The 93,629-nt window shown below is 68.8% G+C and carries 78 protein-coding genes and 1 tRNA gene; 42 read left to right on the top strand and 37 right to left on the bottom strand.

Annotated elements, in window-relative coordinates; genetic code table 11:
• Positions 1-154 precede the first annotated feature (154 nt).
• The 7 genes from ntrB to K9U40_RS02700 all read left to right on the top strand — a co-directional run bounded on the left by ntrB (position 155) and on the right by K9U40_RS02700 (position 9,927).
• The gene (ntrB, locus tag K9U40_RS02730) at positions 155-1,048 is read left to right on the top strand and encodes a nitrate ABC transporter permease (protein ID WP_282888707.1); all 894 of its coding nucleotides are present in this window, start codon (positions 155-157) and stop codon (positions 1,046-1,048) included.
• Positions 1,049-1,070: 22 nt separating this feature from the next.
• On the top strand, positions 1,071-1,865 hold the full coding sequence (locus K9U40_RS02725; protein ID WP_282888706.1) for an ABC transporter ATP-binding protein: 795 nt from the start codon (positions 1,071-1,073) through the stop codon (positions 1,863-1,865).
• A gap of 64 nt (positions 1,866-1,929) precedes the next feature.
• Complete coding sequence (locus K9U40_RS02720; RefSeq protein WP_282888705.1) at positions 1,930-2,352, top strand: globin family protein; 423 nt, start codon at positions 1,930-1,932, stop codon at positions 2,350-2,352.
• Between the two features lie 23 nt (positions 2,353-2,375).
• Entirely contained in the window at positions 2,376-3,596 is a 1,221-nt protein-coding gene (locus tag K9U40_RS02715) for an NAD(P)/FAD-dependent oxidoreductase (RefSeq protein ID WP_282888704.1), read from the top strand.
• Positions 3,597-3,606: 10 nt separating this feature from the next.
• On the top strand, positions 3,607-5,370 hold the full coding sequence (locus K9U40_RS02710) for a NirA family protein (protein WP_282888703.1): 1,764 nt from the start codon (positions 3,607-3,609) through the stop codon (positions 5,368-5,370).
• A gap of 87 nt (positions 5,371-5,457) precedes the next feature.
• Positions 5,458-7,089 carry a sulfite reductase subunit alpha gene (locus tag K9U40_RS02705; RefSeq protein WP_282888702.1) on the top strand — a complete coding sequence of 544 codons (1,632 nt, stop codon included), beginning with the start codon at positions 5,458-5,460 and terminating at the stop codon, positions 7,087-7,089.
• Positions 7,090-7,233: 144 nt separating this feature from the next.
• On the top strand, positions 7,234-9,927 hold the full coding sequence (locus K9U40_RS02700; RefSeq protein WP_282888701.1) for a nitrate reductase: 2,694 nt from the start codon (positions 7,234-7,236) through the stop codon (positions 9,925-9,927).
• 31 nt (positions 9,928-9,958) lie between these two features.
• Here K9U40_RS02700 and ppa read toward each other — a convergent pair whose 3' ends face one another.
• Positions 9,959-10,501, bottom strand: a complete 543-nt coding sequence (ppa, locus tag K9U40_RS02695; RefSeq protein ID WP_282888700.1) for an inorganic diphosphatase — start codon at positions 10,499-10,501, stop codon at positions 9,959-9,961.
• 52 nt (positions 10,502-10,553) lie between these two features.
• Entirely contained in the window at positions 10,554-11,063 is a 510-nt protein-coding gene (locus tag K9U40_RS02690; protein ID WP_282888699.1) for a GNAT family N-acetyltransferase, read from the bottom strand.
• A gap of 308 nt (positions 11,064-11,371) precedes the next feature.
• Between K9U40_RS02690 and K9U40_RS02685 the strand changes: the two genes are divergently transcribed.
• The 4 genes from K9U40_RS02685 to folK all read left to right on the top strand — a co-directional run bounded on the left by K9U40_RS02685 (position 11,372) and on the right by folK (position 14,105).
• Positions 11,372-11,689 carry a hypothetical protein gene (locus tag K9U40_RS02685; protein ID WP_282888698.1) on the top strand — a complete coding sequence of 106 codons (318 nt, stop codon included), beginning with the start codon at positions 11,372-11,374 and terminating at the stop codon, positions 11,687-11,689.
• A 199-nt stretch (positions 11,690-11,888) separates the two neighbouring features.
• A complete protein-coding gene (gene msrA / locus K9U40_RS02680; RefSeq protein ID WP_282888697.1) occupies positions 11,889-12,545 on the top strand; it encodes a peptide-methionine (S)-S-oxide reductase MsrA in 657 nt (218 codons plus the stop codon).
• A 307-nt stretch (positions 12,546-12,852) separates the two neighbouring features.
• Positions 12,853-13,617 (top strand): dihydropteroate synthase, encoded by a 765-nt coding sequence (folP, locus tag K9U40_RS02675; protein WP_282888711.1) that lies wholly within the window; start codon positions 12,853-12,855, stop codon positions 13,615-13,617.
• A complete protein-coding gene (gene folK / locus K9U40_RS02670) occupies positions 13,614-14,105 on the top strand; it encodes a 2-amino-4-hydroxy-6-hydroxymethyldihydropteridine diphosphokinase (RefSeq protein ID WP_282888696.1) in 492 nt (163 codons plus the stop codon). The genes folP and folK overlap by 4 nt, the downstream gene beginning before the upstream one ends.
• 59 nt (positions 14,106-14,164) lie before the next feature.
• On the opposite strand, the gene K9U40_RS02665 is transcribed toward folK, so the two are convergent.
• Complete coding sequence (locus K9U40_RS02665) at positions 14,165-14,371, bottom strand: CsbD family protein (RefSeq protein WP_282888695.1); 207 nt, start codon at positions 14,369-14,371, stop codon at positions 14,165-14,167.
• Between the two features lie 97 nt (positions 14,372-14,468).
• Here K9U40_RS02665 and meaB point away from each other — a divergent pair, with 97 nt between their 5' ends.
• The 6 genes from meaB to K9U40_RS02635 all read left to right on the top strand — a co-directional run bounded on the left by meaB (position 14,469) and on the right by K9U40_RS02635 (position 19,639).
• The gene (meaB, locus tag K9U40_RS02660; RefSeq protein ID WP_282888694.1) at positions 14,469-15,455 is read left to right on the top strand and encodes a methylmalonyl Co-A mutase-associated GTPase MeaB; all 987 of its coding nucleotides are present in this window, start codon (positions 14,469-14,471) and stop codon (positions 15,453-15,455) included.
• 10 nt (positions 15,456-15,465) lie between these two features.
• Positions 15,466-16,128, top strand: a complete 663-nt coding sequence (locus K9U40_RS02655) for a peptidase C15 (RefSeq protein ID WP_282888693.1) — start codon at positions 15,466-15,468, stop codon at positions 16,126-16,128.
• Positions 16,129-16,288: 160 nt separating this feature from the next.
• Positions 16,289-17,212 (top strand): sulfite exporter TauE/SafE family protein, encoded by a 924-nt coding sequence (locus K9U40_RS02650; RefSeq protein WP_282888692.1) that lies wholly within the window; start codon positions 16,289-16,291, stop codon positions 17,210-17,212.
• Positions 17,213-17,270: 58 nt separating this feature from the next.
• Positions 17,271-18,083, top strand: coding sequence for a TIGR02186 family protein (locus K9U40_RS02645; protein WP_282888691.1), 813 nt, complete (start codon positions 17,271-17,273; stop codon positions 18,081-18,083).
• Positions 18,084-18,626: 543 nt separating this feature from the next.
• A complete protein-coding gene (locus K9U40_RS02640; RefSeq protein WP_282888690.1) occupies positions 18,627-19,409 on the top strand; it encodes an enoyl-CoA hydratase-related protein in 783 nt (260 codons plus the stop codon).
• Positions 19,410-19,564: 155 nt separating this feature from the next.
• A tRNA-Gln gene (locus tag K9U40_RS02635) sits at positions 19,565-19,639 on the top strand.
• Between the two features lie 60 nt (positions 19,640-19,699).
• On the opposite strand, the gene K9U40_RS24760 is transcribed toward K9U40_RS02635, so the two are convergent.
• From K9U40_RS24760 to K9U40_RS02625, 3 genes are all read right to left on the bottom strand, one after another.
• On the bottom strand, positions 19,700-19,927 hold the full coding sequence (locus K9U40_RS24760; protein ID WP_414114956.1) for a hypothetical protein: 228 nt from the start codon (positions 19,925-19,927) through the stop codon (positions 19,700-19,702).
• A complete protein-coding gene (locus tag K9U40_RS02630; protein ID WP_414114955.1) occupies positions 19,921-20,331 on the bottom strand; it encodes a recombinase family protein in 411 nt (136 codons plus the stop codon). Before K9U40_RS02630 ends, K9U40_RS24760 begins: the two co-directional genes overlap by 7 nt.
• 82 nt (positions 20,332-20,413) lie before the next feature.
• Positions 20,414-21,271 (bottom strand): SDR family NAD(P)-dependent oxidoreductase, encoded by an 858-nt coding sequence (locus tag K9U40_RS02625; RefSeq protein ID WP_282888710.1) that lies wholly within the window; start codon positions 21,269-21,271, stop codon positions 20,414-20,416.
• Positions 21,272-21,473: 202 nt separating this feature from the next.
• Here K9U40_RS02625 and K9U40_RS02620 point away from each other — a divergent pair, with 202 nt between their 5' ends.
• Positions 21,474-22,625, top strand: a complete 1,152-nt coding sequence (locus K9U40_RS02620; protein ID WP_282888689.1) for a polysaccharide biosynthesis/export family protein — start codon at positions 21,474-21,476, stop codon at positions 22,623-22,625.
• A gap of 13 nt (positions 22,626-22,638) precedes the next feature.
• Entirely contained in the window at positions 22,639-23,946 is a 1,308-nt protein-coding gene (locus K9U40_RS02615; RefSeq protein WP_282888688.1) for a hypothetical protein, read from the top strand.
• A 37-nt stretch (positions 23,947-23,983) separates the two neighbouring features.
• Here K9U40_RS02615 and K9U40_RS02610 read toward each other — a convergent pair whose 3' ends face one another.
• From K9U40_RS02610 to K9U40_RS02585, 6 genes are all read right to left on the bottom strand, one after another.
• The gene (locus tag K9U40_RS02610) at positions 23,984-25,060 is read right to left on the bottom strand and encodes a hypothetical protein (RefSeq protein ID WP_282888687.1); all 1,077 of its coding nucleotides are present in this window, start codon (positions 25,058-25,060) and stop codon (positions 23,984-23,986) included.
• Positions 25,061-25,072: 12 nt separating this feature from the next.
• Positions 25,073-26,365 carry a hypothetical protein gene (locus tag K9U40_RS02605; RefSeq protein ID WP_282888686.1) on the bottom strand — a complete coding sequence of 431 codons (1,293 nt, stop codon included), beginning with the start codon at positions 26,363-26,365 and terminating at the stop codon, positions 25,073-25,075.
• Position 26,366: 1 nt separating this feature from the next.
• Positions 26,367-27,224: a class I SAM-dependent methyltransferase gene (locus tag K9U40_RS02600; protein ID WP_282888685.1), complete on the bottom strand. Its 858-nt coding sequence runs from the start codon at positions 27,222-27,224 to the stop codon at positions 26,367-26,369.
• Positions 27,217-28,536 carry a glycosyltransferase family 4 protein gene (locus K9U40_RS02595; RefSeq protein ID WP_282888684.1) on the bottom strand — a complete coding sequence of 440 codons (1,320 nt, stop codon included), beginning with the start codon at positions 28,534-28,536 and terminating at the stop codon, positions 27,217-27,219. Before K9U40_RS02595 ends, K9U40_RS02600 begins: the two co-directional genes overlap by 8 nt.
• Positions 28,461-29,456, bottom strand: a complete 996-nt coding sequence (locus K9U40_RS02590) for an NAD-dependent epimerase/dehydratase family protein (protein ID WP_282888709.1) — start codon at positions 29,454-29,456, stop codon at positions 28,461-28,463. The genes K9U40_RS02595 and K9U40_RS02590 overlap by 76 nt, the downstream gene beginning before the upstream one ends.
• A gap of 256 nt (positions 29,457-29,712) precedes the next feature.
• Complete coding sequence (locus tag K9U40_RS02585) at positions 29,713-31,248, bottom strand: glycosyltransferase family 4 protein (RefSeq protein WP_282888683.1); 1,536 nt, start codon at positions 31,246-31,248, stop codon at positions 29,713-29,715.
• A 197-nt stretch (positions 31,249-31,445) separates the two neighbouring features.
• Between K9U40_RS02585 and K9U40_RS02580 the strand changes: the two genes are divergently transcribed.
• The 8 genes from K9U40_RS02580 to K9U40_RS02545 all read left to right on the top strand — a co-directional run bounded on the left by K9U40_RS02580 (position 31,446) and on the right by K9U40_RS02545 (position 48,124).
• Positions 31,446-32,726, top strand: coding sequence for a hypothetical protein (locus K9U40_RS02580; protein ID WP_282888682.1), 1,281 nt, complete (start codon positions 31,446-31,448; stop codon positions 32,724-32,726).
• Positions 32,727-32,735: 9 nt separating this feature from the next.
• Positions 32,736-33,392 (top strand): ABC transporter ATP-binding protein, encoded by a 657-nt coding sequence (locus K9U40_RS02575; protein WP_282888681.1) that lies wholly within the window; start codon positions 32,736-32,738, stop codon positions 33,390-33,392.
• A gap of 2 nt (positions 33,393-33,394) precedes the next feature.
• Positions 33,395-34,201: an ABC transporter permease gene (locus K9U40_RS02570; protein ID WP_282888680.1), complete on the top strand. Its 807-nt coding sequence runs from the start codon at positions 33,395-33,397 to the stop codon at positions 34,199-34,201.
• Positions 34,202-34,347: 146 nt separating this feature from the next.
• Positions 34,348-35,688 carry a hypothetical protein gene (locus K9U40_RS02565; RefSeq protein ID WP_282888679.1) on the top strand — a complete coding sequence of 447 codons (1,341 nt, stop codon included), beginning with the start codon at positions 34,348-34,350 and terminating at the stop codon, positions 35,686-35,688.
• A 230-nt stretch (positions 35,689-35,918) separates the two neighbouring features.
• Positions 35,919-37,889: a glycosyltransferase family 2 protein gene (locus K9U40_RS02560; protein WP_282888708.1), complete on the top strand. Its 1,971-nt coding sequence runs from the start codon at positions 35,919-35,921 to the stop codon at positions 37,887-37,889.
• Positions 37,886-39,172 carry a glycosyltransferase gene (locus K9U40_RS02555; protein WP_282888678.1) on the top strand — a complete coding sequence of 429 codons (1,287 nt, stop codon included), beginning with the start codon at positions 37,886-37,888 and terminating at the stop codon, positions 39,170-39,172. The genes K9U40_RS02560 and K9U40_RS02555 overlap by 4 nt, the downstream gene beginning before the upstream one ends.
• A 256-nt stretch (positions 39,173-39,428) precedes the next feature.
• The gene (locus K9U40_RS02550; RefSeq protein WP_282888677.1) at positions 39,429-46,799 is read left to right on the top strand and encodes a type I polyketide synthase; all 7,371 of its coding nucleotides are present in this window, start codon (positions 39,429-39,431) and stop codon (positions 46,797-46,799) included.
• Positions 46,796-48,124: an aminotransferase class I/II-fold pyridoxal phosphate-dependent enzyme gene (locus K9U40_RS02545; protein ID WP_282888676.1), complete on the top strand. Its 1,329-nt coding sequence runs from the start codon at positions 46,796-46,798 to the stop codon at positions 48,122-48,124. Before K9U40_RS02550 ends, K9U40_RS02545 begins: the two co-directional genes overlap by 4 nt.
• On the opposite strand, the gene K9U40_RS02540 is transcribed toward K9U40_RS02545, so the two are convergent.
• Both K9U40_RS02540 and K9U40_RS02535 read right to left on the bottom strand, forming a co-directional pair.
• A complete protein-coding gene (locus K9U40_RS02540; protein ID WP_282888675.1) occupies positions 48,081-49,295 on the bottom strand; it encodes a glycosyltransferase in 1,215 nt (404 codons plus the stop codon). The two genes, K9U40_RS02545 and K9U40_RS02540, sit on opposite strands and share 44 nt — an antisense overlap.
• Positions 49,292-50,686 (bottom strand): glycosyltransferase, encoded by a 1,395-nt coding sequence (locus K9U40_RS02535; RefSeq protein ID WP_282888674.1) that lies wholly within the window; start codon positions 50,684-50,686, stop codon positions 49,292-49,294. Before K9U40_RS02535 ends, K9U40_RS02540 begins: the two co-directional genes overlap by 4 nt.
• An 805-nt stretch (positions 50,687-51,491) precedes the next feature.
• Here K9U40_RS02535 and K9U40_RS02530 point away from each other — a divergent pair.
• Both K9U40_RS02530 and K9U40_RS02525 read left to right on the top strand, forming a co-directional pair.
• A complete protein-coding gene (locus K9U40_RS02530) occupies positions 51,492-51,728 on the top strand; it encodes a hypothetical protein (protein WP_282888673.1) in 237 nt (78 codons plus the stop codon).
• Positions 51,729-52,180: 452 nt separating this feature from the next.
• A complete protein-coding gene (locus tag K9U40_RS02525; protein ID WP_282888672.1) occupies positions 52,181-53,173 on the top strand; it encodes an MBL fold metallo-hydrolase in 993 nt (330 codons plus the stop codon).
• A gap of 16 nt (positions 53,174-53,189) precedes the next feature.
• On the opposite strand, the gene pap is transcribed toward K9U40_RS02525, so the two are convergent.
• The 5 genes from pap to K9U40_RS02500 form a co-directional block, all read right to left on the bottom strand.
• On the bottom strand, positions 53,190-54,677 hold the full coding sequence (gene pap / locus K9U40_RS02520) for a polyphosphate:AMP phosphotransferase (protein ID WP_282888671.1): 1,488 nt from the start codon (positions 54,675-54,677) through the stop codon (positions 53,190-53,192).
• 130 nt (positions 54,678-54,807) lie between these two features.
• Complete coding sequence (locus K9U40_RS02515) at positions 54,808-55,260, bottom strand: MaoC family dehydratase (RefSeq protein ID WP_282888670.1); 453 nt, start codon at positions 55,258-55,260, stop codon at positions 54,808-54,810.
• Positions 55,261-55,553: 293 nt separating this feature from the next.
• Positions 55,554-57,047 (bottom strand): peptidoglycan-binding protein, encoded by a 1,494-nt coding sequence (locus K9U40_RS02510; RefSeq protein WP_282888669.1) that lies wholly within the window; start codon positions 57,045-57,047, stop codon positions 55,554-55,556.
• Between the two features lie 112 nt (positions 57,048-57,159).
• Positions 57,160-58,113: a J domain-containing protein gene (locus K9U40_RS02505; RefSeq protein ID WP_282888668.1), complete on the bottom strand. Its 954-nt coding sequence runs from the start codon at positions 58,111-58,113 to the stop codon at positions 57,160-57,162.
• A 133-nt stretch (positions 58,114-58,246) separates the two neighbouring features.
• Positions 58,247-58,657, bottom strand: coding sequence for an RT0821/Lpp0805 family surface protein (locus K9U40_RS02500; protein ID WP_282888667.1), 411 nt, complete (start codon positions 58,655-58,657; stop codon positions 58,247-58,249).
• 100 nt (positions 58,658-58,757) lie between these two features.
• Between K9U40_RS02500 and pdxH the strand changes: the two genes are divergently transcribed.
• Together pdxH and K9U40_RS02490 are read left to right on the top strand one after the other, a co-directional pair.
• Positions 58,758-59,399, top strand: a complete 642-nt coding sequence (pdxH, locus tag K9U40_RS02495) for a pyridoxamine 5'-phosphate oxidase (RefSeq protein ID WP_282888666.1) — start codon at positions 58,758-58,760, stop codon at positions 59,397-59,399.
• A 118-nt stretch (positions 59,400-59,517) separates the two neighbouring features.
• Positions 59,518-60,267 (top strand): SDR family NAD(P)-dependent oxidoreductase, encoded by a 750-nt coding sequence (locus K9U40_RS02490; RefSeq protein WP_282888665.1) that lies wholly within the window; start codon positions 59,518-59,520, stop codon positions 60,265-60,267.
• 84 nt (positions 60,268-60,351) lie between these two features.
• On the opposite strand, the gene K9U40_RS02485 is transcribed toward K9U40_RS02490, so the two are convergent.
• Positions 60,352-61,326, bottom strand: coding sequence for a magnesium transporter CorA family protein (locus K9U40_RS02485; RefSeq protein ID WP_282888664.1), 975 nt, complete (start codon positions 61,324-61,326; stop codon positions 60,352-60,354).
• A gap of 104 nt (positions 61,327-61,430) precedes the next feature.
• The gene (locus K9U40_RS02480) at positions 61,431-61,643 is read right to left on the bottom strand and encodes a hypothetical protein (protein WP_282888663.1); all 213 of its coding nucleotides are present in this window, start codon (positions 61,641-61,643) and stop codon (positions 61,431-61,433) included.
• Positions 61,644-61,961: 318 nt separating this feature from the next.
• Between K9U40_RS02480 and K9U40_RS02475 the strand changes: the two genes are divergently transcribed.
• A complete protein-coding gene (locus tag K9U40_RS02475; protein WP_282888662.1) occupies positions 61,962-62,564 on the top strand; it encodes a L,D-transpeptidase in 603 nt (200 codons plus the stop codon).
• Positions 62,565-62,701: 137 nt separating this feature from the next.
• On the opposite strand, the gene K9U40_RS02470 is transcribed toward K9U40_RS02475, so the two are convergent.
• Positions 62,702-63,808, bottom strand: coding sequence for an extensin-like domain-containing protein (locus K9U40_RS02470; protein ID WP_282888661.1), 1,107 nt, complete (start codon positions 63,806-63,808; stop codon positions 62,702-62,704).
• Between the two features lie 381 nt (positions 63,809-64,189).
• Here K9U40_RS02470 and K9U40_RS02465 point away from each other — a divergent pair, with 381 nt between their 5' ends.
• A complete protein-coding gene (locus K9U40_RS02465) occupies positions 64,190-64,933 on the top strand; it encodes an HAD family hydrolase (protein ID WP_282888660.1) in 744 nt (247 codons plus the stop codon).
• 82 nt (positions 64,934-65,015) lie between these two features.
• Positions 65,016-65,795 carry a DUF1499 domain-containing protein gene (locus K9U40_RS02460; protein ID WP_282888659.1) on the top strand — a complete coding sequence of 260 codons (780 nt, stop codon included), beginning with the start codon at positions 65,016-65,018 and terminating at the stop codon, positions 65,793-65,795.
• 12 nt (positions 65,796-65,807) lie between these two features.
• On the opposite strand, the gene K9U40_RS02455 is transcribed toward K9U40_RS02460, so the two are convergent.
• From K9U40_RS02455 to K9U40_RS02445, 3 genes are all read right to left on the bottom strand, one after another.
• The gene (locus tag K9U40_RS02455; RefSeq protein WP_282888658.1) at positions 65,808-66,536 is read right to left on the bottom strand and encodes an SOS response-associated peptidase; all 729 of its coding nucleotides are present in this window, start codon (positions 66,534-66,536) and stop codon (positions 65,808-65,810) included.
• A gap of 48 nt (positions 66,537-66,584) precedes the next feature.
• Complete coding sequence (locus K9U40_RS02450; RefSeq protein ID WP_282888657.1) at positions 66,585-67,502, bottom strand: MBL fold metallo-hydrolase; 918 nt, start codon at positions 67,500-67,502, stop codon at positions 66,585-66,587.
• A 261-nt stretch (positions 67,503-67,763) separates the two neighbouring features.
• On the bottom strand, positions 67,764-68,528 hold the full coding sequence (locus tag K9U40_RS02445) for an outer membrane protein (RefSeq protein WP_282888656.1): 765 nt from the start codon (positions 68,526-68,528) through the stop codon (positions 67,764-67,766).
• Positions 68,529-68,858: 330 nt separating this feature from the next.
• Here K9U40_RS02445 and K9U40_RS02440 point away from each other — a divergent pair, with 330 nt between their 5' ends.
• Both K9U40_RS02440 and K9U40_RS02435 read left to right on the top strand, forming a co-directional pair.
• On the top strand, positions 68,859-69,173 hold the full coding sequence (locus K9U40_RS02440; RefSeq protein WP_282888655.1) for a hypothetical protein: 315 nt from the start codon (positions 68,859-68,861) through the stop codon (positions 69,171-69,173).
• A 125-nt stretch (positions 69,174-69,298) separates the two neighbouring features.
• Positions 69,299-69,658: a hypothetical protein gene (locus tag K9U40_RS02435; RefSeq protein WP_282888654.1), complete on the top strand. Its 360-nt coding sequence runs from the start codon at positions 69,299-69,301 to the stop codon at positions 69,656-69,658.
• Positions 69,659-69,701: 43 nt separating this feature from the next.
• On the opposite strand, the gene K9U40_RS02430 is transcribed toward K9U40_RS02435, so the two are convergent.
• Positions 69,702-71,618, bottom strand: coding sequence for a propionyl-CoA synthetase (locus K9U40_RS02430; protein ID WP_282888653.1), 1,917 nt, complete (start codon positions 71,616-71,618; stop codon positions 69,702-69,704).
• A gap of 291 nt (positions 71,619-71,909) precedes the next feature.
• On the opposite strand from K9U40_RS02430, the gene K9U40_RS02425 reads away from it, so the two are divergent.
• The 4 genes from K9U40_RS02425 (at position 71,910) to clcA (ending at position 77,171) form a co-directional block, all read left to right on the top strand.
• Positions 71,910-73,538 (top strand): acyl-CoA synthetase, encoded by a 1,629-nt coding sequence (locus tag K9U40_RS02425; protein ID WP_282888652.1) that lies wholly within the window; start codon positions 71,910-71,912, stop codon positions 73,536-73,538.
• Positions 73,539-73,751: an alkylphosphonate utilization protein gene (locus tag K9U40_RS02420; RefSeq protein ID WP_012114481.1), complete on the top strand. Its 213-nt coding sequence runs from the start codon at positions 73,539-73,541 to the stop codon at positions 73,749-73,751.
• Between the two features lie 189 nt (positions 73,752-73,940).
• Complete coding sequence (locus K9U40_RS02415; protein WP_282888651.1) at positions 73,941-75,689, top strand: ABC transporter ATP-binding protein/permease; 1,749 nt, start codon at positions 73,941-73,943, stop codon at positions 75,687-75,689.
• 102 nt (positions 75,690-75,791) lie between these two features.
• Positions 75,792-77,171, top strand: coding sequence for a H(+)/Cl(-) exchange transporter ClcA (gene clcA / locus K9U40_RS02410; RefSeq protein ID WP_282888650.1), 1,380 nt, complete (start codon positions 75,792-75,794; stop codon positions 77,169-77,171).
• A 2-nt stretch (positions 77,172-77,173) separates the two neighbouring features.
• Here clcA and cydC read toward each other — a convergent pair whose 3' ends face one another.
• From cydC to K9U40_RS02360, 10 genes are all read right to left on the bottom strand, one after another.
• Positions 77,174-79,354, bottom strand: coding sequence for a thiol reductant ABC exporter subunit CydC (gene cydC, locus K9U40_RS02405; RefSeq protein ID WP_282888649.1), 2,181 nt, complete (start codon positions 79,352-79,354; stop codon positions 77,174-77,176).
• A gap of 200 nt (positions 79,355-79,554) precedes the next feature.
• On the bottom strand, positions 79,555-80,334 hold the full coding sequence (locus K9U40_RS02400; protein ID WP_282888648.1) for a 4'-phosphopantetheinyl transferase family protein: 780 nt from the start codon (positions 80,332-80,334) through the stop codon (positions 79,555-79,557).
• Positions 80,335-80,352: 18 nt separating this feature from the next.
• A complete protein-coding gene (locus K9U40_RS02395) occupies positions 80,353-81,063 on the bottom strand; it encodes a thioesterase II family protein (protein ID WP_282888647.1) in 711 nt (236 codons plus the stop codon).
• Positions 81,064-81,261: 198 nt separating this feature from the next.
• Complete coding sequence (locus tag K9U40_RS02390; protein ID WP_282888646.1) at positions 81,262-82,047, bottom strand: hypothetical protein; 786 nt, start codon at positions 82,045-82,047, stop codon at positions 81,262-81,264.
• Between the two features lie 378 nt (positions 82,048-82,425).
• Positions 82,426-83,118, bottom strand: coding sequence for an SGNH/GDSL hydrolase family protein (locus K9U40_RS02385; protein ID WP_282888645.1), 693 nt, complete (start codon positions 83,116-83,118; stop codon positions 82,426-82,428).
• A 235-nt stretch (positions 83,119-83,353) separates the two neighbouring features.
• Positions 83,354-85,369, bottom strand: a complete 2,016-nt coding sequence (locus K9U40_RS02380) for a MacB family efflux pump subunit (RefSeq protein WP_282888644.1) — start codon at positions 85,367-85,369, stop codon at positions 83,354-83,356.
• A gap of 3 nt (positions 85,370-85,372) precedes the next feature.
• Positions 85,373-86,638, bottom strand: coding sequence for an efflux RND transporter periplasmic adaptor subunit (locus K9U40_RS02375; RefSeq protein WP_282888643.1), 1,266 nt, complete (start codon positions 86,636-86,638; stop codon positions 85,373-85,375).
• 10 nt (positions 86,639-86,648) lie between these two features.
• Positions 86,649-88,151, bottom strand: coding sequence for an efflux transporter outer membrane subunit (locus tag K9U40_RS02370; protein ID WP_282888642.1), 1,503 nt, complete (start codon positions 88,149-88,151; stop codon positions 86,649-86,651).
• 609 nt (positions 88,152-88,760) lie between these two features.
• Positions 88,761-89,771 (bottom strand): LLM class flavin-dependent oxidoreductase, encoded by a 1,011-nt coding sequence (locus K9U40_RS02365; protein WP_282888641.1) that lies wholly within the window; start codon positions 89,769-89,771, stop codon positions 88,761-88,763.
• Positions 89,772-89,940: 169 nt separating this feature from the next.
• On the bottom strand, positions 89,941-90,954 hold the full coding sequence (locus K9U40_RS02360) for a LysR family transcriptional regulator (RefSeq protein WP_282888640.1): 1,014 nt from the start codon (positions 90,952-90,954) through the stop codon (positions 89,941-89,943).
• Here K9U40_RS02360 and K9U40_RS02355 point away from each other — a divergent pair.
• Together K9U40_RS02355 and K9U40_RS02350 are read left to right on the top strand one after the other, a co-directional pair.
• The gene (locus K9U40_RS02355) at positions 90,944-91,729 is read left to right on the top strand and encodes an MBL fold metallo-hydrolase (RefSeq protein WP_282888639.1); all 786 of its coding nucleotides are present in this window, start codon (positions 90,944-90,946) and stop codon (positions 91,727-91,729) included. The genes K9U40_RS02360 and K9U40_RS02355 overlap by 11 nt on opposite strands.
• A 156-nt stretch (positions 91,730-91,885) precedes the next feature.
• Entirely contained in the window at positions 91,886-92,578 is a 693-nt protein-coding gene (locus K9U40_RS02350) for a gamma-glutamylcyclotransferase (RefSeq protein ID WP_282888638.1), read from the top strand.
• Positions 92,579-92,590: 12 nt separating this feature from the next.
• On the opposite strand, the gene K9U40_RS02345 is transcribed toward K9U40_RS02350, so the two are convergent.
• The gene (locus K9U40_RS02345; protein WP_282888637.1) at positions 92,591-93,526 is read right to left on the bottom strand and encodes a 2-hydroxyacid dehydrogenase; all 936 of its coding nucleotides are present in this window, start codon (positions 93,524-93,526) and stop codon (positions 92,591-92,593) included.
• Positions 93,527-93,629 lie beyond the last annotated feature (103 nt).

The following is a 93,629-nucleotide window of genomic DNA, read 5'->3' as shown; positions in this document are numbered from 1 at the left end:
CTCCCTACCCTCCCCCGCCCGAACTCGGCTTTTGCCGAGTTCGGTTCCCAAGAGCCGAAGCCGGAAACATCCGGCTTCGTGCGGGAGAGGGTTCGCCCGAAACCCGAGCATCGCGACGCGTCTTGAGCGCGACCTGAAACCGGAGCCCTGCCCCATGTCCGTCACCGCATTGAAAGAGCCGCCCAAAGAGGCCCGGCGCTCCGGGAGCGCCGCCGTGGTCCGCCTTGCCGCCCCTGCCGCCGCGCGCCCCTCGCGCTGGCCCGCCATCGCCCGCACCGTCGCCGTCAGCGTCCTCCCGCCGCTGGTGATGGTGCTGCTCCTGGGCCTGCTCTGGGAGCTCCTGTGCTCCAGCCCCGGCGCCACCCTGCCGCCGCCGAGCCGCATCTGGTCTGAATCCAAGGACCTCATCCTCGATCCCTTCTTCGTCGCCGGCCCGCAGGATATCGGCCTCGGCTGGCGCGTGCTGGTGTCGCTCCAGCGCGTGGCGGTGGGCTTCGGCCTCGCGGCGGTGGTGGGCATCGCGCTCGGCGCGGTGATCGGCCAGTCGGTATGGGCCATGCGCGGCCTCGATCCCATCTTCCAGGTGCTGCGCACGGTGCCGCCGCTGGCCTGGCTCCCCATCGCGCTGGCCGCCTTCCGCGATTCGAACCCCTCAGCCATCTTCGTGATCTTCATCACCGCCATCTGGCCGGTGATCATCAATACGGCGGTGGGCATCCGCAATATTCCGCAGGATTACCGCAACGTGGCGCTGGTGCTGCGGCTGAACCCCCTCGAATTCTTCTGGAAGATCATGCTGCCCTCGGCGGCGCCCTACATCTTCACCGGGCTGCGCATCGGCATCGGCCTGTCGTGGCTCGCCATCGTGGCTGCCGAAATGCTCACCGGCGGCGTCGGCATCGGCTTCTTCATCTGGGATGCGTGGAACTCCTCCCGCCTGCCCGACATCATCGTGGCCCTCGTCTACATCGGCGTGGTCGGCTTCGTGCTCGACCGCCTCGTGGCCGGCGTCGGCTCCTTCGTCACCCGTGGCACCAGCGCTGCCTGATCGCACTTTCGAGGAGCATCCCATGCCCGCCTATCTCGAGCTCAGCCAGATCGGAAAGAGCTTTTCCCGCGGCGCCGCCACCACGGAAGTGCTGCGCGACGTTTCCCTCGACATCGCCAAGGGCGAATACATCTCCATCATCGGCCATTCCGGCTGCGGCAAGTCCACCCTGCTCAACATCGTCGCCGGCCTCACCCCGGTGACCACCGGCGGCGTCATCCTCGACGGCAAGGAGGTGAACGCCCCCGGCCCGGACCGCGCGGTCGTGTTCCAGAACCATTCGCTGCTGCCCTGGCTCACGGTCTACGACAATGTGCGCCTCGCGGTGGACAAGGTGTTCTCCGGCACCCGCTCGCGCACCGAGCGCCACGACTGGACCATCCACAACCTCGACCTGGTGCAGATGGGCCATGCCAGGGACAAGCGCCCGTCCGAGGTCTCCGGCGGCATGAAGCAGCGCGTGGGCATCGCCCGGGCGCTGGCCATGGAGCCCAAGGTGCTGCTGCTGGACGAGCCCTTCGGCGCGCTGGACGCCCTCACCCGCGCCCACCTGCAGGACAGCGTCATGCAGATCCATGCCAGCCTCGGCAACACCATCCTCATGATCACCCACGACGTGGACGAGGCGGTGCTGCTCTCCGACCGCATCGTGATGATGACCAACGGTCCCTCCGCCCGCATCGGCGAGGTGCTGGAGGTGAACCTGCCGCGGCCGCGCAAGCGGCTGGAGCTGGTCACCAACGCCACCTACCTCAAGGCCCGCGAGGCGGTGCTGAAATTCCTCCACGAGCGCCATCGCTACGTGGAAGCCGCCTGAGCCCTTTCGGAGCGGGCCGGATGCGCCCGCTCCCCTCGCCTTTTTCAAAGCCGGAGAGATTGCCATGACACCGACCCAGATTGATCTGGTCCAGGCCAGCTTCGCCAAGGTGGTTCCCATCGCCGATACGGCGGCGGGCCTGTTCTACGGCCGCCTGTTCGAGATCGCGCCCGAGGTGAAGCCCCTGTTCAAGGGCGACATGACCACCCAGGGGCAGAAGCTGATGGCCACCCTCGGCGTGGTGGTCGCCGGCCTCAAGGACCTGCCGAGCATCGTTCCCGCCGCGCAGAACCTCGCCCGCAAGCATGTGGGCTACGGCGTCAAGACCGAGCACTACGTCGTGGTGGGCGCGGCCCTCTTGTGGACGCTGGAACAGGGCCTCGGCGAGGCCTTCACCCCCGAGGTGAAGACCGCGTGGGCCGACGCCTACGGCCTGCTCTCCTCCGTCATGATCGCCGCCGCCGAAGCCCCCGAGCCGGTGGCCTGAGGACAAAGCCAGAGGACACGCACATGAGCGAGCCCCTCCTGATCATCGGCAACGGCATGGCGGCGGCAAAGCTCTGCGAGGAGCTGGCCCAGCGCGCGCTGGGCCGCCATGCCGTCGCGGTGATCGGGGCGGAGCCGCACCTCGCCTATAACCGGGTGCTGCTCTCCGAGGTGCTCGCCGGCCACATGACCGCCGCGGACGCGCAGATGAAGCCCGCCTCCTGGTGGCGCGATCGCGGCGTGACCCTGCAATACGGCACCCCCGCCGCCGCCATCGACCGCGCCTCCCGCGCGGTGGTGCTGGCGGACGGGCGGCGCCTGCCCTATGCGCGCCTCGTGCTCGCCACCGGCTCGCACCCCATCCGCCTGCCGCTGCCGGGCATGGATCTCGACGGCGTGCACACCTTCCGCGACCTGAAGGACGTGGCGGCGCTGCTCGCCGCCGCGGCCGTGCCCGGCACGCGGGCGGTGGTGATCGGCGGCGGGCTGCTGGGCCTGGAGGCCTCCGTAGGCCTCGCCGGGGCGGGGGTGAAGACCTCCCTCGTCCATCTCATGGACCGGCTGATGGAGCGCCAGCTCGATCCCGCCGCCGCCGGCTTTCTTCGGCGGGCGGTGGAAGCCAAGGGCGTCGAGGTGCTGCTTCAGGCCGCCAGCGACGCCATCGAGGGCGATGGCGACGGCCGTGTCACCGGCCTCAGGCTGAAAGATGGGGGCGTGGTGGCGGCCGACCTCGTGGTGGTGGCCTGCGGCGTCACCCCCAATGCCGACCTTGCCCGCGCGGCCGGGCTGGAGGTGAAGCGCGGCATTCTCGTCGATGACACGCTGTCCACTTCCGACCCCGCCATCTACGCCATCGGGGAATGCGCCGAGCATCGCGGCATCGCCTACGGCCTCGTGGCCCCGGCCTATGAGCAGGCCCGCGTGCTCGCCCGGCGCCTTGCGGGGGAAGAGGCGCGCTACGAGGGCTCGGTGGTGGCCACCAATCTGAAGGTTTCGGGCGTCCCCGTCTTCTCGGCGGGGGACGTCACCGGCGGCGAAGGCACGGAAGACATCGTGCTCACCGACCAGGGGCTTGGCGTTTATCGCCGGCTCATCGTGAAAGACGGGCTGCTCGCGGGCGCCGTGCTGTTCGGCGATACGGCGGACGGCCTGTTCTATCTCGACCTCATCACCAAACGCACCCCCATCACCGCCATGCGCGCCGATCTCGCCTTCGGGCGGGACGCCATCGCCGCAGCGGCCTGAGGAGAGACCCATGGGCGGCGATTTTTCCATCGACCAGAAACGCTATCTGGAAGGCTTCGTCTCCGGCGCCAAGGCGGTGCAGATCACCCGCGGCGCCGCGCCGGCGGGCGCGCCCGTCGCTGCCGCCGAGCCCACCGGACCCGACGCGGCGGGCCTCAAGGCCATGGCCCGCTTCGAGGCGCAGGGCAGGAAGCTCACGCCTGAGGAGAAGGGCAAGCGCGAGGAGCTGGGCCTTGATTCCTACCCCCGCATGAAGACGGCCGCGCACGAGGGCGTCTTTCCCAAGGGTCCGGACGTGTTCCGCTGGAAGTTCCACGGCCTGTTCCATGTGGCGCCGGCGCAGGACAGCTTCATGTGCCGCCTGCGCATTCCCAACGGCATCCTGACCCACTGGCAGTTCCGCGGCGTCGCCGACATCGCTGCCGCCCACGGCGGCAACTACACCGACGTGACCACCCGAGCAAACCTCCAGATCCGCGAGATCCCGGCCACCGACGGCATCGCGGTGCTGGAGAAGCTGGTGGATCTCGGCCTCACCGCCAAGGGCTCGGGGGCGGACAACATCCGCAACGTGACCGGCACCCCCACCGCCGGCATCGACCCGCAGGAGCTCCTCGACACCCGCCCGCTGGCAAAGGAGTGGCACCACTACATCCTCAACAATCGCGACATGTACGGCCTGCCGCGCAAGTTCAACGTGGCGTTCGACGGCGCCGGCACCATCGGCGCGCTGGAGGACACCAACGACATCGGCTTCCAGGCGGTGGAGGTGAAAGACGGGTTCGGCGTGGCGCCGGGGGTGTGGCTGCGCCTCGCGCTGGGCGGCATCACCGGCCACAAGGATTTTGCCCGCGACACCGGCATCGTGGTGCGCCCAGATGAGGCGACCGAGGTGGCCGCCGCCATCGTGCGCGCCTTCATCGACACCGGCGACCGCACCGACCGCAAGAAGGCCCGCCTCAAATACGTGCTCGACGCCATGGGCTTCGACGGCTTCCTGGCGCTGGTGGAGAAGAAGCTCGGTCGTCCCTTCACCCGCCTGCCGGCCGAGGCGGTGGCGCCCCGCGCCGAGGCCGACCGCCTGGCTCATCTCGGCGTCCATGCCCAGAAGCAGGCGGGGCTGAATTACATCGGCGTCGGCCTGCCGGTGGGCCGCATGAGCGTTCCGCAGATGCACGGCCTCGCCGACATCGCCGCGCGCATGGGCGACGGCGATATCCGCCTCACCGTCTGGCAGAACCTCCTCATCTCGGGCGTTGCCGACGCGGAGGTGGAGGCAGCCTGCACCGCCATCGCGGCGCTCGGGCTTTCCACGCAGGCGACGCCGCTGCAGGCCGGGCTTGTGGCCTGCACGGGGTCGAAGGGCTGCCGCTTCGCCGCCGCCGACACCAAGGGCACGGCCCGCGCCATCCTCGCCCACTGCGAGGAGCGTCTCGACCTCGACGGGCCGGTGAACATCCATGTCACCGGCTGCCACAACAGCTGCGCCCAGCATTATATCGGCGACATCGGCCTCATCGGCGCACGGGTGGCCATCAATGACGATGGCGACACGGTGGACGGCTATCACCTGTTCGTCGGCGGCGGCTTCGGCGCGGATGCCGCCATCGCCCGCGAGCTTTATCGCGACGTGAAGGCGGAAAACGCCCCCATGGTGGTGGAGCGCCTGCTGAAGATCTGGATGGCCCACCGCCAGGACGGCGAGGCCTTCGCCCCCTTCACCCGCCGCATGGACCCCGAGGCGCTGAAAGCGCTGGCGGAGGCGGCGGCATGAGCACCGCACCTGATCCGAATGGCCGCCGGGCGGCCTGACGCAAGACTTCGCGCCCGAGGCGCGCCACGCGACACAGAGACCACAGCCATGAGCCTCCAGACCCGCATTCCCGTTGTGCCCGTTTTGCCCGACAGCGCCCCATTCACCGGCGAGCAGCGGGCGTGGCTGAACGGCTTCTTCGCCGCCATCCTCTCGGCCGATCAGGTCAGCGCCCCCACCGCCCTCTCGGCGGGCGACGCGGCGGCGCTGATGCCCGACATGCCTGCCCCGGCGGTGGAGGCGGCCGACGATGGCGCACCCTGGCACGACCCCGCCATGCCGCTGGCCGAGCGCATGAAGCTGGCAGAGGGCAAGGCCCTGCCCCGCCGCATGATGGCGGCCATGGCCCAGCAGGATTGCGGCCAGTGCGGCTATGTGTGCGAGACCTACGCCAAGGCGCTGGCCGACGGCGCCGAGAGCAAGCTCAACCTCTGCGCCCCCGGCGGCAAGGAGACCCTGCGCATGCTGAAGCAGCTCGCGGAGGAGACCGCCGCCCCGGCCACCAAGCCGGCCGCCGCCCCCGCGCCGGCCGCCGTCTCCTACGCCCACGAGCCCCACGCCCCGGCGCCTTTGGGCACCCGTGAAAATCCGGGCGAGGTCACCTTTCTCGGCCGCACCCGCCTCAACAAGGACGGCTCCGAGAAGGAGACCTGGCATATCGAGTTCGATCTTAGCGGCTCCGGCATCGACTATGTGGCCGGCGACAGCTTCGGCGTGTTCCCGGTGAACGATCCGGACCTGGTGGCGGCGGTGCTCGCCGCGCTCCACGCCCCGCCGGATTTCCCCATCGCCGACACCACGCTGGGCGAGGTGCTCTCCCGCGAAGTGTGCCTGAAATCGGCCCCCGATGCCCTGTTCACCCTCATTTCCTACATCACCGGAGGCGAGCGCAAGGCCAAGGCCCGGGCGCTGGCCTCCGGCGAGGACCCGGACGGCGATGCCGCCACCCTCGACGTGCTGGCGGCGCTGGAGAAGTTCCCCGGCATCCGTCCCGATCCGGAGGCTTTGGTGGAATGCCTGGAGCCGCTCCAGCCCCGGCTTTACTCCATCTCCTCCAGCCCCACGGCGACCCCCGGCAAGCTCACCCTGACGGTGGACGCGGTGCGCTACGACATGGCCGGACGCACAAGGCTCGGCGTCGCCTCCACCTTCCTCGGCGGCCGCATCGCGGCGGGCACGCGCATGAAGGCCTATATCCAGAAGGCGCACGGGTTCGCCCTGCCGGCCGACCTCTCCAGGGACGTGATCATGGTGGGGCCGGGCACCGGCATCGCCCCGTTCCGCTCCTTCCTGCACGAGCGGCTCGCCACCAAAGCGAGCGGGCGCAACTGGCTGTTCTTCGGCCACCAGAAGCGCGACACGGACTTCTTCTACGAGGACGAGCTGTCGGGCCTCCAGGCCTGCGGCACCCTCACAAGGCTCGACACCGCATGGTCGCGGGACGGCGCCGCCAAGGTCTACGTGCAGGACAAGATCCGCGCGGCGGGGCCGGAACTCTGGGCGTGGCTTCAGGCCGGCGCGCACTTCTATATCTGTGGCGATGCCAAGCGCATGGCGAAGGACGTGGAAGCGGCGGTGACGGCGGTGGCCGCCGAGCATGGCGGCCTCTCGGCGGAGGCGGCGGCCCGCTTCGTGGCGGACCTGAAGACCGCCGGCCGCTACCAGGCCGACGTGTACTGACCCGAGAGCGCGATCCGATCGGACTGGCTCAATCTGATCAGATCGCGCTCTCCCTTAATGAAAGAGAACGCGTTATCCGAGCAGCCTGCGTTGCAGGCAGATCGGCGCGTGCTCCAGCAGCCTCAGGCAGGATCGGCCAACCCCATGAATGCGCCTCTCGCCTCGCCCCCCTCGGTGAAGACCACCTGCCCCTATTGCGGCGTCGGCTGCGGGGTGAAGGCGACGCCGGACGGCCGCGGCGGCGCGCTGGTGGAGGGTGACGCCGCCCACCCGGCCAATCTCGGCCGCCTGTGTTCCAAGGGCGCGGCGCTGGGGGAGACGGTGGGGCTCGACACCCGCCTGCTCTTTCCTATGGTGCGCGGGGCCGACGGGGCGCTCGCCCGCGCCTCGTGGGACGCTGCCCTCGACCGCATCGCGGACAGCCTTAAGGGTGTGCGCGACACCCACGGGCCGGAGGCCATCGCCTTCTACCTCTCCGGCCAGTTGCTGACCGAGGATTATTACGTCGCCAACAAGCTGGCGAAGGGCTTCCTCGGCACCGCCCACGTGGACACCAATTCGCGCCTGTGCATGTCCTCCTCCGTGGCCGGGCACAAGCGCGGCTTCGGCTCGGACACGGTGCCGGGGTCCTATGAGGACCTGGAGGCGGCGGATCTCATCGTGCTGGTGGGCTCCAACACCGCATGGTGCCATCCGGTGCTGTTCCGCCGCATGGAGGCGGCGCGCAAGGCGCGGGGCACGAAATTCGTGGTCATCGACCCCCGCCGCACCGAGACGGCGGCGGAAGCCGACCTGCACCTGCCGCTGGCCCAGGGCACCGACGCCCTGCTGTTTTCAGGCCTCCTCGCCCATCTGGCGCAGAGCCCGGCGTTCGACGCGACTTACGTGCGCGACCACACCACCGGCTTCGACGATGCGCTCGCCCACGCCCGCGCCGTGGCCCCGGACGCCGCGGCCACCGCCCGCGCCTGCGGCCTCGCGGTCGAGGACGTGGCGCGCTTCTTCGCCCTGTTCGCGCAAACCGCGAAGACGGTGACCTGCTATTCGCAGGGGGTGAACCAGTCGGTGGCGGGCACCGACAAGGTCAATTCCATCCTCAACTGCCATTTCGCCACCGGCCGCATGGGCCGCGAGGGCATGGGGCCGTTTTCGCTGACCGGCCAGCCCAATGCCATGGGGGGGCGCGAGGTGGGCGGGCTCGCCAACCAGCTCGCCGCCCACATGGGCTTTTCGCCGGAGGAGGTGGACCTTGTGCGCCGCTTCTGGGACGCGCCCGGCATCGCCACCCGCGAGGGCCACAAGGCGGTGGACCTGTTCGCCGCCATCGGCCGGGGGGAGATCAGGGCGCTGTGGGTCATGGGAACCAACCCGGCCGTGAGCCTGCCCGAGGCGGACGGCGTGCGCGACGCGCTGAAGCGCCTCGATTTGTTCGTGCTGTCCGAGAACGTGGCGCTCAACGATACCGCCTCATGCCATCCCCATGTGATGCTGCCCGCCGCCGCCTGGGGCGAGAAGGACGGCACCGTCACCAATTCCGAGCGGCGCATCTCGCGCCAGCGGCCCTTCCTCGCCCCGCCCGGCGCGGTGAAGCCCAATTGGTGGGCGCTGGCGCAGGTGGCGGCGCGCCTCGGCTTCGGCGCGGCCTTCGCGTGGCGCGGACCGGCGGACATCTTCCGCGAGCATGCCGCGCTCTCCGGCTTCGAGAATGCCGGCACCCGCGACTTCGACATCTCCGCCTTCGCCGACCTATCCGACGCCGCCTACCAGGATTTCGCCCCGGTCCAGTGGCCGGCCCCGCGCGGACGGCCCGAGGGCACCCAAAGGCTGTTCGCCGCCGGCGGCTATTTCACCGCCGACCGGCGCGCCCGCTTCGTGGCGCCGGCCCCGGTCGAGGCGGCGCGGACGAGCGACGCCTTCCCCTTCCTGCTCAACACCGGCCGCGTCCGCGACCAGTGGCACACCATGACCCGCACCGGCCTCTCCCCCCGGCTGGGCGCGCACATCCCGGCCCCCTTCGTCGCCGTGCATCCGGACGATGCGGCGCCCCTCGGCCTCGCCGATGGCGCGCTGGCGCGGGTGTCGAGCGCCCACGGCGCGGCGGTGCTGGAAGTCAGGATCGACGCCGGGCAGCGGCGCGGCACCCTGTTCGCGCCCATCCACTGGAGCGCGGCGACCTCCTCCCATGGGCGGGTGGGTCCGCTCGTCCACGGCGTCACCGACCCCCATTCCGGCCAGCCCGATTCGAAGGCGACGCCCGCCACCCTCGCGCCCTACGCCGCGCCGTTCGAGGGCTTCGTGCTGTCGCGGCGCCGGCTGGAAATGCCGCAGGGCCTGTGGTGGGCGCGGGCGGCGCTGGAGGGCGGCTTCGGCTGGCGCATGGCGGGCCACCTCGGGCCGGACGACTGGGCCCGGTGGGTCAAGGCGGAAGGCCCTGCCCCTTCCGCCCAACTTGATCTGGCGGAACTGGTGGACGCTCCCTCGGGCCTTTACCGTGCCGCCGCCTTCGACGGGGACGGGCGGCTCGATTTCGCGGTGTTCGTGGGCACGGCCGGCCGGCGCGTGGCGTGGGACGCGCTCAAGGGCCTGCTTTCGGAAGGCAAGGTCTCCACCGCCGACCGGCGGACCCTGCTGGCGGGCCGGCGGGCGGGGGCTGCGGCCGCGTGCGGGCCGCTGGTGTGCGCCTGCTTCGGCGTGCCGCGCGATGCCATCGTGGGCGCCATCCGCGCCGGCGCGCACGATGCGGCGATGGTGGGGGACAAGCTGAAGGCAGGCACGAACTGCGGCTCGTGCCTGCCCGAGATCCGCCGCCTCCTGACGGAGACGACGGTGCCGGCCTGAGGGCGGGAGGTCCCGCCCCCGGCGGAAGGCCTCAGCCTTCCTTGCCTTCGGCCTTGGCGCGCTCGATGCCTTCCACGATCAGCTTCTGGGCCTGGGCCGCGTCGCCCCAGCCGAGGATCTTCACCCACTTGTTGGGCTCGAGATCCTTGTAGTGCTCGAAGAAGTGCTCGATCTGCTTCAGCGTGATCTCCGGCAGGTCGGAATAGTTCTCAACCCGGTCGTAGCGCTTGGTGAGCTTGGAGGAGGGAACGGCGATGATCTTCTCGTCGATTCCGGCCTCGTCCTCCATCAGCAGGACGCCCACGGGACGCACGCTGATGACCGCGCCGGCCACGATGGCGCGGGTATTCGCCACCAGCACGTCGCAGGGATCGCCGTCGCCGGACAAAGTGTGCGGAATGAAGCCATAGTTTCCAGGATACCGCATGGCGGTATAAAGGAAGCGATCGACGAAGAGGGTACCGGCAGCCTTGTCGAGCTCGTACTTGATGGGCTCGCCGCCGATCGGAACCTCGATCAACACGTTCACGTCGTGGGGCGGGTTCTTGCCGATCGGGATCGCATCGATGCGCATGATACACTCGCTGGATAGCTACGGTCCACGCGGGCGGTCGCCCGCGCGGGGGTTACCGCTGCCAAGCGAAGGCGATCTTGTCCAGCGTTTTCGAGCCGAACTGCTCCGTCGAGGATGCGACCGGTTGCCCCCCCAGCGCCTTGTAGAAGCCCACCGCATTCTCGTTCTCGGCGAGCGCCCACACCACGAGACCATCGAGCCGTGCAAGACTCAGGTCCCGGCGGGCCGCCGCAAACAGACGCTGGCCGAAGCCGAGGCCCTGATACAAAGGTTGTAGGTAGATCTCATAGATCTCGCCGCCATAGGGCAGGCTCTTGGCGCGGTTGCCGCCGTAATTCACATAGCCGGCGAGGTCATCGCCCACCAGCAGCACGGACAGGCGGCTGCCGCGCCGGATGGCGGCGTCCCACCAGCGCGGGCCGCGCCGCTCCACCATCCGTTCCAGCTCGACGCCGGGGATGAGGCCGCGATAGGCCGTGCGCCAAGCCGCGTCGTGAACCGCCGCGATCGCCTCTGCGTCGGCCGGCTTGGCCCTGCGGATTTCGATGAGGCCCGTACTCATGACGTGATGGAAGCATTACCCGCGCCCGGCTTCAAGGGGCAATGGCGCGCAAGGGGTCGGGATCGCCCTCCGGGCTGCGCATGGCGGGGCGGGCTGCGGGCTTGGTTGCCGAGGCGCCCCCTCCTGCCCAAGCCGCCGGTGCTCCCTCCCCCCGCAAGCGGGAGAGGGTTGCAGCACGAGGGATGACAAAAGCCGCCCCCCAGCCAAGCCGCTCCCGCACCGGGGGGCGTGCAATCTTGGCCGATCCCGCCTAAATGGAAGGGGCCGGGCGCACCGCCCGAAGACGCGAGGGAGCCCAGCGCCGACCCATGATCCGCTTCCTGTTCCGCTTCATCGGATTCTGGCTCGTGGCCGGCGGCTTCGTCGCCCTCATCGTGGACGGCACGCGCTCCATCGCGTCCTCCGCGCTGGTGTTCACCTCCACGGGCGATGCCTGGTTCGCGCTGTCGCCCGGAACGCTGGAGCAGGCGGAAAACGCGGGCCGCGCCGGCCTGCCCGGGGTCTGGAGCACCGCCATCCTGCCGCTTTTGTCCCTGCCGGCCTTCCTGCTGCTGGTGGTGGTAGGGCTCATCCTGCTCGCCCTCGGCCGGGTGCGCGAGCGCTCGCGCTTCGAGATTTCCCGGTAATGGGGACAGACGGATTCACCGATCGGATCGAGACCGCCTGACCGGATCGGGCTCCGGGGCGCGGCGCCCCCTCGCGCAAACGCCGCGGGCTTCCCATATTGGGGATCCGGCCCGGCTCGCCGCCGGCGCCTCCCTTCATGTCCCCATGCGCGCGCGACGGGTCCGATGCCCGGCGCGACGCCCCAGCGAGGAGCCCGCCATGTTCTGGCTGAAGAAGTCCCTCGACCTGCCCACCAAGGCCGATGCCCTGCCCGGCCGCAGCATGCCCGTGCCCACCGCCGAGACGCATCACGTCAACGGCCACGCCCTCAAGGGTCCCTATCCCGAGGGGTTCGAGACCGCCGTGTTCGCCCTGGGCTGCTTCTGGGGCGCCGAGCGCAAGTTCTGGCAGACGCCCGGCGTGTGGGCGACCGCCGTCGGCTACGTGGCCGGCTTCACCGAGAACCCCACTTATGAGGAGGTCTGCTCCGGCCGCACCGGGCACACCGAGGCGGTGCTGGTGGTCTACGACCCCAAGGTGGTGACCTATGACGAGCTGCTGCGGCTGTTCTTCGAATCCCACGATCCCACCCAGGGCATGCGCCAGGGCAATGACGTGGGCACGCAGTACCGCTCCGGCATCTATGTGAGCGGCGCCGCCCAGCGGGTCGCGGCGGAAGCGGCGAAGGCGGCCTACGAGCCGGCGCTGAAGGCCAGGGGCTTTCCCCCCATCACCACCGAGATCGCCGATCTGGGGCCGTTCTATTTCGCGGAAGGCTACCACCAGCAGTATCTGGCCAAGAACCCCAACGGCTATTGCGGCCTCGGCGGCACCGGCGTCTCCTGCCCCATCGGCACCGGGGTCGCGGCGCAGTAACCCTTCCCTCCCCACGGCGCGGCGGAAGCCGCGCCCGTCACTTCCACCCCACGGCGCGGCGGAAGCCGCACCCGTCACTTCCACCCCACGGCGCGGCGGAAGCCGCGCCCGTCACGTCCTCATCACGGTGCGGCGAAAGCCGCGCCCCGTCTTCCTTCCGGCCCCTGTTGCAAAGGCCGGCGCCGCGCGGTTCATTGGGCCCCCGTCCAACCGACCCTGCCCAGGCCCGCCGCCCTTGCCCGCTGCTCCCTCCCGCACCCTTCATGCCTGTGGCCGCGCCATCGCGCTCGGCCCGCGCACCCTTGTCATGGGCATCCTCAACGTGACGCCCGATTCCTTTTCCGACGGCGGTGCCAGCGCCGCGCCGGCCGACGCGCTCGCCACCGCCCGGCGCCTGGTGGCGGAGGGCGCGGACATGCTCGACGTGGGCGGCGAATCGACGCGGCCGGGCCACACCCCGGTGGAGGCGGAAGACGAATGGGCGCGCATCGCCCCGGTCATCGCGCCGCTGGCCGCCGAGACCGGCCTGCCCATCTCCGTGGACACCTACAAGGCCTACGTCGCCCGGCGGGCGCTCGCGGCCGGGGCGGTGATCGTCAACGACGTCTGGGGTTTTTCCCGCGACCCGGACATGGCGAAGGTGGTGGCGGACCACGACGCGGCGGCGGTGGTGATGCACAACCGAACCGAAGTCGATGAAACCCTCGACATCGTTGCCGATATGCTGGACTTCTTCGAGAAAGCTCTCGATATGGCCGACAGGGCCGGCGTGAAGCGCGAGCGCCTCGTCCTCGACCCCGGAATCGGCTTCGGCAAGAGCTTTCCGCAGAACCTCGCCGCGGTCCGCCGGCTCGGCGAATTGCGGGTGCTGGACCTGCCCATCCTGCTGGGCACATCGCGCAAGTCATTGATCGGAAAGGTGATCGAGACCACTCCGGCGGAGCGCCTGCCGGGCACCATCGCCTCCAACGTCATCGGCATCATGGCCGGGGTGGAGATCATCCGGGTGCACGACGTGGCCGCCCACGTACAGGCGGCACGCGTCGCCGAGGCCATCCGGGACGCCTCGTGACCCACCGCACCGCCTATCTGTGCCTCGGCTCCAACGTGGGCGACCGGGCCGCCACCATGGGGCTGGCGCTGGGCGTGCTGGCCCGGGCCGGGCTCACCATCGGCGCCCGCTCCTCGCTCTACGAGACGCCGCCCTGGGGGCCGATCCCGCAGGGGCCCTACCTCAACCAAGTGGTTGAGATAAAAAGCCCGGTGGCGCCCCGCAGCCTGCTGTTCCTGGCCTTGGCTGTGGAGCGGATGCTGGGGCGCGACCGGCCCCACGAGGTGCGCTTCGGGCCGCGCCGGATCGACATCGACATCCTGTTGTTTGCAAACGAAAATATCGCCGAGCCGGACCTGGAGATCCCCCATCCCCGCCTGCTGGAGCGCGCCTTCGCCCTGGTGCCCTTGACCGAGATCGCGCCTGAAATCGTCATTTCCGGCGTGCGCGCGGCCGAGGCGCTGGCCCCGCTCGACCAGAGCGGTATCGTCAAGGTCGCAACAGCCTGAAAATTCAGATAAAAATCCCCGCGCCGGCAGGCACGGGGCGTGTCGCGGGAGGCTCGTGATCACATGGTGCGGATGTTGGTGGACCAGGTATCGACCTGGCGCTTCACCTCATCCTTGGCATAGCCGTAGCGCTCCTGCAGCTTGCCTTCAAGAATCTCGCGGTTGCCGTTGATTTCGGCCATGTCATCGTCAGTGAGCTTGCCCCACTGGGCCTTGAGATTGCCGGTCATCTGCTTCCAGTTGCCTTCGATCCGATCCCAGTTCATGCGTTCGTCCTCCGTTGGAGTGGAATTATGCTGGAGGAACGTTCACGCTGGCACACGGGTTCCGGATTAAAACTGCTGCGGAACGGGGGAACCAAATATGACGGCACGGCACGAGGACGACGAGAAGCTTGCGCAGGGCGTCGCCAAAGGTGAGCGGGCGGCGCTGGCGCGGGCCATCACCCTCGTGGAATCGCGCCGCACCGACCATCGCCGGCGGGCCCAGGTGCTGCTGCAATCCCTGCTGCCGCGTACCGGCGGCGCCTTCCGGGTGGGCATCACCGGGGTGCCGGGGGTCGGCAAGTCCACCACCATCGACGCGCTGGGCACCTATCTCACGCAGCAGGGCCACAAGGTGGCGGTGCTGGCGGTGGACCCCTCCTCCACCCGCACCGGCGGCTCCATCCTCGGCGACAAGACCCGCATGGCGCGCCTCGCGGTGGACCGCAACGCCTTCATCCGCCCGTCGCCGTCCGGCGGCACCCTGGGTGGCATCGCCGCCAAGACCCGCGAGACCATGCTGCTGTGCGAGGCGGCCGGCTTCGACGTGGTGCTGGTGGAAACCGTGGGCGTGGGCCAGTCCGAAACCGCCGTGGCCGACCTCACCGACACCTTCCTCGTCCTCATGCTGCCGGGTGCCGGCGATGAGCTGCAGGGCATCAAGAAAGGCGTGCTGGAACTCGCCGACATCGTGGCCGTGAACAAGGCGGACGGCGACAACATCACCCGCGCCCGCGCCGCTGCCGGTGAATATCGCACGGCGCTCCATCTGCTCGGCGCCCGCCTGCCCCACTGGTCGCCGCCGGTGCTGACCTATTCCGCGCTCACCGGCGACGGCATCCCCGATGTCTGGGAGCAGGTGGTGCTGCACCGGCGCAAATGCGAGGCGGCCGGCACATTCGCCGCCACCCGGCAGGCGCAGCAGGTGCGCTGGATGTGGACCCTGCTCAATGAGCGCCTCGCCGAGAAGGTCACCCACGACCCGGCGGTGAAGGCCCGCCTGCCCGCCCTCGAGCGGGAGGTGGCGGCCGGCACCCTCGCCCCGGCGCTGGCGGCGGCGGAGATTGCCGGCCTCATCGGGCTGTGAGGCCGGGGCCGTGACGCGCCGGCTGCGCATCCTCGTCACCGCCTTCGGGCCGTTTCCCGGCGTGCCGCTGAACCCCTCGCAGCGCACGGCGCGTGACCTGCTGCGCCTGCGGCGTCCGGCGCTGGCGGACGTGGAGATCGTGTTCGAGATCCTGCCCACGCGCTGGAGCGTGCTGCCGCACCTCGACACCCTGATGGACGAGCAGGCGTTCGACGGCGTCCTGCTGCTGGGCGTCGCCGCCCGGCGCCGTCACGTGGGCCTGGAGGCGCGCGCGATGAATGCGGCGCGCCCATTCCCGGATGCTCAGGGCCGGCATCCGCCGGGACGCCGCCTCGCGCCCCGTGGCCCGGACGACTACCGGTCCACCGCTCCGGTGCTGCCCTGGGCCTCGGCGCTGAGACGGTGCGGCATCGCGGCCGCGGCCTCGGGCGACGCCGGCCGCTACCTGTGCAACGCCGCCTATTTCCACGCCCTCGCGGCCGCCCAGGCGTGCGCCCGCAGCAAAGGGGCCGTGCCGCCGGTGCTCTTCATCCACCTGCCCGGACGCTCCGGCATCCCCCACGGCGCCTCCCGCGCCAGCCTGGCCCGCGGGTTCTCCGGCCTGCTGGTCGCGCTCGCAGCCGAGGCACGGCGGCGTCGGGGCCGGATCCGGTCAGATTGCCCTGCCACCTGACCGGGGCATGCGCCAGGCCACCTGAATCCCGATCCTGTCGCTTCAAGGTCTCATGTCAGCGTGCAGCTCCGTGCATTTGCCCGATGGACTTGCTTCAGCTTTCATCCATGGAACTCCAGACGTATAGGCACGGACGCCGCGCGCCAGCGAAAGTTCCCCCGTGACCATCTACCTGCCCATCGCCGAGCTTCCGATCGCCATCTTCACCGTCTTCGCCATGGGGCTGGCGGTGGGGTTCATTTCCGGCATGTTCGGCGTCGGCGGCGGCTTCCTGATGACCCCGCTGCTGATCTTCACGGGCGTGCCTCCGGCGGTGGCCGTGGCCAGCGTGTCGCCCTACATGGCCGCCTCCTCCTTTTCCGGCGCCCTGTCCTACTGGCGCAAGGGCATGCTGGACCTGACGCTGGCCGGCGTGCTGCTGACCGGCGGCCTCGCCGGGACGGTGGCGGGCGTGCTCCTGTTCCTGTGGCTGCGCATGATCGGCCAGGTGGACCTCGCCATCCGCATTTCCTACGCGATGCTGCTCGGCGCCGTCGGCTCGCTCATGCTGGTGGAGAGCCTCAAGGCCATCGCGCGCGCGCGGCGCGGCCTGCCGCCCACGGTGCGGCGCCCGGGCACCCGGGCCTGGTTCATGCGGCTGCCGCTGAAGATGCGGTTCCGGCGCTCGCGCATCTATGTCTCGGCGCTGCCGGTGGTCGGCATCGGCTTCATGATCGGCCTTCTGGGCGCGGTGCTGGGGGTCGGCGGCGGCTTCATCCTCGTTCCAGCCCTCATCTACCTGCTCAGGGTGCCGACCCAGACCTCGGTGGGCACGTCCCTGGTGCTCACCCTCGTGACCATGGCGGTGGCCACCGTGCTCCACGCCGAGGCCAACGGCACCGTGGACGCGGTGCTTGCCTTCGTGCTGATGATCGGCGGCACCATGGGCGCCCAGTTCGGCGCCCGCACCGGACAGACCCTGAAGGCGGAGCACCTGCGCTTCCTCCTCGGCATCCTGGTCCTGTCGGTGGCGGTGCGGGTGGGCGTCGACCTCGTCAGCCGGCCGGCGGACACCTTCGCCGTCACCCAGGAGGCGCAGCCATGACCCAGGAGGCGCAGCCATGACCCAGACGGCAGGCGCACCCCGGAAAAGGAGCCCAGCCATGGGGAAAGGCGCGCTCGCGCAGGGTATTGCCAGCCGGGCCTCGGGCATGATGGTCGCCGGCCTGCTCGCGCTCGCGGCGCTGCCCGCCGGCGCGGCGCCGGCCCGGGCCGACCGCCTGGTGGTCTCCGTCTCGCAACCCCAGGTGCGGATCACATCCAGCTTCGCCGGCGCGGAGATCGTGATCTTCGGCGTGGCCGAGGCGCAGGATGGGGAAGACGGCTCCATCGACGTGGTCGTCACCGTGCGCGGGCCGGGAGAGAGCTTCACCACCTGGCGCAAATCCCGCGTGCTCGGCCTGTGGGTCAATTCGGACCGCCGCACCTTCGTGGAGGCGCCGGCCTTCCTCGCCGTCCTCTCCAACCGCCCCGCGGAGCAGATGGCCAGCCCGGAAACGTTGCGGGTGGAGCAGGTGGGCCTTGCCCGCAACATCCTGCTCCAGCGGGTGGGGCCCGATTTCGCCGATGTGGTGCCCAACGACCCGTTCCGCACCGCCTTCGTGCGCATCCAGACCGCGCAGGGCTTCTATCGTGAGGATCCCGGCGGCGTCACCTTCCTGGGCCCGCGCGCGTTCCGCGCCGACGTCGCCATTCCAGGCACCGCCCCCCTCGGGCGCTACGCCGTCGTGGTGAAGGTATTCCGGAACAACGCACTTTACGCAACGTCATTATCGAGTTTCGACGTGAACAAAACCGGGTTCGAGCAAAAGATCGCAGAATTTTCCCAGCGGGACGGTTGGTTGTATGGTTTCGCGGTTGCGTTGGGCAGCCTTGCTGTCGGCTTTATGGGCAACCTTCTGTTTCGCCGGGACTGAAGACCGCCAAGTAACGCGGGAACATGCCCGCCCCCACAACCGTTCATTTTCTAAAGATGTGCGGACGCAGGTACCAATCGCATCCTTTGTTGACGCTCCCAGCATTTTTTTCTTGAAACGGCTTTTTTCCGGGGTCACACAAGAAATGGCGAATTATCACGATTGAGCTACCTCCGCCCCCGCCAGCCGCCGGTGGGGCGCTGGGCTGCGGCCCTCGTGCATGTGCTTCGGGTGCCAAGCCCTGACCGGCGCCCGTAGGGGACGGGGTGGCGCTTCATGCGCCGCCCCGGAACCCCTCCGCCCATCGCGGCCATCCCGCGTGCCCCGCATCCCCCGCCGCAGCCTCGAATGCCGCAGGCGGATGCGCCGAAAGTCGTCCCCGCTTCGCGCCCCTCGTTGCATGCAGCAACTTCCCTCCTCGCGGTGTTCCGCTTAGAGACGGACGGGGCAGGGCCGGACGGGCATCTGCCACCGGCGGTCGGCCGGGCAAGGCAGCTTCGAGCGCGCTTCGGGCGAGGTTCGAGAGAGCTTGGGGGGAGAAGCGTGGCTGGCAGCATCGCCATTTCCGTCGAGGGCGGCATCGCCCGCCTCGTCCTGACCAATCCGGAGCGGCGCAACGCCATCTCCAGCGCCATGTGGCGGGCGCTGAGCGCCTTCGCGCAGGAGGCCGCGCGCCGCGCCGACATTCGCGCCTGCGTGCTGCGCGGCGAGGGGGACCTCGCCTTCTCCGGCGGCGCCGACATCTCCGATTTCGACACCGCCCGCTCCGACGCCTCCGGCGCGCAGAGCTATGACGACCTGGTGGAGCAGGCCTGCTCGGCCATCGAGGGCTTGGCCTTCCCCACCATCGCGCTGGTAAAGGGCGCGTGCGTGGGAGCCGGCGCGGCGCTGGCGGCCAGCTGCGACATGCGGATCGCCGGCGACGATGCTTTCTTCGCGATCCCGGCCGCGCGGCTGGGCCTCGGCTACGATCCCCGCGGCATGCCCCGCGTGCTCCGGGTGTTCGGCAGCCAGGGGGCGCGGCACCTCTTCTTCACCGCCGAGCGGCTCACCGCGGAGCGGGCCCATGCCATCGGCGCCGTGGACCAGCTTGCCCCCGCCGCCGAGGTGGAGGCCGCCGCCGAGCGCACGCTCCAGCGCATCGCGGACAACGCCCCCCTGACCCTCAAGGCGGCGAAGCTCGCCATCCGCGCCGCCGAGACCGGCGCGCAGGCCCTGCTGGGGGAGGCCCGCCGTGCCACCGGCCTCGCCAATGCGAGCGCCGATTATCGCGAAGGCCGGCTGGCCTTCGCGGAGAAGCGCGCACCGCGCTTCTCCGGAAGCTAGGGCGCGATCCGACCAGAGTGAATCAACCTGATCGGTGAATCGCCCTCTAACTTCAAGAAAGGGCACGGCTCGATCCGCGACCCCTGATCGAGCCGGCACGCCGGAGCTGCGTTGGACAGAAGCGCAACACGCGGCTATATGGTCCGCCGCCGCGTTGGGGCGTAGCCAAGTGGTAAGGCAGGGGATTTTGATTCCCCCATTCCCTGGTTCGAATCCAGGCGCCCCAGCCACCGCTATGGCACCTCTTTTGGTTTTAGCGGCCTCGGCAATTCCTGCGCTCGTGTCGGAGTTTAGCCGAGAGCCTGCTCAGGCGGAGACCCGCGGCGGGCCGTTCCGGCGCCGGTTTCCGGCCCGGTCTGAGGCGCGGCATTTTCAATTTCCGGACGCATCGTTTTCCCGTTCTGCCAGACGGGTTCGCCGAGATAGGTGCGGTTGTTGAGAATCTGTGCGGTCGCCCCGACGCCGAAGCTGTGGCCCTTGCGGATGCGCACCCCCTCGGCGTCGAGCACCTTCACCACGGCGCCGACCGAGCCGAGGTCGAGATAGAGCCGGAAGATGCGGCGCACGAGATCGGCGTCATTGTCCACGACCGCCAGCCGCTTTTCTCGTTGCGAGAGCCGAGCGGAACCGTGCCGCCCATCCACAGGCCCCGGCGCTTGGAGGCGGCGATCTTGTCCCTGACCCGCTCACCGATCACCTCGCGCTCGAACTGGGCGGAGGACAGCAGCACGTTGAGGGTGAGCCGGCCCATGCTGCTGATGGTGCTGAAGCTCTGCGTTACCGAGACGAAGGAGACATTGTACTCATCGAACAGCTCCACCAGCTTGGCGAAGTCGGCGAGGGAGCGGGTCAGGCGGTCGACCTTGTAGACCACGATAATGTCGATACCACCTCTGCGCACGGCATCCAGCAACTGCTGCAATGCCGGCCGCTCCAGGGAGGCCCCCGACGAAAATTGGCATGCGGCTCCCTCGTCCAAGAATAGCCAAATGCCCGGACTGACATCAGCTCTTCATTTCGCGGCGCAGTAGCCTCATCTGCATGGAAGCGAGGCGGTGAGACATGAGGCTCTGCAGCCGTGCGATGGCGCCGAGCCGCCAGCCGGGCGCTGACAGGAAGCGGCCGCGCTCGGCGCTGCGGATCATGTGCCGGGCCACCGCCTCCGCGGACAGGGGCCGCCCCGCCCCGGCGAATGCGGCGATGGCGGCGGGGCGACGCGGCGCCTCATAGGCAAGCTGGGGGGTATCAGTATCCGGTGGCACGGCGACGGTGACCTGCACCCCCGCCTGCGCCAGCTCGATGCGGAGCACCTCGCCCAGCCCGCGCACCGCGAATTTGCTGGCGCAATAGCCGGAATAGCCCGCCACGCCGAACAACCCGGCGCCGGAGGACACCAGAACCACATGCCCCCGACCCTCCGCCGCCATGGCCGGCGCCGCCGCGCGCACCACATGGAAGGTGCCGAGGAGGTTGGTGGCGACCTGCTCCTCCATCCGGGCCGCGTCCTGCTGCAGGAAGAAGCCGGGCTCGACGATCCCTGCCGCCGTCACCACCCAAAGCGGTGGCCCCGCCCTTGCGATGAGATCCGCCACCGCGACTTCGGTGGCCGTCTGGTCCCGCACGTCCAGCGGGCGGGCGATGACATTGAGTCCCTCTCCCGCCAGGCGGGCCTCGGCGGCGGCGAGGCGGGCGGGATCGCGCGCGAGCAGCGCCACCCGGCATCCCTTGCGCCCGAGTTCCAAAGCAGCAGCCAGCCCGATCCCGCTTGATCCTCCAGTGACGATGGCCAGGGGCCCGCTCGCAAGTGGCCCGCTCGCAAGGGGGTCACTCGCGAGGGGCGAACCATCGGCTGTCGGACCCATGCGCGCTGACTGCATCACCCGCTCCGCTCTCATTCTCGCGCCGGCCAACCCATGCTCGAAAACGGCCCCGTCGAACCGCATCCGCCGGATATGTTGCATAGCCGCAACGCTCTCTTAAACGTTGTGCCGCTAGGTCGCTATGGATGCCTGCGGCATGTATAACTGCCCCGCTCTTTGTCGGGCGTATCAGAAGCGGAATCGAATGACGGGCTGGGTTCGGTTTATCGCCATGGGCCTCCTTGCGGGGGCGGCCGCCGGTTGCACCGTGCTGCCGTCGTCGGGGCCGTCGCGCACCGAGATCGAAACGCAGCAGCCCGACGATGACCAGCGCTACCTGCTCATCGACGTGGACGACCGCACCCTCCATCTGATGCAGCAGCAGCGCCCGCCCAGCTTCGGCGGCCGCTTCGGCGATTATCGCCCGCCGAGCCGGTACGTGGTGGGCGTGGGCGACACCCTCTCAGTCACCATCTGGGAGGCGGCCGCCGGTGGCCTGTTCTCCGGCCCGGTCATCGACCGGCTCGGCACCGGGTCGCGCAGCGCCGCCATTCCCGAGCAGCAGGTGGCGCAGGACGGTTCCATCACCGTGCCCTATGCCGGCCGCATCCCGGTCGCTGGCAAGACCACCTCGCAGATCGAGCAGACGGTGGTGGACCGCCTGGCGGGCAAGGCCATCGAGCCTCAGGCGGTGGTTGTGGTCACGCGCAGCGTGAGCAATTCCGCCACCGTGCTGGGCGAGGCGACCACCGGCGCCATCGTTCCCCTCTCCCCGCGCGGCGATCGGGTGCTGGACGTGATCGCGGCCGCCGGCGGCATCAAGGTTCCGGCCCATGAAGTCTTCGTGCGCCTGAGCCGGGGCAACGCCACCGTCACCCTGCCCATGCAGAGGCTGCTCAACGATCCGAAGGAAGACGTCTATGTCCGCCCGCTGGACAAGATCGTCGTCATCCGCGATCCGCAGACCTTCACCGTGTTCGGCGCGGCGGGCCATCCCACCGTGGTTCCGTTCGATGCGTTGGGCATCACCCTTGAGGAGGCGGTCGCGCGCGTCGGCGGCCTCGTGGACAACAGGGCCGACCCCTCGGGCGTCTATCTCATGCGCCTGGAACCGGTGAGCTTCGCCACCCAGCTGCGGCCCGATGCACGGCCCCTGGAAGCCTATGGCCATGTCCGTGTGATCTACCGCTGGAACATGCGCGATCCCAACTTCATCTTCCTCGCGCGCGGCTTCCGGATCCGCAACAAGGACGCGATCTACGTGGCCAACGCGCCGCTCTCGGATCTGCAGAAGATCACCTCCGTGTTCAATTCCGTCGCCCAGCCCGTGGCTACCACGGTGGCGGTGGTCCCTTAAGGACGCGCTGGCCATGATCTCCCCGGCGCAAGCGTCCAGCGAGATCCTGAAGGCGGGCTCCCCCGAGGCCGAGATGGTCGCCTCCCCCCTGCGGTGGCCCGCGCGGGCGCGCGGCGCGCTGGTCCCGGTCGCGGCGCGCATCGGGCGCCTGCTCCAGGCCCGGGCCACGGGCCTGCGCAAAAGGCCGGTGCCGGCCCTGGCCGATCTGCGCCGCCTGAATCTGACGCGCCTCGACCTCGCCATCTTGTCCTTCGTGGCGGTGGTGGCGGTGCCGTCGGTGCTGTCCTTCCTCTACCTCGCCATGGTCGCGGCGCCGCAGTTCCGCTCCGAGACGCGGTTCGTGGTGCGCGGCAATCTCGAAACGGTGTCGGGTGGCGCAAGCCCGGTGTCGGGCTCCGGCACGGCGCAGGTGCCCAACACCCAGGAAGCGCGCGTGGTCGTGGACTATCTGCGCAGCCGCGCCATGGTGGACGCCCTGCAGCAGCAGCTCGACCTACGCCGCGTGTTCGGCGTCGCCGGCCGCGATCCAGTGTTCGGCCTGTCGAGCGACGCGAGCGAGGAGGATCTCCTCGCCTACTGGAACCGGCAGGTGCGGGTGAGTCTGGAATCCCTGTCGGGCGTCATCCGGGTGCAGATCCATGCCTTCAGCCCCGAGAGCGCGGCGCTGCTCGGTGCCGCCGTCGTGCGGGAAGCCGAGGCCGTCACCAACGCCCTCACCACCCGCAACCGCGGCGACCGCGTGTTTCAGGCCGATGCGGAAGAGCGCGAGGCCTTCACCGAGCTTGCCGTGGTGCGCACATCCCTCGAAGGCTTCCGCAATGCGCAGGGCACCCTCGATCCCACGCGCAGCGCCCTCGGCTCCTATGCGGTCATCGCCAAGCTGCGCGACCAGCGCTCCGCGCTCAACACCGATCTCACCGTCGCCCGCGCCCGTCTCGACGAGGAATCCCCGGTGGTGCGCGCGCTCAAGGAGCGGATGCGCTCGCTCGACGAGAAGATCGCGGCGCTGGACACCGACCTCCTCGGCCCCGACCGGGAGCAGGCCGGCAGCAGCGGCAACCTGAAGGCCGCCGCCGAGCTGGAAGTGCGCCGCCGCCTCGCCGAGCAGCGCCTGAACCAGGCGGAGGCCGAGCTGCTGGACGCACGGATGCAACAGGCCCAGAAGCAGGTCTATATCCTGACCTTCATGGCGCCGACCCTGCCGGCGGAGAAGGCGTTTCCCTCGCCCCTCATGGGCGCCGCGGCGGTGACGGGCATCCTGTTCGCGGCCTGGGCAGTGGCCGCCCTCTATGTGGGCAGCGTCTACGCCCGCACCCGCTGAGTCCCCCTTCCGCCGCTGATCAGGCCGCCCGGTCCGCTCAGGCCGGCGCCGGTTCCACCGCAGCTTCGTCCGTCGCCTCGTCGGTGCGCCGGATCGCCTCGCCAAGGTCGGCGAAGATCTGCACGTCGGCAGCCAGGAGATCCTGCGCTGCGGGCCACTCGCGCACCCGAGCCTCCAGCTCGCCCACCTGTTTGGAAAAGGTGAGAGCGGGCAAGGGCGGCAGCTCGATCTCCAGCACGGCGCGCAGGGTGTCCCAATAGGTCTCCACCGCGTTGAAATGGCCCACCACATCCATGTCGGCCAGGGTCTGGAGCGCCTGCTCCACGGCGCCGGCCTCCAGATTCTCGTCGGAGCTGCGGCAGGTGAGAAGACGCGCCAGGGGGCTGGCGAGCAGGGTGCGCTCGAACGGGGTCAGCGCGCCGAGCCAGGCCTCCAGGTCCGCCATCTCGGTGAGGTCGGCCTTGCCCAGGCTGTCCACCAGCGGCCGGTAGGTCTCGCTCAGCACCGAATAGGCGAGGTTCGGCGTCTTCACCGCCCAGCGCAGCGCGAGCAATTGTTCGGCCAGCTCCTCGAACGGGTCGCGCACCAGCACCGAGCACTTGAAGCCGCGATCCCGCAGCAGCGGCTCGTAGGTCCTGAAATAGAGCCGGCCGGCGCAGAAGATGGATGGCGAGAAGGCGATGCCGAGGATGGAGCGCACCGCCTCCTCCGGCATCCGCTCCAGCCGGGTGAAGGCCATGTGGAAGAGGTCCTGGAACGGCTCGTTCAGCGCCGATTGCGGCACCACCCGGGTTTCCAGGCGGAACAGCTTGAGGTCCGCCTTGGCGGCCGGCGGCCGCCGGCGGTAGATGCGGATGTTGGTGGCCTCGTCATAGAGTTCGAGGTCCGCCATGTCCTGAAGGTCGGCGACCGCATGCTGGTCCACCACGAAGCCGCAGATGCCGGTCTCGTGCAGACCCTGCTCGCGCAGCAGCGGGCGCAGCACGGTGGCGCGCACGACTTTCCGCATCTGCCCGCCGGTGAACACCGCCACGTGGGGCGTGCTCGACGGATTGTCGGGCATGATCCAGCCCACGATGCGGGTGCCGGCGTCCTCGTCGATGCTGAACAGCACGCCCCCGCCCCCTCAATGACGATGATCGCGGATGACCGCGACGAGGATCATGGCATTGATCCAGAAGATGCCGGCGAGGGTGAAGACGAACAGCCCGGTCTTCCACCACACCGGCTCGGCGGCCGTGGACGGCAGGCTCGGCGGCACGAACACGTTGACGAAGGCGCTCTGCGCCCGCGCGCGGCGCTCCGCCTCCTGCAATCCGGCCACGGCGATGGACTGCATGGTCTCGGCGAACCGCACTTCCAGCTCGGCCTCCTCATAGGCCGCGAGCGCGCTGACCGCCGTGCTGCCGGACCCGGACCGGGCGAGGCGGACCCTGAAGTCGGCGATCTCCTGGTCCAGCGCATGGACGCGGTCGCGCAGCACGCCGGACGTGGGTCCATCAGGCGCGGAGAGGCGTTCGAGGGCCCGCATCTCGCGGTCGGCGGCGATGCGCTCCTGTTCGAGGCGCAGCAGGCTCTGGCCGAGAGCATCGGCGGCCTGCACCGGATCGACGGCGCGCTGGCGCGCCCGCCATTCCTGCTGGCGCACCAGGGCCTCAGTGTAGCGCACCCGTGCGCGGTCGAGCTGCTCGCGGGCGCGGCCCACGCTCTCGGCCCGGCTGCGGGCGACGATGTCGTTGAGGAGGGTTTCGCCATCCTTCAGGATGCGCTCGGCGATGAGGTGGGCCTCCTCCGCAGAGAAGGCGCGCACCTTCAGCAGCACGATCTCGGAGCGCCGGTCCACCGCTGCGGTCACGTGGCGGTTCCAGAAGCGCCAGCGCTCCTCGAGGCTCGCCTGCGGGCTGAGCGCGGAGAGCGGATCGATGCCCGGTCCCGAAAACGCCCGTTGCAACAGGCCGTCCGCATCGAGCCTCGCCACATAGGCGCGGCTGGTGATGAAATTGGTGAGGATGAAGGGCGCCTGGCTCTGCGCCGACCGGCCCGCGCCCCCCAGCAGGCTGGACAGGGACTGGAGGATACCGGAGACCGCGCTGCGCGCGCCCGAGGTGCCTTGCGTGCCCTGGTCCAGCATGGTGCGCCCGCCGAGGGATTCGCGGATGGCAAGGCGGGCTTCCGACACATAGACCGGGGTGGCGACCACCCCCGAATAAAGCGCCGCGATCACCGCCGGCAGCACCACCACGACAACGAAGGTCAGCCGCAGCAGGCGGAACCAGCGGGCCGAGGCGGAAGCGCCGGTGCCGTAGGTGCGCGGCAGCCGCCGCCAGCTCAGCATGGGCCGCACGAAGGGGAGAACCGCGAATGCGCGGCTGCGTTCGATCAGGACCCGGATGGGCTGGGCGACGGGAAGCCCGGCCATCCTAGCGCGCCCTCAGGACCACGACGTCCTGGAAGTCGTGCAGCGCCCCCGCGCCGATGGCGGCGACCTCGAAGCGCCGGCCCCATTCGCCGTGCACATAATCCTGCGAGACGAAGGTGATGCCGTAGTCATAGACGGCGCTGGTGAGGTGGCCGTTCTGCCGGATGAAGGCATAGCCCCGGCCGCCATGGAGGCTGTCCGCCGCCGCCTCAAGGGCATCGGCGGGGATGTCGAGCATGGCGAAGATGCGCTCTTCCTCCTGCGCCCGGCGCAGCGCCTGCTCGCCATGCACCGACAGGAACAGCACGGCGCCCGGCGCCGCCACCCGCGCCAGCTCGTCGAGGTAGAACAGGTGGTCGGCCTCGCTCAGGTGGCTGAACACGGAAATGGAGATCACCGCATCGAAGCTGCGGTCTAGGGCGGGCAGCCGCCGGCGCGGCCGGGTCTTCACCGCCTGCACATGGGCAAGGTTGCCGTCCACCCAGGCGATGTGGCGGTCGTCCACATCCATGCCCACGTAACGCCCGCGAAAGCCGTGGAACAGGCGCGCCACCCGCCCGACCCCGACCCCGAAATCCAGCACCGAACGGAAATTCGGCAGCGCGGTGGGGCTCAGCGTGTTCAGGGCGCGCATGAAGTGCACGCCATGGCTGGCGAAATCGCGCGGCTCGGTCAGGCCGGTGGTGTTGTGCATGAGGTCGGCCGGCGGGAAGGGCGCGATGCCCTCGGGCGGCGCGGACGCATCGGACGGCAGCAGGTTCTGCGCCAGCCAGGCCTCGAAATCGCCTGCGATCCCCTCACACGCGGGGATCGTCACCGCCAGCGATCGTTGCCCCTCGCCACCCATGCTCTCACTCATAAGATACCGCGCAGGCGCGGGCATAAAAGTCCGCGACATCCGCCACCATGTGGCGGGAAGTTCGTTCATAATGCGTCTTCGCGCTCATTGCACGCGCAAGGCTGCGGTCCTGCGCGAAGAGCTTCAGCCGCGCGGCGAGGTCCGCCACCGAGCCCTTGGCGAAGGTGAAGCCGTTGCGCCCCGCCTCCACGAACTCGGTCATCCCCTCCACGTCCGCCACCAGCACCGGCGTGTGGGTGGCGAGCGCCTGGAGCAGGATCAGCGGACTGTTCTCCACCCAGGTGGAGGGGATGACCAGCAGGTCGATCTGCCCCAGCACGGCAGCGATGCGATCAATGGAGAAGGTGCCGCGGAAGGCGACATCGAGGCCCGCCGCGAGGCCGCGCACCTGTGCGGCATAGGCCGGGTCCATGCCCTCGTCGCCATGGACGTCGAGGGTGAAGGCCCCCTGCGGAACGTCCCGCAGCGCCTTGAGCAGCAGATGCAGCCCCTTGTGCGGGGCGAGCTGGCCGATGAAGCCGAGCCGCGTCGGCCCGCCCACGCGCGCAGGCTTCGGCGCGCGGTCGATATCGATGCCGAAGCGGCTGAGTTCCAGCGGCACCCCGATGCTCGTGCGCTTGTAGGCCTCCATGAGGAAACGGGTCGGCGTCAACGCGCCGGCATAGGTGCCGTAGGCCGCCGCGAGATGCTCCGGCCGATCCTTCAGCGCCGAGACGGTCCCCCGCCATCCCGGGACCAGGATCGGCAGGTGTGCGGCCCCGGACGAAATAAGGCGCGCAAGGAGACGCCGCGCCGGATTGCGCGCCGCCGTCCCATCGGCGAACAGGGAACAGGCCACGCAATTGGACCGCGACGGGTTGGGTCCGGCGCAGAGGCTTCCGTCGGCGGCGCTCAGCTTGTTGTTGAAGCAGAAGCCGAAGAAGTCCGTGAACGTCGCGACCGTGGGCAGCCCGAGCCGTCGCGTCACCTCCAGCAGCGCCGTGGTGTGGTTGATGAGGTGGCAGACATGGACGATGTCCGGCCGGATGGCGCGCAGGACCCGTTCGTGCACGGCGCGCAGGCTCGGCAGGTCATAGGTGTCGCGCAGGCCGGTATTGGGATGAACATTCCGGTCGATCCGGATGACCGGCACGCCATCGAACGTATAGCGCTCAACGAGATCCTGCTGCGGAGGCTCGCCGGGAAAGGTCGCGGTCACCACGACCGGCTCGTGCCCCAGTGCCGACAGCTCGCGCGCTAATGTCCGAGTATAGCTTTCCGTGCCGTAAAAATGCTCGGGATAGTAGCAATGGACGAAGAGCGCGACCCGCATTCCGATTCCAGTTCACTGCGCAACTCGGCCAGCAGCAGTTCGATGCCGACGTCGAGATTGATGGTCGGCGTCCAGCCCAGCCGGTCCTGGGCGCGCGCGACATCAAGAACGGAGGCCGCGACGTCGAACCTCCGGGGCGGCGCCTGGTGCACGTCGAAACGGTGGCCGAGCGCCGCCTCCAGCTTGGCGATCACCTCGCGCAGCGAATGGCCGACGCCGGAACCGATATTGATGGGGCCGGTCACGTTGCGCCGCGCGCCGGCGGCGATCATCGCGTCCACCACGTCATCCACGTGGATATAGTCGCGCACCACGTCCCCGGCGCCGAACAGCTTCAGCGGCTCCCGGCGCAGCCCGGCGCGGGCGAAAAGGGTGACGGCGCCCAGGCCCTTCTGCGGCTGCTGGCGGGCGCCGTAGCAATTGCTGATGCGCAGCGCCACGCCGTCCAGGCCGTAGATGGCGCGATACTTGTCGAGATAATGCTCCACCATGAGCTTGGAGATGCCGTAGGCACTCACCGGCCGGGTGGGATGCGCCTCGCTCACCGGCAGGCCCTCGGGCGCGCCGTAGACGCTGCCGCCGGACGACGCGAACACAATGCGCAAGCCAGGCGCGCGCCGCGCCGCCTCCAGCATCCGGACCGTACCGACCACGTTTTCCAGAATGTCGCGGGCCGGATCCGGATCGGCGCTGGCGGGAATGGTGGACCAGGCGAGGTGGTAGAGCGTTTCCACGCCCTCGAGCAACTTGTCCCACCCATCGAAAGTGGAGAGATCGACCGCCTTCCAACGGACCTGCGGATGAGCCGGCAGGCCCGTCATCCGCCGCGTCGTCGCGACGACGCCCACGGAGGTCCTGGAAAGCCGTTCGCACAGACGACGGCCGATCAGGCCGTTCGCCCCGACAATAAGTGATGTCATCCCCGCCCTACGGTGCAGCGCAAAAAAGCCGCTTTGCGCCGACCGTCCCCTGCTACCGTCCCAGATCAAGTCCTGCACCACCGGAAATGCGACTGCACAACCTCGGAAAAGTGTTGCGCAGCCTTATTTCGCAGAATGCAAAGCGACCTAATATCCGCTTCAAAAACTGTCCGCCAAAACGGTAACGAAATGCAACCACGGGCAACTCCTTTTTCGATTGCGCCGCGGCAATTCCATCGCTCTTGAGGGTAAAAAGTCACACTTCGCGGTAAAATCGTGCCGGAGGGAAGCCGGGCATCAGGTCCACGTCCCGGCCGAGCGCCTCGGCATAGATTCGGGCGTAGGACGAAATCATGCCTTCGAGGGCGAAAAGCGGTGCCCGCGCGCTGTTGACCGCTCCGAGGGCGTTGAGGCGCTCCCTGTCATCGAGCAGCGCGACAAGAATGTCCGCGAGCGCCGCGCGGCTGGTGCCCAGCGTGGTGTCGCTGCCCAGGATTTCCGCCAGCGCACCGACCCTGTAGCCGGCCACGGCCTGCCCCATGGCCATGGCGAAGGGCGTCACCTGCCCGAAGCTCTCGCGGACCACTGGGGCCACGAACAGGCGGAACCTGCGGTAGATCTCCGGCAGCGCATCGAAGGGCACGGTGCCGGCAAACTCGAAATTGCGCCGCACGCCGGCCGCTGTGACCCGCGCGAGGAAGACCGGCAGAAGATCGCCATCGCCGACAATGAGGAAGCGCGTCTTCGGCCGGCGAAGCGCCACGTCGATGAGCGGCACAATGGACTCGTCGTCCAGCTTGTCGCGGGTGAGGCGATAGACCATGCCCACCGTATCCTCCGCCCCGGGCGCGAAATCGCGCGGGGAGAAGCGGTCGAGATCAATGCCGGGATGCACCACCTGCCCGTTGGCGATGTCCGGCGCGAAAGCCTGGCGGATGTAGTCGGAGACGAAGACGTAGGTGTGGATGCGCGGATCGCGCAGCGGCGCCACCGGCGTGTTGACGTTCTCCACCAGCACGGCGTCGCTCTCGCGCGCGGCGGCGAGCGCCGCCTCGTACCAGGGGCGGTCGCTCTCGCCCCAGTAATGCAGGTGGACAATGTCCGGCCGCACGGAGGACAAGAGATCGGTGAACGCCGCCGGCGGGCTTCCCAAAGGCAGGTGATGCAGCACCATGCCCTCGTGCCGGCCATTCGGCGGCAGCCCGGCGGTGACCACCTGCATCTCGTAGCGGTGGCCCAGCCGCTCCAGGAGGTCCACCACCAGCTGGGTCGAGCCCCCCACATAGACGTTGGGAATGACGTGCAGCACGCGCGGGCGCACCGCCAGGGGCGGATGGTGTGGCCGTACCCTGTAGACCACCGACCGGCGCCCGAACACCAGGGCGGAGAAGTCCCGTGCCATATTGCGCGCGATGGCCAGCGGGCGCCGCTTCAGCCGCCAGCCACCGGCCCCGTCCGCGACAACGCTCGTGCCGGTGACGACGCCGAGGCGGACCATGTTCGTCAGATAAGCAAGAGACGGCCCCGGCGCGGTAACGAGTTCCCCCAGCCGCACCAGGGGCAGCGGCAACGCGAGCCTGGGCAACAGGCGCTGCCGGCGTCCCGCATGGATCTCCTGAACCATGTGCCCGACCAGATTGGCATGGTCCTGCAGGGCGGCGATCTGGGCGCCGAGGGCCGCCTGCGCTTCCATCAGCGCCGCATTCTGCTGCTCGATCCTTTCGAGCCGGACGCGGAGCGCCGCGCTGTCGCTGCCGGCGTGATCCGGGCCGCCGACCGCCTCCTCCTCCACGCCCTTTGCGTCATCAGGGCACGCGAGTGGGCTGGAAAAACCGGGTCGGGTCATCAGGAGCGGTCGAATTCGTGCTGTTTTGCGGCAGTGCCACCAAGCGTTAGGATAGACATGGAAAGCTGCGGAATGCTAGTTGCCGCAGGGGTTCGGGAAGTGACTGAAGATATGGTCGCCGACGGGTGGGAGAGGGTGGCGCGGTGAACCAGACCGTCGCACGGGTTGAGTATCTGCCGGCGCCGCCCGCGTCCGCCGAGGCCCTCGTCAAACGCAATGCGCGCCTGCGCGAGGAGCTGCGGCGCCAGGCGCGAGAGGCGCGTCTGCGACAATCGGTCGTTCGGCCCACCAGCGCCGCCTTCTGGAGCGCGGAGGTGCGCGCCATCGCCGCATTCAAGCTGCCGCTGATGGCGAGCTTCATCGTGATCGTGGTGCTGCCCTCCCTGCTGGTCGCCGCCTATTTCATCTTATTCGCCTCCAGCCAGTATCTCTCCGAGGCGCGATTCGCGGTGCGCACCTCCGAGCATGCGGGCATCGAGAACCTCACCTCCGACAGCGCCTTCCAGGGCCTGTCGGAGGTGCAGGATTCCCTCATCATCGCCAATTACGTGAAGAGTCTCGCCGTGGTGGCGGCGCTGGAGGAGCGCATCGGCCTGCGCAGGCTGTTCTCGCGGCCCGGCATCGACTGGTTCTCCCGCTTCAACCCGGACCGTCCCATCGAGCGGCTGGAGCGCAGCTGGCGCAGCCAGATCGACACCGCCATCGAATCCCCCTCCGGCATCATCACGGTGAAGGTGTGGGCCTTCTCGCCGGAGGATTCGCTCACCATCGCCGATGCCATCGTCGGCCTCAGCGAGGACATGGTGAACAAGCTCGGCGAGCGCACCCGCAAGGACGCCATCGCCCAGAGCCAGGCCGAGCTGGAGCGCGCCGAGGCCCGCCTGCGCAAGGCCCGCGCGGCGGTGCGCGACCTGCGCAACGAGGTGGGCGTCATTGATCCCGCCCGCACCAACGAGGGCATCGCCAAGCTGCTGGGCGACCTGGAGAGCGACCTCGTGCTCATCGACCAGGAGCTGGCCACCGCCCGCCGCACCCTGAGCCCGGACGCGCCGCAGTTCGGCCTTTTGGAGGCGCGCCGCCACGCCATCCGCGAGAACATCACCGCCCTGAAGGCGCGCCTCACCACCGCCGCCGGTCCCGACAAGGACACCCTTTCCGCCATCATGACGCGCTACGACACCCTGGACCTCGAGCGTCAGATCGCCGAGCGGCAGTACACTGCGGCCGCCACCGCGCTGGAGCAGGCGCGCGTCGCCGCCGAGCGGCAGGGCATGTACCTTGCCACCTTCGTCAAGCCGGTGCGCGCGCAGGAGAGCGACTGGCCCCACCGCTTCTGGATGCCGCTGGCGGCGGCGCTGGCCTTCTGCCTCCTCTGGCTCGTCATCGTCTCGGCGTTCGAGCTGATGCGCCACCTGAAGGCGTGAGGGCGCCCCATGATCGTCACCGACCGCCTCACCAAGACCTACTGGACCCACCTGCGGCGCAAGGTGGTGCTCAGCAACGTCTCCGTCACCCTCGATCCTAGGGTGAGCTACGGCCTGCTCGGGCAGAACGGGGCGGGCAAGTCCACCTTCCTGAAGCTGATCGCCGGCACCGAGGCGCCCACCTCCGGACGCATCTACCGCTCGGTGCGCCTGTCCTGGCCTTTGGGCTTTGCCGGCGGCTTCCACCCGCAGATGACGGGGCGGGAGAACATCCGCTTTCTCGCCCGCGTCTATGATGCGGACATTGCCGAGGTGACCGATTTCGTGGAGGATTTTTCCGAGCTGGGGCGCGACCTCGACATGCCGGTGAAGACCTATTCCTCGGGCATGACCTCGCGGCTCGCCTTTGCGGTGTCCATGGCCATCGAGTTCGATTTCTACCTGGTGGACGAGATCACGGCGGTGGGTGATTCGCGCTTCCAGCTCAAGTGCGCGCAGGCCTTTGCCGAGCGGCGGGCGCGCGCGGGCATGATCATGGCGTCCCATTCCACCGGGACTATAAAGGATTATTGTACCGCCGGCATGGTCTTGCAGAAGGGGCGTCTGATGATCTTTGAGGATGTGAACGACGCCATCGAGGTGCACCGCCAGGCGATGGAGGCCTGAGCATGACGAACGCGTCCCGCCCCACCCGCTTCGCCGGCGAGAGCTGGCGCACCGCCTCGGCCATGCACGCCCGCGTGGTGGGCGCGGTGATCATGCGCGACCTGCAGACGCGATTCGGCGCCGGCTATTTCGGCTTCCTGCTGGGGCTGGTGATGCCGCTGGGGCATCTGGCGATTGCGATCGGCGTGAATTTTCTCATTGGCCGCAAGCCCCCATTGGGGACAGATATTGCCATCTTCCTGATGACAGGTGTTCTACCTTTCGTTATCTGGCTTTATGCGCACCGACAGATTATGATGGCGCTCCTGCAAAATAAGCCTCTTCTGTACTTTCCTGGCGTGGACGCGTTCGATATTTTTTGCGGCCGAATATGCATTGAAATCGTAAACGCAACCCTCATTGTTTCAGTAGTTATTATCACCATAAACTACACTCGGAATGGAATTGAAATATCAAATTTATCTCAATTCATGTATGGTTTGATTTTTTCAATTTTTTTTGGAATTGGAACTGGAGTTATATTTGGAGCTTTGGCAAATTTTAACATTATTGCACTTATGTTTGGAAATATACTAGGCCCGTTGATGTGGGTCATTTCTGGGATATTTTTTCTTCCGGACGAAATGCCAGATATAATCCGAGATTATATTTTTTTTAATCCGCTAACACATATAATAGACTATTTACGAGTTGCATATTATTCAGAATACTCAAGTTCATTTCTCAGTATCCCGTACCTTTTGAGCACCTTGGCCGCTCTTATTGTTCTCGGAATTACAATCGTATGTGTTGTACGTCGGCACGTCTAATCCAAATGCCAACACAGCCCGCCCTCAAAGGTCACCTCACCCAATGGCATGGAAGCATATTCTTAGGGTAGGTCATCCTGCTTGTTGCAAACCACATGCGCCTCCTGCATAAGCAGATGCTTGAGGAAAAGCCACAGGGACATCCAGTGAATAAGACAGCCCTTTGCATTCTCTTTGACACCACCGAACGGTCCGACGGTCAAAACGCGCTGGCGCGGGAGACAATGGCCCGGGTTGCCGATCTGTTCGCAGGCAAAGCCGACCTCGTGGCTGTCATTCACTCCGATGAACCCGTTGAGACGCCGCTATTTTGCGACGGAGCGCAGCTTAGACTTTCCACGAGCGATATCTTCGACGCCTTTCCTCACCGCAAGGGCCGGTCGATCATTCCAGGCAATCTTGACCTTAAGATGATTGTTGCGGTGGAGCGCTTCCCCCAATATTCCCATTTCATACGTTGGGAGGACGACGTTTGGCCAAATAATCCCAGCTCCGAAACCATTGACAGACTGTGCACCCTAGCCACGTCCGGCTCTGTTGGAGCGGTCCAGGTTCGGGCAAAGTCTCAAGACAATGCTCATTGGATGTGGTGGCCGAGTCTTTCTGCTCCGGAAGCAGAACCTCTACCGGAGGCGCCCCATGCGGCGCTTCTTCCACTAATGTTTTTCCCTCGCAGTTTTATAGATACATATCGTCGAAAACTCGAAGCCGGATGGACCGGACATTACGAAGTTCTCATGCCGACGATCGCAAAAATGGCTGATTTTACGCTCATAGACCTGTCTACGTCGACTTACGGCATGGTGAATCAGCGCGACTTTAACGCAATATTCGAGCAACGCTCCCCCTTTCCGAGCAGCGCTTTTGTTCACCCCGTCAAAACCAAGCGTCAGCTTCCGGGCTGGGCATCAATGCTTTTTTCCGACGCGGTACACGCATCTCCTGCCGAAATAGAGGCAATAGCAAAGCGAATGAGCGCCTCTCATCGGTATATCGAATATGGATCCGGAGGATCAACAGCACTGGCTTTCGAGTGCGGAATACAGACGGTTTTCAGTATCGAAACGGATCTGTCATTTTGTGAGAACATAATTGAGAAGTACGCTCTTCGAAAATATATCGATGTTGGACGATTGAATATTCGGCACATAAATATCGGACGCACTACGGCATGGGGATTTCCGCTGCTAAAGCCGAGTGAACGACAGGTTCGAGAGTATCTTTCTTGGCCCAGCCGCTCGGGTGACTTTGATTTGGCGTTAATTGACGGGCGATATCGGATCGCGGCGGCAGCAGCGTGTTATATCGCCTCACCCAGCGCAACATTCATGATTCACGACTACACCTCTCGCCCTCAATACCGGATTGTGGAGGAGTTTCTGGAGAAATCTATAGTAATAGAAGAACTTGCCGTTTTCTCTGGGCGGGCGGATCAATTTGACCGTGCGACCGAAATATTAGAGTCTTTCATCGATGACCCGCAATAAATTTCAATTCGCGACGGATTCACAGATTATGACCTGAAGCATTTTTCTCCTCCTGTTTAGGTGTAAGTTCGAGGGCTGATTTATGGCTCAGTCTCAGTCTCCCGTTTTTGCAACCTCATCCTTCGCCTACCCGCCAACGCTTCGTCGCAATATGCAAATTGACGTCCCCTTGCGCGAGTTCTAATTGACGTATCGGGAATTGCAGGTGGTGGCACAATCGTGCGTTGGCCATGCTGGGGCTGGTTAAGATCATGTCTTGGTTTGCAAATCGAGCGCGGCCGCAGCAGGCGCGGGTTGGCGGCGCCGCCGAACCCGAAGCCCGTGAACCCCACGAAGCTTCCGAACCCGTCGCCGACCCCGCCCCGCCAGCGCAAGTCCCTGAAGAAAAAGAGATTATCTGGCAACGCCCCGTCGAAGGCCCGGTCTGGCCGCCGCTGGTAGAGACCGACGCCGCCGGCACCAACCGGGACGGGGCGGGCCTCGACCGGCTGTATTTCGACGGCGAGATCCTGGTCCTCACCGGCTGGACCTGCGGCGACGCAACCCTTGGATTTCACAGCGGAAAAGAGCCCATCGCCCCGATCCTGCGGGTCGAGGTGCCCCGCCCCGACGTCGCCACCGCCTATGCCTTCTCCAATCCGGTCACCGGCTACCTCTGCCTCTGGCGCGGCCCCTTCCCCGAAGGCGCGAAGGTCCACGCAAAAGCCGGCGGGCGGAAGCAGAAAAGCGTTGCACCGCAAGACTTTGCTGCCTCCGAGCTCGAGCCCGACCTGTCCCGCATCCTGCGCGAATACGCCCCGGCCCGGGGCGTCCTGTTCGATGCGCTGCGCGATTTGCCCGACCTCCTGCGCGCCGTCGCCTGGTCCGCCGCCCCCTCCCACCGCCCCGGCGACCCCCGCGGCTACATCGACATCCTGAAAACCGTCCCCGACGCCGGCGGCCTCTGCGTCGGCTGGTCGCTGGGCCGCGCCGACTTCTTCGTCGTCGACGACAGGGGCGCGTGCCTTGATCTGGCGGGTGCGCTGCGCTGGAATCGGCCCGACATTTTCGATGGTTTTTCAGCGGATTATGGTGCCGATTGCGCGGAAGCCGGCTTCCTGCAGGCGCTTCCGCCGACCGCCCGCGGGGGCTCGGTCGTGCGCCTGCTCGCCCGGGCCGGCGACGACCTCATCCTGCTCCACGAGCGCACGAGTGAGCCGGCGCCCCTCGATGCGGTAGGCTACGCCCGCTGGGCCTTCAGCCTGCCGGTTCCGCCCGAACGCATGGTCGAGCGCTTCGCCGCCCACGACGGCCCGCTGCTGCAGCGCCTCATCGCCCGCATGCGCCAGCACCCGCGAAACCAGCCCCTCGTGCGGCGCATCGGCCCGGTCGCGGCCGAGCCGGAGGTGTCGCTGCTCATCCCGCTGTTCGGCCGCTACGACTTCGTGGACCACCAACTGCTTGAATTTGCTGACGATGCTTTCATCCGGGAGCACTGCGAGGTGCTCTATATCGTCGATGATCCCAACATCGCGCAGCCCGTGCAGTCGGCCATGGAGCGCTGGTGGCAGCTCTACCGGGTACCGCTGACCGTGGTCTGGGGCGGACGCAACAGGGGCTTTTCCGGCGCCAACAACCTGGGCCTGTCGGTGGCGCGCGGCCGCCAGATCCTGTTCCTGAATTCCGACGTCATCCCCACGGCGCCGGGCTGGCTCGACGCCCTGAGCGCGCGGCTCGATGACAATCCCGACTATGCACTGCTTGGCACCCGGCTACTGTTTCCCAGCGGCGGCGTGCAGCATGACGGCATGACATTCGAGTACAGCCCGGCCTACGGCGTCTATCTGAACCAGCATCCCGGCAAGGGCCTCGCGGCCGGGCCGGCGCCCGAGGGCGCCATTGTCGATCAGGCCGCCGCCACCGGAGCCTGCCTCATCGGCCATCGCGCAGAATTGCTGGAGCTTGGCGGCTTCTGCGAGGACTACCTCATCGGCGATTTCGAGGATTCTCACCTCTGCCTGACGGCGGAAGCGGCGGGGCGGCGCGTGGGCGTGTGCCCGGACATCGCGCTGACGCATCTGGAGCGGCAGTCCCTGGGCCTTTTCGGTTCCGGCGACTTCCGGGTGCGGGTGATGCTGTTCAACGCCTGGCTGCACCAGGAGCGCTGGCGCGAGGCGCTGGGCCGACACGCGATGCACGGGATGGCGGGAGAGCGTCTTTGACCGGGACCATTCTTGTCATTTCCCATGGCCATGTGGATTTCAGCGCCGGCGGCGCCGAAGTTGCGGCCTATCAACTGTTCGCGGCCCTGGGCAAGGCAGAGGCGGCACGCAAGGTCGTCCTGCTCGCGGGCCATCATGCAGGCGAGCAGTCCGGACTCATCACCGTGTTGCGGAACAACGAGTTCCTCTGGCGCACCGGCATGCGGGACTGGTTCAAGTTCCAGTCCGGCGTGCGCGACGCCGTGACCACTTCGTTCCGGCGCTTTCTCGGCGGGCTCAAGCCGGACATCGTGTTCGTCCATCACTACGCCCATATGGGCCTGGAACTGCTTCGGGAAATCCGGCACACCTGCCCCCGGGCGAAGATCGTGCTGACGCTTCACGAATTCCAGGCGATCTGCGCCAACAACGGCCAGATGGTGAAGCGCGGCTCCGCCGAATTGTGCTTTGGCGAGAGCCTTCAGGCGTGCGTCGGTTGCTACCCGGATCGCAGCGAGGAAGACTTCTGGCTGCGCAAGCATTTCATCCGCCGCCATTTCGATGCGGTGGACCGCTTCATCGCGCCGTCCGAGTTCCTGCGTCAGCGCTATATCGCCTGGGGTCTGCCGGCGGAACGGATCGCCGTCATCGAGAACGGGCAGCCGGAGGGCGCGCGTCTCGCACCCCGGACGCTGGCTCCCGGCGGATTGCGCAACCGCTTCGCATTTTTCGGGCAGGTCACGCCGTTCAAGGGCGTGGACGTTCTGCTGTCTGCCCTCGCCAACCTGCCCCGCAAGCAGCGCAAGGACATCCACGTCGAGATCCACGGCGCCAATCTCGCAAACCAGGACGAGGCCTTCCGCAACCGGATCGAAGCGCTGCGACGGCCACTGATGGAGGAGGGCGTGCTGCACTGGCCGGGAGCGTACCACCGCGACGACCTGGGGCGCCGCATGGCCCGCATCGACTGGGTGGTGGTGCCGTCCGTGTGGTGGGAAAACTCGCCGGTCGTCATCCAGGAGGCATTCCGCTTCGGTCGGCCGCTGCTCTGCTCGAACATCGGCGGCATGGCGGAACATGTGCGCGACGGGATCGACGGCCTGCATGTGGGAGTCGGCAATACCTCCGACTGGGGCGAGACGCTGGTATCCGCCGCCGCAGACATGGAAGGCTGGGACCGCTTCTATCGCACCATGAAGACGCCACTGCCTGTCGAGCGGGCCGCCGAGCGCTATCTGGCCTGGGCGCTTGACGAAGCCAGTCCCGACCTTGGTGCTTCGCCGCGCCTTGTTGCCGACATATGATGTGATGTCGGCCCGGCCCGGTGAGGCGGGCGTTCGGGCCGCTCCCCGGATCACTTCATTTTCAGAATGCGAAAAACAAGTTGTGGGGCGCTTTTCCTCGACCCAGATGACGCAGCGCGATATATGTCGTCGTCCTGTCGAACTGGGAAGACGCACTTCAGAGTAAATAAGTTTAATCGAGAAAGCAGCTTACAACACGTGGCCTGAATAACGGCCTTTGACTGATGTTGGTTCATTCCGGCGCATGGACGAAAGATTGATACGCCTTTCCACTTGTGATCTTGCGATCATCGGTCTCGCCTGCCGCCTTCCCGGTGCCACCGACGCCGCGTCGCTCTGGACGCTCCTGACGCAAGCACGATCAGCCATCCGGGATTTCCCGATCGGCCGCTGGCCGGTCGAGCTTGGCCAGCATCCGCGCCGCACCGAGCCCGGCTTCGCTTATACGTTTGCCGGCGGCTACCTCGACACGCCGTTTGCGTTCGACCCTGCAGCCTTCGGAATTTCCCCAAGGGAAGCACAGCAGATCGACCCGCAGCAACGCCTGCTGCTCGAAGTGGTCTGGGAGGCGCTGGAGGATGCCGGCCTGCCCGCGTCCTCACCGGCACTCGGCTCGGTGGGCGTGTATGTGGGCGCCTCCAACATCGACTACCAGATGGGCGCCTCTGGCGATCCGGCGGCCATCGAGAGCCATTTCATGACAGGCAACTCCCTGTCAATCATATCGAACCGCATATCCTACGTCTTCGATTGGCATGGCCCGAGCTTCACCATCGATTCCGCCTGCTCCTCGTCCTTCGTCGCGCTGGCACAGGCGGCCATCGCGCTGGAGGCAGGACTGATCGACACGGCCGTGGTGGCCGGCGTGAACCTGCTGCTGTCGCCGGCCCCCTTCATCGGCTTTTCGCGTGCCTCCATGCTGTCGCCGACGGGGCGGTGTCGGCCATTCTCCGCTGCGGCGGACGGCTATGTGCGTTCCGAAGGTGCGGTCGCCATCATCCTGCGCAGGAGCGTGGATGCCCGTGCCGGCAGCCATCGCATTCGCAGCCATGTGGTTGCGGCCGGCGTCAATTCGGACGGCCGCACCGCAGGCATCTCCCTGCCCTCCGCCGAGGGCCAGGCACGGTTGATGGAGCAAACCTACCAGGGTCTGGGGATCGACGGATCAAGCCTCGCCTTCGTGGAGGCGCACGGCACGGGCACGCCGGTCGGCGATCCCATCGAAGCGCAGGCCATCGGGTCGGCGCTGGGCAGGGGGCGGGCCACGCCGCTGCCGCTGGGCTCGGTGAAATCCAACATCGGCCACCTCGAATGCGTCTCCGGCCTCGCAGGACTGGTGAAGGCGACGCTTGCGCTGGAGCACTGCCTTTATCCGCGCACGCTCCATCTCAAAGGCATCAACCCCAACATTGCGTTTTCCCAGCTCAATCTCGCGCCGGCGCTGGAGCATGTGCCCCTCGACATCGGGCGGACACCGTTTGCCGGCATCTGCAATTACGGATTCGGCGGCACCAATGCCCACGTGGTCCTGCGCGCCGCGGAGCCCATGCCCGAGGTGCGGCCGGCAACGGCGCCGGCCCGGCTGCTGGCCTTGTCCGCCCGGACCCAGGACGCCCTGCGGGACCTCGCCAGCGCCTATGCCAGCCGCCTTGAGGCCGGGGACGCGATCGGCAACGCGACGCCGGCAGATATTGCTGCCGCCACCCGCCACCAGCGCGATCTGTTCGACCTGCGCCTGGCGCTGCCGGTGGGCCGTGCCGAGGCCATGTCAACCGCGCTGCGCAGCTTTGCCCAGAGCAGCGGCGATGCGTCCCCCGTCGCCAGCGGGAAGGCCCTGCCGCAGCAGGGCAAGGTCGCGTTCGTCTACGGTGGCAACGGGGCCCAGTGGGTGGGCATGGGCCGGACAGCCCTGGCCCGCAGCGCCGCCTTCCGCTCGGCGTTCGAAGCTGCCGACCTGCTCTATTGTGAAGTCGGAGGCTCTTCGCTCACCGACATGCTCGGCGCCTCCGACCTTGACGCGCGGATCGGCAAGACCTCGGTCGCGCAGCCCCTCATCTTTGCCATCCAGGTCGCACTAACCTCGGCACTGGCAGAAGAGGGGCTCACGCCGGACATGGTCCTCGGGCACAGCGTCGGCGAGGTGGCCTCCGCGGCGGCGAGCGGCGCGCTTGATCTTGAAGCCGCGATTCATCTCATCCACCATCGCAGCCTCAGGCAGGAACCGTTCGCCGGCCGCGGGCGGATGCTGGCGCTGGCCGCGGGAGAAATGCAGGCGCGCGCCTTCCTGGACAACCTCGGCCTACCAGATCTCGATCTGGCCGCAGTGAACGGCCCACGCTCGGTTACCATCAGCGGCTCCGCCGAGGCCATCGCCCACGCCGAAAAGGCGGCGCGGCTCCAGCGCATCGCCAGCATGGGGATTGGCGTCGATTATCCTTTCCATTCGAGCCTGTTGGACGATGCCGAAGCGGGTATCCGCGCCGACCTCGAACAGCTCGCGCCCACCGCGACGCGCCTCGATTTCATCTCGACAGTCACGGGCACGCTCCTTCCCGGCACAGCCCTTGATGCCGGCTACTGGTGGCACAACATCCGCGAACCGGTGCGCTTTGCCGATGCGATCGCCACGGCGGGCGCGCGCGGTGCCACGCACTTCATCGAGATCGGCCCGCGCCCCATCCTCCTTTCGGCGGCGAGAGACACGCTGAAGGAGGCGGGATCTCCGGCGGAATGCCTTGGCAGCCTGTCCGAGCGTGACGATGACGAGGAGGCGGACCCGGTACGCGCCACGCTCGCCCGCGCTTTCGTGCGTGGAACCCGGCTCGACACCACGCGCGCCTTCGGCGAAGCGCCCGCGGCGCCCCTCGCCCTGCCGGCCTACCCGTTCCAGCGCCAGGATTTCGTGCTGCCGCGGACGAGCGAGGCCCTCGACCTCTTCGGCAGCTTTTTCGGATCGACGCCGACCCATCCGTTGCTGGGACGGCGGGTCGGCCAGAACATCCCGGACTGGCGCTCCTTCATCGACGCGCAGATCGTCCCCTATCTTGCCGACCACAAGGTGGAAGGCGAGCCCGTGGTGCCCGGCGCTTCGCTCGCGGAAATGATGCTGGCTGCGGGCCGCGACACCTTCGGCGCGGGACCGCTCGAACTCCTCGACTTCGACATCCTGCGCCCGCTCACGCTTGCGGATGGGACCATGCGCGAGATGTCAACCCGCATCGACGAAGTCTCGCGGACCTGCGAGATCCGCGCCCGGCGTCGGCTCAGCGGTGGCGAATTTCTGCTCCATGCGGTCGGCCGCATTGGCCTCGCCTCAGGCAGGCCCGCACGCCTTGACCGCCCGGATCCGGCGACGCTGAAGCCGGCGACGCCCGAGGCCGTCTATGCGGCGGCGGAGCGCTGCGGCCTCGGCTACGGACCGAGCTTCCGCAAGATCCTGGGCGTTGAGCGCAATGACGACGGGGCGGTCGCGCGCCTCTCCACGCAGGCGCCACCCACCGGCCTGTTCGCCGATCTCCACGTGGTCGACCCGACCAGCCTGGACGCCGCCCTACATTCGCTGTTCCTCGACGCGCATCAGGTGGAAGGTGAGACGCGCACCCACCTGCCGGTACGGATCGGCGCCCTGCGGGTCTGGCAACAGGGCGTGCCGGTGACGGAAAACATCCTGCGCCGCACCCATGAAAGCCGATTCACCTCGCGCGTCGACATCAGCCTGCTCGCGGCCGACGGTTCGGTGGTAGCGGAAGTGGAAGGCCTCGTCCTGCGCGAGGTGGTGTTGTCACGCCACAACGACGCCGAGCGCCAATTCCGGCTGGAGTTCGAGCCCCTGGACAATGCCGCAACGACAGCGCCCGACCTGCACGCCCTCGCCGATTTCACGCCAGCCCCCGCCGACGCCGTTCTGCTACTGCGCGGCTTCGTGCGCTCCTTCGTCTTTGAAACCGTGCGCCGCATCGCCGACGGGCGGGATGTGGCGCTGCCGGCGCTGATGGCGGCCCAGCGGATCGGGTCCGGTGCGCAGGACCAATTCGTCCGCCTGATGACCTATCTGGAGGCCCTCGGCCTTGCCAAAGCCAAAGCCGGTGGCTGGACTCTCCAGGACGCGCAGTTGCCAGCCTCGCAGACCATCTTCCGGACCCTTGTCGCGCGCTTTCCCGCAGCGAACGGCGAGATCCGCCTCGCGGCCCACCTGATGGCGACGCTGCCCGGCGGACTTGAGACGGGCGTCCTTGGCCCTCTGCCTGCAGCAATCGCAGAACTGTTCGAGGAAGACGGACTCGTCTTCCAGGCGGGACTGAACGCACTGAGTCGCGCCGTGGCGGAGCGGGTGGCCGCTGCCGCGCCCGCCCGGCCCCAAGTGATCGCGGTGCAGCCCTGGACCGCAGGCCTCGTCCGCACCCTCTTGCCCTTCGTGCGGGAAGGCACGGCACATATTACTTTCGCCGGGGGCAACACAGCGGCCTTCGAGCGCATCGCTGCGCAGCCGGGTGCGGACGGCTTCGGCTTTCTTGACACCGGAAAACCGGACCTGCGCCACGCACCGGTGGACCTTGTGGTCGGGCTTGCAGCCCGCCGGCCGTTCGACGGCAGTCCGGAGGAAGCCGAGCGCATTGCCGAGATCGGTCGCGGCGCCCGGATCGTGCTCGCCCATCCCGCTGCCGACGAGGCAATGGACCTGCTTTCCGGCAACTGGACGGCAGCGGGCCACGACAGCATATCCAAGCCTCAGCTGGACGCTCTGCTTCTCGCGATGGGCTGCTCGCACATTGAGAGCACACCGCTGCCGGATGGCCTCTCGATCCTCGTCGGCGCCGCACTCCCGCCTGCCGATCCAAGCGTCACCGAACGCCGTCCCATCGTGCTCGGCAATGCCGCGGCACCGGACTTCTGCCGCATCCTCGCGGGCGAAGGCAACCCGATCGGCCCCGACGCTCCCCTCCCTGAACCACCCTCGGGCGGCGCCGCGTGGGACGTGATCTTTCCCGCCGTCCTTGACCCCGATATCGCACCACGCGCGGCCCTGTCCGCGTGTCTGCTGGAGCTGAAGCGCGTCGTGGGCTGGGCCGCGGGCAGCAAGGCCGTGCGCGTGTGGATCGTCACCGCTCGCGGGCGGCCGCTGGAGGGGATCATCCTCGATCCGTCGGCTGTGGCCATCTGCGCCTTCGGCCGGGTGATTCTTAACGAGAATCCGGAACTCGACCTGCGCCTTGTGGATGTGGACACTTTCGATGCGGATGCGGCTCGTCGCCTGCGCACGATCTTGGACAGCGCCGGTCCGGAAACGGAAATTGCCTCCTACCCCGAAGGCATGTTCGGTGTGCGGGTGCTCCGCGGCGTCCGCGAGGAGACGGCCCCAGCGGACACCTCCCGCCGCGTGCGCCTCCATGTGCCGCAGCAAGGTACGCTCGGCTCCCTCGACTGGATCGCGGACGGGCGAAAGGCGCCGGCCGCCGATGAGGTCGAGGTCGAGGTGGCCGCAACCGGCCTCAATTTCCGCGACGTGATGCTGGCGCTCGGCGCGCTCGACGACGACATCCTCGGCCCCGGCCTCACCTCCGCGTCGCTTGGCTTCGAGTGCGCGGGCACGGTGGTGCGCGTCGGGGCCGATGTGGCCCATCTCAAGGTCGGCGACGGCGTGATGGGATTTGCGCCGGACGCCTTCGCCACCCACGTCACCGTGCCGGCCTGGTATGCCTTCAAGACGCCGGACGGCCTTGCCCTCGAAGCTGCCGCAGCCATTCCCGTGGCGTTCGCCACCGCTTGGTACGGGCTCGTGGACTGCGCGCGCCTTGCCCCGGGAGAGCTGGTGCTGATCCACGGGGCCGCCGGCGGCGTCGGCCTCGCAGCGGTGAACATCGCGCTGGCGCGTGGGGCGCGTGTCATCGCCACGGCGGGCACGCCGTCCAAGGCGGCGCTGCTGCGGGCCCTCGGCGTCGAGGCCGTGTACAATTCGCGCGATCTCGCCTTCGCTCGGGAGATCGCGCGGGACCATGGCGCGGTGGATGTGGTTCTCAATTCCCTCGCCGGCGACGCCATGGCGGCAAGCCTGCGCCTGGTGAAGCCGTTCGGGCGCTTCGTGGAGCTGGGCAAGCGCGACTTCCTCGCCAACACGGCCGTAGGGCTGCGCCCCTTCGCCCGCAACCTCAGCTATTTCGGCGTGGATCTCGACCAGTTGCTGGCCCACGATCCGGAACGCGCAAAGCGGGTGATGGCCGACATCAGCGATGCCTTTGGCGCGGGTCAGCTCCATCCCTTGCCCTATCGCGCGGTAGACGGCGAGAATGTGGGAGAGGCCTTTCGCCAGATGCAGGGCGCGCGCCACATGGGCAAGATCGTCGTGCGCCCGCAGCAGAGGGGCCGGCTGGCCGCGGCCAGCAGAGGCGATCTGGCATTGCGCGAGGGCGTCCATCTGGTGATCGGCGGCACCGGCGGCTTCGGGCTCGAAACCGCCCTGTGGCTCGCGGACCAAACGAAGGGCGTCGTTGCGGTCGCCTCCCGCAGCGGCGCACGCGATGGCGAGGCCGCCGCCCGCATCGCCGCGGCGAATGAGGCCGGTGCCCGCATCGTCGTGGAGGCCGCCGACGCTCGCGACGGCGATGCCCTCACAGCTCTCGTCGAGCGCCTCGTGGCCACACATGGCCCGCTGCGCAGCATCATCCACACCGCCATGGTGCTGGAGGACGGCGTGGTGGCGAACCTCACCGCCGAGAGCCTTGCCACCGTGCTCGCCCCCAAGGTGGACGGCGTGCTGGCCCTCGACCGCATTACCGAAGCCCATCCGGTGGACCATTTCGTGGTCTATTCCTCGGCCTCGGCCATGATCGGCAGCCCCGGACAGGGCGCCTACGTGGCGGCCAACGCCTTCCTTGAAGGCGTGGTGCGCAACCGCCGCAGCCGGGGGCTTGCTGGACTTGCCCTGGCCTGGGGTGCCATTTCGGATGCCGGCGTGATCGCCAAGCAAGAAGCGCTCGGCCAGCGCCTCGCCCGCGCCACCGGCGTCGCCGGCATCGTGTCCAGCGAGGCGCTCACCTTCCTCGGTCGCCTGATGGCCCGGGGACAGGAGGCCGGACCCATGGCGGTCTATGCCCAGGTTAACCAGACGGCGATCGCAAGCCAGCTCGCCGTGCTGAAGACGCCGACCTTCCCGCGCCTCTTCTCCGCCACGGCGAACGAGGCGGGAGGCGACGGCGATCCCCTTCCCGCGCGCCTCGCCGGGTTGAGCGAGGATGCCGCCCGCGACCTGCTCGGCGAATTGCTGGCACGGGAGATCGCCGGCATTCTGCGTCTCCCCGCCGAGACCGTGGATCCGACCGCACCGCTCTCCGCGCTCGGCATGGACTCCCTCATGGCACTGGAGCTGCGGCTGACGTTGGAAAAGAAGTTCGGGCTGGAACTGCCGCTCCTCGCCATCGGCAGCGGCCGCACCCTGGCGGACCTCACGGGCGTCGCGCTGGCGAGCCTGCGCGGGACGCCCGAGCCGGCCTCCGAGGCACCGGAAGCCGGTCCGGACGCCACCGATGCGGCGATGCTGGAGCAGCACGGCGTCAGCCTCGCCCCGGAAGACGGCAGCGCCATCCTCAAGGCCATCGGCGCCCGCCGCGCCGCCACGGGGCGGCCGGCATGAGCGGCGGTGGCCGCCTCTCGGACGACGAGCTCGCCCGGCTCATGGCCGAGATGAGGGCGCCCACCCCGGCGGCGGCGCCCCGGCCACCCGAGCGGGCGGACCACTGGCCGCAGACGGCGTTCGAGACCCTGCCGCGCTTCACGGAACTCAGAACGCAACTCGCCGCGGCGGATCTGCTGGGCCTCGAAAGCCCCTACCACCGCGTTCACGAGATGCGCGCAGGTGCCGTGTCCAGGATCGACGGGCGCGAGGTGGTGAATTTCGCGTCCTACGACTATCTCGGCCTCAACGGCGACCCGCGCATCACCCGCGCCGTTGCCGAGGCGGCCGCGCAATGGGGCACCAGCGTCTCGTCGAGCCGCCTGTCCGCCGGCGAGCGGCCGGCCCATGGCGCGCTTGAGGCGGGGCTCGCCGCCGTCTACGGGGCCGAGGCGGCCCTCGCCTTCGTCAGCGGCCACGCCACCGCGCTGGCGGTGATCCCGACCCTCATGGGGCCGAATGACCTCGTCGTCACCGATGCCCTCATGCACAATTGCGTGCTGCTCGGCGCCCAGTACAGCCCCGCCACCCGCCGCACCTTCCCCCACAATGACCTTGACGCCCTTGAGGCCATGCTGGCGCGCGACCGCGACCGCTTCGGCCGGGTCCTGATCGTGAGCGAAGGCCTATTCTCCATGGACGGGGACGGACCAGACCTCAAGAGCCTCGTGGCGCTGAAGGAGCGGTTCGGCTGCTGGCTCATGATCGACGACGCCCACGGCCTCGGCGTGCTGGGCGGCACGGGGCGGGGTATCGCCGAGCATGCGGGCGTCGATCCGCGAGCCGTGGACATCTGGTTCGGCACGCTCTCCAAGTCGCTGGTGAGCTGCGGCGGCTATATCGCCGGGCCGATGGCGCTCATCGACTATCTCAAGGCGTTCGCACCGGGCATGGTCTACAGCGTCGGCATGCCGGTTCCGGTGGCGGAGGCCGCGCGCGTCGCGCTGGAACTGATGATCACCGAGCCCGAGCGGGTGGCACGCCTCCGGGCCAATGGTGCGCGCTTCCGGGCCCAGATGGTGGCCGGCGGCTTCGATGTGGGAGCCGCCTGGGGCTTTGGCATCGTGCCGGTCATCGTGGGCGAGACCATCAAGACCGTGCAACTCGCCCAAAAGCTTCTGGAGCGCGGCATCAATGCCTTCCCGGTGCTGCCGCCGGGGGTGCCCGATCGCTCGGCCCGCCTGCGCTTCTTCCTCTCGGCCGCCCATACCGACGCCCAGCTCGATCAGGCCCTGGAGGCGCTCACGCAGGAGGCCGCCGCCCTCGGCCTTCCGCGATCCGGCTGACGGCATCGAGCCACGCCTCGAAGGCGGGCTCCCAGTCCAGCATCTCACGCTCGGCGGCGAGGGTCGCGCGGAGGCGGGCGGCGAGCGCCTTGTCCTCGACGAGGCGGGCCATCTGGGTCACGAAGTCCTCGATATCGCCGGGCTCGAACAGCAAGCCGTTCTCCCCGTGGCGGACCTGCCCCGGAATGCCGCCCGCGCGCGGCGCGACGACCGGCGCGCCGCCCGCCAGCGCCTCATAGATGGCGAGGCTCGCATTCTCGCAGCGGGAGAAGGTGGCATAGGCGTCGCTGTTGGCGAGAAGCGCGCCGAGATCCGCGTGGGGCACCGCGCCCAACACATGCGCTTGGGGCAGCGTTGCGGCCAGACGCTCCACGCGAGGCCGCAGTGTCCCATCGCCGGCGATGAGCACGCCGAGGTTATCTCCCAGACGCCGGGCGAGCGCCGGCAGCGCCTCGTCCCAGGACAACCAGCCCTTGTCCGGCGTCAGGCGGCCGGCAATGAGCATCACCGGCCGATCGTCGAGACCGGGCAGGCCCCAGTTCCGTCCCCAATAGCCCGGGGCGCGCAGGGCCGGCGAGAAACACGCCGTATCGGAGCCGTTGAAGCGGCCGCAGACCCCGTTGCTCAGCCCGAAGCCGGTGAGGCGCCGATGGGTCTGCGCGCTCGGCACCAGGGTGGCGTCAAACCTGTTGTAAAGCGCTGTCACCAGCCGCCAGCCCACCGCCTTGAACGGGTCGAGAAGCGGCGCCAGGCGGCTCCCCTGCCCCCAATAATCGACGAAATTGGTGTGAAAGAACGCCACGGCCGGGATGCCGTGGCGCCGCGCGAAGGCAAGACCCGGCAGGCGCCTGATGCCCCAGGCGAGTCGCTCGGGCTCGTCCACGTGGATGAGATCCGGACGGAAGGCGGCGAGCGCCTGCTCGATCACCTCATGGGCGGCGGGACCGGGATTGATGTCCCCCGCCGCTGCGCCGAATGGCGTTCCCGGCAGGCCCACGAAGACCACCCCGTCGGGCAGACCGGCCGGCCGCCGCAAGTCGTCCGCGGGCCGGGGCGCGAGCAGGAGGACATCGTGCCCGCGAGCCGCGAGCCGCTGGACCCGCGCATCCACGCTGACGGTGACGCCATCCAGCACCGGCAGACAGCCAGAACTGAGGATGGCGACCCTCATGCTGCGCCGGCCGCCGGCGCCGGGCTGCCGCCGAAGCGCGAATAGAGGTCCAGCACCTCCAGCGCCATGGTGCGCTCGGTGCGCGGATAGGCCGTGGCTGCGCTCACGCTGCGGGCGAGGTCCGGGGCCTCCACGAACCGGCGCAGGACCGCTGCGAGCGCTTCCACATCCCCGCGCGGGAAGGCGAAGCCGTCGATGCCCTCCTGGATGAACTCGGTCATGCCCGGCACGTCGGAGACCACCACCGGGGTGTGGGTCGCAAGTGCCTTGAGCAAGGTGAGCGGCCCGTTCTCGAACCAGGTCGACGGCAGCACCAGAACATCGATCCGGGAGAGGACCTCGGCCATCCGGTGTTCCTCGAAGGGGGCATGGAAGGTGACCGGCATCGGCGCAGCGACGCTCCGCAAGTCCCGCGCATAGTCGGGATAAAGCTGCTCGGAGCCCCAGATGTCGAGGGAGAAGGCGGCTGCCGGCAGAAGCCGGAGCGCCTGGAGCAGCAAATGCGGCCCCTTGTGCATCAGGATCTGACCGATGAAGCCGAAGCGTACCGGGCCATCACCGGCGGGCGGCTTGGGGCGGCGGTCGATATCAATGCCGAAGGCGCTGTGGACCAGAGGCAGGGTGACGCCATTGGCCTCGAACGTATCCTTCAGATAGTGCGTCGGCGCGATGGCTGCCCGGTATCGCCCCATGGCCGCCCCGAAAGCCTGCGGCCGGCGGATCACGGAGCGCGCATCGGTTCCAAGCGGTGGCGGCAGGAGCGGGGCGAGGCTGGTTCCGGCAAGGGCTGCAAGGTGGTGCACGACCGGATGCGCCAGCGCTGCCCAGAACGGGCTCGGCCGCTCGGACCGACGCATCAGGATGCCGCATGTCATGCAGTTGAGCCGGCGCGCATCGGGACCCGTGCACAGGCCGCCGTCGGGAAGCTGGAGGAGGCTGTTGAGGCACAGGTTGAAGAAGTCCGTCAGGGTGGCGAAGGTGGGAATGCCAAGAGCCTCGGTCACCTGCGGCAGGACGACCGAGAAGTTGCCCAGATGACAGACATGCACCACGTCCGGCCGGATCTCCCTGAGGAGACGCTCCAGCAGCGGAGCGAGGTCCGGCATGTCGTACTCCTCGCGCGCATTGCGCGGCGGTGTCCGGTTGCGGTCGATACGCAGGACGGGGATGTCGCCGATGGCGTAGCGCTCCACCTCTTCGGCCTGGGACGGTTCGCCAGGGCTGACCGCAGTAACCACGACCGGATAATGGCCCAGGGCGCGCAACTGCCGCGCGAGGGCAAGCGTATAGGATTCCGTACCGTAGATATGTTCCGGGAAAAAGGCATGGACAAAGAGCGCGACCCGCAAGGGGCGGGCTGGGAAGTGCGGCTTGTCGGCAAACTGACGCATGAACTTTCAGGTTACATGATTCAAATGCATGAGTTTCACCTTACCAGAGGCGGTCCGGCTTGTTCGGGGCAACATCACAAGTCCGCGTTCCCGAGCTCCCGTCCGGCGATATCGTGGTGATCAACAATCTCGATTTGCCAAGGCGCCACAGGTGCTCCGAATGATCGGGGCTGCGAGCGAGGGTCTTGTGCTCCTACCGCCCTACGGCCCCTATTTCAACCCGATCGAGAACGCCTTTTTCGAAGCTCGAGGCCCACTTGTTCAAAGTCTTCGAACGCGGCGTCAAAGCCCTCTGGGCCGCCATCGTACGCACTGCCGGCCTCCTTAGAGCCCGTTTGAAAAATCGCCCAGATGGGCGCTTGCAGCTCCGGCAGGTACTTTATCACCGTCATGGCCGGGCTTGTCCCGGCCATCCACGCGGTGAGGCTGGGAATGGCTTTCGCACGCTTTCCCAAGCGGTTCGGCGTGGATGCCCGGAACTCGGGTGTTCCCGAGTTCCGCCTTCCGGGAACCGAAGTCGGCAACAGCCGACTTCGGGCACAAGCCGGGGCATGACGGGGTGAGCGCGGTTATGCCCTTCTGAATTTTCAAACAGGCTCTTAAGGCCTGGGAGGGTGGAGGGTGGAATGTCGTTTCCAAAAATGGGCAAGTTCTTTCCAGATGGAAACGGGGGAGCGGTGGAGGTGGACTGCCGGGCGAACGAGCCTTTGCCAGTGAAGTGTCCGCCGCTCTGCCTCGGGCGCTTGGCCCGACCCATGCCGGTATCAAGACGGTGGCGGCATGGACTGGAGCGAACGAAAGAACCGTGAAAAACTGGTTCTCGGGGCGTTACGGCCCCAGCGCAGAACATTTCGCGGTGCTCGTTCAGCACTCCGATGAGGTGCTCAATGCCTTTCTGGCACTGGCGGGCCGTCAGGATCCCATGGTGGCGATCAAGCTCGCAGCGGCCGAGCAGGCCATCATGGAAGCGTTGATCGCCCTGCGTCACCGGACGCAAGATCGCGATGGCAGACGCTTGGACTCAGCCGACAATCGCGGGTGAACGGCGAGCCCGCATTCCCTGCAATGGGAAGAGCGGGAGGCGGCGAGGTTTTTTGTGGAGCTGCGTCTCAATTCCGGCTCCCATTCCCATGACCGGGGGCAGCGATACGGAATCCAGAGAACCTTGCGAGATATCCCCTCCCCGCGAGGCCGTTCCCAGCAACGGGGTGAAAAATCCCTGCGAGAGGGGCAAAATTCCCTGCATTGCATTTTAGGGCACTCGAAGGCATAAGCATATGATAATACGTGTATTTTAAGACGCGGAACCGTTCAGCCTGCCTCCGCGCAGCAAAGATCCCCTGCAAATTCCCGGAGCACAGGGAATTTGACGCCGGAGACCGGTTCGCCTCTGACTGCCTCGTCAGCCATTACTCCGAGCCCGCGGGAAGCGCGGGGTCGTTCCGAGCGCGACGAAGCCGCGACCTTGCCGGTACGCGCTGCTATAAGCAGGCCATGCCCCGCCCCTACCACACCGGCGCGCCCTCGGACCATTTCGACGGGACGCGCTTCTTCAATCCGGATCACCCCTCCACCGACAAGACCGCCCGCGATCTCATGCGCTGGCGCAGGATGCGCACGCCGCGCGGGGCTTGGCCGGCCCATCCGGCCTTGCCCACCGCGACCGACATGCCGCCGAAACAGGTCACCTCGGGCGTGCGGGTGAGCATGGTGGGACATGCGAGCGTGCTCATCCAGGTGGCGGGCCTCAACATCCTCACCGATCCGGTGTGGTCGCAGCGCGTGAGTCCCCTGCCCTTCGTCGGGCCCACGCGGTTCAATCCGCCGGGCATCCCGTTTGCGGCGCTGCCCGAAATCCATGTGGTCCTGCTGAGCCACAACCACTACGACCATCTCGACCTGCCGACGCTCCGCCGGCTCTGGCGCGCACACCGGCCGCGCCTCGTCACCCCGCTCGGCAACGACGTGCCGATCCGCCGCGCGGTGCCGCAGATGCCGGTGTCCACCGGCGACTGGGGGGATCGCTTCGCGCTGAGCAACGATGTGACGGCCGTCATCCATCCCGCCAACCACTGGTCGGCACGGGGCCTGAAGGATCGCCGGTTCGCCCTGTGGGGCGGGTTCGTGCTGACGACGCCGGAAGGCGTGATCTACTTCGCCGGCGACACCGGCTATGGCACGGGCGACATATTCCGCGCGGTGCGCCGGGCCTTCGGGCCGCCGCGGCTGGCGCTCATTCCCATCGGCGCCTATGAACCGCGCTGGTTCATGGCACCGCAGCACACCAATCCGGAAGAAGCAGTGCGCATCCTCGAGGATACCGGGGCGGCGCAGGGCCTCGGCATCCACTGGGGCACCTTCCGCCTCACCGACGAGGCGCAGGACGCACCCAAGCAGGCGCTGGCGCAGGCGCTGCGCACCGCCGGCATCCCGGCGGAACGCTTCCTGCCATTCCACCCCGGCGAGGTCTGGCGGACACCCGCCTGAAGCGGGCCGGCGCGCTTCAGCCCAGCGCCGCCTCCAGCCGGTCGGCGATGGTTTTCAGCACCTTGACGCGGGCGAAGTGCTTGTCCTCCGCCTCCACCAGCGTCCACGGCGCCTCGCGGGTGGAGGTGCGATCGACCATCTCGGTGACCGCCGCCTCGTAGAGCGGCCATTTCTCGCGGTTGCGCCAGTCCTCGGGAGTGAGCTTGAAGCGCTTGTAGGCGATGGTCTCGCGCTCCTCGAAACGGCGCGCCTGCTCTTCCTGGCTGATGGCGAGCCAGAACTTCACCACCACATAGCCCGCGCCGGAGAGCTGCGCCTCGAAATCGTTGATCTCGCCATAGGCCCGGCCCCAGTCGTCGGGTCCGCACAGGCCCTCGACGCGCTCCACCAGCACCCGGCCGTACCAGGACCGGTCGAAGATCGCGGTGCGCCCATGGGCGGGAATGTGCCGCCAGAACCGCCACAGATAGGGCCGCGCCCGCTCCTCGTCGGTGGGCGCAGCGATGGGGTGGACCCGGAACCGCCGGGGGTCCAGCGCCCGCCTCAGGCGCATGATGGTGGAGCTTTTCCCGGCCGCGTCCGAGCCCTCGAAGGCCACCACCAGGCCCGAGCCGGCGAAGGCGGGCCCATTGGTGAGGCGGGTGATGCGGCTCTGGGCCTGCAACAGCTCGCGGTCGTACTCCTCCTCCGCCAGGCTTTGCGACAGGTCGAGGGTGGAGAGGATGGAGAAGGGGGGCAAGGCCCCCGGAACATGAGTGGGATTGGGCGGCAAGGGCAGCGGCGCGGGCTCCGGCTCCGCCGCCATGGCGCGGAGCTTCTCCAGCAAAAGGCTTCCCGCCATGGCGTCGCAATATTCCGTGTCGGCGGCCGGCACCACGTGCCAAGGCGCGATCTCGGTGGAGGTGGCGCGGGCGGCGTCCTCGGATGCCAGGTGCAAACGCTTGCGGGCGGCGGAGCCCTCGACCTCCGCCCATTCGCGCACCACGGGGCGCTGGTAGTCGCCATTGGTCAGGGCCTTGAGCCGGCGTCGCGCCTCGTCCCCGTCGAGATACAGCCAGATCTTGAGCAGGCTGACGCCCTCGGCGTGGAGCATGCTCTCGAAGCGCTCGATCTCGTCGAGAGCGGCCATGAAATCCGCCCGGCCCATGGTGCCGAGCGCCCGCTTGCACAATGGCGCATGGTACCAGGAGCCGAGCATGATGCCGATCTGGCCGAACGGCGGCAGCTCGCGCCAGTATTTCCACATGGGCGGGCGGTCTTCCTCGGCGCAGGGCATCTCGAAGGTGAGCGTCTGCAGCTTGCGCACGTCCAGCCAGCTGTAGAGCCGGTTGAGCACCGCACCCTTGCCGGCGCCGTCCGGACCATGGATGAGCACGATCAGGCTGCGCCGCTTCGCCTCGATGAGGGCGAACTGGGCGTTGAGGAGGTCTTCGCGCAGGCTGGGCTCCAGCGCCTTGAAGGCGGCCTTGTCCAGCCGGTGCTCAAACGTGGCCGATTCGAACATCCCGCCCTCCTCGCCTGGCCCCACGCGCCCGGGTGACATGCCCGGAGCGGGTTCGGTCTCCTGAACCGGAACGAAGGCCGCTCCACCCGGAGCGGCGTTCATGCCGGAGGATGGGAGGGTGGCCGACGCTTCAGGCGGAGGCAACCTTCTGCACGCCGGAGGACGGCACCTTCACCAGCGCCTCGCCGTCGAGCACCACCTCGCCCTTGACGGTGCAAACGCACGAGAGCCGGGCACGGAACCGCTCGGGGATCAGTTCCACCACCTTCACCTCCACGTCCACCGTGTCGTCGATGCGCACCGGGGCACGGAAGTTGAGGGTCTGGGAGATGTAGATGGCGCCCGGCCCGGGCAGGCGGGTGCCGAGCACGGCGGAAATCAGGCTCGCCGTGTAGAGGCCGTGGGCGATGCGGCCGCCGAAGGGGGTCTTCGCGGCGAAATGCTGCGACAGGTGGATGGGGTTGCGATCACCGGTCAGCTCGGCAAAACCGACGATGTCCGAAGACGACACCGTCTTGGACATGCGCTCGGTGCGGCCAAGGGTCAGGTCTTCGAAATAGAGGTTCTGCAGCTCGAGAAACATGGGCGCGCTTCCTTGTCCTTTTCGGGCGCGGACTTTAGAGGCCCCCAGCGCCCCTGAAAAGCCGCCCAAAGGGGTGAGGCGCAAGCCTCACCTTTCCCCCGCTGCGCCCGCTTTGCCGGGACGGTCCATTCTAGAGCACGATTCGACCAGATTGCAGCAATCCGGTCGGTGAACCGCCCTCAAAACTTGATGAGAACGAACGCGGTATCCGATCGGCGCGCGCTCTAGTGGATCTAGGAGTTGTGGTTCGACCTGCTCGCGAGAGATGAGTTCCATCTGTCGCGGTCGAACCACTAGCCGAAGGCGGCAAAGCCCAGCACCACGCCGTCGGTGACCTTGCGGCCGACGCGGCGGAACACGCCGCCGCCGTCCCGCACCCCGTCCTGGTTGGTGTTGCCCTCGATGGTGACGAGGCTGCCATTGATATTGTCCGCGACAATGCCGGCATGGCCGGTGCTGCCCGACAGGCCGAGGAAGAAGACCATGCCCGGCGTCACCAGCGAGGGATCGACCCGCGCCTCGCGCCCCGTCACCACGCGCACGCCGGAGGTGCGGGCGCACGTCTCCTTCCACGCGGTCCGCACATGGCCGCTCCGCGGCACCCGGTTGGCGACGCCCAGGTCCCGGGCCGCTTCGGCGAAGCACCAGTAGACGAAGGCCATGCACCAGGGATTGCCGCGGCCGAGGCCGACGCTTCCGAGGAAGGCCTCCACCTGCGGGCCGCGATTGCTGTTGGGCGGGATCTCCCTGACCCCGATCTGGTCGCTCGCCACGTCGAGCACGGCGGAGGCAAGGGTGCGTTCCGCCTTCTTGATCGCGATGCGCGGCTTCACCCACTCGCTGGCGATGGAGAGGGGGCCGAACAGCGCGCCCCAGGTCTTGGGGCCGACGATGCCGTCGATCTCCAGCGGCAGGCCGTCGAGGTCCACCGAGCGCGCCTGGAACAGCTGGACCGCATATTTGGTAGGCGTATCGAAGGTTCCGGACGGCGCCCCCGGCGAGGCGCCCATCTCGGCCAGCCGCTTCTGGAGGCGGGTGACGGACACCTTGTCGCCGACCTCCTCCATCAGGTACTTGCCCGGGAATGCCGGCGGATTGTCCGGAAACTCCAGAACACTGCCGTCGGCGGGAAGGAACGGCGTGGGCTTGGCCACATCGTCGCTTTCCGGCGGCGGCGCGAAGCCGAGGCGCCGGGCGACCTCATCCTCGTCCATCAGGGCGGACAGCAGGGTCATGCCGCCGCACTGCTGGCTCACCGCATCTGGCGAGAACACGCGGTCGCGGATGAACTTGCCGCGGGTGTAGACATTGCTGAAGCCCCAGAGATAGGGGCTTTTGACGAAGGGGAAGCGGTTGCGGTAGCCGAAGCCGTTGTAGCGCTCCAGCGCATAGGCGATGCCGGGCACCGTCCATGGCTTCCAGCTGTCGAGCCCGTCATAGGCCAGGGCATCGACGGCGCTCTCCACCCAATCGTAGCGCCCGCCGCTGGTGGGGGCCTTTTTGGGGCGGCCGGCAGGCACGTTGACGGTGCGCGCCGTCAACGGGTCGCCATTGTGCAGATGGGCGGAGAAGGCCATGTCGGCCTCGAGATTGTGGATGATCGCCACCACGAACCAGGGCACGGAGGTCTCGGCCTCCACGGCCTCGTATCGACTGCGGTTGGCGGGCCGCAGGATCCGGTCGGCGATGCGCTGGACCTCGTCGCGGCGCTCGGGCCGGATGACGAGAGACGCGAACAGCCCCGAATATTCCGCGGCGAGCTGTTCGTCGAAGGTCGGCTTTGCCATGTGGATCGCCTCCTGAGAAACCCAGGTTGCAACCCTTGAATTATGCGCACCATTGCTCCGCTGCCGCATCCCCCAAATACGGTAGGGGATCGGAGGGTGCGGCGCAGGCGGCTCAGTCCGCCTGCTCGCGCAGCTTCTTCATGAGCGCTTCCAGCTCGCCATCCTTCTCCCTGGGCAGGATGAGGTTGGCCCGCACCAGGAGGTCGCCGTGGCCGCCGCTCGCGGTGGGCAGGCCCTTGCCGCGCAGGCGGAAGGTGCGCCCACCGGAAGTCCAGGCGGGAATGGCGAGCTCCACCGCGCCCTTGAGCGTGGCCACCCGGACCTTGGCGCCCAGCACCGCATCTGCGAGCGTCACATCCACGTTCTGGCGCAGGTCGTCGCCGTCCCGCTCGAAGATCGGGTGGGACGCATAGGAGACGGTGACATAGGCATCGCCCGGCGGGCCGCCCATGGGGCTCGGCTCGCCCTGTCCCTTGAGGCGCATGCGGTGCCCCTCGCGGGTGCCGGCGGCGATCTTGATGTCGATCTGCTTGCCGTTGGGCAGGCCGACGCGCTTCGAGGCCCCCTCCGTCGCCTCCTCGAAGGAGACGGGAAGGGTGATCTCCATGTCCGCGCCGGGCTGGGGCGCGAAGCCGCCGCCTGCCGCGCGGCGCTGGCGGCCGAAGCCGAAGATGTCGCCGAGGTCCTCGAAACCGCCCCCGCCCCCCCGCGAGGAGGTGCGGCGCGCGCCTTCGGGACCGAAGGAGAAGCTCTCGAAAATGGTGTCGCCGTCAAAGCCGGAAAAGCCGCCGGGGCCGCGCCGCGGGCCGCCGCCGCCGAAGCCGGTGAATTCGGGCGCGCGCGGCTTGCCCTCGGCGTCGATCTCGCCGCGGTCGTACTGGGCGCGCTTCTCCTTGTCCTCGAGGATTTCGTGCGCGGTATTCAGCTCCGCGAAGCGGTCCTGGGCCTTGGGGTCGGACGCGTTGGCGTCAGGATGCAGCTTTTTCGCCAGCTTCCGATAGGCGCGCTTGATCTCGGCCTCGTCGGCGGTCTTGGAAACGCCGAGGACGTCGTAAGGATCACGCATGGGTCAATCACCTCGCCGGCCGGCGCTCAGGCGGCCAGCCGCACTGTAGGATGTGGTTCGCGGCGCGAAAAATGCAACGGCCACGCCGGCGGGCGCGCGCGCCTTTTCGTCTCGTCGCGGAAGGCCGGCGCCCTCAGGCCCGGCCGAGCACCCGGACCTGCGACAGGGCCGTGCCCGAGCGGGCCTTGCAGACCTCGCCCTGGATCCAGCGGTCGGCGGCCTTGCCGTCCACCAGCGAGATCATGAAGTCGCGGCAGCCGCCGGCGCGGGCCGGGCCCACCGGCGTCGCCGTGCCGCGGGCGCCGGTCTCGGGATTGTCCCAGGGAATCGAAACGTCCTTCTGGCGCGCGGAGAGGGCCTGATCGAGGGCGATCTTCGCCTGCACCCAGTCGCTGGCGGCGACTCCGGAGGGCGCGAGGCCGTCCGGTACCGGGAGCGAGGCCGGCGTCGCCCGGATGGAGCCGGTGACGATGGCATCGTCCGGCGACACGTTGACGGTGGAGCAGCCGCCGAGAGCCGCGACGACGAGCCCCGCGGCCGCCATGCGACAGAGGCCTTCGCGCCGGCGGATCACGCTTCTATATAAGGAACGGCAGCCGCCCGTGGGGACGGCGCGCAAGAGGCGAGGCACAAGGGGCTCCCACATGACTTCAAGCACCAGCATGGAAGCCCACAACCCCTTAACATCCGGTGATTTTACGGAAGCGTCCGAGCCGTTCCGGCTGTTCGCCGAGTGGCTCGCCGAGGCCGAGAAGAGCGAGCCGAACGACCCCAACGCCATGACCCTCGCCACCGTCGATCCCGACGGCCTGCCCGACGCCCGCATGGTGCTGCTGAAGGGCCTCGACGCCCGCGGCTTCGTCTTCTTCACCAACACCGACAGCGCCAAGGGCCGCGAACTCGCCGCCACCCCCAAGGCGGCGCTGGTTTTCCACTGGAAATCGCTGCGCCGGCAGGTGCGGGTACGCGGGCCGGTGGAGGAGGTGAGCACCGAGGAGGCGGACGCCTATTTCGCCACCCGCCCCCGCCTGTCGCAGATCGGCGCCTGGGCCTCGAGCCAGTCGCGCCCGCTGGAGGGCCGCTTCGCGCTGGAGGCGGCGGTGGCGGCGGCAACCGCGAAATACGCCCTCGGCACCGTGCCCCGCCCGCCCCACTGGACCGGCTTCCGCGTGCTGCCGGTGGCTGTCGAGTTCTGGCACGACCGCCCGTTCCGGCTGCACGACCGGGTGGTGTTCCGCCGCGACGACGAAGGCGCGCTTTGGTCGAAGACGCGGCTTTACCCCTGAGGCCGCCCCGCCGGAGGCCCGGCCGCGAGATGGTCCCGCCTTGACCGCGCCGCGCCGGAGTGCTGCATGGCGTGGCAGGATGCATCAGCCCTGACTGCCGGCCCGGGACCCTTCAGCCATGACCGCCGAACCCGAAGCCCCGCCGCGGATCATGCTCCTCACCGGAGCCTCGCGCGGCATCGGCCACGCCACGGTGAAGCGCTTCTCCGCCGCCGGCTGGCGCGTCATCTCCTGCTCGCGCCATGCGTTTCCGGAGAAATGCCCGTGGGGCGCCGGCCCGGATGACCATATCCAGGTGGACCTCTCCAGCCCCGCCAGCACCAGGGATGCCATCGCCGAGGTGAAACGCCGCCTGCCGGAGGGCCGGCTCGACGCCCTTGTCAACAATGCCGCCATCTCCCCCAAGGGCGAAGGCGGCTCGCGACTCGGCACCCTCGACACCGACCTTGAGACCTGGGTGGACGTATTCCAGGTGAACTTCTTCGCCCCCATCATGCTGGCGCGGGGGCTCTCGGCGGAACTGGAGAAGGCGCAGGGCTCGGTGGTGAACGTCACCTCCATCGCCGGCTCGCGGGTGCATCCCTTCGCCGGGGCTGCCTATGCCACCTCCAAGGCGGCCCTTGCGTCGCTGACGCGGGAGATGGCGTCCGATTTCGGGCGGCGCGGCATCCGCGTCAACGCCATCGCGCCGGGGGAGATCGACACCGCCATCCTCTCGCCGGGCACCGACAAGATCGTCGAACAGATCCCCATGCAGCGGCTCGGCACGCCGGACGAGGTGGCGAAGATCATCTACGTGCTGTGCACGGAGATCTCATCCTACCTCAACGGGGCGGAAATCCATATCAATGGCGGCCAGCACGTCTAGAGCGCGATCCGATCAGATTGAACCAATCGGATCGGTGAATCGCCCTCTAAATTCAAGAAAGAGCGCGCGGGCGGCGGCGGTATCTCACAGCCAGCGGCGCCACTTGAAGAAGACGTAGGGCAGGATGCCCGACACCACCATGGCGCAGAGCGCCAGCGGATAGCCGTAGCTCCAGTCCAGCTCCGGCATGTTGTGAAAGTTCATGCCGTAGATGGACGCGATCAGCGTCGGCGGCATGAGCACCACCGAGAGCACGGCGAAGATCTTGATGATGTTGTTCTGCTCGAGGCTCACCATGCCGATGGTCGCGTCCAGCAGGAATTGCAGCTTGTCGCCCATGAAGGCGGCATAGTCGGAAAGGCCCGACACATCCCGGCTCATGGACTTGACGGAGGCCTTCGCGTCCTTGCCTACGGTCGCCCCGTCCGTCTCGGTGCCGAGGAACGACAGCAGCCGCTGCAGCGAGGCGAGGCTCTCGCGGGCGTAGGAGACGAGGCCCTCCTTGCGGCCGATGTGGGACAGGATGGCGCGATAGCGCTGGTTGGCGTTGTCCCGCCCCCGTTCGCGCTCGAAGATACGCTTGGAGATACGCTCCACGTCGGCGCCGATCTGCTCCAGCACGTCGGCGGCGCGATCCACGATCGCCTCGAGCAGGTCGATGAGGATGGTCTCGCCGGAGACCCCCGAAGGGCAGGACTTGGACAGGCGCCCGGCAACCGAGGGAAAGGCGCGGGGCTCGCCGTAGCGCACCGTGATCAGACGGCCGCGGGTCACGATGAAACTGACCGCAAGCATGACCGGTGTCGGCGTATCGGCCCCGCACAGGAGCGAGGCCGTCATGTAACGCGCGTCGCCTTCCATATAGAGGCGGCTCGACTGCTCGATTTCGCCCATCTCCTCGCGCGTTGGCACGGAGATACCGGCAAAGGCTTCGGCCCGCTCGTCATCGGCCTCTGTGGGCGAGATGAGATCGAGCCACACCGCCTCGGCGGGGATCGGTCCCTCGGCGACGGGGACGGCCTCCAGTCCCCCATCGCTGAACACATAGGCAACGAGCATGCGGCATATCCCCGGATCGGATGGTGTTTCTAGCCCACCGTCTTTGCCAGTCAAATACCGCCGCGGCCCGGCCCCCGCGCCGGGCCTGCCGGTTCAGGCCGCCATCAGGCGGCCAGGAAGTCGATGTCCTTGAGGGTGACCACCCGGTTGGGCTCACCACCGCCCTTGACCTCGGCGATACGCTTCTCGCTCGCCTGGTGGGCGGCCGCTGCGACGGCCGAAATCCCGATCTCCCGCCACTGCTGGTTCTGCGCCATGCGCTTCAGATCCGATTCCACCCGGGGGCTGAGCCCCTGCGACGGCTGTCCGGTAGACATGTCCTACTCCTGTACGGTGCGCCTTTTGACGTTGCGGCACCTTCGCGTGACCCCACCAGAAATGGCCATCGACTGCGTCAAAACTGTGCAACCGATGCGACTTCTCCGAGGTCATACGAAGAGTAGGCGCCCAAATGCTTGAGAAACTCCAAAGGGCCATGACGAAAGGGCAGGCTGTGCGGCATTTCTGCAACGCTTTCGCATAAGCACGCACGCCGGCCGGCAGAACTCTTCAAGCGTGGCGGACATTGGGTTAATTCAATCGGAGCGGGATCGATTCCTCCTTGCGCAGCAAGGCAGAGTAGAACGAGGGCGAACATGAAGTGGCGGCTGGTCGGAGCACTGCTGGCGGGTTTGATGCTCAGCGGCTGCATGTCGGGAACCTATGCACCGGCACCTGAAGCGGCGATGACGGCGCGGGACAAGCAGCTTCTCGCGAACAAGCCGTATCCCAACGTGAAGCCCAGTGGTGAATTCGCCCGGCATATCGTCGAGTATCCGACGAACAAGAAGCCCGGCACCATAGTTGTCGATACGCCCAACAAGTTCCTTTACTACGTGGAAGCGCCCGGCAAGGCGATCCGCTACGGCGTGACCGTGGGCGAGGAAAGCCTCGCCTTCCGTGGCCAGGCCAAGGTGGGCCGCAAGGCCGAGTGGCCGAGCTGGACCCCCACCCCCGAGATCCACCAGCGCATCGCCGGCCTGCCGAGCTATGTCGCCCCCGGCCCCCACAACCCCATGGGCGCGCGCGCGCTGTACCTCTATCAGGGCAACCGCGACACGCTGTTCCGCATCCACGGCACCAACCAGCCCGAATATATCGGGCAGGCCATTTCTTCCGGCTGCATCCGCATGCTGAACGAGGACGTGATCGACCTCTACAACCGCGTGCCGACAGGCGCCGAAGTGGTGGTGCTCTGATCCCGGGTCCAGGGGCCTGATCCGACGACAGGGGGCGCGGTTCATCCGCGCCCTTTTCCATTTCCGGCCCTCGACCGAATCCGGCCGCCAAGCCATCCACACGCACGCCGGATGCGAGCCCGCCGGGTCAGCGATTCTCAATCGGCGCGCTGGCCGGTGGCGGGTTTCGCGGCGGCGCCGGCGGGTACCGCACCGTCCTGCCCCGCACCGTCCTGCCCCGCACCGTCCTGCCCCGCACCGCCTTGGCCCTTGCCGGCGGCAGCGGCATCCGGGGCCGCCTCCTTGGCCTTCGGCTTGTCCTTCCGGGCCACCACCGTCCCCGCATCAAGGTTCCAGCGGCACAGGCGGATGTCGAGCCGGCGCCTGGCGAGGTCCACATGGATATGGTCCTCGTGATAGCCGTCCGAGCCGGGGCCGAGCACGGTGGTGAAGCGCCGGCAGGCACTCTCCTTCATGGCGGCACGCAGCCGCTGGGGAAAGCCGCCCTTCTCCACCTTCAGGACCCGGGCATCGGCAAGCTCGAAGCCGCCCACATCCAGGGCGTTGCCGAGGCCGTGCTCGCTCATGCGCGCGCCCGAGACGCGGTTGCGTGGGCGGCAGTCATAAGATGCCGCGACCGTCACGGCGGTGACCTCCGAGCCCAGCGCCGCCACCGCCGGCGCCAGATCCTCACGCAGCCATTCGGCCGTTGCGGCCGCCACCTCGCACCCGGTCACTGAAGCCGGCTTCAGGCTGACAAGCCGGCCATCCACCAGGCGCACGCCGGACAACCGTACCGGCAGGTCGAGGCCGCAGCCACCCTTGGACGCGATGGGCGCCTCCAGTGTGGCAACGATGGTGCCCTCTTCCACCAGAGCCGCACATGCCGCCGGCATCTCCCGCGCCGCTCCGGCCGGGGGAGTTTCGCCGGGACCGCCCGCTCCGGCCGGGGCCTGGGCATCCGGGCGGGTGGGCGACGATGGTGCGAAATCCGGTGCGGCGCCCTCCCCCGCCTCCGCACCCTCCTCGGGCCCGACCGTGCGGGCGGCGAGCCGGGGCGCCGCGGCCGGCTCCGGCATATCCTCGTCCTCGGCATCGAGTTCGGCCGGGCGGGGTGGCGGCAGCGGCGCCGCCCGCAGGGGTGGACGTCGCACGGCGGACGGCGCGGGCACGGCAACCGCCTGCGCCTGCGGCTTCTTCGGCGGCAGCGGCGCTGTCCCGGCCGCGAAGGCGGGCCCGCCCGCCGCAAGGAGGAGGCAGGACATGCCCGATTGGGCAAACCTCATCCATGCGGAGCGGGCCGGTTCCCGCGCGGCGGCGGGCGGCGAGGCGGGAAGGCGGACGCCGGGCGGCGCAGATCGTCGCAAGAGCATCACCCATGATAATAGAAGCCGAAGCGACCGGTCGATGCCGCCGGCCAGACTGTGGCCCTGCCGCAACATTTTGAATCCGGGGCATTGCCGTTCGGCCACAAGATGTTGTTTTGGTGTGACAAGCTCCCGTCACTCTTGTGACCTGGAGAACGCGCTATCCGACCAGGAGAGCGGGGCCACGTCAGGCCCGCAGCAGCGTCACGGGTGAAACCGCCTTCAAACCATGCGAAAGAGTACCCGGCGCGCCCTTCTCCGCCGTGTCCGGACCAGCCCATGCACGACCTTTCCGCTCTGCTTTTCGACAAGGACGGCACCCTCGTCCACTTCGACCGCACCTGGGGACCCGCCTGCGGGGCGGCCATGCGCGCCCTGGCAGGGGACGATGCCGGCGCCCTGTCGCGCCTTCAGGAGGTAAGCCACTATCTGCCGGCGGAGGAGCGATTCCTCCACACCTCGCCCCTCGTCGCCGGCTCGTCCGCGCATTACGGGCCGCTATGGGCGCAGGCCCTCGGGCGGCCGGCGACAGCCGGCTTCCTGGCCGAGATCGACCACTTGTTCGCCCGCGAGGGACTCGCCTGCCTGACGCCCATCGGCCGGCCGCAGGCGACCCTCGCACACCTGCGTGAAGCCGGCTTCGTCCTCGGCATCGTCACCAACGATGCGGAGGACAGCGCCAGGCAGCAGGCGCAGGCGCTGGGCATCCTGCCGCTGCTGGCGGCGGTGCACGGCTATGATTCCGGCTTCGGCTCGAAGCCCGGTCCGGGCATGGTCACTGCCTTTGCCGAGCGGTTCGACCTTGCGCCCCGCGCCATCGCCGTCATCGGCGACAGCGTCCACGACCTCGCCGCCGCCCGCAGCGCCGGTGCCCGCTTCATCGCGGTGCGCACCGGCCCCGCCCCCATCGACGACCTGCTGCCCGAGGCCGATCTCGTGGTGGACAGCATCGACGACCTTCCGAACCTTCTGGCTCGGGCGCCCTCTTCCCCGGCGCGGGAAAACGCGCTCTCTCTCAAGTAAGACCGCGATTCTCCGCTCGGATTGAGGCAATCTGAGCGGATCGCCCTCCAGACAACCCAACGCCCGTGCGCGGACAGGTGGAATGATCAGACGCAGGCTCTATACGGAAGAGCGTTTCTCCCCGCTGGCGCGGTGGAGCTTCCGGCTCGCCTTGTTCTCGCTGCCGGTGGTGGCGCTGGCGGCGCTGCTCTACCGCACCGGCCTCCTCGATTTCCAGCCCGCGCTGGTGACGCTTGCCACCGGGCTCGGCCTTGCCGCCATCGCCGGCGTGCTCGGCACCGTGGCCTTCTTCATCACCTGGGAGACCGGATGGCTCGGCATCGGCCGGGCCATGGCGGCGGTAGGCATCGCGGTGCTGGTGCTGGCGGGCCCCGCCGCGGTGCTGGCGCGCGGCATGATGCTGCCGGCCCTCGCCGACATCTCCACCGATGCGGCCGATCCGCCCCGCTTCCGTTCGCTGGCCCTCGCCTCCCCGCGGGAGGCCAATCCGCTGACCTATGGCGGCATCGAGGCTGCCGCGTCCCAGCGCATGGCCTATCCCGGCATCAAGCCGGTGGACCTCACCGCCACCCCGGAAGAAGCCTTCAACACGGTACTGGCCCTGGTGCAGAAGCGGCACTGGACCATCCTCGACGCCGTGCCGCCCCGCGGCACCCGGCGCGATGGCCAGATCGAGGCGGTGGCGGTTTCGCCCATCATGGGCTTTCGCTCCAATGTCTCCATCCGCATCCGCCCGACCTCGAAGGGCGCGCGCGTGGATGTGCGCTCCGCCTCCCGCTACGGGACCCACGACCTCGGAACCAATGCCGAGCGCATCGAGGCGCTGATGGCCGACCTCGCCACCGAGCGCCGCCACCGCTGACGGCTGCGCCGTTCAGGCCGGCTCGGGCGCCGTCGCAAGCAGGGCCATGGCGGCGGCGGCCTCTTCGGCCGGCACTGGAGCCGGCAGGTCCGGATCGTCGTTGCGGACCGCGTTGACGCGGGCCGAGACCGGCCACAGGTCAAGCCCCTCCCCCGGAAAGGAGCGCATCAGGTCACGCGGGTCCTCCCGCTCCAGGAAGGCGGCGATGTCGCCATCGGGCAGAATCACCGGCATCCGCTCGTGCAGGGGACGCAGCTTCGGATCGGCCGCAATCGTCAGGATGGCGAAGGTGCGCAGCCACTGGCCGGTAGCTGGATCCTTCCAGCCGTCCCACAATCCCGCCAGCGCCATGGGCCTCTCGTCGGCGCGGCGAATGAAGAAGGGCTGTCGGCGGGGCCCGGCGCCCGCCCATTCATAGAAGCCATCCGCCAGCACGATGCAGCGCCGCCGCGCGCGCCAGGCGGAGCGGAATGACGGTTTGTCGGGCGCCGTTTCAGAGCGCGCGTTGATGAGGCGCGCGCCGCCCGACGCATCCTTGGCGAAGGACGGCACCAGCCCCCACCGAAGCAGCGACAGGTGCCGCGCGCCGGTCTGCGGATGACGGCGGACCACCATGAGATCCTGTGTCGGCGCCGCATTGTAGCGGGGCGGAGCGTTCGGCAGCGCGGCCAGAGCGGGATCCACGTCGAAGATCTCGCCGTACCGCGCCGGAGGCAGATGCTGAACGAATCGGCCGCACATCAGGCGCCGGCTCCAACATGGCGACCACCCATCCGCGTGCGGGCCATTTCAGGCAGCACGGCGGAAGCGACCGGTAATGGCCGGCATGGGCCCATCGGTGAAGACACGGCCGCTCGACACCAGATGCTCCAGATGGGCCAGCACGGTGAGGGAGGCCGCACCCACGAGGCGGGGGTCGAGGCCGATATAGATGCCGCGGACCAGATCGGGAATCGTCTCCACCTCGCGGTCGAGGGCGCGCAGGATCGCGGCTTCGCGGGCCATGCGATGGGCAAGGTAATCCCGCACGAAGCCGGGCGCGTCCGTCACCGGGCCGCCATGGCCGGGCAGATAGGTCCGCTCCTCCCGATGCGCGAGCTTTTCAAGCGAGCGGATGTAATCGCCCATGGCCCCGTCCGGCGGCGCGACGATGGAGGTGGCCCACGCCATCACATGGTCGCCGGAGAAGAGGAGCTCATCCTCCCTCAGGGCGAAGGCGAGATGGTTCGCGCAATGGCCGGGGGTCGCGAGCGCCGTCATGGTCCAGCCGGGGCCCGTGATCGTGTCACCCTCGGCGAGCCGGATGTCGGGCGCGAAATCGGTGTCGGCGCTGGCATCCAGAGGATTGACCTCGCCGATGGCAAGTGGACGCGCGGGCCGGTGGGGGCCCTCGCCCAGCGTCACGGCGCCGGTTGCGGCCGTGACGGCGCCGGTGGCCGGGGAATGATCGCGATGGGTATGGGTGATGAAGACGTGCGTCACCGTCTCGTTGCGCACGGCATGGAGCAGGGCCGCGACATGGGCGGGATCGTCCGGGCCGGGATCGACGATCGCCACCTGGCCACGGCCGATGATGTAGCTGCAAGTGCCGGTGAAGGTGAAGGGCGAGGGATTGGGGGCCACGATCCGCCGCACCAGAGGGGATACCTCATCCACCCGTCCGGCCGGCGCGTCGAAGGCGCGGTTGAAGGCAATGTCCTCACTCATGACGCGCGCCTCATGACTCGGGCCGAAGGTCTCAGGCCTTCTGGAGCCGGATGCGATCGGGGGTCAATCCACCTGATCGGAGAATCCGCGCCGAAACTCAAGAGGGGGCGACGCGCGCACGTCCGGCGCTTCATGCGGAAGCCGGCCCACCGATCATGACCGGGCGAGATCGGTGGGCCGGCCAAGACGTGGCCCAGCGGCCAAGCAATAAAAAAGCCCGCTGCCGAGGCAGCGGGCTTTCCCGACGAAGCTGTGCTTCGATCAGAACTTGTAGTTCACACCAGCCTTGAGGGTGTGGAACTTGGTGTCCACAGAGCCCACATAGCTGTAGGCAGTGTAACCATCATAGTAGGTCTGGCCGAAGGTGTAATCCGTGCTGCCGAGATCGACATACAGGTACTCGGTCTTGAACGTCCAGTTGTTGGTGATGGCATACTCGACGCCAGCGCCCACAGTCCAGCCCCAGTTGGTGGAGGAGTCCGAGCCGTTGTACAGGTAGTAGCCGTCGGTGTAGCCGCCGCTGTGGCTGATAGCGGTCTTGCCGTAGGCCACACCACCGGTGATGTAGGGCAGGAACCGGTCGAAGGCATAGCCGAGGCGAGCGCGGATGGTGCCGAAGTAGTCGACCGAGGCGCTACGGTTCTGGGAGTAGTAAGGCACACCGTAGTAGCTCTCGGTGAAGTCGCTCTTACCCTCAATGCCGCTCCACTGGAGGTCGGTCTCAAGACCCACCACCACGTTGTTGGCAAACTGGTAATTATAGCCGATCTGGCCACCGACGAAGAAGCCGGAAGAGTTCACAGAGTGGCTGTAGGAGTAGGGCGACAGATACCCGTAGTAGTACTCGGCCTCGGTGAAATCGACCGAGTCACCGCCGTAGCCGAAGTTGCCGCCGATGTAGAAACCGGTCCAGGAGAACACCGGCACGGCGACCGCCTTGACGGGATACTTCGTCGCCAGGTCAGCAGCCGCGGCCGGAGCCGAGAGCGCCGCCAGCGCGACAGTGGCGAGAAGGAACCGCTTCATGACCAAACCCCCTTGCTTGGGTACTTAAGTTTTTGGGCGAAATTCGCTTGGGACACGAGTCGCTTCGTCCAGTGGCACCTATCTAGCAGAGGTCCGGCGCCAATGCCGTTACATTCTTGCCACAGTCGATCCGAATCCGTGCAACCAACCGTCGGAATGCTAATCTGGTACCGCTACTTAGGTGACTTCCGCCGGGTTTCGGCCAACAGGGGCGCCCGTCGCCTGCCCGAGCGGTAAAAAGAGAGTAAACACAGGGCCTTCAGGCGCCGTTCAGATGCATTCTGCGAGTCTGCGCCACACTCAGGAAGCGGCCCCAAGAGGAGGCTTGCGATGCAACCTATGCGATTCCCCCTGCCGGCCGGGGCTCTGGCCCTCGCCGCTCTCATGTCCGGCCCGGTCCTCGCCCAGGCCCGGCCGGACACCCTCGCCATGTCGTGCCGGGATGCCGCCGCGCTGGTCAACGCCCGCGGCGCCGTCGTGCTCGGCACCGGCCCCAACATCTATGACCGCTATGTCCGGGAGATCCGATTCTGCTCGGCCGCCGAACAGCTCAAGCCGGAATGGGTGAAGACGCGGGACAATCCGCAGTGCTTCGTCGGCTACACCTGCTACGTGCCGAGCCGCGACAACAATCAGGCGCGCTGAGGCAGCGATCCCCCGCGGCGCGCGCTCTTTTGTGTTCGGCGCCGGATTCGGGCTCTTGAGGATCGGCCGGGCTCATCCCAGCTGAGGGACAGCGCCCGGCAGGCGCTCCGACGGAAAGGTCGAAGATGAAGAGATTGAAGCTCGTCCTCGGCGCGGTCGCGCTGGTCGCCGGCCCCGGCCTCGTTGGCGGCGCGCTTGTTGGCGGCGCGCTCCTGACGGGCCTCCTGGCCGGCACCGGCGGCGCCAGCGCCCAGACGCCGAGCATCACGATGACATGCGCCGAGGCGGCCGCCCTCATCAATAAGCGGGGGTCGGCCGTGCTGGCCACCTCCCGCACGCTCTACGACCGCTATGTGCGCGACCGGAGCTTCTGCCTCTACGACCAGGACACCCGGCCGGAATGGGTGCCGACGAAGGACAATCCCCAGTGCTTCATCGGCTATTCGTGCTTCGAGCCGTTCCGGGGCGGAAGCCTCTCCCGCTGAGCACCGCCGGGGCATCGGCCCCGGCGGCCTCCGTCATGCCGGATCAGGCGATGCCGCGGGCCTTCAGCACGCCCTCGATCTCCTCGAGCACGCCCGCATCGTCGATGGTCGCCGGCACCGACCATTCGTCGTGGTCGGCGATCTTCTTCATGGTGCCGCGCAGGATCTTGCCCGAGCGCGTCTTGGGCAGACGGTTCACCGTCACCGCCAGCTTGAAGGCCGCCACCGGCCCGATGCGGTCGCGCACCAGGCCCACCAGCTCCTTCTCGATCACGTCGGGGGCGCGGCGCTCGCCGGCCTTCAGCACCACGAAGCCGCAGGGCACCTCGCCCTTCAGCTCGTCCTTGACGCCGATCACCGCGCATTCGGCCACGTCCGGATGGGAGGCCAGCACCTCCTCCATGCCGCCGGTGGACAGGCGGTGGCCGGCGACATTGATGATGTCGTCGGTGCGGCCCATGACGAAGACGTAGCCGTCATCGTCCAGGAAGCCGGCGTCGGAGGTCTTGTAGTAGCCGGGATAGTCGGCGAGGTAGCTCTCGGCGAAGCGGTCGTCCTGCTGCCACAGGGTGGGCAGGCAGCCGGGAGGCAGCGGCAGTTTCACCACGATGGAGCCCATGGTGCCCGCCGGAACCGGCTTGGCGGCCTCGTCCACGATCTCGACGTCATAGCCCGGCATGGGCACCGTGGGCGAACCGAGCTTGGTGGGCAGCAGGCCGAGGCCCACCGGATTGGCGGCGATGGCCCAGCCGGTCTCCGTCTGCCACCAGTGGTCCACCACCGGCACCTTGAGCTGCTGCTGCGCCCAGATCACCGTATCGGGATCGGCGCGCTCGCCGGCCAGGAACAGGGTGCGGAAGCGGGACAGGTCGCGGCCCTGCTTGAGCAGGCAGTCCGGATCCTCCTTCTTGATGGCGCGCAGAGCGGTGGGCGCGGTGAACAGCGCCACCACCTTGTGCTCCTCGATCACCCGCCAGAAGGCGCCCGGGTCGGGAGTGCCCACCGGCTTGCCTTCATAGACGAGGGTGGTCGCGCCCAGAATCAGCGGGCCGTAGACGATGTAGGAGTGCCCCACCACCCAGCCGATGTCGGAAGCGGTCCAGAACACCTCGCCGGGCGCGATGCCGTAGAGGTTCTTCATGCTCCAGTCGAGCGCGACCATGTAGCCGCCTGCGTCGCGCACGACGCCCTTGGGCTTGCCGGTCGTCCCGGACGTGTAGAGGATATAGAGCGGATCGGTGGCCGCCATGTCGACGCACGGCGCGCTCCTGCCGGCATCGGCGGTGGCCGCGCAAATGGTCGCCCAGTCCAGGTCCCGGCCCTCGGTCAGGGCGCCGGGCCCCTCGGGGCGCTGGAGCACGAGGCAGCGCTCCGGCTTCACCGCCGACATGGAGATGGCAAGGTCGAGGAGCGGCTTGTAGGCCACCACGCGGTTGGGCTCGATGCCGCACGAGGCGGCGAGGATCACCTTCGGCTCGGCGTCCTCGATGCGGGTGGCAAGCTCCTTCGCCGCGAACCCGCCGAACACCACCGAATGGATGGCGCCGATGCGGGCGCAGGCGAGCATGGCGCAGATCGCTTCCGGCACCATGGGCATGTAGACGAGCACCCGGTCGCCCTTGCCGACACCGAGGTCCTGAAGCACCGCGGCGAGCGTGCTCACCTCTTTCAGCATCTCGCCATAGGTCAGGGTGCGCTTGGCGCCGGTGACCGGGCTGTCATAGATCAGGGCCGCCTGGTCGCCGCGGCCGGCCGCCACGTGGCGGTCGAGGGCGTTATGGCAGATGTTGCCGACGGCATCGGGGAACCAGCGGCCATAGACGCCGGCCTCCGCGTCGAACACCTTTTCCGGCGCCTTCGACCATTCCAGGGATTTGGCCGCCGCGCCCCAGAAGGCGGAGGGATCCGCGCGCCAGCTGGCGTAGGCTTCAGCGTACCCGCTCGTTCCGACCTCGGACATGGACGCCTCCCATTCGACCGTCTGTTGGGCGAGGTTACTGCCGGTCGCCTATCCACGACGCAAGTTCGCACAATTGCGTAAGACATTGGTCGGGAAAAGACTTGGACCGCATCCCTGTCATGGTCCACTAAATTTACCGCAGAACCATCCCCGCAACCTCCCGGCCGGCTCCGGTGAGACTTTGGTCGCGCACACGCGAGATTGCGCCCGATCATCGGCCTCGGCTACGTTCGCGGCCCGAATACGACCGGAATCCCGGCGCGACGACAAGGTATGGACCAGGGGGGACCGATGGCCGGCAGCATCTATGACCTGCATCTCGACCGCAATCCCGCGAATTTCCAGCCGCTGACACCGCTCGGCTTCCTGGAGCGGGCCGCCGGCGTGTTCCCGGACCACACCGCCATCATCCATGGCGCGTTGCGCCGCAATTATCGCGATTTCTACGCCCGCAGCCGGCGGCTCGCCTCGGCCCTCGCCAAGCTCGGCGTCGGCAAGGGCGACACTGTCGCCGTGATGCTCCCCAACGCGCCGGCCATGCTGGAGGCCCACTACGGCGTGCCCATGACGGGCGCGATCCTCAACTCCCTCAACACCCGTCTCGACGCCGCCATCCTGGCCTTCACCATCGACCATGGCGAGGCCAAGGTGCTCATCACCGACCGGGAATTCTCCCCCGTGATGAAAGCGGCGCTGGCCATGGCGACCAAGAAGCCCGTGGTCATCGACTATGACGACCCGGAATTCACCGGCAAGGGCGAGCGCATCGGCACCATCGAATACGAGGACTTCCTGGCCACCGGCGATGCCGACTTCGCCTGGAAGACCCCGGACGACGAATGGGACGCCATCGCGCTCAACTATACCTCCGGCACCACCGGCGACCCCAAGGGCGTGGTCTATCACCATCGCGGGGCGCACCTGCTCGCGGTGGGCAATGTGGTCACCTGCAGCCTGGGCAAGCATCCGGTCTATCTGTGGACGCTCCCCATGTTCCACTGCAACGGCTGGTGCTTCCCCTGGTCCATCACGCTGGCGGCCGGCACCCATGTGTGCCTGCGGCAGGTGCGCGCCAAGCCCATCTTCGATGCCATCGCCGACCACAAGGTGACGCACATGTGCGGCGCCCCCATCGTCATGTCCACGCTGCTCAATACGCCGGAGGCCGACAAGCGGGCCCTGCCCCACAAGGTGGAGTTCATCACCGCCGCCGCGCCGCCGCCGGAGGCGGTGCTCGCCGCCATGCAGGAGGCGGGCTTCAACGTGGTGCACGTCTACGGCCTCACCGAGGTCTACGGCCCCTCCGTGGTTAACGAGTGGCATGCCGAATGGGACGCCCTGCCCGCCCAGGACCGCGCCATAAAGAAGGCGCGCCAGGGCGTGCGCTACGGCGCGCTCGAAGCCCTCGACGTGCTGGACCCGGACACCATGGTGCCGGTGCCCGCCGATGGCGAGACGCTGGGCGAGGTGATGTTCCGCGGCAATGTGGTGATGAAGGGCTACCTCAAGAATCCCACGGCCACCGACGCCGCGTTCGCCGGCGGCTGGTTCCATTCCGGCGACCTCGGGGTGAAGCATCCCGACGGCTATATCCAGCTGAAGGACCGCTCCAAGGACATCATCATCTCGGGCGGCGAGAACATCTCCTCCATCGAGGTGGAGGACGCCCTCTACAAGCACCCGGCGGTGAGCGCGGCGGCGGTGGTGGCCAAGCCCGACGAGAAGTGGGGCGAGACCCCGGTGGCCTTCGTGGAGCTGCGCGAGGGTGCGAGCGCGACGGCCGACGAGCTGATCGCCCATTGCCGGACCCATCTGGCCGCCTATAAGTGCCCGCGCCACATCGTCTTCGAGGAGATCCCGAAGACGTCGACCGGCAAGATCCAGAAATTCCGGCTGCGCGAGATGGCCAAGGAGGTCTGAGTGGACGTGAAGGACGCGAACGGCGCCATCCTCAAGGATGGCGACAACGTCACTCTCATCAAGGACCTCAAGGTGAAGGGCACGTCCGTCACCTTGAAGCGGGGCACGCTGGTGAAGGGCATCCGCCTCACCGACGATCCGGAGGAGATCGACTGCAAGGTCGAGAAGGTGAAGGGCCTCGTGCTGCGCACGGAGTTCGTGAAGAAGGCCTGAGCGCGTTCGCGCGCTTCATGGATTCAGGCGCTGGGTTATAGACAGAGTGATCAATCCTGTCTGTAACCCGCCTTCTGCCGCGCGCCCACTTCCCCTCCGGCACCTTTCCAATCGTTCATGCGGCGGCCATGGTGCGGTCATGCGCCAGCCGGCAAAGCTGCGCGCACTTGGTGTCATGAGAGGTTCTTCGTGCGCGCGCTTCTCACCCTCGTCGGCGACATCCGCCGGCTCGCCATGCCCTATTTCAGGAGCGAGGAGCGGTGGACCGCCATCGGCCTGCTCGCCGCCGTCATCGCCCTGGAACTTGCCTGGGTGTTCGCCACCGTGCTGCTTAACGAGTGGAACGTGGCCTTCTACAACGCCATCCAGGACAAGGACTTCCCGGCGTTCCAGACGCAGATCCTGATCTTCTGCGGCCTTGCCGCCGGTGCCATCGTGGTGGCGGTGTACCAGGTCTATCTCAAGCAAGGGCTGGAGATCCGCTGGCGGCGCTGGCTCACCAAGCGCTATCTTGATGCTTGGCTCTCCGATGACGTGCACTATCGCCTGCGCCTGTCGGGCGATAGTGCCGACAATCCGGACCAGCGCATTTCCGAGGACGTGCAGATCTTCGTCAACCGCACCATCGCGGTGGGCGTGGGGCTGCTGGGTACCATCGTCTCGCTGCTCTCTTTCAGCATCATCCTGTGGAATCTCTCCGGCCCGCTGGGGCTGACGCTGTTCGGGCACGAGATCCATATTCCCGGCTACCTGTTCTTCGCGGCGCTGATCTATGCGGCGGTGGGCACGCTCATCGCCCACCTCATCGGCCGGCCGCTGGTGAAGCTGAACTTCAACCAGCAGCGCTACGAAGCCGATTTCCGCGTCGATCTGGTGCGGGTGCGCGAGAATGGCGAGCAGATCGCCCTGCTCGCCGGCGCGCCGGCGGAGGATCGCAAGCTCGACGGCCGCTTCTCCCGCATCTTCGGCAATTTCGTCGATCTCATGAAGGCGCAGAAGCGCCTCACCTGGTTCACCGCCGGCTACAACCAGATCTCCACCATCTTCCCCTATGTGGTGGTCGCCCCCGCTTATTTCGCCGGCCAGATCCAGCTCGGGCAGCTGATGCAGACGGCGAGCGCCTTCTCCTCCGTGCAGGGCTCCTTCTCCTTCTTCATCTCCAGCTATGTCACCCTGGCCGAGTGGACCTCGGTGGTGAACCGGCTCACCGGCTTCGAGGCGGCCATCGCCAGGGCCCGCGTCGGTGCGGACGTACCGGCCTTCGGCTCGGCGCGCGCGGCCGGGTCCCACGGCCTCACCCTGCGCGACCTCGACGTGCGCCTGCCGGGCGGGGCTCCCCTCGTCCGCACGGATGAGATCGCCATCGGCCGGGGCGAACGGGTGCTCATCACCGGCCCGTCCGGCGCCGGCAAGACCACGCTGCTGCGCGCCATTGCCGGCATCTGGCCGTTCGGATCGGGCACGGTGCACCGGAACGACGCCCATCGCCTGCTGGTCCTGCCCCAGAAGCCCTACGTGCCCGTGGGCCGGCTCGATGTCGCCCTCACCTATCCGCACCCCGTGGACACGGTGCCCAGGATCCGCCTCACCGAGGTTCTCGACGCCGTCGGCCTGCCGGCCCTCGCCGCCCGGCTGGAAGAGGAGGCCCTGTGGCCCCACGTGCTCTCGCTCGGCGAGCAGCAGCGCCTCGCCATCGCCCGCGCGCTGCTGGACGCCCCCGACGTGCTGCTGCTGGACGAGGCCACCTCGGCCCTGGACGAGACCTCCGAGGCGGCGCTCTATGCCCTGCTCCGGGAGCGGCTGCCCGACACCGCCTTCGTCTCCATCGGCCACCGCTCCACCCTCGCCGACCTGCACGACCGGGTGCTGCACCTCCATGGTGAGGAGGCGCCCCGCACGCTGCGGCCTGCCTCGGCCCCCATGTTCCAAGCGACCTGAGACCGGGGCCGCTTGCTCCGGCGCACCCGCCTCCGGTAAGCCTTAAGGGAGCACCTGTTAAGGGAGCACCTGCGCCCCCTCTCCTGCCGCCGAGGTCCCTGCGTGAAGCCATCCGCGCCTGCCGATCCCCGCCGGACGCCGCGAGACGCCGTCTATTATGTCCTCGCCGCCGGGGCGGGGCTCGTGGTGGGCGCGGTGGGCGCGCTCTTCCACATGGCCGTGGATGGGCTCTCCCGATGGCCGGACCTGGTGCGCGCCCACCTCGACGGCCCCTTTCTCTACCTCGCCATGTCCGCGGTGGCGGCGATGATGGTGGCGGCGTCGGTGGCGCTGGTGCGCGCCTTCGCGCCCGAGGCGGCGGGGTCGGGCGTGCAGGAAATCGAAGGGGCACTGGAGGGCCTGCGGCCGGTGCGGTGGAAACGGGTGCTGCCGGTGAAGTTCGCGGGCGGCGTGCTGGCGCTGGGCTCGGGTCTCGTGGCCGGGCGGGAGGGGCCGACCATCCACATGGGCGCGGCTATCACCAAGGCCCTGTCGGACGCGGTCGGGCTCGACACAAGGGACACACGCGGCCTGCTCGCCGCCGGCGCGGCGGCCGGGCTCGCGGCCGCCTTCAACGCCCCGCTGGCCGCCATCCTGTTCGTGATCGAGGAGACGCGGCGCCAGTTTCCCTATGGCCTGCGCACCTATAGCGCCGTCATCCTGTGCTCGGCGGCGAGTGCGGTGATGGCCGAGGCCATCGGCGGAACCGGCCCGGACATGAAGCTCGACGTGCCGGAAATGCCGCTCCTGCTGCTGCCCGCCTTCCTGGCCCTGGGGGCAGTGCTGGGGGCGGTGGGTGTCGCCTTCAACCGGGCTCTGGTGGCGTCCCTGGATGGCGCGCGGATGCTGGCGCTGAAGGCCTCGCCCTATCTGTTGCCGGTGCTGGTGGGGGCGGCGGTGGGGCCGCTCATCCTGCTGCGGCCGGAGGCGACCTTCGGCGGCGAGACGCTGGCCGTCTCCCTGCCCGGCCTCGGCCTGCCGGCGCTGACGCTGGCGGGCATCGTGCTCATCCGCTTCGTCATGACCATGGCGAGCTACTCCACTGGAATCCCTGGCGGAATCTTCGCGCCGATCCTGGCGATGGCCACCGCCGCGGGGGTATTGTTCGCGACCCTGCTGGCGCTCGTGGTGCCGCTGCCTGCGGATGCGGTGGCGGCGTTCGGGATCGCCGCCATGGGCGGGCTGTTCTCCTCCACCGTGCGGGCACCACTGGTGGGCATGGTGCTGGTGGCCGAACTTACCGGCGCCTATGGCCTTCTCATTCCAGTGATTTTGACCTGTGTCACCGCCAATCTCGTGGCCGAGGCGCTGGGCGGCAAGCCCATCTACGAAGTGCTGCTCGACCGCACCCTGCGCCTCGCCGGAACCCCTCGCCCCGGCGGCCCCTTCCCCAATGAGGAACTGGGCGGCTGGGACGAGCGGGAGCGGCGGAGCAGGACCTAACCTTATATCAGATCAGGGTTATCCAGAGGCGGCCGCACCTCCTCCGGCGGCCCGCGCCGCCTGATGCGCCCCTCTTCCAGCACCACGATCTCATCCATCCGCGAAAGCCCGATCGGGCTGTGGGTGAGCAGCAGCAGCGCGCGGCCGCGGGCGGCATCCAATACCGCCGACATCACCTCATGGGCGGGTTTCGCATCCAGACCTTCAAGAGGTTCGTCGAGCATCAATATCGGCGCGTCCTTCATGAGCGTGCGCGCGAAAGCGAGGCGCCGCGCCTCTCCGCCGGACAGGCTGGCGCCGTGGGCACCGACGAAGGTGTCGAACTTCAACGGCTGCGCTTCGACAAAGCCCAGGATGCCCGCCGTGGCGCAGGCGGCGGCGCACCGCCCGGCCGGCGCATGGGGGTCCGCCACCCGCAGATTGTCGATCAGCGTGTCGGCGAACAGGTGGTCGTGCTGCTGGAGCACGGCGAGCCGCCGGCGCAGGGCGTCGGCCTCGATCCGCTCCACCGGGACGCCGCCATAGGTGATGACGCCCCGGTCCGGCGCGCGGAAGCGCAGGGCGAGGGCGACCAGGCTCGACTTGCCCGAGCCGCTCGAGCCCACCACCGCCACATGCCGGCCGGGCGCCAGCGTGAGGTCGATGTCCACCAGCGCCGGTCCCGCCGCGCCGGGATAGGTCAGGCCCACGCCGGCAAAAACCAGCGCCCCCTCGGCCGGGGCCGACGATGCTCCGGCCTCGTCCACCGGGGGAGCCCGGTCCACCAGGGCGAAGATGCGCCGGGCGCTGGCCAGCGTCGCCGGCAGGGCCTGCATGGCCAGCGGCAGGGGCGCCAGGGCATCGAACACGGCGAGGGCAGCCAGGGCCAGCATGGCCCAGTCGGACGCCCCCAGCGCGCCGCCGAGCACCGCCGGGGCGCCCATGAGCAGCACCCCGAGAAAGGCGACCTGCGCCACCAGCCCCACTCCGGAGGAGGCCGCGCCGGCAAGGCTGGCGAGGCGCTGCTCGTCGGCCAGCAAAGCGTCGCCCTGCGCCTCCAGCAGCAGGCGGTGGCGGCCTGAGGGATCGTAGATGGCGAGCTCGGCCGCGCCTTCCAGATGATCCACCAGCGCCGCCTCATAGGCCCCGGTCCCGGCGGCGAGGCGGCGCGAGGCGCCCGCGCCCAACCCATGCGCGAGCGCCGGCACCCCGGCCCCGGCGACGAGGGCCAGCCCGAGCAGCAGGAGCGCGATGGCGCCGTCATGGGCGGCCACGAACGCCGCCGCCACCGCGACCACCACAAGGGCCGCCAGCACCGGCGAGAGAATGCGCAGGAAGGCGAACTCCAGCCGGTCGATATCGGTGCGCAGGCGGGCGAGGAGATCGCCGGAGCGCTCCGCCTCCAGCGCCGCCGGGGCCAGCGGCACCAGCCGGGCGAAGAACCACGGCCGCAGCCGGGCGAGGAAGCGCAAAGTGGCGTCGTGGCCCACCAGCCTCTCGCCATGGCGCGCCGCCGTGCGGGCGAGGGCGAAGGCGCGGATGGCGGCGGAGGCGGTGAAGGGATTCATGGCCGCCCCGGCAGCGCCGGCCAGCGCCATGGCGGTGATGAACCAGCCCGAGGCGGCCATGAGCCCCACATGGGACAGACTCGCCGCCGCCGCCAGCAGCACGGCGAGCACCATCCAGCCCGCCAGGCCCGACACCCAGTCGAGGGGAAACACCGCCGCGAGGATGGCCAGCGGCAGCAGCACCGCCATGAGGGAAGCCGGCAGATAGCGCGTGTAATAGGGCTCCACCGCCCGGATGCCGGCGGAGAGCGCCGCCACCGTTTCCTCGGTGCGCAGGGCGGTGAGCCCGGCGGGGCCGAGGCGCGCCACATGGTCCAGCAGGTTCGACCGCAGCCGCGCCATCAAGGTGCACCTCCCCTTCTGAACCTGCATTTCTGAGGGCGCCGCCCACCCCACCGCCCGCAGCGCGACGGCGGCAAGGAAGGCGGCGATTTCGATGCCCGCCTCGGTCAGCGGCCGGTGGGCAAAGATCACCAGATCCACGAGGCGCGCCGCCAGCGCCGCCTGGGCGATGACGCACAGGCCGGCGACGAAGGCGAATCCATAGGCCAGGGACAGCTCGCGCCGCGCCGGAGCGCGCAGCTTGCCGAGGAAGGCGGACAGGCGCTTGTCGTCGCGCGCGATGGCTTCGCTCACGGCTGGTGGTCTCCCCCGCCCCGGTCGGCTCGCATGGCACGCCGCCGGGGCCGTGCCCAACGCGACAGGTTGGCGGACCGGGGCACATCCGCTTGATCGGCTGGCCGGTCTCCGGGACCCGCGATGGCGCGGCCGGGACCGGGCGCAGGCCATATGGTCCGGTCCATCCGGCCCGGCTCTGCTTCCGCCGGCGGCCGGCCTCAGGGCGCGGCGGAGCGCCAGCCGTCGGAAGTCAGCACAACAATATGGGGCGGGCGATCGCTCTCCACCGCATAGGCGAAGCCGGTGGGCGCCAGTTGCGTCCCGGCGGCCACCAGCAGGCGCCGCCCCCCGCGCGCGAAAACCGCCGGGGCGCCGGCCGGGAACAGCCTCACCGTGCGCGGATCGCCGGCGAGGCCCTCCCCCGTCGCCTTGAGCACCGCCTCCTTGCCGCACCACACGGCGAGGGCGGCGGCGGCGCGGGCCTCCTTCGGCGCGGCGCGCCAGGCGGCATGGTCGGCGGGATCGAACATGTCGCGGGCGATGTCCGTCCACACGTCGAGCGGGCGCGGGTCCTCCACGTCGACGCCGATGCGCCCGCCGCGCGCGAGGCCCACCGCCACCGCGTCGGCGCAATGGGCGAGGTTGAAGTCCAGGTCGCGATATTCCTCGCCCGCGCCGTCGAGCCGGGGCCGGCCGTTGAGGGCGCGCGTCACCGCCACCGCGGCCGGGGGACACCCCAGCACGGCGCCGAGCAGCAGGCGCGCGAGCCGCCAGGCGGCGCGGCGCGCGGCGCGGTCGTCCGCCTTCAGGAGGCGGGCGATGCGCGCCTCCTCCGCCTCGGGCAGGGCCAGGTCGAAGCCCGGCTGCAAGGCGAGATCCGCCACCCGCGCCAGCGCCACAAAGCTCTCCCCCGCGCCCAGCGGAGGGACGGGAAGGCCGGTGGTCTCCGAAAACGTTTTCAGAGCAGCGCGCGGCGAGGCTTTGAGGTGGATGTCCAAAGGCGTCGCCGATCCCGTTCAGACCACCGCGGCGCGGGCGGCCCGCCAGGCGGGGATGACCTTGGCCAGCAGGGCGAGCAGCCGCGCCTCCTGCTCGCGCACGAAGAAATGGCCGCCGGGCCACGTTTCCACCGCCAGCGGGCCGGTGATCAGCTCGGTCCAGGCGTGGAGGGTTTCGGGCGGGGTCGCCGCATCCTCGGTGCCGCCGAGGATGACCGCCGGCACCGGCAAGGCCGGACCCGGCTTGAAGGCGTAGGTGTCCACCATGCGGAAGTCGGCGCGCACCGCCGGCAGGGTCATGGCGAGCACGTCCGGCTGCGCCAGCACCTCCTTCGAGGTGCCGCCGATGGCCGCGAGTTCGGCCACCAGCTCGGCGTCGGTCATGGTGTGGCGGGCGCGGGGCGGGCCGTCGAGGTGCGGGGCGGCGCGGCCCGACAGCACCAGCCCGGCCACCCCCACCCCCTGCCGGGCGAGGGACCGCGCCACCTCGAAGGCCAGCAGCGCGCCCATGGAATGGCCGTAGAGCACCAGCGGCACGCTCCTCTGCGCCAGCGTGTCGGCGAGGTCGTCGGCCAGCGCCGCGATGTCGGTGGCGAACGGCGTGCCGTAGCGGGCGCCGCGCCCCGGCAGTTCCGGGCTGTCCACGGTGGCGATGCCGGAAAGGGTGACCTTCCAGGGTCGGAACAGCGCCGCCGAGGCGCCGGCATGGGGCAGGCAGACGAGGCGCATGGCTCAGCCCCTCCCGTCGCCGGAGATGCGGCGCATCACGGAACTGGCGTGTCGGATCATGTGCATGGCGTGCCCCTCGCCTTGAGATAAGCGTGAAAGGCGAGCCCGCTCAAGGGTCTTTGCTGCGTTGCGGCAGAATTTCCGCGCCGAAAGGGCAGCGTGCGTTACCTTGGTGCCGCCCTACCGTTTCCGGGGCGGTCAGGCCGGGCCGCGGACGGTGCGCACATTGGTGATCTGCAGTTCCTTCACCACCTGGTAGATCGGATCGGCCGAGGGCCGGATCAGCCCCTGGGAGGGCGCGCCCAGCTCCAGGATGATGAACACGCAGCCAGCGATGGCGGTGGCGCCGAGCAGCAGGAAGGCCATGACGGTGGCGTTCCTGGGCGCGAACAGTCCGAAGCTCGCGAACAGCAGCGACAGCCACGCCACCAGCATCACGAAGAACGGGCCGGGCATCACCATCCTGGACTTCTCCACCAGCGTCCAGCGGGCATCCACCATGTTCTCGATGAGGCTGATGGCGCGGGCCTGGATGTGCCGCTCGCGGTCGGTCTTCGGCTCGAGGCGCAGGACCTGGTCGTTGATGGCCTCGAGCTCGTGCAGGGTGGTCACGCCCACCTCGTCGGTGGGCGAGACGGGCTGGGACAGCTCGTCCGCCTTGTTGCGGGCATAGATGGCGAGGTCATCCCGGATTTCGGCGGTCTCGGCCCCGTAGCCGAGCAGCACGCGGTTGAGCTTGATGATGTCGGCGGCGAGCGCCTCGATGGCGGCGGTGCGCGCGCTGAAGGAGGTCGATGCGCTGTTCACCATCAGGCCCAGCACCAGGGCCGCCAGCGTGCCCACCACCGCCATGGACACGGACACGGCGGTGCCGGTCTCCCCGGTCAGGTGGTGCTCCGGCAGCTTGGGCGCCAGCCAGAGGCCGACGACAGCGCCCCCGCAGATGGCGAAGAGGGCGAGGAGGCTCGCCAGGATGGAACTCATGGGCTCGACTTCCTCACAGCGGTCCCGCGCGCGCCGGGGCAAGCCCGCACGAAGACGACGCATCACGCCAACGCGCGCCGCGCCCTGCTTTCAACCAGGGAGACTCGCGGCGAGCGGCGCCCTTATAGAGGACGCTGGAGCGCGATCCGAGCGAATTGAGTCGTGTCCCACCTTGAAACGAGGCGCGGTCTTGCTCCTTCTCCACCCGCACGCGGGAGAGGGAGCAAGACCGCGCCCGGTCGGAGCCGTCGGCTTTCAAACTGAGACCCACCGCGAATGGGACCGGTTTGCTCGGCGAATCGCCCTCTCATTTGAGATCGGCGCGCGTTCCGGACGCTGGGAAAGTGCGAAAGCGGAACGCCATCCGGGGGCGAAGCCTCACCCGGCGCAGCCGGCGGCGGCGAGGCGCTGGCGCCACTGCGCCACGCCTTCCCTGGTGAGATGGAGCCCGTCCACCGTCGCGACGGCGGCGGGCGCCGGCACCACGCTCGCCCCGGTCTCCTGCGCCAGCGTGCGGATGGTGGCGTTCTGCCGGGCGATGAAGTCGCGGTCGTGCAGGGGCACGTAGCCGGGATGGCCCGGATCCACCGGATTGACCTCCACCAGCACCAGCGAGCTCTTGGGGAAGAGGCCCAGCAGGGTGCGGTAGCGGGCGCGCCATTCGGCGATGTCCATGTGGCCGGGGCCGGTGTCGTTGATGCCGATGGCCACCACCACCCGCTTCGGTTCCATCAGCCGCAGCAGGACGGGCGCGCGCGCCAGCAGGTCGCCGATCCGGTCCCCCGGCACGGCGGCGTTGGTCACCTTCTCGCCGCACAGGCTCGCGGGCGCGGCCTGGTAGGTGATGCTGTCGCCGATGGCGAGCACCGGGCCGGCGGAGAACAGCGCCGAGCGATAGCCCTCCCAGGCGATGCGCGTGCGCATGGGCACACGATGCCACAGCACGGTGCCGACGGCGATGATCGCGCCGAGCGCCAGCACCGGCACCAGCAGGCGGCGCGCCCGCGCCCGGGCCCGCCCCGCGGCGGTCGCGGCGGGGGAGAGGGCGGTGTGGACCGAGGGTGGGTTCATGACGGTTGGCCTTTCAGGATTGCTTAGCAATGGTTGTGCCGCCCTGAAGCCCGTTCCCATCGGATGGCCCCCATCCGATGGGAACGGGCTCTGTCTTTCGTCCGCTCGTCTTTCGTTCATGCTCTGGAGCGCGATCCGAGCAAATTGATGCGATTTGCTCGGTGAATCGCCCTCTAAACTCAAGAAAGAGAACGCGATCCGATCAGCTTGCGACGCAGGCTGATCGGCACGTTCTCTAGTCCCGCGACAGCGCCGCCACCGGGTCGAGCCGCGCGGCGTTGCGGGCCGGCAGATAGCCGAAGGCCACCCCGATCAGGCTCGCGCACACCACGGCGGCGACGATGGAGGCCGCCGAATAGACCAGCTGGAAATTGGACCCGGTCAGCGCGAACACCGCGCCGAAGGCGAGCGCCAGCGCGATGCCGGCTATGCCGCCCACGAGGCAGACCAGCACCGCCTCGATGAGGAATTGCTGGAGGATGTCGGCCTGCCGCGCGCCCACCGCCATGCGCACGCCGATCTCGCCCACCCGCTCGGACACCGACACCAGCATGATGTTCATCACCCCGATGCCCCCCACCAGCAGCGAGATCACCGCGATGGCCGCGATCAGCGCCGTCATGGTCTGGGTGGTGGCGGTGATGGTCTTGCGGATGTCGTCGGTGTTGAGGATGAAGAAGTCCTTGGTGCCGTGGCGCTGGGTGAGGAAGCGCGTCACCTGCTGCTCGGCGAGGGCGACATCGGTGTCGTCGGCCACCCGCACGGTGATGGAGCGCAGCGACGTGCTGCCGAGGAAGCGGGCCTGCACCGTGGTGTAGGGCAGGTAGATGGAGAGGTTCTGGCTGCCGCCGAACCCGCCTTGCTGGGGCGCGGTGACGCCCACCACCCGACAGAACACCGTGCCCACCAGCATCACCTGGCCCAGCGGATCTGTGTCCTTGAACAGGGCCTTGCGGGTGTTCTCGTCGATCACCGCATCGAGGGCGAGGGCGCGCACGCTGCCGGCATCGAAGAAGCGGCCCTGGGCGAGCCTGGTGCCCCGGGCGGCGAAATAGCCCTCCCCCACCCCGTTCACCAGCGCGTTGGCCTCGATGGCGCCGAACCGCACCGTCTTCTGGGTCGAGACGGTGGGCGTCACCGCGGCCACGTAGTGCTGGCGCGCGAGCGCGTCGGCATCCGCCACCACCAGGGTGGTGATGCGGCCCGACCGGGTGTCCCCGAAGGTGCGGCCGGCGAAGATCTCCAGCGTGTTGGTGCCGAGGTTGGAGATGTTGGCCAGCACCCGCCGGCGCGAGCCCTCGCCCAGCGCCACCACGCACACCACCGAGGCGATGCCGATGATGATGCCGAGCATGGTCAGGAAGGTGCGCAGCCGGTGCGCGGCCATGGCGAGGAGCGCCATCAGGAACGCCTCCCTCAGGCGTCCGGCGAAGGCCTGCGCGCGGGCGGCGCGGGACGGTGACGCCTGGACCGGCCCCCGCGCCGGCCCAGGCGTCCGCCCTTCCGCCGGCCCGGGCGGGGAGCGCCCGGGGCGACTGGAACTGCCCGTTGCCGACCGGGGACGGTCGGCGACGATCTCGCCGTCGCGAATCTCGATGATGCGCTCCGCCCGCTCGGCCACGCTCATGTCGTGGGTCACGATGACGATGGTGCGGCCCTCGGCATGGAGCTCGTCGAGGATGCGCAGCACCTCGGCGCCGCTCCGGCTGTCCAGCGCCCCGGTGGGCTCGTCGGCGAGGATCACCTGCGCGCCGTTCATCAGGGCGCGGGCGATGGAGACCCGCTGCTGCTGGCCGCCCGAGAGCTGGCCCGGCCGGTGGGCGGTGCGGTCCGCCATGCCGAGCCGCGCCAGAAGGCCCTCGGCCCGCATCCGCCGCGCCTCGGCCTCGGCGCCGGCATAGATGGCGGGGATCTCCACATTGCCCAGCGCCGTGAGCTCCGAGAGCAGGTGGTAGCGCTGGAAGATGAAGCCGAAATGCTCCCGGCGCAGCGCGGCGAGGGCGTCGGGGTCGAGGTCCGAGGTCTCGGTGCCGGCGATGCGGTAGCTGCCGGCGGTGGGCCGGTCGAGGCAGCCGAGGATGTTCATGAGGGTGGACTTGCCGGAGCCCGAGGCGCCGACGATGGCCACCATCTCGCCCTCGGCGATGGTGAGGTTTATGTCCTTCAGCACCGTGATGGCGCCCTCGCCGGCCGGATAGGCGCGGCTGAGGCCGGACAGCTCGATGAGGGGCCGGGGGCTCGCGCGCGTCATCGGCTAGAGCCCCCCCATGGGCGGGCCGGGCATGCGCGAGGTGGTGGCGGCGCCCTGCACCCTCTCGCCCGTCACCACGCGCTCACCGTCCTTGAGTCCGGAGCGGATCTCGGCGGTGATCTTGTCGTTGAGGCCCACTTCCACCCGGCGGCGCGCCAGCGTCCCGTCGGCCCCCATCACGCGCACGCTGTCGCTGCTTCCATCCCGCTCCAGCGCCGTGGACGGCACGGTGAGCACGCCCTTCGCCTCGCCGAGGACGATGTGCACCTCCGCCGTCATGTAGGTGCGCAGCCGCCCATCCGGGTTCGGCACGTTGAACACGCCGATATAATAGATGGCCGAGGACGACGACGAGGTCGACGACGACGAGGAGGACGACGAGGTCGTGGTCGAGAAGCTGCTGTCGCTCTTGATGGATTCCGGCGCCGGCTCGATGAAGTCGAGCCGGCCCTCGTAGCGGCGCTCCGGCGCGCCGAGGATGGTGAACCACAGCGGCATGCCGGGCGCCACCTTCACGATGTCGGCTTCCGAGATTTCCGCCCGCACCGTCATCACCTCGAGGGCGCCGAGGATGACGATGGTGGGCGCCGACTGGGTGGCGTTCACCGTCTGGCCCTCCTGGGCCACGAGGGCGAGCACGGTGCCGTCCACGGGGGCGGTGATGCGGGTGTAGCCGAGATTGGCGCGGGCGGTCTCCACCGCGATGGCGGCCTCCACGATCTGCGCCTCCAGCGCCGCGAGCTGCGCGGCCGTCACCTTCACCTCCGCCTCAGCGGTCTCGAAGTCGGCCTGCGACACCGCCTTCTGCGCCACCATGGTGCGCTGGCGGGCCAGCGTCCGCTCGTTGAGCGCGAGGGTCGCCTCCTTCTCCGCCTTCTGGGCCCGGACATTGGCGAGGGCGGCCTCGGCGGTGCGCAGGGAGTTCTCCTGGGTGACGGAATCGATCAAGGCCACGAGATCGCCCGCCTTCACCTTCTGCCCCAGCCGCACCTTGACCGAGGTGATGCGGCCGGACGCCTGCGCGCCCACGGCCACCAGCCTCGAAGGCTTCAGCGTGCCGCTGGCGAGCACGGTCTCCGCCACGTCGCCGCGGGTGACGGGGGCGGTCATCAGGCCGCTGCCGGGGGCCGGCGCGCTGTAGACCGCATAAGCATAGGCCGCACCGGCGACGAGCGCCGCGAGCGCGCCCCAGCGCCACAGAAGGCGCCGCCGGGGCGCGGCGCGGTGGGTGGCGGCGGCGGGCGCCTCGAAGGGGGGAAGGGCGTTCATGTCCGTCCCCTCACTGGATCGCCGGCGCCGGCAGGCGCGCGAAATGGGGGCCGGTGTTCTGGTCCACCACCGCCGGGGTCGCGGTGTCCACCGCCCCGTCCCAGCCGCCGCCCAGCGCCTTGTTGAGGGCCACGTAATTGGTCGCCGTGGCGACCCGGCTCTCGATCAGCGCGGTCTCGGCCGCATAGAGGGAGCGCTCGGCGGTGAGCACGTCGAGGAAGCTCGACGACCCGCCCGCATAGAGCGCGCGGGAGAGCCGCGCCGCCTCGCGGTAGGCGGCGGCGGAGGCGGCGAGCCGTCCCGCCTTCAGGCGCTGCTTGGCGAGGGAGACCGCGGCATTCTCCACGTCCTCCAGCGCGGTGAGCACCGCGGCGCGATAGGCGAGGAAGGACTGGTCGCGCTCCGCCTCGGCGAGCTCCACCGCCGCCTTCAGCTGCCCGCCGGTGAAGATGGGCACCGTCAACGTCGGCCCGAACGACCAGCTGATGGAGGAGCCGCGCGCCAGGTCCCCCACCTGCGTGCCGGTGGTGTTCAGCTGGCCGGCGAGGCTGATGGAGGGATAGCGATTGGCCTCCGCCTGCCCCACCAGGGCGGTGGACTGGCCGAGCCGGCGCTCGGCGGCGCGCACGTCCGGACGGCTGGTGAGCACCTGGGCGGGAATGCCCTTCGGCACCGGCAGGCGCGGCGCCGGCACCGCCCGCACCCGCGCCATGCGCTGCACCAGCGCCGCCGGCTCCCGCCCGGTGAGCACGGACAGGCGATGGATGCTCTGGGCATAGGCGGCTTCCAGCTCCGGAATGTCCGCCTCGGTCGAGGCCGCCTGCCCGGCGGCGTTGGCGGCGTCCACGGCGGAGGCGCCGCCGGCATCCAGCTTGCGCTTGGTCAGCGCGGCGGTCTCGCGCTGGGCGCTCGCGGTGCGCCGGGCCAGCGCGATGCGCGCCTGATAACCCCGGGCGTCGATATAGTTGGTGGCCACGTCGCCCACGAGGGTGACGAGCGCGGCGTCGAGATCGTCCACGGCGGCATCCGAGCCGTAGGCGGCGGCCTCCACCCCGCGCCGGTTGGCGCCGAACAGGTCGATCTCCCAGCTGGCGTCCAGCCCGGCCTGATACTCGCCATAGGTGCTGGAGACGGTGACGTCGCCGCCCGCGCTCACATTGCCGCCATTGTCGCCACGGGTGGCGGAGGCGTTGCCGGTGACTTGCGGGAACAGGGCGCCCACCTGCTGGCGATAGGTGGCGCGGGCCGCGCGCACCTTGGCCTTGGCGGTCGCCACGTCGAGATTGCCGGCCACCGCCTCCTCCATCATGCCGTCGAGCACGCTGTCGCCCAGCCGCCGCCACCAGCGCTGCAGCTGCGGCGCGGCCTCGGCCACCGCGCCGCGCCCGCTGCCCCAGTGCTCGGGGACGGCGATGAGCGGCGTCTCGTAATCGGGTCCCACCGCGCAGCCCGACAGGACCAACGCGCCGAGCAGCCCGGCCATGGCCAGCGTCCCGCCCCGCCTCACCGGCATGCGCGCGCCTCCCGGCGCGCGGCGTCGTGGATGCGCCGCCCGGTGACGGTGGGGAGGAAGCAGGCAGACCAGAACATGGCGGCCATTGTCACTGCCGAGGTGACCGCAATAGGACCCCGGCGCGTCGTTTGTTTTCCCGCCCGTATCCGAATGTTTCCGGGCCGGCGGGGGAACGGGATGCGAAATCTGCACGCTGAAATCCTGCCTGCGGGCCTGAACGAACGGCCCGCCCGATGGTTTGGGCCAGGGACGGGACGGCGCCCGCCGGCGCGCCGGCGACCACGGGGTGCCGGCCCCCGATCCGAAGAGACGGACATGGCGATCATCCGCACCGGCTCGCCCGGTGGAGCGGCGGCATCGAGGACGGCAAGGGCGCCCCCGAACCGCGACGGGTCAGCCTCCGGATGCTTCGCCCATGTTCACAAGCCCCCCGGACCCGACCCGCCCAGGTTGATCAACCCAAGGGGACCGGCTTCCAGAGTAATTCATGGCTACACCGGAACAAAGACCTATGCCAATCCGCCCCGTTGACGCATGTTGTTGGCGCCACGGTGGACATACTTCTTTTCTAAACATTCTAAACTGCGTATCGCGCCAGATACGGCCCCTTCACGCGGCCGACTTTTCCCAGTCGGCGGCGTGGGGCACGGCGTCCGCGATCATGCGATAAGAGGCGAGGCGCTTCTCGTGGTCGAACACGTCGGAGACGATCATCACCTCGTCCACCCCCGTCTCGGCCACGAACGCCTCGATGCCGGCGCGCACCCGCTCCGGGCCGCCCACCACCGAGCGGGCGAGGAAGCGGGCGGCCTGCGCCTTCTCCATGGGGCTCCAGTAGGTCTCGATGTCGTCGATGGGCGGCTGGCTGAGGCCGCGGGCGCCGCGGAAGATGTCCGCCACCGACATCTGCTGGGTGGTGGCGAGCCGGCGAGCCTCCTCGTCGGTCTGGGCGGCGACCACGTTGAGGCCAGCCATGGCATAGGGCCGCGCGAGCTGCGCCGAGGGCTGGAAGCGGGCGCGATACAGATCCAGCGCCGGGATCAGGTCCGCCGGCGCGAAATGGGAAGCGAACGCATAGGGCAGGCCCAGCGCTGCCGCCAGCTGCGCGCCATAGGTGCTGGACCCGAGAATCCACAGGGGCACATTGGTGCCGGTGGCGGGCACGGCGAACAGGGACTGGCCCGGCTCGGCCGCGCCGAGATAGGCCTGAAGCTCGATCACGTCATTAGGGAAGTGGTCGGAATTGGTCAGCGAGCGGCGCAGCGCCCGCATGGTGTTCTGGTCGGTGCCCGGCGCGCGGCCGAGGCCGAGGTCAATGCGGCCGGGGAACAGGTGGGCCAGCGTGCCGAACTGCTCGGCGATGATCATGGGCGCATGGTTGGGCAGCATGATGCCCCCCGCCCCCACCCTGATGTGCCGGGAGCCCGCGGCCACATGGGCGATGACCACGGAGGTGGCGGCGCTGGCGATGCCCTGCATGTTGTGATGCTCGGCCACCCAGAAGCGGCGATAGCCCCACTCTTCCGCGTGGGCCGCCAGATCGCGGGCATTGTCGAGGGCCTCGCGGGGGCCGGACCCCTGCCGCACCCGCACCAGATCGAGAATGGAAAGCTGCACCATGTGACCCTGCCTTCAACCGCGCCGGAGCCAGCTCGGGCTCCGGAGTTCAGGAAAGAGAACGCGTCGTCCGGTCCGCTTGCGGCGCAGGCAGGCCGGCGCGTGCTCCTGTCGGATCGCCCCGCCCCTCAGATAGGGAGGCGGGCGCGGCGGTAAAAGGCGGGGGCGGGCCTCAATCGTCGGGGCCGGAAAACAACGCGGCCTCCGCGTGAAACAGCGCGGCGAGGAAATCGCGCACCGTGCGCACCGCCCTGTCGTCCGCGCTCAGGGGATTGGAGACGAGGAAGAGGTCCCGCGCCGGCGCGACCGCGCCCAGCTTCACCGGCACCAGCGCCCCGTCGGCCGCGCCGATGAAATGCGGCAGCAGGGCGATGCCGAGCCCCGCGCGCGCCGCCAGCGCCTGCGTCGCCTGGGTGTTGGCGCGCAGGGCGAGCCTCGCACGCGGGAACTGGCGGGCGAGGAAGCCGGCCTGGGGCAGGTGGGCATTGGCCTCGTCGAAGCCGACAAAGACGGGCGCCGCCCCGGCCGCGAGGCGCTGCGCCCAGGCCGGCGCGGCGTAATAGCCGAAGGCCACGCGCGCCATCCGCCGGGCGATCACGTCGCCATCGCCGGGCGAGCCCAGCCGCAGCGCGATGTCGGTCTCGTGGCGGGCGAGGCTCACCACGCGGCGGTCGGCGGCGATCTCGATGTCGATGGCGGGATGCGTTTCGGCCAGCGCCGCAAGGCGCGGCACCAGGAAGAGGTCGGCGAGGCTCGGCACCGCGCTGATGCGCACCAGCCCGCCCACCGGCTGCTCCGCCGCCGCGCCGGCGAGGCGGCGGGCCGCCTTCTCCATGGCATCGGCCGCTTCCAGCGCGCGGGCGCCGGCCGGGGTGAGGGCATAGCCGTCCGGCCGGCGCTCGAACAGCTTCTCCCCCAGCGCCTGTTCCATGGCGGCGACGCGCCGGGCCACGGTGGCGTGGTTGACGCCCAGCGCCCGCGCCGTGGCGGACAGGCTGCCGTGCCGCGCCAGCGCCGCGAAGAAGCGGGCGTCCTCCCAGTCGAACCCTGTGCGGAAATGATCGGCCATTGCGCAACAATAGCGGATTTTCGCGCAGACCGCGGGAGTCCATTGTCGCCGCGCGAAACAGGAGGCCCCCATGAACAGCACGATGAACAGCACGATGGACAGCACGATGGACAGCACGTCCGCCGACCTTTCCCTCACTTTGATCGGCGGCCCCACCGTGCTGATCGAGACCGGCGGCCTGCGCCTTATCACCGATCCCACCTTCGACCCGCCCCGGCTCTACCAGACCGCGCCGGTGCACTTCGAGAAGACCATCGGCCCCGCCCTCGATGCGGAGGCGGTGCTGCCGCTGGATGCGGTGCTGCTCAGCCACGACCAGCACCTCGACAATCTCGACCATGCCGGCCGCGCGCTGCTGCCGAAGGCGGGGGCCGTCTTCACCACGCAGGCCGGCGCCACGCGGCTCGGCGGCGAAACCATCGCGGGACTTGCCCCGTTCGAGACGGCCATCCTCGACGTGCCCGGCAAGGGCCGGCTGTTCGTCACCGCCGCCCCCGCCCGCCACGGCCCGCCGGGGATCGAGCCCATTTCCGGCGACGTGGTGGGCTTCCTCCTCGGCCGAGACGCGCCGGGGGACCTGCTCTACGTCACCGGCGACACGGTGTTCTATGACGGCGTGGCCGAGGTGGCGCGGCGGTTCTCGCCCAGGGTCGTCATCGTCTTCGCCGGCTCGGCGGAGCCGCGCGGCCGCTTCCACATGACCATGGACGCCAACGACGCGCTGGAAACCGCCGGCGCCTTTCCCGGCGCCACCCTGGTTGCCGCCCATACCGACGGCTGGGTGCATTTCAAGGAGAGCGCGGCGGACCTCGCCGCAGCCTTCGCCACCCTCGGCATCGCCCACCGCCTCGCGAGGCTGGAGCCGGGCCGCCCGAAAGTGTTCCCGGCCTGAACATCTGACCGGATCGCGCGTTCTCCATCTTCAGGCGAGGGGGCAATTCACCGGTCAGATTGACGCAATCTGACCGGATCGCACCCTGGACGCCCCACCGAAGCCAGACCCTGGCCATTCCATTGGCGCAGTTCCTGCTTATATGGCTTCGACGCCATGAAGATTCAGCATCTCACCCGCGAACTGATCGAATCCGGGGGCATCGACGCCATCGCGGCACGGGACGCCCCCGCCTTGCGCGTGCTCACCGACGCGGAGCGCGCCGCCTCGCTGCGCGCCACCCTGGACGCGCGCCCGGACGGGGACGCCTGGCTGTTCGCCTACGGCTCCCTGATCTGGAACCCCACGGTCCATGCGCTGGAGTGCCGGACCGGCCGCATCGAGGGCTGGCATCGCGCCTTCTGCCTCACCACCCTAATCGGGCGCGGCACGCCGGACAATCCGGGCCTGACCCTCGGCCTCGACGAGGGCGGCGCCTGCGCCGGGGTCGCCCTGCGCATCGACGAGGACATCCTGGAGCGCGAGCTCGCCATCCTGTGGCGGCGGGAGATGCTGTCGGGTGCCTATGTTCCGCGCTGGCTGGACGTTTTCGATGCAGATGGCGTGCGCTTCGGCAGCGCCATCTCCTTCACCATCAACCGGGCCAATTGCCAATATGCCGGCGGGCTGCCCCGCGCCGAGATCGTCCGCCGGCTCGCCAGCGCCTCAGGCGCCATCGGCTCGGCCGCGGAGTATCTGTTCCAGACCTGCGCCGGGCTCAGGGCCCACGGCATCCCCGACCCGGCGCTGGAGGCGCTGGCGGATGAGGTGGCCGCGGCCCGCGACGAGCGGATGGCGCGGGAGGGCTGACGCCCTCCGGCCTCACACCAGGGCGGTGGGCAAGGGCTCGCCGGAAAAATGCGCCACCAGATTGGCCAGCACCAGGTCGGCCATGGCCTGCCGGGTCTCAGTCGTCGCGCTCGCCATGTGGGGCGTGAGCACCACGTTAGGGAGGCCGAAGAAACCGTCGGGCACCCGCGGCTCGTCGGCAAACACGTCGAGGGCGGCGCCGCCGATGCGGCCTTCCTTCAGCGCCGCGAGCAGCGCCGCTTCATCCACCAGCGAGCCGCGCGCCACATTGACGATGACGCCCCCGGGCCCGATGGCGTCGATCACCGAACGGTCGATGACATTGCGGGTCTCTGCGGAAGCCGCCGCCGCCACCACGAACACGTCGCTGCGCGCCGCCAGCGCCTGGGGCGTCGCCTCGAACTCATAGGGCACGTCGAGCCTGGCGCGATCGCTGTAGGCGATCTGCGCGTCGAAGCCTTCCAGCCGGCGCGCGATGGCCCGCCCGATGCGGCCCAGCCCGAAGATGCCGAAGCGCCGCCGCGAGACCTTGGCGCCCAGCGCCAGATCCCCGCCCAGCCACTGGCCGGCGCGCACATAGGCATCGCCCTTCACGATCTGCCGCAGCAGCGCGATGGTGAGGCCGATGGCGAGATCCGCCACGTCCTCGGTGAGTACGTCCGGCGTGTTGGCGACGCGGATGCCCCGGCGCTTGGCCTCATTGAGGTCCACCTTGTCGAAGCCCACGCCGTTGATGGCGACGATCTCCAGCGCCGGCAGCTTCGCGCCGAGGTCCGGCGGCAGGCCGAGATGGCCGCCGGTGACGAAGCCGCGAACGGCAACCGCATGACGGGCGAGGAAGCCCTCGGGGTCCTTGTCCTCGAAGAAGCGGTGCACGGTGAAGCGCTCGGCCAGCGCCGCCTCAAGGCCCGGCATCAGCGGGCAATACTGGATGATCTGAGGTTTCATGCTGTGTCCTCGATGGGATGGGGCCGGGAGGTGCTCCGGCTTGAAAGACTGCTGCCGCGACCCGGCGCAAAGGGAACCCTCTCCCGCTTGCGAGGGAGGGCAG

Origin of the sequence: Xanthobacter autotrophicus, assembly GCF_030015065.1 — a bacterium.
Taxonomy (GTDB): domain Bacteria; phylum Pseudomonadota; class Alphaproteobacteria; order Rhizobiales; family Xanthobacteraceae; genus Xanthobacter; species Xanthobacter autotrophicus_D.
Note: the sequence above shows the minus strand (reverse complement) of the source record. Positions and strands in the feature narration are given on the sequence as shown.

Bases quoted from the DNA above. Each gene is read 5' to 3' on its own strand.
- ntrB (WP_282888707.1), top strand. From the start codon at position 155: ATGTCCGTCACCGCATTGAAAGAGCCGCCCAAAGAGGCCCGGCGCTCC.
- K9U40_RS02725 (WP_282888706.1), top strand. From the start codon at position 1,071: ATGCCCGCCTATCTCGAGCTCAGCCAGATCGGAAAGAGCTTTTCCCGC.
- K9U40_RS02720 (WP_282888705.1), top strand. From the start codon at position 1,930: ATGACACCGACCCAGATTGATCTGGTCCAGGCCAGCTTCGCCAAGGTG.
- K9U40_RS02715 (WP_282888704.1), top strand. From the start codon at position 2,376: ATGAGCGAGCCCCTCCTGATCATCGGCAACGGCATGGCGGCGGCAAAG.
- K9U40_RS02710 (WP_282888703.1), top strand. From the start codon at position 3,607: ATGGGCGGCGATTTTTCCATCGACCAGAAACGCTATCTGGAAGGCTTC.
- K9U40_RS02705 (WP_282888702.1), top strand. From the start codon at position 5,458: ATGAGCCTCCAGACCCGCATTCCCGTTGTGCCCGTTTTGCCCGACAGC.
- K9U40_RS02700 (WP_282888701.1), top strand. From the start codon at position 7,234: ATGAATGCGCCTCTCGCCTCGCCCCCCTCGGTGAAGACCACCTGCCCC.
- ppa (WP_282888700.1), bottom strand. From the start codon at position 10,501: ATGCGCATCGATGCGATCCCGATCGGCAAGAACCCGCCCCACGACGTG.
- K9U40_RS02690 (WP_282888699.1), bottom strand. From the start codon at position 11,063: ATGAGTACGGGCCTCATCGAAATCCGCAGGGCCAAGCCGGCCGACGCA.
- K9U40_RS02685 (WP_282888698.1), top strand. From the start codon at position 11,372: ATGATCCGCTTCCTGTTCCGCTTCATCGGATTCTGGCTCGTGGCCGGC.
- msrA (WP_282888697.1), top strand. From the start codon at position 11,889: ATGTTCTGGCTGAAGAAGTCCCTCGACCTGCCCACCAAGGCCGATGCC.
- folP (WP_282888711.1), top strand. From the start codon at position 12,853: ATGGGCATCCTCAACGTGACGCCCGATTCCTTTTCCGACGGCGGTGCC.
- K9U40_RS02665 (WP_282888695.1), bottom strand. From the start codon at position 14,371: ATGAACTGGGATCGGATCGAAGGCAACTGGAAGCAGATGACCGGCAAT.
- meaB (WP_282888694.1), top strand. From the start codon at position 14,469: ATGACGGCACGGCACGAGGACGACGAGAAGCTTGCGCAGGGCGTCGCC.
- K9U40_RS02645 (WP_282888691.1), top strand. From the start codon at position 17,271: ATGGGGAAAGGCGCGCTCGCGCAGGGTATTGCCAGCCGGGCCTCGGGC.
- K9U40_RS02625 (WP_282888710.1), bottom strand. From the start codon at position 21,271: ATGGGTCCGACAGCCGATGGTTCGCCCCTCGCGAGTGACCCCCTTGCG.
- K9U40_RS02620 (WP_282888689.1), top strand. From the start codon at position 21,474: ATGACGGGCTGGGTTCGGTTTATCGCCATGGGCCTCCTTGCGGGGGCG.
- K9U40_RS02615 (WP_282888688.1), top strand. From the start codon at position 22,639: ATGATCTCCCCGGCGCAAGCGTCCAGCGAGATCCTGAAGGCGGGCTCC.
- K9U40_RS02605 (WP_282888686.1), bottom strand. From the start codon at position 26,365: ATGGCCGGGCTTCCCGTCGCCCAGCCCATCCGGGTCCTGATCGAACGC.
- K9U40_RS02600 (WP_282888685.1), bottom strand. From the start codon at position 27,224: ATGAGTGAGAGCATGGGTGGCGAGGGGCAACGATCGCTGGCGGTGACG.
- K9U40_RS02595 (WP_282888684.1), bottom strand. From the start codon at position 28,536: ATGCGGGTCGCGCTCTTCGTCCATTGCTACTATCCCGAGCATTTTTAC.
- K9U40_RS02590 (WP_282888709.1), bottom strand. From the start codon at position 29,456: ATGACATCACTTATTGTCGGGGCGAACGGCCTGATCGGCCGTCGTCTG.
- K9U40_RS02575 (WP_282888681.1), top strand. From the start codon at position 32,736: ATGATCGTCACCGACCGCCTCACCAAGACCTACTGGACCCACCTGCGG.
- K9U40_RS02570 (WP_282888680.1), top strand. From the start codon at position 33,395: ATGACGAACGCGTCCCGCCCCACCCGCTTCGCCGGCGAGAGCTGGCGC.
- K9U40_RS02560 (WP_282888708.1), top strand. From the start codon at position 35,919: ATGCTGGGGCTGGTTAAGATCATGTCTTGGTTTGCAAATCGAGCGCGG.
- K9U40_RS02545 (WP_282888676.1), top strand. From the start codon at position 46,796: ATGAGCGGCGGTGGCCGCCTCTCGGACGACGAGCTCGCCCGGCTCATG.
- K9U40_RS02540 (WP_282888675.1), bottom strand. From the start codon at position 49,295: ATGAGGGTCGCCATCCTCAGTTCTGGCTGTCTGCCGGTGCTGGATGGC.
- K9U40_RS02535 (WP_282888674.1), bottom strand. From the start codon at position 50,686: ATGCGTCAGTTTGCCGACAAGCCGCACTTCCCAGCCCGCCCCTTGCGG.
- K9U40_RS02525 (WP_282888672.1), top strand. From the start codon at position 52,181: ATGCCCCGCCCCTACCACACCGGCGCGCCCTCGGACCATTTCGACGGG.
- pap (WP_282888671.1), bottom strand. From the start codon at position 54,677: ATGTTCGAATCGGCCACGTTTGAGCACCGGCTGGACAAGGCCGCCTTC.
- K9U40_RS02515 (WP_282888670.1), bottom strand. From the start codon at position 55,260: ATGTTTCTCGAGCTGCAGAACCTCTATTTCGAAGACCTGACCCTTGGC.
- K9U40_RS02510 (WP_282888669.1), bottom strand. From the start codon at position 57,047: ATGGCAAAGCCGACCTTCGACGAACAGCTCGCCGCGGAATATTCGGGG.
- K9U40_RS02505 (WP_282888668.1), bottom strand. From the start codon at position 58,113: ATGCGTGATCCTTACGACGTCCTCGGCGTTTCCAAGACCGCCGACGAG.
- K9U40_RS02500 (WP_282888667.1), bottom strand. From the start codon at position 58,657: ATGGCGGCCGCGGGGCTCGTCGTCGCGGCTCTCGGCGGCTGCTCCACC.
- pdxH (WP_282888666.1), top strand. From the start codon at position 58,758: ATGACTTCAAGCACCAGCATGGAAGCCCACAACCCCTTAACATCCGGT.
- K9U40_RS02490 (WP_282888665.1), top strand. From the start codon at position 59,518: ATGACCGCCGAACCCGAAGCCCCGCCGCGGATCATGCTCCTCACCGGA.
- K9U40_RS02485 (WP_282888664.1), bottom strand. From the start codon at position 61,326: ATGCTCGTTGCCTATGTGTTCAGCGATGGGGGACTGGAGGCCGTCCCC.
- K9U40_RS02480 (WP_282888663.1), bottom strand. From the start codon at position 61,643: ATGTCTACCGGACAGCCGTCGCAGGGGCTCAGCCCCCGGGTGGAATCG.
- K9U40_RS02475 (WP_282888662.1), top strand. From the start codon at position 61,962: ATGAAGTGGCGGCTGGTCGGAGCACTGCTGGCGGGTTTGATGCTCAGC.
- K9U40_RS02470 (WP_282888661.1), bottom strand. From the start codon at position 63,808: ATGTCCTGCCTCCTCCTTGCGGCGGGCGGGCCCGCCTTCGCGGCCGGG.
- K9U40_RS02465 (WP_282888660.1), top strand. From the start codon at position 64,190: ATGCACGACCTTTCCGCTCTGCTTTTCGACAAGGACGGCACCCTCGTC.
- K9U40_RS02460 (WP_282888659.1), top strand. From the start codon at position 65,016: ATGATCAGACGCAGGCTCTATACGGAAGAGCGTTTCTCCCCGCTGGCG.
- K9U40_RS02455 (WP_282888658.1), bottom strand. From the start codon at position 66,536: ATGTGCGGCCGATTCGTTCAGCATCTGCCTCCGGCGCGGTACGGCGAG.
- K9U40_RS02450 (WP_282888657.1), bottom strand. From the start codon at position 67,502: ATGAGTGAGGACATTGCCTTCAACCGCGCCTTCGACGCGCCGGCCGGA.
- K9U40_RS02445 (WP_282888656.1), bottom strand. From the start codon at position 68,528: ATGAAGCGGTTCCTTCTCGCCACTGTCGCGCTGGCGGCGCTCTCGGCT.
- K9U40_RS02440 (WP_282888655.1), top strand. From the start codon at position 68,859: ATGCAACCTATGCGATTCCCCCTGCCGGCCGGGGCTCTGGCCCTCGCC.
- K9U40_RS02435 (WP_282888654.1), top strand. From the start codon at position 69,299: ATGAAGAGATTGAAGCTCGTCCTCGGCGCGGTCGCGCTGGTCGCCGGC.
- K9U40_RS02430 (WP_282888653.1), bottom strand. From the start codon at position 71,618: ATGTCCGAGGTCGGAACGAGCGGGTACGCTGAAGCCTACGCCAGCTGG.
- K9U40_RS02425 (WP_282888652.1), top strand. From the start codon at position 71,910: ATGGCCGGCAGCATCTATGACCTGCATCTCGACCGCAATCCCGCGAAT.
- K9U40_RS02395 (WP_282888647.1), bottom strand. From the start codon at position 81,063: ATGCGCCTCGTCTGCCTGCCCCATGCCGGCGCCTCGGCGGCGCTGTTC.
- K9U40_RS02390 (WP_282888646.1), bottom strand. From the start codon at position 82,047: ATGAGTTCCATCCTGGCGAGCCTCCTCGCCCTCTTCGCCATCTGCGGG.
- K9U40_RS02385 (WP_282888645.1), bottom strand. From the start codon at position 83,118: ATGAACCCACCCTCGGTCCACACCGCCCTCTCCCCCGCCGCGACCGCC.
- K9U40_RS02380 (WP_282888644.1), bottom strand. From the start codon at position 85,369: ATGACGCGCGCGAGCCCCCGGCCCCTCATCGAGCTGTCCGGCCTCAGC.
- K9U40_RS02375 (WP_282888643.1), bottom strand. From the start codon at position 86,638: ATGAACGCCCTTCCCCCCTTCGAGGCGCCCGCCGCCGCCACCCACCGC.
- K9U40_RS02370 (WP_282888642.1), bottom strand. From the start codon at position 88,151: ATGCCGGTGAGGCGGGGCGGGACGCTGGCCATGGCCGGGCTGCTCGGC.
- K9U40_RS02365 (WP_282888641.1), bottom strand. From the start codon at position 89,771: ATGGTGCAGCTTTCCATTCTCGATCTGGTGCGGGTGCGGCAGGGGTCC.
- K9U40_RS02355 (WP_282888639.1), top strand. From the start codon at position 90,944: ATGGACAGCACGTCCGCCGACCTTTCCCTCACTTTGATCGGCGGCCCC.
- K9U40_RS02350 (WP_282888638.1), top strand. From the start codon at position 91,886: ATGAAGATTCAGCATCTCACCCGCGAACTGATCGAATCCGGGGGCATC.
- K9U40_RS02345 (WP_282888637.1), bottom strand. From the start codon at position 93,526: ATGAAACCTCAGATCATCCAGTATTGCCCGCTGATGCCGGGCCTTGAG.